Source organism: Egicoccus sp. AB-alg6-2 (assembly GCF_041821025.1).
Classification (GTDB): Bacteria; Actinomycetota; Nitriliruptoria; order Nitriliruptorales; family Nitriliruptoraceae; genus Egicoccus.
The window spans coordinates 170,749-279,889 of the sequence record NZ_JBGUAY010000007.1 but is presented as its reverse complement, the minus strand read 5'-3'; the positions used below and the strand labels follow the sequence as shown (position 1 = coordinate 279,889).

Here is a 109,141-nt window from a genome sequence, read left to right as displayed (position 1 = left end):
TTGTACGCCCGGACCCTGACCGGTGCGGCCCCGGACGCCGCCAGCGCGTACGGTCGGCACCGACCGATGGCGCACCGTGCCATGCGGGCGTACCCGACGGGCGTGACGGACGTGGACGAGACGACCACTCGACACCGGCTCGATGATCGCTACGTGCTGCTCGACCAGCTCGGCGCGGGCGGCGCGGGTGTCGTCTGGCGTGCGCACGACGAGGTCCTCGACCGCACCGTGGCGGTCAAGCTGTTGCATCGTGAGCTCGCCCGCGACGAGGAGACGGCGGCCCGGTTCCGCGCCGAGGCCGCGGCGGCCGCCAAGCTGACCCATCCCCATGCGGTCATCGTCTACGACATCGGGCACACCGACGGCTGCGACTACCTCGTCATGGAGCTCGTCGAGGGCGGCACCCTCGGGGACGTGCTCGACCAGGGGCGGCTCCCGCCCGGCGTCGCGGCGGCCGTCGGTGCCCAGATCGCGCGGGCGCTCGGCAGCGCCCACGGTCGCGGCCTGGTCCATCGCGACGTGAAGCCGGCCAACGTGCTGGTGACGCGTGACGGGGTCGCCAAGGTGGCCGACTTCGGCATCGCACGCGCCCTCGGTGACGCGACCTCGAGGTTGACCACGCCCGGCCAGGTCCTCGGGACGGCGCGCTATCTCGCCCCCGAGCAGCTGCGGGACCAGGCCATCGACGCGCGCGCGGACGTCTACGCGCTCGGGCTGATGTTGCACCAGGCCGTGACCGGCCGGCTGCCGTTCGGCGAAGGCACCGCCTCGGAGGTGGCGGCGCGCCGGCTGGTCGCGGACGGCCTGCCGCGCGCGTCCGACGTGGCCCCGGGTGTCCCGGTCGCGCTCGACGACGTGATCGCGCGGGCCACGGCCCTCGATCCCGACGACCGCCATGTCGACGGCGCCGCCCTGGCCGCCGCACTGGGACCCCTCGCCGCGCCTCAGGCCGCGACCGAGCTCGCGGCCCGGATCCGGCGGGTGCGGCGCGTGCCCAGCGACGCCACGCCGCCGCTCGGGAGTTCGGCCATGTCGTCGCCGGCCGCAGCCGCGAGGCCTTCCTCCGACCGGGCCGTCGGCGCGACCGCCGGTGGTCGGGCCGGCCCCGGCGGGGCCCGCCCGGAGGACGGCGGCGAGCCGACCGTGGCCGTCGGCAGCATGGCGACGGCCCCCGGCGCCGCCGGCGCGACCGCACACGGCACCGACGACCGCGGCGCCTCCCGGGGGCCGTGGCTGCCGTGGGCGGCCGCACTGCTGGTGCTCGTGCTCGGGCTGTGGTTCGTGTGGCCGGGCACCCCCGGTGACGAGTCGGCGGAACCGGGCGATGGACAGACCGAGGACGCCGAGCCCGAGCCCGATGAGGTGGCGCCCATCACCGTCGTGGACGCCGGTGACCACGATCCGCTCGGCGGGGGCAGCGAGAACCCCGACCTCGTCGGCAACGCCATCGACGACGACCCGGCGACGGCCTGGCAGACGGTCGGCTACGACAACAACCCGGCCCTCGGCGGGCTCAAGGAGGGCGTGGGATTGTGGCTCGACCTGGGCCAGCGGCGCGAGGTCGGCACCGTGGTGGTCACCACGGCCCACCCGGGCTACGACATGACCGTCTACGTCGGTGACGAACCTCCCTCGGGCGGCCAGCCGCCTGAGGAGTGGGGCGAGGAGGTCGGGGCCGTCGGGGACGCGGACGAGCAGGACACGATCGTGCTCGCCGAAGGAACCGAGGCACGCACCGTGTTGTTGTGGTTCACCTCGCTGGGCCCCGACGGCGGCCGGTTCCGCGGCAGCGTGGCGCACGTGGAGGTCCATGGCTGGGAGACGCGGTGAGCGACCCCTTAGGATGAGGACCGCCCACACGCCAGGACCAGCATCTCCGTGACCTCGACCATGCCGCCCGCCATGCCCGGATCCCGTCGGGCCGTGCCTGACACGCTCACGCCGGACCAGCAGGCGCGGCTGCGGTGGCTGCTCGAGGATCCCGACCACTGGGTGCGGCGCAACAAGTGGGAACACTTCCTGCTCCGCGGTGACGAGAGCGTGGTCGTCGAGACCGACGGGCTCACCGACGACCAGAAGATCGCCGCCCTGGCGTGGTTGCGCCAACAGCGTCACCGCCTGCACGCCGTGCTCGAGGGCGGCCCCAGCGCTCCCGACGGCTGGCTCGAGGCCTTTCCGCTCTACGACCGTCTCGGCGGCGATCGCCGCTGACCCGGGCGGCTCAGGCCTCGGTCACCGTCGCCTCGGGGCCGACGACGACCGGCGCGGGGTCCTCGTCGAGGTGGCCGTGACGACCGCCCAGCGGTCGCGGTCCGCCGACCCCGGTCTGCGCCCGCAGACGCAACTCGTTGGCGATCGCGGACGCGACGGCCGCGAGCGGGACGGCGAGGAAGGCGCCGACGACGCCGACCAGCACGGTCCCCGCGACCAGGACGGCCAGGACCACCATCGGGTGCAGCGGCACGGCGACGACCCGACGCATGATCAGCGGCTGCAACACGTCCGACTCGACCTGCTGGACGACCACGACGATGGCGAGCACGATCAACGCCGTCCCGGCGCCACCGTCGGCCAGCGCGACCATCACCGCCACCAGGCCCGACACGAACGCCCCGATGATGGGCACGAACGCGCCGACGAAGACCAGCAGGGCGAGCGGTAGCACCAGTGGGACCCCGACGATCGCCAGCCCGATCGCGATGCCGGCGGCGTCGATGAGCGCGACCAGCGCCGTGCCACGCACGTAGCCGGCCATGGCGTCCCAGGCGCGCGCGACCACGCCCCGCATCGTGTCGGTGTGGTCGTCCGGTGTGCGCGCAAGGATCCAGGCATAGATGCGATCGCCGTCCTTGACCAGGAAGAACAGCAGGATCAGCGACAGGATCAGGGCGACGATGAACTCGAGCGCGGTCACCAGCGCCAGCAACGCCCCCATCGCCAGTCCGCCGGACTGTTCCTGCGCGCCCGTCAGCGCCTGTTCACCGAACTCCTGCAGCTGCTGCTGGTCGAAGCCGAGCGGACCCGTCTGCAGCCACTCCAACAGGTCCTCGACCGCGAGCAGGATGGTGGGGATCAGCTCGCGGGTCTGTTCGAGGAACGCCGGTACCAGGGCCAGCAGGCCGCCGACGGCGAGCGCGACACCGCCGAACACCACGGCGAACGCGGCGAAGGCCGGCCGCCAGCCCCGGCGCATCAGCCACCTCGCGGGCGGGGCGGCCAGTGTCGCCAGGATCGTGGCGACGATGAGGGGGACCGTGACCAGCGACAGGCGGATGGCGACCTGCACCACGACGGCGGCACCGAGCGCCACCAACAGCAGCCGCCACGCCCAGGCGGCGGCCGTCACGAGCCATGACGGCACCCGATCCTGTTCACGCACCGTCACGCTCGCCTCGTTCCGCGTCCCACCTCCGGGCGGCAGCCTATGCAGCGCGACGGAAGGAAGCCGCGGTGAGCGAGATCTCGACCCCCCGACCCTCGAGTGCGTCGCGCAGGTCGCCCACGAACTGGTCCGCGCCGTGGCCGGCCAGGTAGGCGAGCGACGTCGATCCGTACTCGCGGCCGTCACGCAGCAGGAAGCGAACCGCCGGGGTGCCGGCATCGGTGCGGCCGCCGGCGTCGACCCGCTGCAGGGCGTCGAGGGGCAGCCGGTACGTGCGCCAGAAGGTGCGGACGCGGACCCGTTCCCGCCGGGTGTCGATCTGTACCCCCGTGCGCAGCGCACGGAGCGCGCCGAGCAGGATGACCGCGGCGGCAGCGCGACCGCCGGCCGCCGGGTCGGCGGTGAGCCCGGCGACCACCATGCCGACGCCGACGCCGGCCAGCAGCACCGGCACGAGCAACAACGACCTGGCGATCCATGAACCGGTCACGCAGCACCCCCCGTGCCATGCGTTCCCGAGCGTCGGCGCCGCAACGGCCGGCGTCAACGAGGCGTCACCGGCCGAGCGGTCCGCCGCGCGCCGGGCGCGCGGTTCAGGGCCAGGCAGCGACGACCAGCGGCGCGACCACCAGCGCCGGCAACAGGTTGGCGACCCGGATGGCGCGGATCTCCAACAGCCGCAGGCCGATGCCGATCACGAGGAAGCCGCCGACCGCGCCGATGGCCGCGACCATCGCCTCGCTGGTCCAGGGCTCGAGGCCGGAGGCCAGCAGCGTGAGGCCGCCCTGGTAGAGCAGCAGCGGCAGCGCGGCGAAGGCGACCCCGAGTCCCAGTGCCGACGCGAACGCGAGGGCGGCGAAACCGTCCAGGACCGACTTCACCGACAGCAACGGGAAACCGGCCGTCAGCCCGTCCTCGAGAGCGCCGAGCACCGCCAGCGGGCCGACACAGACCAGCAGCGTCGTCACCACGAATCCCTCGACGAAGCGATGACGGGCGACCTCGCCGTCGGCTCCGCGGTCGGCACGCCCCATGACCGCGTCGCGCAGACGCTCGCCGACCCGGGTCAGCCGCGCCTCGATGTCGACGACCTCACCCACGATCCCGCCGACGAGGAGCGAGCCGAGGATCACCAGCACGGCGCCGCGACCCAGGCGATCCGCCAGTTCGGGCCCGAACGTGTCGAGGGCATCGGCGACGCCGAGCACCAGCACGAACAGGCCGAGCACATCGGTGACGCTCCCCCGGACACGCTCCGGCAGCCGGCCGCCGAGGGCGGCGCCGGTGAGTGCGCCCACCACGATGGCGCTGACGTTGAGCAGGGTTCCGGTCACGGCCGGCGGACGCTAGCGCCTCACGAGGGGCGGCCCCGACACGGGGGCTGAGAGCCCCGGGCCCGGAGTTCAGCCGCCGACGGCGTCGAGCCGGGCCAGTTGCTCGGCGTCGAGGTCGACCTCGGTCGCCGCGACGTTCTCCTCGAGGTGTGCGACCGACGAGGTGCCCGGGATCGGCAACTGCACCGGCGAGCTGCGCAGCAGCCAGGCCAGCGCGAGCTGGGAGGGCGTCGCGCCCGTCGCCGACGCGAGGTCGTCGAGCGGCCCGCCGGGCCGCGCCAGCTCACCGGTGGCGAGGGGATACCACGGGATGAAGCCGATGTCGTGCTGCTCCGCGTGTTCGAGCACCTCCTGCGACGAGCGGTCGAGCAGGTTGTAGCGGTTCTGCACCGTGGCGATCGGCACGACCTGCCGCGCCCGTACGAGCTCGTCGACGCCGACCTCCGAAAGCCCGACGTGGCGGATCTTGCCCTCGTCGCGCAGGTCGGCCAGGACGCCGAACTGCTCCTCCTCGGCCACCTCGGGATCGATGCGGTGCAGCTGGAACAGGTCGATCTGCTCGACGCCGAGCCGGCGCAGGCTCATCTCGCACGCGAAGCGCAGGTACTCGGGCCGGCCGAGGGTGTGCCACTTCCCGGGTCCCGTGCGCACGAAACCCGCCTTGGTGGCGACGACCACGGCGCCGTACGGCCGGTCGCCGCCGCCGTGCAGTGCCTCGCGGATCAGGTCCTCGGACACGAACGGGCCATAGCTGTCGGCCGTGTCGATGAAATCCACCCCGAGCTCGACGGCGCGGCGCAGCACCCTGATGGCCTCGTCGCGATCGCGGGGTTCGCCCCAGACCCCCTTGCCCGTGATGCGCATGGCCCCGAAGCCGAGTCGGTGGACGGGCAGGTCGCCCCCGATCCGGAACTCGCCGGAGGCGGAGGCGGGTGCGACGGTCACGGGCAGGTCCTTGGTCGAGATCGGGCCGACCCGGCCGTTTCTACCAGCGGCCCGCCCGCACGGGCACCGGTGACGCCGGCCGGTCGGCCGCCAGGGCGTGGAAGGCGATCGCCCCCGCCGCGGCGACGTTGAGCGAATCGACCCCTGCGTGCATGGCGATGCGGGCCGCGTGCGTTGCCGCCGCGATCGTCTCGACGTCCAGACCCGGACCCTCGGCGCCGAGGACGATCGCGACCCGCTCCCGCGGTCGCGCCATGGTGGCCAGGTCGACGGCGTCGTCGCGGGGCGTCAGCGCGACGCTGGCGAAGCCCGCGGCGTGCAGCCTCGGCAGGGTGTCGTCGAGCCCGGCCACCTTGGTGAAGGGCACGTGGAGCACGTGCCCCATCGACACCCGGACCGAGCGCCGGTAGAGCGGGTCGGCGCAGCCGGGTCCGAGCAGCACGGCGTCGACGCCCAGGCCACGAGCGGAGCGGAACAGGGTGCCGAGGTTCTCGTGGTCGTTGAGCGCGTCGAGGACGGCCACGGTCCGCGCGTCGGCGAGGACGGTGTCGAGCTCGGCCGCCGGGCGCCGGGCACCGCACGCCAGCACGCCCTGGTGCAGCTTGAACCGCACCAGGGCGTACAGCAGCGAACGGGTCACGACGTAGACAGGCGCGTCGAGGTGGCGCAGATCGGCCGCCATCGACGCCAGTTGTTCCTCGACCACCAGCACCGAGCGGGTTCGGTACGCCGAGGTCAACAGTTCACGTACGACGTTGGGGCCCTCGGCGATGAAGACACCCAGCTCGTGCTCGTAGCGCTTCCGCAGGGCCGGGTCGTTGAGGGCGGCGTAGTCGGCCAGCCGCTCGTCGCCGGGATCCTCGATGCGGATCGGCGCGATCACGACCCGCGTTGCTGCTCGCGGCGGGCCTCGCGCCGGCGGATCGCGTCCGCCTTCGCCGCCGCTTCGGCCTCCTCGACCGTGGGGGCGCTGCCACCGAGGTGGGCCGGCAGCCACCAGGCGTCGTCGGGTCCGGACGGCGCCTGCGGATAGTCGCGCTGCAACTCGTCGACCATGGTGCGGATCGCGGTCATGAGCCGCTCGTGGACCTCGAGGGGGTCGCTCTCGGCGGTGTAGTCGATGGGGGGTCCGAACCGGACGTCGACCACCGTGCCGCGGGCGGGGGTCGGCTTCCGGCCCTTCGTGAAGATGCGTTGCGTCCCCCACACGGCCGCGGGAACCAGTGGGACCCCGGCATCCATCGCCATCTTGACCGCACCCGGCCGCCCCGCGAGGGGCATGAAGGAGCGGCTGACCGTGCCCTCGGGGAACATCCCGACGAGTTCACCCTGCTCGAGGGCCGTGGCGATCTCGCGCAACGCGACCCGCGTGTTGCCGGCGCGGTCGACCGAGATGTGCCCCATCGCCCGCATGAGCGGACCCGAGATCTTGTGGTCGAACACCTCGCGCTTGGCGACGAAGCGCAGCCGGCGCTTCCCCTGCTTGCGGGCGCCGTAGCCGACGAACACGAAGTCGAGGTAGCCGATGTGGTTGGCCGCGACCACGCCGCCGCCCTTGGCCGGCACGTGCTCGTGGCCGACGATCCTCACCTTCCAGGAGAAGATCCGGAAGACGAGTAGCACGGCACCGATGACGAGGGTGTAGACGGGATTCACCCGGAGTCCCTTTCAGACCGGCTGGGTCCAGCCGTGGGGGTCGGCGGCCTCACCGCGCTGGATGGCGAGCAGTGCCCGGCGCAGGCGGGCGGTGTTGGGGCCCATGGCCCCGTCGCCGACGGCGACGCGTCGGCCCTGGTGGACGAAGGCGCCGACGGGGGCGAGCACCGCGGCGGTGCCGGCGAGCGCGGCTTCGCCGTGCTCGGCCCACGCGAGCACCTCGTCGATCGGCAGGTCGCGCTCCTCGACCGCGTACCCCAGGTCGCGGGCGAGGGTGAGGATCGAGTCTCGCGTCACCCCGTGCAGGAACGAGCCGTCGAGGGCCTTGGTGACCACCCGTCGGTCGTCGATGAGCACGAAGTTGGCCGCCCCGGTCTCCTGGACGTCGCCGCCGGGCGCGAACAGCACCTGGTCGGCACCGTGCTCCGCCCTGGCGCGGCGCGTGACGCCCAGCGCCATCGCATAGTTGGCACCGCACTTGACCTGGCCGAACTGCGGCGTGGTACGCGGCAGCTCGGTCTCGATGGCGAGCGTGAGCCCACCGTCGCCCCGGAAGTAGTCGCCCACCGGGCTGGCGAGCACGTACAGCAGCGCCTCGGTCGACGGAGCCGCCGCCGCGCCGATGTTGGGGTCGGTGCCCAACAGCACCGGCCGCAGGTAGAGCGCCCCCGGGCTGGCCGGCACCACGTCGAGGTTGGCGGACACCGCCTCGCGCAGCGCCTGTGCCACGGTCTCGACCGGCGGAACCGGCAGCGAGAGCAGTGCGGCCGAGGCGCGTAGTCGTTCGGCGTGGCGGTCCGGACGGAACAGGCGCACCTTGTCATCGACGCCGGCGTGCGCCTTCAGCCCCTCGAAGCAGGTGCTGCCGTAGTGAAGGGCGTGCGAGGCCGGATGCAGATCGAGCGGTCCGGTCGCGACCACACGGACGTCCTCGTAGATGCCGTCACGGGTCGCGGCGACCACCATCCGTGGCGCCATGACGGTGCCGAAGGCCGACGTTGCCGAACCGCTCATCCGCTCTCCTCACGCGCGCCGGGACGCCGGAGCGTAACCGGGCGCGACGACGCGACGGCGACCGGCCGAGAAGGCGCACCGGGTTCGGCGGGCCGCCCTGTTCCGATGCCGGTGACCGGACCCCGTCCGTCGGAACAGGACGGCGGCCATGGACCACCCTTCGTACATACGCGCCCCCTGTTGCCGGGGCGGCCCGGGCGTTACACCTACAGCAGAACGCACGACGCACCAGCCCCAACCCCTTCGGAGGACACCGTGTACATCGGCCTCGGCACCCTGCTGCTCATCATCATCCTGATTCTGCTGTTCGCCTGATCTCGACGGACCACCCGGCCCGACGGAAGGGATCATCATGGCAGTGGACATCAAGAACGACACCAATCGGGTCCGCGAGGAGTTCGATGGGCTGTCGAACGCGACACAGGTGTTCATCTGGACCCTGGTCGGCCTCGGCGTCATCATCGGTCTCCTCCTCGGCGGCGCCGTCGCGTACGGCCTGACGATCGAAGAGGTCGACGGTCGCGACTGCATCGAGCACGACGACCAGCTCTACTGCGCCGACGAGGGCGCGCAGGAGAGCACCGACTAGCGGGCACGGCACATACGGGAACGGGCGGCGAGCATCGCCGTCCGTTCCCGTATGTGACGGCACGAACACGAGGGGGCAAGCGTGAGCGAGCGCGACTACGACGTCGTGCTGTTCGGGGCGACGGGCTTCACCGGTCGGCTCGTAGCGGCGCACCTGGCGCGGCGCGCCACCGGCACGACGATCCGGTGGGCGATCGCCGGCCGGTCGGCCGAGCGGCTGGCCGCCGTGGCCGCCGAACTGCCGGGCGAGGCGCCCGGCATCGAGGTGGTGGACCTCGACGACGAGAGCGGCCTTCGCCGGCTCACGGCGCGCACCCGCGTCGTGGCAACGACGGTGGGGCCGTTCGCCCGCCTCGGCGAACCCCTGGTGGCGGCCTGCGTCGACACGGTCACCGACTACGCCGACATCACCGGCGAGCCCGGCTTCGTCGCCCTGGTCCGCGACCGCTACGGCGAGGTCGCCAACGAGGCCGGTGTCCGCCTGGTGTCGTGCTGCGGCTTCGACTCGGTGCCCCACGACCTCGGCGCACAGTTCACGGCGTCCCTGCTCCCCCAGGACGCCGACCTCGAGGTGCGCGGGTACGTGTGGACCCGCGCACGCTTCAGCGGCGGCACGGCCCACAGCGCGCTCGAGGCCATCGCCTCGCGCCGCATCGGCGGTGCCGGACGTCCGGCTGCCGGCGCGCCACAGCTGCGCCGGGTCCGCGGCCTTCCGCCGCTGATCCACCGGGCACCGGTCGAACTGGACGGGTACGGGGTGCCGCTGCCCACCGTCGACCCGGCGATCGTTCTGCGCTCGGCGCGGGCGCTGCCCGGGTACGGCCACGCCTTCGCCTACGGCCAGTACGCGCTGCTCGAGCGGCTGCCGGTCGCCCTCGCCGGCGTGATCGGCGCGAGCGCGTTCGCCACGGCAGCCGTGCTCCCGCCGACCCGCGTCCTGCTGCGCAAGGTCCTGCCCGCAGCCGGCCGGGGCCCCTCCGAAGCGGTGCGCGCCCGCAGCCGGTTCTGCGTCACCTTCGTCGGCGAGGGTGGCGGGCAGCGCGTCGTGACCCGGGTGTCCGGCGGCGACCCGGGCTACGACGAGACCGCACGCATGCTGGGCGAGGCGGCACTGTCGCTGGCCCAGGACGCACACGGCGAGTTGTTCGGGGCACTGACCCCGGCGATGGCGCTGGGCGAGCGGTACCGCTCCAGACTCGAGGCCCAGGGGCTGCCATTCGAGGTGCTCGCCACCGACTCCGCACCGGTCTGAGTCGATGTCCGGTTCGCGTGCCATCGCCCGTCCGTTGCGCCTCGAGCGTCCGGTGTGGTCGCTGCCCGCGCTCGCACGGTTCGCGGCCTGGGGCGCCCTGTTCGCGGGCGTCCTCAGCCTCGTGGGTTTCGCCCTGCAACGCACCGGCATCCCACCGGGCGACGCCGCCGGCCTCGAGGCGGTGGCCGCGGTCCGCAGCGGCTGGGACGTCACCCTGGCCCGTGCCCTGACCTTCCTCGCCGACCTGTGGGTGGTGTCCGCGATCACGGCCGTCGTCGGCGTCGTCGTCTATCTCCGGGTCCGTCGTTGGGACCTCGTCTGGCTCGTCGCCGCAGCCGTCGGCGGCGCTTTGGCCGTCACCGGCACGGTGAAGCTGATCACCGACCGCCCCCGACCGGACGGTGCCCTCGCCGGTGCGGTGAGTTCGTCGTTCCCTTCGGGCCACAGCGTGCGGGGCATGGTGGTCTACGGCCTCATCGCGTGGTTGTTGTTCCGCCTCGGCCGAGGCGTCGCGCGGCCGCTCGGTATCACGGTGGCACTGGTGCTGGCCTTCGCGACCGGGCTCAGTCGCGTGTGGCTGGCGGTGCACTGGCCCAGTGACGTCCTGTTCGGCTACGCGCTGGGTGCGCTGTGGCTGCTCGTGACCCTCTCGGTGACCCGCCCAAGACGCGTCGGTGTCGTGCCCGAAGCCAGCCGTCCACCGGCCGGTGACGAGGCCGAGACACACGGGCCGACCTTCTAGGGTGGCTTCATGGATGCCTTCCGCCCACGCTTCGCCTGACCGGCCCGGTCGGTGGGTCATGACGCACGCTCCGTTGCCCACGACCTCGGACTGATCCTGCAGTTGCCCGCGCTGCTCGCGCTCGCGGTCCTGCCGGTGGCCCTCTTCTCGGGGGACTCCCACGCGATCGCTCCGCTCGTCGGCGTCGCCGCGGTCAGTGGCACCGCGGGGTTCGCGCTCATGCGTCGCTTCCGGGACGAGCACACCTCGCACGCCTGGCCCGCCGTCGAGGTCGTGGCGCTGGGCTGGCTGGTGCTCGCCGGGGTCGCCGCCCTGCTGCTCTGGTTGATCGCCTTCGGCGCCGCGGACGACACGCCGGACCGCCTCTTCCGCGACCCCGGCAACGCGGCGTTCGAGGCGCTCTCGGGTGCGACGGCCACGGGCCTGTCGATGGCCGACGGGGTGGAGTCCGGCCTGTCACGCACCGTCCAGTGGCTCCGCTCCCTGTTGCAGTGGCTCGGAGGCGTCGGCGTGGTGCTGTTCGCCATCGGCTTCACCCACACCGCGTCGAACGTGCGCGCGCTGTACGAGGCCGAGGGACGCAACGACGACCTCGGTGGCAGCGTGCGCGTGACCGTGCGCCGCACGCTGGGGATCTACCTCGGACTCACGATCGCCGCGGTGCTGGCCCTGCTGCCGACGGATCACACGCCGTGGCAGGCGCTCAATCACGGGGTCACGACGATGGCGACGGGTGGTTTCACCGTCACCGACGAGAGCATCGGCGCCTACGGCGTCGGCACCGCCATGGTCACCCTCCCGTTCATGGTCCTCGGCTCGCTCACCTTCGTCGCGCACCACGTGCTGTTCGTCCAGCGCGATCCCGGCCGCTTCTGGCGGCTCACGCCCGTCCGCGTGCACGTGGGGATGCTCGTCGCTGGTGGGGTCGTGGCGCTGGTCGTGGCGAGTGTCGTCGCACAGCCGGACACGTTCACGGCCGTCTACCAGTGGGTCAGCGCATCGACTACGACCGGTCTGACCGTCGAGACCTCGCAGCGGCAGTGGCCGGCACCGCTGTTGCTCCTGGTCGTGGTCGGCATGGTCGTCGGCGCGCCCAGCGGATCCACCGGCGGCGGGATCAAGCAGGACCGGGTCACCTGGCTCGTCAAACAGGCCTTCGCCCGCCGCCGTGGGCCGCGTCAGGGCGACGTCCGCTGGGACGGCGAGCTCGTCGACGCGGACGCGCGTCGTCGCGCCGTCACCCACGCCGGCGCCATCGTCGGGCTGTGGTCGGCCACCCTGGCGATCGGCGTCGTCGCGTTGTCGGCCGTGACCGACGCACCCGTGCTGGACGTGCTGTTCGACGCGGCCTCGGCGCTCAGCAACGTCGGCCTCGACGCCGACGTGGTCGACGCGCGGCTGTCGGGGCCGGCGAAGACGATCCTGATGGCGTTGATGTACCTCGGCCGCCTCGAGCTGCTGGCGGCGCTGACCCTCGCCGCCCAGCACGAGCACGCCACCTGATCGGTACGCCCACCACGGCGATCACCGGAAGCGCTGCTCGAGGAAGGGGTCGGCGACGTCGTGGTAACCCCGCTCCTCCCAGTACCCGGGCACGTCGCGGTCGAACAGGCGCACCTCGGTGACCCACTTCACGCTCTTCCAGCCGTAGCGACTCGGGACGACCAGTCGCAGTGGTCCACCGTGCTCTGGTGTCAGCGGCTGGTCGTCGTGCGCCCAGGCCAGCAGTGCGTCGTCGCGCTGGAGGACCGCGAGGTCGAGGTTCGCGCTGTAGGCGGGATGTCCGGCGACGACCGCGTGCGTGGCGGTCGGCTTCGGGCCCGCCTGCTCCAGCAGGTCCCGCACCCGCACGCCCGTCCAGTCGTTGTCCAGGCGCGACCAGCCCGTGACACAGTGGAAGTCGCTGCGTTGCGTGACCACGGGCAGCTCCCGCAACCCCTCCAGGGACCACCGCGTCCGGCGCTCGACGAGACCGGTCACCGTGACGTGCCAGTCGCCGGCACGGCGGTCGGGCAGCCGACCGACGTGCAGGACGGGGAACCCGGCCGTCAGGTGCTGGTTCGGCGGGACGCGGGCAGGATCCACGTCCCGCGTCGGCGCCCGCCGCACGCCCGGCGACGGTCCGGAGAACGAGGCGACCAGGGCGCGGTCGAGGTCGCCGATCCGGCGTGACACCTGGCTGGCCAGCGCGCGGCGACGCTCGGGGTCCTCGATGTCGGCAACCGCGTCCCGGGCCTGCTCCAGCAACTCGCCGGCCTGCCCGATCACCGCCGACTCGTCGCGACGGCTCGGAGCCGCCTTGACGATCTCGTCGGCCCGGCGCAGCAGGTCGGCGACGCGGGACGCGATCGGGTCCACGGCTCCTCCTCGCCTCGTCGCGGCAGGAAAGCATGCGCCCGCCGAGCCGCGCGAACGGGATGATCGACGGGGGTGCCGGCGTTGTGCCTGTCCCCGTCCCCCGAGGAGCCTTCGTGCAGGTCGAGATCTGGTCCGACATCGCGTGCCCGTGGTGCGCCGTCGGCAAGCGCAGGTTCGCAGCCGCGCTGTCGGACTTCACCCACGCCGACGAGGTACGGGTCCGCTGGCGCAGCTTCGAGCTGGACCCCGACGCGCCAGCGGTCCTCGAGGGGGACTACGTCGACCGGCTCGCGCACAAGTACGGAACGACCGCCACCGCGGCGCAGTCGATGATCGACCGCATGCGACAGACGGCGGCCGAGGACGGCTGGGACTTCCGGTTCGACCGCATCCGCCCCGGCAACACCTTCGACGCCCATCGCCTGCTGCACCTGGCTGCCGACCACGGCCTGCAGGACCAGCTGTCGGAGGCCCTGTTCTCGGCCTACCTCGAGGCAGGGGTCGGCATCGGCCGGGCCGCCGAACTCCGCGAGGTTGCCGTCGCGGCCGGTCTGCCCGCGGCCGAGGTCGACGACGTGCTGCGCGGCCGGCGCTACGCGGCCGAGGTCCGCGCCGACGAGCAACAGGCTCGCGCGTTCGGGATCTCCGGGGTCCCGTTCTTCGTCATCGACCGGCGCTTCGGGGTCTCGGGGGCACAACCCGCGACGCTGCTGCGCCAGGCGCTGGAGCAGGGCTGGGACGAACGCCAGCCGCTGGCCATGGTGGGTGGGCACGAGCACGGCGCCGCCGAGGCATGCGCGGACGGCAGCTGCGCCGTCTGATCGCCGGCGGAACGTCAGTCGCTGGCGAGGCGCTCGATGACCCCGTCCACGAAGCGCTCGGCAGCGGTCAGCTCGGCGCCCTCGATCCACTCGTCGGCGATGTGCGCCTGATCGATGGAGCCCGGCCCGCACACCACGGTCGAGAGCCCGGCGGCCTGGAAGTGGCCGCCGTCGGTGCCGAACGCGACCGTCCTGGCCGGCCCCGTGTAGCCGGTCAGTTCGCGGCACAGGGTCTCCGCCGGCCCCCCGTCCTCGTCCGCGAGCGCACGGGCCATGGCTTCGACGACGAACTCGATCTCGCCCGAGCCGTCCCCCCGTCGCAACCGCGGCAGCACCTCGTCCTGCGCGAACCGGCGCACCTCGTCGACGATGGCGTTCCCGTCGTCTGCGGGGACCGGCCGGTACTCCCAGGCGAGCTCGCACCGACGCGGCACGATGTTGATGGCCTGACCGCCCACCACGGTGGCGACGTTGAAGGTGGTGTAGGGCGGGTCGAACCGCGGGTCGGCGCCAGCAGCCTCGTGCCGTAGGGCCAGGTCGTCGACGAAGGTGGCGATCCGCGCCGCCGCCGCCACGGCGTTGGCGGCCCGGTGTGGCTGGCTCGAGTGGGCGTCGCGGCCGTGCACGATCGTGGTGAAGGCGCGCACGCCCTTGTGGGCGGTGACGACTTCCATGGACGTCGGCTCACCGATGATCACCGCCTCGGGACGCGGCTGGGTCGCGACCAGGCGCTCGACCAGGCTGGGCGCACCGACCGTCCCCACCTCCTCGTCGTAGGAGAAGGCGAGTAGTACGGGTCGGCGCAGCCCCGCGGCGACCATCCGGGGCACGGCCGCGAGGACCACCGCGAGGAAGCCCTTCATGTCCGTGACCCCGCGGCCGTACAGGCGGCCGTCGTCGGCCCGGTGCATGGTGAACGGGTCGCGGGTCCAGGGCTGACCGACGACGGGCACGCAGTCGGTGTGCCCGGACAGGACCACGCCGCCCTCGACCTCGGGTCCGATGCGGGCGATCAGGTTGGCGCAGCTGCCGTCGGGACTGACCACCCGTTCGTGCGGCACACCGTGCTCGTCGAGCAGCGCCTCGACGAAACCGAGCAACCGCAGGTTGGGGTGCCGCGCGGTGGTGTCCATGCCGACCAGGTGGTCCAACAACTCGAGCGTGTCCAGGATCGGCTCCTCGTGCGCGGACGCACGACGTTAACCGGCGCGCCCGCGTCCGTGGCTCGGACGCACCGCCGTCAGTCGAGCAGGCCGTCCAGGACCTCCTGCTCGCGATCGATCCACCGTTGGACCTCTTCGCGGGCGGCGAGGATCTCGTCGTCATCGAGGTGGTGCGCACCGTCGACGGTGATCCGGCACACGTCGAGCGGCCCGCCGACGCTGGGTGAGGTGATCGCGAGCGCGTCGATGACCCGGATGATGCCGAGCACCCCGTAGTGAACCGGACGCTCCACCATGCGGAAGTGGGCCAGGAGCGCGCCGGCCTGCTGCGCCATCGGCGCGCCGCTGCCGATGGCGTGGAACCCGACGTCCTCGTAGCGACCGATCAGGCCGGTCGGGTTGATCGACACGATCCACGGCGTGTCCCCGCTGTACCCGGCAGCGAGCACGTACGCCGACGGGGTCCCCTCGGTCTCCTCCCCCGGTACGTCCTCGATGAAGTTGTCGTAGTGGTGCTTGAAGATCGGCAGCGCACGGGCCTGGATCGCCTTGCCGACGTCGTCGGCCTCGATCACCTCACCGGCGGAGGCGCTCAGTTCCGCCGCCAGTTCACCCAGTACCCCGCGCGCACCGCTGCCACCCCACGCGGCGTGGTCGCCCAGGGGGTGCAGTTTCTGAGCCGGGTAACTCATGCCCCGGTCGCTCTCGGTGATCTGGGTGTCGGCGCCGATGACGAGTCCGTCCTTGCAGCGCACGGCCAGCACGACAGTCACGTGCGGATCCCTTCTGGTCGACGGCTGCGAGCCAAGCCGCCGAGCGACGGTTCGCACCACCCGCCTTCGGCCATCGGGACGTGGGCCGGTACCGTGCGCGGCCGTTCGCGAGGTCATCCGTCCATGTCCGAGGTCGTCGTCCAGCCGTCGGCGCGTCGCGCCATCGTGCGCGACGCCATCGGCATCGGGGTGGCGACGGGCGCCTTCGGGCTCTCCTACGGGGCGATCGCCGTCGCCCCGGGCCTGAGCGTGCTCCAGACCTGCGTGCTGTCGCTGCTGATGTTCACCGGCGCCTCGCAGTTCGCCCTCGCCGGCGTCGTCGGTGCCGGCGGCGGGGCGTTGGCGTCCGTGGCGACGGCGGTACTGCTCGGAAGCCGCAATGCCCTCTACGGCCTGCAGCTGAGCCGGGTGTTGCGTACCCGCGGCTTCCGGCATGGTCTCGCCTCGCAGCTCGTGATCGACGAGAGCGCCGCGATGGCCGTGGCGCAGGACGAACCGGCGCAGGCCCGTCTGGGCTTCTGGGCCACGGGCGTGGCCGTGTTCGTGTTGTGGAATCTCGGCTCCCTGGTCGGCGCGGTCGGCGCCGACCTGCTCGAGGATCCCAACGCGTTCGGGCTCGACGTCGCGGGTCCGGCCGCCTTCGTCGCCCTGCTCGCCCCGCGTCTTCGCGACGCCGCCGCCTGGGTCGTCGCGCTCGTGGCAGCCGCGGTCGCGACCGTCGTCGTGCCGCTGGTGCCCGCCGGCGTCCCGGTGCTCGTCGCGGCGGCCGTTGCCACGGTGGTCGTACTGGCGCGAACGCATGGTGGCCGCGCGCCGGCCGGCACCGACCGGACGGCGTCATGATGTCCTCGACGATGCTGTGGGTCGCGGTCCTGGCCGGTTCGCTCGGGTGCTACGCCATCAAGGTGGCCGGGCTGTCCGTTCCCGACCGGGTGCTCGAGCGTCCGGCGGTGCGCCAGATCGCGGGCATGCTGCCCGTGGCGTTGCTCGCCGCCCTCGTCGCCGTCCAGACCTTCGCCTCGGGCACCGCGCTGGTGCTCGACGCGCGCCTGGCCGGTGTGACCGTCGCCGTCGTCGCGGTGCTGGTGCGGGCGCCGTTCCTGGTGGTGGTGCTCGCGGCGATGGCGACGACGGCCCTCCTGCGCATGTGACCGCGGCGTCACCGGCGTGACGCGAACGAGCCGGGCGCTGGGCCCGGCTCGTTCGTCTGGGAGGTCGGTTGGTGGCCGCGGTGACGGCCGCCCGGCGAGGTCACCCCCGTGTCGCCTCGCTCGGCGGGCCTACCAGTAGTGCGCCCGGCCACCGACGGCACGGCCGATGGAGCCCAGGATGAACAGGATGACACCGATGACGAGCAGGATGATCCCGAGGGTCCACAGGATTCCGATGTCGAACAGGAACCCGAGGATGAGGAGCAACACTCCGAGGGTGATCAAGGTCTCTTACCTCCACTTGGTGAGTTGATGCACGTGTTGGCTTCGCGTCGCATCCTGGTACATGCGATTGCATCTGCGCACCGTCCGGACGACACGCCCCGTTGTCCGTTCGGTCCCGTTCGATCGACAGGGCGTGGTTGCACGCCCCGGGGGCGACGGCGTGCCCTCTGCCGGTTCAGAGCAGGCCGAGCTTCATGCCCTGCGACACCGCGCCGGCACGGTTGCGCACGCCGAGCTTGTCGTAGAGCTCCTGCGCATACGCCTTGACCGTCCGCTCGGTGACGCCGAGCTGTTCGCCGATCTCGGAGTTGGTCATGCCCTCGGCCATGCCCTCGAGCACCTGCTGCTGACGTGGGGACAGGTGCGGCCCGGTCTCGACCTTCGGCATCTCGAACACCATGGTGGCGTCCTCGGGCTGCATCGCCGCGGCCGGGTCCTCGAGCGTGGCCGTGAGGGGGCCGAAGCTGAGCCGGTCGCCGTGGCGCACCACGGTGGGCCCGGTGATGGCCTCGTTGTTGACCTTCGTGCCCGAGCTCGAGCCGAGGTCGGTCACGATCAGGACGTTGCCGTCCTTGCGGATCTCGGCGTGCACACGTGAGATCCGCGGGTCGGGCAGCACGTAGCCGTTGTCCTCCCGTCGCCCGAGCGTCGCCACTTCCTGGTCGATGCGCAGGCGAAGGCCCGCCAGGATCGGGTCGTCGAAGCGCAGGGTGGGAACGGGGACGATCTTCTGGGCCTTGGGGGCCTGGGCTGGCATGGGCTGCACGGTGCTACTCCTCGCGCGTTCGGGCTCGACTGGCTGGGTTCCGTCGAGCGGGAAGTCGCCGCACACGGCGGCGACCTCTGCAGTCTGACGGATTGACACCACCGAACGGCAGCCGCCGCACGGCCGGTCGGCACGGCCGTTCGATCACGTCTGAACGGACAGAGTCGGCGGATGCTGGCTCCCGAGCCGACGAGGAGGCACGCTGTCATCCGGAACACGGGGGCGAGGAGGGAAACGGACATGGGAGCCTGCCTGATCGTCGCCAACCAGACGCTCGGCGGCGCGAAGCTCGATGCCGCCGTCCGCGAGCGGGTCGCTGCGGGCACGCGCCGCTTCCACGTCGTGGTCCCCATGACCGAACTCGGATACGAGGTGGCGGTGTGGTCACCGCCCGACCCCTTCTTCGCGCTGCCCGCGGTGCCCATGGAGGACGTCGGGGACGCGCGTGCGGAGGCGCAGCGGCGCGGTGAGCTCCGCCTCACCCGGATGCTCGAACGCCTGCGCGAGGCGGGCGGGGAGGCCGACGGCGAACTCGGCGACCCTGACGGCGCCGAGGCCGTGCGGCAGGCCCTCGAGCACGTCGAGGTCGACGAGGTGATCGTGTCGACCCTGCCGGCGGGGTTGTCGCGCTGGCTCAAGCTGGACCTCCCGAGCCGCATCGCCCGTGCCGTCGACGTGCCCGTCACCACCATCGAGGCCGAGGCCTGACCGGTGCTGGCCGGGTGCTGCCCGCACGCTGGTGCGACGGCCGTCGCCGTGGGGACCTGCGGCCGTGCTCGATAGACTTCGCGGCGGCTCCTGCCCGAGCAGTGGCCCCGGACGAGACGTGCGCCGTACCCGGTCCGCAAAGACGACGCACCCCTCCGGAGGTGCGTCATGGAGCTGTCGTTCGAAGCCGGCAGTTGGTGGTCCTACGCGCTGGTGTTCCTCGCCGCCGCGACGCCGGTCCTCGAGGTGCTCGTCGTCATCCCGGCGGCCGTGCTGGCCGGGATGCCACCCGGACCCACGACTCTGCTCGCCCTCGCCGGCAACCTGAGCACCGTCGTGCTGGTCGGTGTGGCCGGTGACCGGATCATCGAGTCGTGGCGCGCGCGGCGCCCCGACCGCGATCGGCAGCCCAGCCGGCGTACGCGGCGGGCCCGGGAGCTGGCACAACGCTGGGGCGTGCCCGGCCTCGCGTTCCTCGCTCCGCTGACGACCGGAACCCATGTGGCCACCGTCGCCGCGCTCGCGACCGGTGCGGGAACGCGGCGGGTGCTGCGGTGGATGGCTGCCGGCCTGGTGTTCTGGTCCCTCGCCGTCGTCGTCGTCACCGTTGCCGGCTTCGAAGCCTTCCGCTGACCCCGCTCATCGCCCGCGCGGACGCACGCGGTGATGCCTCGGCGCGGCGGTGATGCCCAGGCGGGGCCTACCTCCGGTCCGCCACACGACCGCGCGCTGACAACACCGGGCGGCGCATCCCACCGCCAACGCACGCGGTGATGCGCGACCGACGTGCCGTGCCTCAGCCCGCCATCACGTCCGCGATCGGCCGCAGCGAGAACCAGGGCACGGCGGTGGGCGAGACGGCGCGCTCGTGCAGCATCGCGGGGACCTCCGACAGCGGGGTGAACTCGACCCGACCGGCGACGAGGCCGCCCATGGCACTCTCGTGGTCGCCCGCGGCCACCCCGATGAGGTGGTCCATGCCGCGCACCGCCAGGCGCGTGGCCTGGATGCGGTCGAACGGCGAAGGGTTCCCGCCGGTCTGGACGTGGCCGAGGATCGCCTGGCGGACGTCGAACAGCTCCCCGCCCTCCTTCTCGAACAGCGCCCACAGGAACGGGGTGGTGTAGACCTCGTCGGCCTGCTCGGCGCGGATCACCAGGCCGAGGCTCTGCCCGTTGCGGAAGCTCTCGGTCAGGTCGCGCACGTGCTCCTGCAGAGCGTCGAGGGTGATCCCCTCCTCGGGGGTGTAGATGCGTTCGGCGCCGGTGGCCATGCCGCTGGTCAGCGCGAGGTAGCCCGACGACTTCCCCATCACCTCGACGACGAAGCAGCGTCGCGACGCGACCGCGGACTGCTTGATCTTGTCCACGTCGCTGACGATCGAGTTCAGCGCGGTGTCGGCGCCGACGGAGAGTTCGGTCGCCGGCACGTCGTTGTTGATGGTCGCTGGCAGGCAGACGATCGGGATGTCGAGGGCCGGGTGGCTGTCGCGGGCGGCGAACAGTGCGTGGGCGGCCTCGTAGCCGGCCAGGCCGCCGACCATGAGCAGACCGTCCAGTCGCTGCTCCTCGATGGTCGTGGCGATGGCGTCGAGCTCGGCGGCGCCGATGACCAGCCGGCTGGTGCCGAGCTCGGCACCTCCCCGCGACACCCAGCCGCTGACACTCATCCAGTCGAATTCGAGCAGGTCGTTGTCGCGCAGACCCTTGAACCCTCGGCGCACCCCGAGCATCGTGTGCCCGCGATCGAGGCCGACGCGCACCGCCGCCCGCACCGCGGTGTTCATCCCGGGCGCCGGCCCACCCGCGTGCAGGACGGCCAGCCGCAGGGACCTTCCACCGCCGACGGGCGGGCTCGGCTGAGCCCGCACGAGCGTGCGAAGCGTCTCGAAGGACTCGGTGAAGCTGCCGCCCCGCAGCAGCATGGCCTCGTCGAACTCCTGGCGGTCGAGGTGGTCGGCCACCGCATGGGTGCGCTCCACGGCCTCCATCAGGGGCGAGGTCGCGATGCGGTTGCGACGGATGCCGATCAGCTTGGGTTCCTCGTCCGGCCCGAGGCGCAACAGTTCGTGGACGGCGTGGTAACCGCACTGCGTCGCCAGGTTGCGATCGAAGGCGGACGCGGCGCCACCGCGCTGCACGTGCCCGAGGATGGTGACCCGGGTGTCCTCACCCAGGCCCTCCTCGAGGATGTGCTTGACACGATCGGCGGTGATCGGGCGTCCCTGACGGTCGCGGGCACCTTCGGCGACGACGACGAGGTTCGAGCGGCGGCCGATGCGCCGACCGGCCTGGACCATCGCCTGCAGCGACGCCTCCCAGTCGTCGGTCTGCGGCGGGTTCTCGGGCACGAACGCCCAGTTCGCCCCGGTCGCCAGCGCGGACATCAGGGCGAGGTAGCCACAGTTGCGCCCCATCACCTCGACGACGAAGGAGCGCTGGTGGCTGGCGGCCGTCGAGTGGATGGCGTCGATCGCCTCGGTGATGCGGTGCAGCGCCGTGTCGGCGCCGATGGTCATGTCGGTGCCGAACATGTCGTTGTCGATCGAGCCGACCATGCCGGTCAGACGCAGGTGCGGGTGCGCTGCGGCGACCGCCGGGTCGATCGTGCCCGCCGCGACGAGTTCCTCGAGCAGCTCGGGCCATTCCGCGCGGAACAGGTTGGCGCCGGTGAGGCTGCCGTCGCCGCCGATGACCACCAGGGCGTCGATGCCGTGCTCGAGCAGGTTCGCGGCCGCCTGCCGGCGTCCCTCGCGGGTGCGGAAGCGGTCGGAGCGGGCGGTGCCGATCACGGTTCCGCCCCGGTGCAGGATCCCCCCGACGTCGTGCGAGGTCATGCGGCGGATGGCGTCTCCACCGTCGACCATGCCGCGAAAACCCTCGTAGACGGCGTAGACGTCGACGCCGGCCGCCAGCGCGGTGCGGACCACGGCCCGCACGGCGGCGTTCATCCCGGGCGAGTCACCGCCACTGGTGAGCACGCCGATGCTGTCGGGGCGGGAGAACTCGTCCACGTCTAGGGCTCCGTCGTCGAAGCGTGCTGATTAGCGGTCCGTTGCGCTGCCGGCAAGCGGGGCGGGGCGGACGAAGACCGCGGTGGTGCGGGCGGGGACCGCGAACCGGTGGCTGCGCGCGTCGTAGGTGGCCGTGCGCACCACCTCGTCGGTCGAGCTTCGGAGCATCGGATGCAGCTCCCATCCCCCGGCAGCCACGCCACCTTCGCCGATCAGCGACCAGGACGCCAGCGACGCGTTGAACACCACGACCAGCTCGTCGGCGGACGAGCGCCCGCCGGTGAGCGACATCGCGACGACCCCCGGTGGCGCGTCGGGGCCGGTCGCGTGGAACCGCAGCTGCGCCCGGACCGCGGCGGCGTCCGGCAGCCCGAACCGCGGCGACGACCGCCGCACCCGCAGCACCTCGCGCAGGTGGTCGCGGCAACGGGCGATGTCGCCGGCGGTCGGCGCCGGCAGGGCGCGCAGCAGCATGCGTACGACGTCGTCGCGCTCGGGCTCGCCGTGGTCGGGCGGCAGTCCGACGCCCCAGTTCGACGTGCGGCCGGTGAGGTCGAGCCGGTTGAACCAGTCCCCCGACGCGTAGCTGTCACGATCGAGGGACTTGGATCGCAGCAGGTCACTGCCCGCGTGGAAGAACGGCGTTCCCTGCGCGAACGCGACCACCGACAGGGCGAGGTTGTGGGCCCGGACGCGCTGCGCCATCGGCGTCGACAGCGGCAGCTTGGCCTGCACCGCGTCGAACAGGGTCTCGTTGTCGTGCGCGCTGACGTAGGCGACCTGTTCCATCGGCGCGGCCGTGTACCCGGCCGGGGCGTCGTCGTGGACGAGGTCGCGACCGGCACGTATGCGGCCGTCGGCCGTCTCGAAGCGGTACTCGGCCAGGCTGCCGGCGAGGCCGAGCCGGACCAGGTCGGCGAGGCGTCGTGCCCGGTCGGCCCGCACCGCCGGGCCGTCGGTGTCGGTCTCGTTGGGGTCCACCCCGGCACCGGTGGCGAATCCCTGGGTCCGGAGTTCGGTGAAGGGACTGCCGCCCCGCACCGCGTCGCGCAACCGGTCGTCGAAGCTGCCGATGCCCGTCCCACCGAGGTTGCGCTGGGTCGCCTGCACGAACCGGGCGTCGCCGGCCACCTCGCCGAACTCCCAGCCCTCGCCGTAGAGCACGATGTCCCGGCCCACGACGCCGTCGGCATCCGAGGTCAGGGCGTCCAGTGCGGCCCGGATGCGCACCATCAGGCTGCGCGGGTGGTGGCCCATCAGGTCGAACCGGAATCCGTCGACTCGGTACGCGCGGGCCCAGGTCAGGACGGAATCCACCACCAACCGGGCCGTCATGGCGTGCTCGGTGGCGGTGTTCGGACAGCAGCTCGAGGTCTCGACACGACCGTCGGCGTCGAGACGGTGGTGGTACCCCGGCACCAGGCGGTCCAGCACGCTCGCCGGGTCCTGCCCCGCCGCATGGGTGTGGTTGTAGACGACGTCGACGACGACCCGTAGTCCCGTCCTGTTGATCGCCCGGACCATCTGCCGGAACTCGAGGATGCGCGTGACGCCGTCGGGGTCGCTGGCGTAGGAGCCCTCCGGGACGGTCCAGTGCCACGGGTCGTAGCCCCAGTTGAACCCGTCGTGATCGCGGCCCGCCTGCTGAATCGTCCGCGGCCTTTCGCTGGCGGGGTCGTCGGGAGGTTCGATCGACGGGCTCACCCGGTCGGCCTCACGATCGGGAACCGTGGCGAAGTCGAAGGTCGGCAGCAGGTGCAGATGCGTGACGCCCGCATCGGCGAGCCCGCGCAGGTGCTGGACACCGGTGGTGTCGTCGCAGGAGAAGGCGCCGTAGCGGCCCCGGTGGCGTGGCGGCACCGACACGTCGCCGATCGAGAAGTCGCGCACGTGCAGCTCGTAGACCACCATGCCGCGCTGCCTGGTCGTGGTCGGCTTCGCCGGCGGGTCCCAGGCGTGCGGGAGCAGGTCGGCGTCCTCGAGCCGCACGATCTGGCTGTGGGTCGAGTCGGCCGCGAGTGACAGCGACCACGGGTCGGTGACGAGGTTGGTCTCGATCCGGTCGGTGTCCGGCGCATAGACCTCGACCTCGTAGCGGTACAGGTCGCGGTCCCAGGACGGCGCGCCCGAGACCGACCAGACCCCGCGGTCGTTGGTCATCGCCACGATCTCGCGCGGCTGGTCCCGGTCGGCCGGGTCGTACCGGAGGAGGCGGACGCGCCTGGCCGTTGGCGCCCACACGTGCACGTCCGGCACGCCGCCGCGCCACACCACGCCGAGGGGCCGCTGCGTCGCGAACCGTTCGTCGATCACGCCCGCGAACTGCAGGCCCGTCGCCGCGACCACGCGATCGTCGCCGTCGACGGCCGCCACCACGAGCTGTCCCTGCAGCCATGCGTCGAGGTGCGGCGTGTCGGGCACGGCAAGCGCGGTGAAGCCGGCGAGATGACGCCAGCCGTCGCGACGGGTGATCGTGCCGGGCATGCCGCCGGCGACGACCGACAGCTCGATCGGTGGCGACGTGGCACCGTGCACCGTGCCTCCCTCGACCCGCAGCCCGCCGCTCGCGGCATGGTGGAGCCGGTGACGAAGGCCCGTCGCGGCGGACCACGGCCACGCCACCAGCGACGCCGTCACGAAGTGCGCCCGGCGGGCGCGGACGTCGGTGCGGTCCGCCGCGGTCAGCTGAGCCGCGTCCAGGCGAGCCGCGTTCAGGTGAGCCGCGTTCAGGTGAGCCGCCCCATGCAGCCGACGGCGTCGAGGTCGTCGTGCAGCAGATGCTGCAGGTAGACGCGCTCGACGCCGGCGTCCTCGAGTTCGCGTAGACGTTCGCCGACCTGCTCGACCGTGCCCATGACGAACACGTCACGCCGGTCCGCGACCCAGGTGTCCAGGGGCACGTCACTGCCGCTGGCGGCGTGCAGCCGCGCGGCCCGCTCGCGGACGTCCGCCTCGTCGTCACCGATCACGCATCCGGTCATGATCGAGAAGCGGATCGGGTCGCGGCCGACTTCCTCGCAGGCCCGGACGACATTGCGCCGCCGCGTCCGGACCTGCGCCAGCGTGGGGTAGACGGTGTTGTACTCGTCGGCGAAGCGGGCGGCGAGGGCGACGGCGCGTGGTCCGGCACGGCCGCCGAGGATGATCGGCAGGCGCTGCTGCACGGGTTTCGGGCGGGCCTCGCAGTCCGTCAGCGTGTAGTGCGCGCCGCGGAAGTCGAACCGTTCCTCCTCGAACTGGCGTCGGATGATCTCGAGCTGCTCGGCGAACACGTCGTAGCGGGTGCCGACCTCGTGGGAGTCGAAGCCGTAGGTGCGGTGTTCGAGCTCGTGCCACCCGGCGCCCAGGCCCAGCTCCACGCGGCCGTCGGAGACGTGGTCGGCCGTGACGACGTTCTTCGCCAGGACCGACGGATGGCGGAACGACGCCGGCGACACCATGGTGCCCAGACGCAACCGCGAGGTCAGCACGGCCAGTCCGGTGATGGTGCCCCAGGCATCCAGCGCGCTGCGCTCGGTGCGGTTTTGCACCGACTGGTAGTGATCCGATCGGAACAGACCCTCGAGCCCCGCGTCCTCGGCGGCCTGGGCCAAGGTCTGCCACTGCGGCCAGCTCACGCTCTCCTGGCCCTCGATCATCAGGTTGACCCGCACGACGTCGCTCCTCCCCGGCGGCTCGACCGCGTGCCGGTTGCTGCGTCCGCCGGGCTCCCATCCAAGCCGCCGGAGCCGGCCCCCGCGACGGGCGCCACCGGGCATTAGGGTCCCACCGCCCCCGCGACGTCGCGAACCAGGAGTCACACGATGGAGTACCGCCGACTGGGAGACTCGGGCCTGGTGGTCTCGGTCGCCGGCCTGGGCTGCAACAACTTCGGCCGGCGCCTGGACCTCGAAGGCTCGCGCGCCGTCGTCGAGGCCGCACTGGACGCCGGCATCACGCTGTTCGACACCGCCGACGTCTACGGCGACTCGGAGCTGCACCTCGGCGAGATCCTGCAGGGGCACCGCGACGAGGTGGTGCTCGCCACCAAGTTCGGCATGGCCGTCGACCACAACGGTCCCGATTGGCAGGCACGCAGCTCGCGGTCCTACATCCGACGTGCGGTCGAGTCGTCACTGCGGCGCCTGCGGACCGATCACATCGACCTGTACCAGATCCACGCACCCGATCCCCGGACGCCGATCGAGGAGACGCTCGGGGCGCTGACCGAACTGGTCCACGAGGGCAAGGTCCGCTATCTCGGCTCCTCGAACTTCGCGGGGTGGCAGGTCGCCGACGCCGCCTGGACGGCCGACTCGGCCGGCCTCAAGCGTTTCATCAGCGCGCAGAACCACTACAGCCTGCTCGAGCGCGAGGTCGAGGCCGAGGTGATTCCGGCGTGCGAGCACTTCGGCGTCGGCATGCTGCCCTACTTCCCGCTCGCGAGCGGCGTGCTGACGGGCAAGTATCGCCGCGGCCAGGAAGCGCCCGAGGGCTCGCGCCTGCACGGCTCGCCGCGCGCCGACCGGTGGCTCACCGACGAGCGGTTCGAGGTGGTCGAGCGGCTCGAGTCCTATGCCGCCGACCGTGGCGTCGGCCTGCTGGACGTCGCCCTCGGCGGCCTCGCCGCACAACCGGCTGTCGGTTCGGTCATCGCCGGCGCGACCCGGCCCGAGCAGATCGCCGCCAACGTGGCCGCGACCGCGTGGCAGCCCTCGGACGACGACCTCGAGGAACTCGACCGCATCGCCCCGACCCCGCGGCAGGGCTGAGCTTCCGCGGCGAGGGGTGCTCCGCGGACCGCCCTTCACGGGCGTCGCGCTCAGGCAGTCGGTTCGGGCGTCGGTGGTGGGGCGATGGTCGCCTCGACCGGGCTGTCGGAGCCGACCGTGCTGGCGAGCGCCACGTCGGCGACCGCGGCGTCGGCCACCAGCGCGTCGGCCAGGACCCGGTGGTGACGGCGCAGCTGCGATTCGCCCACCAGCGCGCCCAGCGCGAGGCCGACCGCCCCGATGGCCAGCGCGCCCGCCCACCCGGGCTTGTTGGTCATCAGGAACACGATCGCCAGATCGGCGCCGCCGAGGACCCAGGTCGCGCGCGTGAGCGTCGTGTCGACGGTCGCCGCCCGCACATCGGCCGGAACCGGACCGTCGGTCGCGTTCTCGAGTGCGGCGTACAGGCGTCCGACGGCAGGATCCACGATCACGGTCGCCGCCCCACCCGCCATGGCGAACAGCACGAGCGAGACGACCGGCCACCCGTGGCCCCACCAGTTCCCGGCGAAGGCGAGGTAGAGGCCGGCGACGAGCACCACGCCGGCGAACGGTCCGGAAGCCTTGACCATCACCCGCAGCCAGCCGACGTGCGCCCGCAGGCCGTCGACGGTTCGCGCGCGAGGCATGAGCCCGACGGTCAGGTGCGCGAACGCGCTCCCGCCGACGAGCAGGATCGCGAACACCACGTGCACGAACAATGCGAACCCGTACAGGCTCATACGACCCTCCCCGGTCGACCCCCGACCCCTCAGACGGCAGTCTGCTCCTCTGGTGGGGAGCTCGTCCAGTGGTTCGTCACATCCGCCGCGGACGGGCGGGGGGTGCTCGGCCCGTCTTCACCGGCGACCCCCCGTGCCGACGGGACCGACCAGGACTCCCGAAGGGCATCGCGCTGGACCGCCGGGTCAAGCGATTCGTCGTCGGCTGCAGCGCAGCCGGCGGCATCGCCGTGCTCGTCGGCGCCGTGCTGGCCCGGACCGGACCGCACCGCGTCCCACACTGGCACCTGTTGGGGGTGCTCGTCGCCACGGTCGTGGTGAGTGCCTTCCCGCTGGTGCTCGGAAGCGGGCGCGCACGCGCGGCCTACGTGCTCGACGGGACCGTGTTCGTCATGGCCGTGCTGGTGCTGCCGGGCCCCGAGGCATTTCTGACCCTGACCCTCCCCGCTGCGCTCTACGAGCTGGTCACGGCACGCCGGGACGTCGACCGCCGGTGGTACTTCGCCGCCGGAACCGCGCTGTCCAACGCCGCGGTCGTCGGGCTGTTCCACGCGGTCGCCGGATTCCTCGACGCCACGCCGCTGCTGGTGGCCGTCGCCATCATCTGCGCCTACCTCGGCATCGGCCTGTATCACGCCGGTCTGCTGGTGCTGCTGGGGCTGCACGGCGCCGCGCCTCCGGTCGGGTCACAGCTGGTCCGGTTCCTCTTCCCCGCCGCCGGCGTGTACGGCGTCTCCACGCTGGTCGGTGCGCTGCTGTCGATCATCGGTCGCCGGGGAGCCGCGCCCTTCGGGTTGGCATTGGCGACGGCGATCGCCTTCCACCTGCTGTACTGGGAGTACCGCAACATGGCGGCCGCGCGGATGCGTACCGACCGATTGTTCGACCTCGCCGCCGAGCTGCCGAACCTCGTCACGGCCGACACGATCGAGCGCAATGCCCGGTCGGCGGCCGCGGACCTGTTGCTGTGCGACGACGTCGCCATCGAGGACGAACCACCCGCGTCGCTCCAGACGACGGCAGCGATGACGGTGCGTGGTCGGACCCGGTGGCTGGTGCCCACCTCGGCGCTCTCCAACCTGCGTGGCGCTGCCGACGACGAGCAGCGGGCCCTTCAGGCGGTCGCCCGCGTCGCCGCCAGTGCGCTCGAGCGACTGGAGCTGGAGGCCGAGCTCCGCGCCGAGTCCCAACGCGATCCGCTCACCGGCGTGCTCAACCGGGCGGCCTTCGATCGCGAGTTGCGGACGGCGATCGCGCGAGCCCGCCGGAACGGCCGTGGTTTCGCCATCGCCTACGGCGACCTCGACGGCTTCAAACCGATCAATGACGAGTACGGGCACCAGGTCGGCGACGAGGTCCTCCGCCACGTGGCGGACCGGTTGCGGTCGGAGTTGCGCGAGGGAGACGTGGTCGCCCGCATCGGCGGCGACGAGTTCGTCCTGCTGCTGCATCCCCCGGCCGGTGCACTCGACGTCGAGGCTGCCGTGGATCGGGCGTCCCGGGCCGTCGCCCGACCCATGCGGATCCCCGACGCGGCCGGTGGTAACCCCGACGTCGAGGTGAGCGTCGGCATCAGCCTCGGCGCGGCCGCGTGGCCGACGGACGGTGAGACGCCGCAGGAGCTGATCCGCGCCGCCGACCGCCGCATGTACGAGGTCAAGCGCGCCACCCACTGAGCCCAAAGGTGTCGCGGAAGCCGTGTGCACGGTCCGGCGCGGTCCCGGAGCACGGTCCGAAGGTCCCGGCGGGTTGGGGACCTGCGGCAGCCGAAACGGGTCTTGTGCCCGGCGACCCCACCCGCCGACACGACGACACTCTTTTCAACGGCACCACCCACCTACGGTGCCCACCCAGAAAAGAGATCCACCATGAGCGCCACCCAGACCCGCCCGGTCACCACCCCCGCCGTCGAACTCCAACTGCGCCCCAACCGGCTGTTCACCCTCGTCGCCATCGCCGCCATCATCGTCGGTGCCTTCTCCGCCATCGGCGGCATCGGCGGCGCGGTCTACACCTACCGCACCGCCGCCGTGGAGAACATCACCACCCCAGACGACGCCGTGTTCGCCGAGGTCCCCGTCCGCGGACCGCTGTCGATGTGGGCCCAGTCCGACATCATCACCCACCACCAGCTCGACCGCACCGAAGGGCTGCGCTACGCCGAGATGGAACGCATGATCCCCCAGCTCGACGAAAACGGTGACGTCGTCCTCGACGAAGCCGGCGAACCGGTCATGGTCGAAAACGCCGCCCGCATGAGCTGGATCAACGCCACCGCACTGACCACCGTGCTCGGCCTGGGGATCCTCTCCTACGCCTTCTCCGCCTTCGCCCTCGCGGTCGGCACCGTCCTGATCGGTCTGGGCCTGGTCGTCCTCAAGCTCCGCCGCGACGCCGTCGCCTTCTGACACACACGTACGACGCTCCCCGCCAGGGGGTGGGGCGAGCGCAGGGCCGGTGGGAAACCACCGGCCCTGCGGCATGTCCGGGCCACCTCGGCGAACGGGCGCCCGCAATACCTGTGCTACCGCGTGATCCCCGGTAGGCTGGTGGCACGCGCCGGGGTGATGGACCGCATCACCGCCGGTGCGACCCGGCCCGGAGTCCATCCCGCTCCTCCCGCGCCGCTCGCCGCACTGCAGCGACACGGATGAGCGCGATCCCGAGCCCGCGTCCCCACCCGGGGGCGCCGACACGGTGGCATCGCCGGTCGACCACGACTGGCGTGACGCGGCGGCCGACCCGCCGCCACGGGGACCAGCGCCCGTTTCCGACCTGCTTCGGGCCGGCACGGCGGTGAGCGAGCGACGTGCCACCCGACGCGAGTGCTCCAAGCCGGACGAGACGGCACGAAAGAGACGACCATCACGACCACCAGCGCACCACGGCCGGTCACCCTCGGCGACTTCCGGGACCTGGCCCAGGCCCACCTCGACGGCCTGGCCACCGACCCGGAACGCGACGTCCTCGTCTCCCATCGCGACGAGTGGACCGAAGCGCTCCAGGCGATGCGGCAGGACGTGCAGTCCACGATCGACCGGCTCCGGAAGGAACTGCACGGTCCCGAGCGTGCCCTGGTGCTGGCCGACTTCGAGGAGGAACGGGAGCGCATCGACGACATGCTCGTCGAGGTCACCGGGCGCGATCCACGTCAACGGAGCGCCCGCCCGGCCGAGCGTGAGCCCGAGCCCCCGGCGCGCCCACCGGTCGTCGGCATCGCCCAACTGCAGCTGACGTGGGACCGCGGGGACGTGGTCGCGTGGGGCGGCGGTTTCGAGGCGGAGTTCGACGACATCGAGTCGCTGCGGACCCGGTTGAAGGCCGTCGGCGCCGGCAGCGACGTGTGGGGTGAGCACGAGCCGATCAAGCTGCCGACCGGCGAGCGCGTGGATGCCGTCGCCGCCCCCGTCCGCAGCTCGCTCGGCTGGCTCGTCTCGCTCAACTCCACCCATGACGACGAGGCGCTCGGTGCCTCGGTGACGTGGATGGGCCTGACCGCCGCACTCGCCGTGCGTCTGGTCGCCCACGGGCGCATGGTCCCGCAGTTGCAGAAGGTCGGGGACGCGCCGGCGAACCGGTCGTTCTTCGCGGTTCGCTGGGACGCGACGCTGATCGACCACGACGAACTGACGGCGCTGGCACGTTCGATGCCCGGCGCGATCGCCGCCCTCGATCGCCGGGATCCGCGCGCGATCACCCGGTCGATCGTGGCGACGTTCGTCGACGCCATCTGCCGCGAGGCCGCGGCCCGCGTCGAGGTCCCGGCGCCACCGCCGCAACCGCGCAGCGCGTCCGAGGTCGCCGAGGCGGTCCTGGGCCGCCTCGACGGCTCCACGTTCGAGGCGCTGCACCAGCAGGGAAGCGACATCGGCAAGGGCCTCAAGACCTGGGCCGAGGGCGTCACGGGCGCGCCGAAGGTCGGCCTGACCGTCCAGCTCGACCCGCCCGACGACGGCGACGCGTGGCTGCTCCGCACGCTCACCTCGGCGGCCGGCCGCAAGGAGGAGCCGGTCGAGGCGGCGATGTCGCGTGCGAAGCACGAGCGCAAGGAGTCGATCAAGCGGGAGCTCGAGCGGCTCGAGGGCCTGTACTCCCCCCTCGCCCGCGGCAAGGACACGCGTCGCGGTCAGGTCATCCTGAGCCAGGACGAGGCCTGGGACCTAATGGCCCACACCGGTTCGGTGCTGGTCGCCGCCGGTTTCGACGTACGCGTCCCGCCGCTGGCCAAGAAGAAGGCGACGCCATCGCTGCGGGTGACCTCCACGGGCGGGCACGAGACCGCCGTCGGCGCTCAGCAGCTGTCGAGCGTGCGGTGGTCGGCGGTCTTCGACGACGTCGAGCTGACGGCCGACGACATCCAGCGCCTGGCGCAGGAATCGCGTCCGCTGGTGAAGTCGCACGGCAAGTGGGTCGAGGTCGACCACGCCGACCTCGAGGCCGCCGCGGCCGCCCTCGCGGAGCGTCAGAACCAGACCCGGCTCTCGGGCGCCGACATGCTGCGGTACGCGCTGGGCCTCGACGGCACGGCACTGGGCCACCCGGTCTCCGTCGGCGGCGAGGGCTGGGCCGCCGACCTGCTGCGCAGCGCGCGCGAGATCCCCACCGATCCGCCGACCTCGCCCGACGGGTTCGAGGGCGAACTCCGCAGCTACCAGGCCAACGCGCTGGCCTGGCTGGCGTTCCTCGACAGCGCCGGGCTCGGCGGCTGTCTGGCCCTGGACATGGGGCTCGGCAAGACGCCGACCCTGCTCGCCCACCTGCGACTGACCCGCGAGGCCGGTCCGGCCCTGGTCATCGCCCCACCCGCCGTGGTCGGCAACTGGGCCTCCGAAGCGGCCAAGTTCGTCCCGGAACTGCGCGTCAAGGTCCACCACGGCGTCGACCGGGCCGAACGCGACGCGATCGCCGAGGTCGTCGCCGACACCGACGTGCTGCTGACCACGTACGGCACGGCGTTGCGCGACGTCGAGTCCCTCGCCGGCATCGCGTGGAACAAGGTCGTGCTCGACGAAGCGCAGGTCATCAAGAACCCGACCTCGGAGACGGCGCAACAGCTGCGACGGCTCGAGGCCCGCAACCGCATCGTCCTGACCGGCACCCCGATCGAGAACGGGCTCGGAGACCTTTGGGCCCTGATGGACTTCGTCAACCCCGGATTGGTCGGCGACCGCGCCACGTTCGTGGCCCAGATGCAGAAGGCCTCCGAGTCGGGCTCGACCGCCGAGTCGGCGCTCAAGACCCTCAACGGTGTGCTCGTCTTCCGGCGCACCAAGGCCGAGCCGGTCATCGCCCAGGAGCTGCCCGACCGCATCGACGCGCTCGACCACTGCCCGATGACGCCCGAGCAGATCGGGCTGTACCAGGCGGTCCTCGACACCCTGGTCGCCGAGACCGCCGAGTCCGAACCGGGTGCTCCCAAGAAGAAGGGCGCCGTGCTCGCGGCGATCACCGCGCTCAAGCAGATCTGCAACCACCCGGTCGCCTACACCGGCGAGGACGGCGAGTTGGCCGGCCGCTCGGGCAAGCTCACCCGGCTCGAGGAGATCGTCGAAAACGTCTTCGAGGCCGGCGAGCGGATGCTGATCTTCACCCACTTCGCGACCTGGGGTGACCGCCTCGCGACGCACCTGTCGGCGCGGACCGGCCTGCCGATCGCCTGCTATCACGGCGGGTTGGCACGCGGACGACGCGACAAGCTGGTGTCGGACTTCCAGGCCGGGACCGGACCCGGCGCCATGGTGCTCTCGCTCAAGGCCGGCGGAACGGGCCTGAACCTGACCGCGGCCAGCCACGTGGTGCTCTACGACCGGTGGTGGAACCCCGCGGTCGAGGACCAGGCCCGCGACCGGGTGTGGCGCATCGGCCAGACCCGCACCGTGGTCGCCCACCGACTGGTGTGCCCCGGCACCGTCGACGAACGCGTCGAGGAAGTGGTGTCGGGCAAGCGGCAGATCGCCGACATGGTGCTGCCGAAATCGAGCTCGGTCGACGACCTCGACTCCGACCAGCTGCGGCGTGCCCTGGGCCTGGACAAGCAGGCGCTGCTGACCGACGAGACCGGCCTCGAGATCGCCGGAAGTGGAGGCCGAGCATGAACGCAGCCCGAAACGCCGGGGGCGAGGGCGGCCGCAAGCCTTCGCGCAACCGCCGTGGCCGCGGCCGCGCCGGCGCTGGCGCCGGCCAGCCGGCGGCGCAGGCCGAGCGTCGCGGGGGTGGCCAACGCGGCGGCAACGGCGGCGCGGGGGGCGGCGGTGGCGGCGGCGGCAAGTCCGGCCGCAACAACCGCGGCCGCAGCCGGGGACGCAACCGCAACCAGCCCGACCCGGTCGAGTTCTGGGGCGATCCCGCGCAGTTGCCCGAGACGGAGACGGGCGTGCAGATCACCGACGAGCCGGCGGCCGTCCCCCGTTCGCTCGGTCCGCCACCGTTGCCCGGCCACGAGCAGATCGCGGCCAACTACTTCGCGGTCGTCTACGACCGCGCCGTGACCACCGCCGGCGCGCTGGCCGCCGCCGGCGGCCTCATCGACCCCGACGGCCTCCGCGAGGAACTCGAGGACGACTGAGTCGGCGGCTTCCGACGCGGGCTCCTTGCTCGACGAGAGCCGGCATCTCACCGCATGTGGTTGCGGTTCGACGGTCAGTTGCGCCTTGGGGCGGCTGCACCGCGCTTCGCGGAGGGCGCACCCGGTCCACGGGGGGCTCTCTTCGGCGCGAAGCGGATGGTTGAGTCGGGCGGCGCTGGGGAGTCCGCATCAGCGGGCGGGCGCAAGGGGAGGACTCGACATGATGAGACAACTGTTGGCTGCTGCGCTTGCCGTAGGGATGCTGTTCGTCACCGCGTTGCCAGCCGCGGCTGCACCGAACCGTCCCGTCACGCCTCAGTCGTTCTGCGACGGCGCCTACGACACCCGTGATGACGTCTTCGGGTCGACCACGGCGTACTGGGTGCCGATCTACTACGTGTTCGACGACTTCCAGGGCGTCGATGACCTGCCGATCCTCTCTCGAGAAGGCTGTATCACGACGGTCGCCCGTGGATTGCAGTCGCTCCGACAGCACGGGTACGTGCCGGCAAACAGCTTGAGCATGCCGGCGGCTCTGTCGCAGTGCGAGATGCTGGAGAGCCTGTTCCTCGAGTACCCGTACGCGTTCTATGGCGAGTTCGTGGCCAACAACCGAGCGCAGTGCGCCAAGATCCTCCTGGACCTCCACACGAACCGCATCCGACCCCCTGCCTACGGCTGAGGCCGGGGGTTGTCGCAACGACGTCGAGCCTCCGCTGTCGCGGAGGCTCGACGTCCCGGTCGGCGGATGCTGCCGGTCGTCCGATGTGCGTCCCTGACCCGCAGCGGGCGGTCCCATGCCGGCCGTCTCGGTGAGTCGAGACGTGTGGCAGGCCCAGCGTCACGCGCGCTTGCTGCCGATCCGGTGGACGCGCACAGCCAGAGCGCAGACCCCCGCGGCGAGCCCCGTGAGCACCGCCTTCTCCAGATGTCCCGTGGCAGCTGAACCAATCGCGATGACCAGCGACATCAGAACGTAGAAGATGGCGACGAGCAGCGAGAGCTTCAAGAACCGCCACATCCACATTCGTGACTGCGCCATGCCCAACTGCTCCTACGACCGATGGCAGTGGCGAGGTACCGGTCCATCATCCGACCGCGCTGACGTGGCGTCAACGGCTGGCGACAACGCGGAAACGCCCGGACGACGCATCCCTTTTCGGCAGGTGTCATCAACGCCGGCTGCCGACGCGGAAGTCGACGGAATTCGAGCGCCCGGGGCACGTCCTTGCCCCAACTCCTACGGTGGAGCATGGGTGCGGCCGACACTCAGGGTCGGGACCGAGAGCCGGCCCGGGGTGGACATGGGGCGTCGGCCGATGGCGGGATTCACGAGTCGGCGACCGCGTGCGACGGCCGGGGTGCTCGCCGCGACGCTGTGCCTGACGTTGTTCGCGGGCCCGGCCACGGCCGCTCCCGCGCCCGGGGCACCGCAACTCGGCCTCGACCTGCCGACGCGGCCCGAACCCGCCCACCTCGACGACCTGCGGAAAAAGGCCGACGACGACCGCGCCGACGTTCGTACCGCCGCCGCGCCCGGTGCCGTCTTCACGCCCGCCCTCAGCGGCGAGGCCTACACCTTCAACGACTTCTGCGGTGACGCGGGCGGGGCCCGTCTCGACCTGCGTCGCGCCGACGTACTGGACCTGCGCCGCTCACTCTCGCCACCGACGCTGGCGTTCACCTTCGAGACCTGTCGTGCCATCACCCGCGACGACCTGCTCGGCGGCGTGTCGCTGCTGCTGCAGACCGACGCGCGCCGCAACTTCCTCGTCGACATCGCCACGCTGAACGGTCAGCTCACCGGCGTCGTCTACGACCTCGACACCAGGACCGTGGCCCACGCCGGGGCCGGACAGCTCGCCCCCGACGGGCACGGTGCCGGCTACCCGTTCCCGGCTTCGGCACTCGGTTCACCCACCGAGTTCGCGTTCTTCGTCGAGTCCTACGCCGGTGACGGCCGCCTCGTCGACGAGATGCCCGAGGAGGACGAGCCGGTCGGCATCTGGCCCGGCGGCGCCTGCCAGAGCACCGTGTTCACGCGCCAGGACGTCGTCGCCGCTCCCGGCCGCCTGGCGACCGCCCTGGCCTCCGCGAGGGCTGCGGGCCTGGTCCCGAGCTCGGTGCACCACGCGTCGGGACGTTTCGAGGTGCTGCTCGCCGACCGCGGTGCCGTCGGTGGGCTCCGGGCACTTCCCGGGGTCGCCGAGGTCCGCGACGCCGAACTGCTTCCCACGGCCACCACGGAGACGGTGGCAACGGCCGCCGGTGCCGACGCGTGGTGGCGCAACGAGGTGCGCGCCGGCGCCGCGACCGGACGTGCCACCGGGGCGGGCATCACCATCGGCGTCATCGACGACGGCGTCGACGGACGCCGCTCCGAGTTCGGTGGTCGGGTGGTCGGTGGCTACGACACGGTCCGCGGACGGGCACTCGCGAGTGGCGGGAACTCCGACCGCGGCGGCCACGGGACGCTGGTGTCCGGCGTCGCGGCCGCTGCGTCCGGTTCCGTGGCCGGGATCGCCCCAGGCGCGAAGATCCGGCCCTACCAGGTGTTCGACTTCGCCGGCTGCGGCAACGCCAACGCCATCGCCGCAGCGATCGACCGTGGCGTCGCCGACCGCGTCCAGATCCTCAACCTCTCGCTCGGCTCACGCGGCGTCACGCCGCCGGTGATCGCCGCCGCCCTGGCGCGCGCCCAGCAGGCCGGCGTGCTGATCGTCGCCGCTGCCGGCAACGAGGCGCTGGTCGACCAGCCGAGCGTCCCGGCCGAACATCCGGCCACGATCGCGGTCGGCGCGACGGGACCCAACGCCATCCTGGCTCCTTACTCGAACCGTGCGGCCTGGGTCGAACTGGTCGCCCCGGGCGGTAACGGCTCCACCGCGACGACGGGCGTGCTCAGCCTGGGCGAGCGCGGCGGGTACGGCGTGGTCAACGGGACCTCGTTCGCCGCGCCGATCGTCGCCGGCGCCGCGGCGCTGTACCTCGAGGCGGCCGGGGCAACGGCCGCCCAGACGCGGACCGCACTGGCCGCAACGGCCCGGGATCTCGGCGCGACCGGCCGCGACCGCGACCACGGCTTCGGGCTGCTCGACATCGAGGCGCTGCTCGCCACCGTGCCCCAGGCACCACCGCCGGCGCCCCCGACCACCACGGTGCGCGACATCACGAGCACGTGTGCGGCCGCTCCTCGCAACGCGTTCCGCGACGTGGCGTCCACCGACACGCACGGCGCGGGCATCGACTGCGTCGCCCACTATGCGGTCGCCGGCGGCTTCTCCGACGGCACCTACCGTCCCGGCCAGCCGGTTACCCGCGGCCAGATGGCGACCTTCATCGCCAACACGATCACGGCCGCCGGTGGGACCCTGCCGGCCGCCAGCGTGGACTTCACCGACGTGACCGGAACGCGTCACGAGGTCAACATCCGGCGGCTCGCCACCGCGGGCGTCATCGGCGGCTACGCCGACCGCACCTACCGGCCCGACGCGCCGGTCACGCGGGCCCAGATGGCGACGTTCCTGGTCCGGGCGCTGGAGTACCGCACCGCCACCGAGATGGCGAAAGGCAGCGGAGCGTTCAGCGACGTCGCCGGCAACACCCACGAGGTCAACATCGGCAAGGCGGCCGGTGGAGGGCTCACCGGCGGAGACGGCACCGGCCGATACCGGCCCGAAGGCACCGTCACCCGCGCCCAGATGGGCTCGTTCCTGGCCCGGACGTTGGCCTACCTCGTCGACGACGGAACCACGACGGCCCGCTGACGGCACGCGTCGGCTCGTCACACGCGCGCGACGACCGCGGCCCGGGCGAATTCGGCAGCGGCCGCCCCGGCTCGGCCGTGCGCGTGCTCCCACAGGCCGGACTCGACGGTACGTGCCAGCGACCAGGCCGCCAGCCGGTCGGCAGGTGCCCCGACGAGATCGCCGAACCTCCGGAAACGCCGCCGCAGTACGCCAACCGGATCGGCGGTCGTGAACGGGTGGCCGAGTTGGGTCACCAGGGGCCACGGGTCGTAGGCAGGATCGCCGAGCATCGGCTTCGGGTCGATCGCCAGCCAGCCCCGCCCGGAGTCGAGCAGCACGTTGCCGGGATTGAAGTCGCCGTGCAGCAGCACCACAGCCGTGGCCCCCGCGGGCAGCGAGCGCAGCAGGTCGACGCCGGTACGAACGACGCCCGGGTCGTGGTCCACGTCGACTCCGGCCAGCCGCCGGTCCGCGAGTTCGGCCCAGCGGGTCGTGACCGACGCCAGATCGGGGACCGGGCCCAGCGTTCGCTCCGGCACCGGCACCGCCCACAGCCGCCGCAGAACGTCCGCCGCGATCTCCAGCCGACCGTCGACCGCGGCGTCGTGCGCGCGCAGTGCGAGCCCGGGCCGGCAGCGTGCGAGCAGCAGCGCCCACCGCTGGGGATCGTGCCGCACGACCTCGACGGCCCCGTGGCCCCGCCAGTGATACAGCGCGGCCGCCTCCCCCGCCGCTTCCTCGTGGGGCCAACTCAATTTCAGGACGACGTCATGGCCGTCGCGGGTGACCGCAGGCGCCGTCCAGGCCGCCCGACCGTCGGGCCAGGGCTCCCCCACCTGCAGGTCCCAGCCCCGTGACACCGTCTCGACCAGTTCGGGCAGACCGCGCAACCATGCCCGCCCCTTCGGATGATCGCGCAGGTGTCCGACGACGGCGAGGTCCCGGCCGAAGCGGTCATCCTTCATTCCGGATCCCGACCGTCACCGTCGTCCACGCGACCAGGGACTTCCTCGCGGTGTCCTCGCCGCCGCGCCCAGCGGCTGACCAGCGCCGCTGCGTCGTCGCTGGCGGCGACCGTGATCACCAGGAGGTCGTCGGGTTGGAGCCGGGTGGTCCCGGTGGGGACGAGCGACTGATGGCCGCGCACCAGCGTCGTGACCAGCATCCCGGGCGGCAGCGGGATGTCGCGCAGCGCCCGGCCGCAGATCGGCAGTTCCTCGGCGACGGTCAACTCGACCAGGTGGACGTCGAGCGACTCGACCGGCAGCGCCTCGGCGAGGTTCTCCCACGCCGGGCGGTCGGTCTCCAGTCCGAGCCGGCGCACCAGCGGACCGACGGTCGCGCCCTGCACCGCCACCGAGATCAGCACCACGAAGAACACGACGTCGAAGATCGTCGCCCCGCGCGGATAGCCGGCGGTCAGGGGGAAGGTGGCGAGCACGATGGGCACCGCGCCCCGCAACCCGGCCCAGGACGCGACCACCTGGTCGCGCCAGCCGAAGCGGAAGGGGGTCAGGCACACCACGGTGGCGATCGGGCGGGCGACGAAGAGCAGCACGGCCGTCACCGCCAGTGCCGGGACCGCGACGGCGCCCAGCCGTGAGGGGTTGACGAGCAGGCCGAGCAGCAGGAACAGGCCGAGGTCGGCACTGTTGGCGAGCGTGGTCACGAAGTTGCGGATGATGCGGCGCTGGCGTGGGACGCCGGCGCCGATGGCCAGGCCGGCGATGTAGACCGCGAGGAACCCGGATGCGCCGATGACCGCCGCGCTTCCGTAGGCGACCGCGGCGATGGCGAGGGCCAGCAACGGGAACAGCGCCTGCGACCGCAGCCGCCACCGGCGCAACAGCAACGTTCCGAAGAGACCGACGACCACCCCGAACAGGATGCCGCCCACCAGCTGCGTCGCGCCGAGCACGACCCAGTCGCGCCAGTGTCCCGCGGTCTCCGCGGTCGCGAGGATCCCGATCGTGAGCACGACGGCGAACGGGTCGTTGGCACCGGACTCGACCTCGAGCACCGACGCGATCCGGCGCGGCAACGGCGTGCGGCGCAGCAGGTCGAAGACGGCGGCCGCATCGGTCGAGCCGACGATGGCGCCCAGCAGGAACCCCGTCCGCCACCCGACGTCGAGCAGCAGCACCAGGGCCACCGCCGTGACCGACGCCGTCACCAGCACGCCGAGGTTGGAGAGCACGAAGCCCGGCAGCCCACCCCGCCGCAGGTCCTCGGGCTTGGTCGTCAGTCCACCCTCGAACAGGATCACCACCAGGGCGATCACCCCGAGGTTGCGGGCCAGATCGGCGTCGTCGAAGGCGACCAGTCCGAGCACGTCGCTGCCGAGGAACATGCCCAGCCCCAGCGACACCAAGGCGCCGGGCATCCGCAGCCGGTCGGACAGCCCGGCCACGAGCACGGCCGCGACCAACAGCGCGCCGACGACCAGCACGGGCAGGTCGACCGGCAGGGCGAGCGACAATCCACCCTCCTCCGACCGGGTTGGGCACCCTACGGCCCGCCGGGCGGTCGTGCGATGGTCACGTTCGTAGTCCATCGGGAGGCGACCACCGTGCGTGCACCGCAGACGACCGCCGCGGCACTGATCCCGCCGGACGCCTCGCTGACCGAGCTCGCCCGGATCGCCGCCGACTGCACGGCCTGTGACCTGCACCTGACCGGCACGCAGACCGTGTTCGGCGAGGGTGCCGCCGCCGCAACGCTGGTCCTGGTGGGCGAGCAGCCCGGCGATCGCGAGGACCAGGAGGGCCGCCCGTTCGTCGGTCCGGCCGGGCAGGAGCTCGACCGGGCGCTGACGGCCGTCGGGTTGGGCGACGTGGCGCAGTACCGCACGAACGCGGTGAAGCACTTCAAGTGGTCGGAACGGCGCGGGAAGCGCCGCATCCACGAGAAGCCGAGTGCGATCGAGATACGTGCCTGCCTGCCGTGGTTGCAGGCCGAGTTGGCACAGACGCATCCGAAGGCGCTGGTGCTGCTGGGTGCCACGGCCGCGCAGGCCGTGCTGGGCCCGAAGACGAAGGTGACCCAGGCGCGGGGGCGCCTGCACCTGGGCCCCGGCGGGCTGCCGACCGTGCCGACCGTGCATCCCTCGTCGGTGCTGCGCGCCCGTTCCGATGCGGAACGCCTCGCTGCCCGCGAGGCGTTCCAGGACGACCTCGCAGCGGTCGCCACCCTCGTGGCCACGGGACCGTCCGGGCTCGCCGCGTCGGCCACGGTGGCGGAGCTTCGTGAACTGGTCCGCGAGCTCGGTCGTCAGGTCCCGTCCCGCGCCAGGAAGGCGGATCTCGTCGCCGAGGTGGCCGGCGCCTTCCGTGCCGGGGGCTGACGGGATCAGCGTTTCCGGCCACCTGCGGCACTCAGCCGTCGCGCAGCGCTTCGGCGACCGCACCGACGAATGCGCTCAGCTGCGCCTCGCCGGCGTGCGGGGTCGCGGTGGCCTCGTCGAGGTAGGTCTCACGCCGGATCTCGAGCATGACCGACACCACCCGCGGATCACCGAGGTGCGGCGTGGGGACGAACGTGCCGACGAAGGGCGTGTCGAACCCGACCGGCAGGCCCGCCGCAGCGGCGAGATCGGCGACGAGATCGCGCACCCGCGGCGGCGTGTGCACCGGGTGGGTCCCGATGCACAACGCCGGGCGGTCCGCCTCGGCGTGCCGCTCGTATGGCAGGGGCGCCGACGGATAGGAGTGCAGATCGATCAGGGCGCACCGGTCGAAGGCTGCCAGGTAGCGGTCGACGAGCAGGGTCAGCGCTGCGTGGTACGGGCGGAACCAGGCGTCGAGCAGGGCCTCGCGCTGCCGCGCCGTCGGGGTCCGCAACACGCCGAGGTCGCTCGTCGCGGTGTAGACCGCCCCCATGCCGACCGCCTCCATCTCCTCGAGGTCGGGATCGAGGAAGCGCTCGGGATCGACCACCAACCGTGACCAGCCGTTGACGAACCGGGTGGCGCCGTACCGCGCGGTCGCGGCAGCCAGCACGTCGGTGCGGTGGTCGGTCATCAGCCGCAGCTCCTCGGCCAGCTGCCCGTCGTCGAGCGCGATGCCGTCACGGACGTCGCCGGGGATGGCGGTCGCCGCGTGGGGGACGTGCACGATCAGCGGCTGCACGTCTCCATCCGGACGCACGACATGAAACCCTGAGCGTGGCACCGCGACTCCTCTCCGCGCGCCGGAATCTACGCCCCCTGGCGCCGCGGGGATCCCCCGTCCCGGGCCCTTCGGACGCGCCGGCGGGCTGGCGCCGGCCGGGCGGCGATGATCTGCTGCGCGTGGGGCGACGACCGACGCATCGGCCTCCACCGCACCGGCCTCCCGCGGCCGCTCGAGACGAAGGACGCCGTGTGGTCTGGTACGACCGGCGCACCCACTTCCACCTCGGCGCTCCCCCGGCTGCCGTGTTCGACGCCATGGTGGATCCCCGCGGCTTCCTCGCCGGCTGGCCGCGGGTGACCGATGTGCAACGCCTGGTCACCGGAGGCGACGACGGGGTCGGCGCTGTGCATCGCGGCACGATCGCCGCAGCCCTCCCCTACACGCTGACCTGGGAGATGACCACGGTTCGCGCCGAGCGGCCGGGACTGATCGAGTGGGAGGCACGCGGCGACCTCGAGGGTCACGGCCTGTGGCGCATGTTCGCCGTCGACCGCGGAACCGACGTGCGGTTCCGGTGGCAGGTGCGCACGACACCGGGTTGGATGAACGTCCTGGCGCCGCTGGCACGGCCGGCGCTGGTGTGGAGTCACGACCGCGCCATGCGCGACGCCGCCGGGGCGCTCGCGGACTACCTCGACGTCCCGGTGTCCGGGTTCTGGGCCGGCTGATCCGCGAGCAACCGCAGGACCTCGTCGTCGCTGGTCTGCGCGAAGTCGGCGTACCACTGCCCGACGGCCCGGAAGCGGTGGGGAACGATGGGACAGACGACGTCGTCCGCCTCCTCGCGCAGGTGCTCGACGCCCGCGGCGGAGCCGACCGGGACGGCGAGCACCAGCCGATCCGGCCCGCGGGTGCGCACGGCCCGGCAGGCCGCAACGGCCGTCGCTCCGGTCGCCAGCCCGTCGTCGACGACCACGACGGTGCGGCCCGTCAGGTCCGGCAGCGGCCGCCCGCCCCGGTAGCGGTGCACGCGTCGCTGCAGTTCCCGACGTTCTGCAGCCTCGACGGTGGCCACGGCGTCGTCGTCGAGGCGCAACCGCTCGAGCATGGCGGGATCGAGCACGCGTACGCCGTGTTCCGCGATCGCGCCGATGGCCAGTTCCGGCTGGCTGGGAGCGCCGAGCTTGCGGACGACCATGACGTCGAGCGTCGCACCGAGCGCCGCCGCGACCGGCGCAGCGACCGGTACCCCGCCCCGCGGGAGCGCCAGGACGACGGCCGGGGTGCGCGGGCCGAGCGACGACAGCGCCTCGGCGAGGTGCTGCCCCGCATCGGTGCGGTCGCGGAACTGCATCGGCTCCCGAATCGTGCTGGCTCAGTCGTCCTCGGTCACGTCGAGCAACTCGTACGAGGTGGTGATCGCGATGGCGTCGCGGATGGAGCGTGCGACCGGGCACTTGTCGGCGTGGAATCCGTGGACACGCTCGATCTTGCCCCGGTCGGCGTCGGCGTCCACCTGCAGCGCATAGGCGGCGTGCACCCGCTTGAGGACGAGCGTGCCGCCGTCCAGCTCGACCTCGCCGGTGATCTCGGATCGGAGACGACCGCCTCCGGCGGGGATGCCACGTGCCTCGAGGGCACCCCCGAACGTGCCCGTCAGTCAGCCACCGGCGGCGGCGACCAGATAGTCGATGGTCGTCGCGTCCGGCCTGAAGTCGTCGGGGCCGACGCCGTAGTGCTCGGCGATGGCGCCGTGGACACCGAAGGTGACGGGCTCGTCGCGTCCCGGCAGCTGCGCCGTACGCAGCGGGCCGCGGTCGCGCACGATCGTGACCTTGGACGTGTAGGCGGGCTCACCCACGGGCTTCCCTCTCGTCGACGTCGGCCCATCCTGCCGCACGGCGGCGCGCACGTCCACGCTCTCCACGCGCAAGGTGGGCGCTCAGGTGGAACGGGGGTCGAGGCGGCGGCTGCGCTGGTCGACACCCGGTCCCCCGTAGGGCCAGTCCGCCGGCGCCGGGTCGCTGGTGTCGTCCAGGCGCTGTACCTCGGCGTCGTCGAGCACCAGGCCCGCGGCCGCGAGGTTGTCGTCCAACTGCTCGGTCGTACGGGCGCCGAGGATCACCGACGTGACCCTCGGTCGCTGCGCCACCCAGGCCAGCGCGACCTGGGCCATGCTGACGCCACGGTCGTCGGCAATGGCGCGCACGGCGTCGATGACGTCCCAGGTGCGCTCGAGGGGGCTGCGCCGCGCGTACGCCTCGACGCCGCGCTCGGGGTCCTCGCCGAGCCGCGTCGCGCCGGTCGGCACCTCGTCGCGGCGGTACTTGCCGGTCAGCCAGCCGCCGCCCAGGGGCGACCACGGCAGCAGGCCGAGCCCGTTCGCCGCGCAGGAGGGCACGATCTCCCACTCGATCTCACGGACGAGCAGGCTGTACTGCGGCTGCAACGTGACGGGCACCGACCAGCCGCGGAACTCGGCGAGGTCGACCGCCTTCTGCACCTGCCAGCCGGTGAAGTTCGACAGTCCGACGTAGCGGATCTTGCCGGCGCGGACCGCGTCGTCGAGGAAGCGCAGGGTCTCGTCGAGCGGTGTGACCGGATCCCAGCTGTGAACCTGGTACAGGTCGATGGTGTCGAGGCCGAGCCGTGTCAGCGAGGCGTCGAGAGCCCGACCGAGATGGCGCGCGGACAGGCCCAGGTCATTGACGTCCCTGCCGGTCGGGAAGCGCGCCTTGCTGGCCACCACCATCGCGTCGCGCACCCGCGCGGGTCGATCGGCGAGCCAACGGCCGACGATCTCCTCGGAGCGGGTGCCGGCGTACACGTCGGCGGTGTCGATCAGGTTGCCGCCGGCATCGGCGTAGCGGTCGAGTTGTTCGTGGGCCCCGGCCTCGTCGGTCTCCTCACCGAAGGTCATGGTGCCCAGTGCGAGGTGCGAAACCACGCAACCACTGCGTCCGAGTGTGCGGTACTCCACGAGCGCCTCCTCCGGCAGGTAGGGACCGCCGACGCTATCGGCGACGCCGCGACCGCGTGGGCCGAGAGTCCCGGCCGCAGAAGGGTCCATCGCCCCTACGAGCGCACCGGCAGCGGTCGTATCGTCGCTCTCGGTGAACGACTCGCAGACCGACGCGAGCGGGGGTCGCGCGGTGGGCCTCCCAACCACCACCGACAGCGCGACCACTACCCAGGCCGCCCCGGCTCTCTCCCCGGGGCGGCCTGCTCTCGTTCGCGCCGACCGGGAACCGACGCGGCCAGCGACCCCGCGGTGATGCCCGTACGACGGCTGCCGCAAGGTGATGCGGGGACGCGGTGGTGCGGCCAGCCGGAGGTCGACCGCTCCCTCGCCGCACGGCCGGGGCGGGACGACACCACGGTGGGTGCCGCTTCGTAGCCTCGATCCTGCTCAGGGCGGCCGAGCCGCGGCTGCCCCCACCCGACGGGGACGCCGTGGCCGACCTGCACCACGCGACGGCCACCACGATGCTCGCGCGTCTCGCCGACGGTTCGCTCAGCAGCCGGGACCTGGTCGAGCTCCACCTCGACCGCATCGAGCGGCTCGACCCCGACCTGAACGCGCTGGTCACCGTCGACGCCGACGGCGCGCGACGGCAGGCCGACGCACGCGACGCTGAGCGCCGCGACGGACGGCTGCGCGGCCCCCTGCACGGCCTGCCGATGACGGTCAAGGACGCCTTTGCCACCGCGGGGCTGCGGACCACCGCCGGCCTGGAGGCGCTGGCCGACCACGTACCCGACGACGACGCCCTCGCCGTGGCACGCCTTCGCCGCGCCGGTGCGATCGTGCTGGGCAAGAGCAGTTGCCCGGCCGGCGTCAGCGGCCAGGAGACCGGCAACGCGTTGGTCGGGACCACCCGCAACCCGTGGGACCGCTCGCGCACCACCGGCGGTTCCTCGGGGGGCGCCGCGGCCGCGCTGGCCGCCGGGCTGACGCCGCTGGAGCTCGGCAGCGACCTCGGTGGGTCGATCCGGCAGCCGGCGGCGTTCTGCGGCGTCTTCGGCCACTACCCCACCCACGGCATCGTCCCGGCGCGCGGCCACCTGCCCTCCTTCCCGCCCGACGACCTCGAGGCCGCCGAGGACCTGATGGCGGTGGGGCCGATGGCACGGTCCGCCGAGGACCTCGCGCTGGCCCTGGACGTGTTGGCCGGGCCGGACACGATCAGCGGGCGGGGTTGGCGCCTCGAGTTGCCGTCGCCGACCTTCGCCTCGCCGGGGGAACTGCGTGTGGCGATCTGGAGGAACGACGACGACTTCCCCGTCGACCGCGCCGTCCGTGACGGCATCGCACTCGCGGCGGCGGCGCTGACCGACGCCGGCGCGCGCGTGGGCCATGAGGCGCGGCCCGACGGTTCGCTGCGGGAAGCGGAGCGGGCCGGCTTCGACCTGTGGGTCGCGGCGTCCAGCGCCAGCCTCTCGGACGAGGACCTCGCCGAGCAGCAGGACCGGGCCCGCGCGGCGGGCGAGCGCGACGACCGGGTCGCCCGACGCGCCCGCGCCGCCTCCATGACCCACCGCGACTGGCTGCACCTCGACACCCGTCGGCGGCGGCTGCAGCGGGCCTGGGAGCGGCTGTTCGAGCGGTTCGACGTCCTCCTGTGCCCGGTGGTCCCCGTCGTCGCCTACCCGCACGATCCCGACCCGACCAGCGTCGACGAGTTCGACCACCGGGCCGCACAGACCATCGACGTCGACGGGCACCCGCGCCCCTATCTGGACCAACTGGTGTGGACCACCGTGATCGGGTCCGCCCGCCTGCCGGCGACCGTGGTACCGGTCGGCTGCTCCGCCGACGGTCTGCCGGTCGGCATCCAGGTGGTGGGGCCGCCCTTCGGTGACCGGACCACGCTCGCCGTCGCGGGGATGCTGGCACGCCTGACCGGTGGGTTCCGGCCGCCTCCCGGCTACGAATAGCCACGCCGGGCGCCGTCGGCTCAGGTCCAGGTGTCGGGATCGGGCTCGTACCCGAGGCGCGTCGCGGTCTCACGTACGGCCGGGTCGCGCAGGACCGGGTCGAGCACCGGGGCGTTGTCGCGCCAACGTCCGGGCCGCGGCGCGGCGGTCGCCATGACCACCGGCAACGGCGACTCGCTGGTCAACGGCCCCGGGGCGATCCCGAGGAAGTCGGCCACGGCACGGAGCGCGGCTCGACGGCCGTTGCGCGGCCCGGTGAGGTCCTCGAAGTGCACGACATGGCGGGCGACGTCGAGGTGGTTCGCGCCGGCGATGGTGGCCTCGTTGGCACGGCACCACTGCTCGGCGCAGACCTCGGGCAACGAGCGCGCGGTGAGCTCGCGCCAGTCCGGCGGCAGGTCGAAGCACCAGTGGTCGGCGCGCTCCTCCGGGACGTCGAGCCCGTCGATGTGCAGGCCACCGGGCATCCGACACGTCAGGAAGTCGGGGTGCAGCCAGCCGTCGCGCAGCCCGTTGACGGAGGCGGCCGGGTTGCGGACGAGGTGGAGCACGCGGATGCGGGCGGCCGGGAACAGCGACGCCAGGAGCGGCAGGCGGAACGCGTTGCGGGGCGTGGACAGCACGACCGGCAGCGACGCGGTCTCGGCCGGCGTGGCATGCCGCCACGGGCCCGGCACCACGAAGGGCGCCATCTCCACGATGGTCGCCGGGGGACCACCGAAGGCCCGAGGTTCCGGCACGCGCAGGTCCGCCGGCAGGTCGTAGCGAGCGGGGTCGATCGTGGGGTGCTCTGCCCGCATTGCCGGCAGCAGGCACGAGACGAACCACGTGTCGAGGTCGCCGCCCGGCACGCCGCACGCCTGCACCACGGCCGCGACGTGTCGTGGGTCGACCGCCTCGCCTGGCCACTGCATCGTGAGCCGCCAGGTGACGTGGTCGGCGAACGCCTCGACGTCGAGGCGTGCGGCGTCGCCGAGATCGACCGGTTGACCGAGGTCGAGCGCGAGCTCGGTCCGGGTCACCTCGCGCCCGGCCCCGTGTGCGACCACCGGGGACGGGTCGGCGACGAGGTCGGGGGCGACGTCGGGACCGAGGTCGAGGGCAGGGATCAGGAAGTGCGGGTTGATCTCGGCGGACGTCGACAGCAGGTCCGGACTCCGACGCAGCAGCGCTCCCAGCAGCGACGAGCCGCTGCGCGAGCTGGAGCACACCACCACGAGGTCCCGAACCCGATCGCACAGCTGCGGATCGGTCCGGCCGGCGCGGCGCTCACGGAGCGCCGCCAGGCGGAGGCCGACCTCGGCCGCCGTCTGCCGGCGGTCCGCGGTCAGCACCGGCGGCCCACATCGATCGGCACGGCTGCCCTCCGATGACATCGACACCGGACGGTAACCCTCCTTCGTCACCTGACCCGGCCGCGACCGGACCAGACGGTGGTGCCCCATGCGACCGTTCAGCGCGGCAACGGGCACGTCGCGACGGGGGTCGGGAGTCCGCGCACACCCGGCTGCACCGTGAACAACCCACCGGCACCGTCACCCTCGCCGCCGACGTGCGGTCCACCGGTGGTGATCCACAGCGTCGACAGGTCCGCTCCCCCGAAGGTGCAGCTGGTGGTGTGCGACGCCGGCACCTCGACGATGCTGGCCAACGCACCGTCGGGCGTGAAGTGCCACACGGCCGCGCCCGACCACAGGGCGGCCCACACACCACCCTCGGCGTCGACGGTGAGGCCGTCGGGCTGACCGGCACCGGCGGGGATCTCCGCGAACGGCCGGACCTCGACCACCTCGCCCCCGGGACCCAGCGTCAGCGCGTCGATCCTGCCCGTGGGCGTGTCGGCGTGGTAGAGCACCCGGCCGTCGGGCGAGAATCCCACCCCGTTGCTGACCGTGAGACCGTCGCGTCGTTGGTCCGCGCCGTGGGGCCCGATGCGGAACAGCCGGGCGCGACCGGTGGCCTCGTCGAGGTGCATGGTGCCGAGCCAGACGGCGCCGTCGGGGCCGACCGTGCCGTCGTTGCACCGCAACTCCCCCTCGTCGGACTGCAGCGGCACGACGAGCCGGGGCGGAGCGTCGGGAGCCGACTCGTCCCAGACCGCGAGGCCGTCACGGAGACCGAGCAGCAGCGTTCCACCGACATGACGCAGCACCGCGCTGACGACGTCGTCGTGGTCGAGCAGCACCGTGGTGCTGCCGTCGTCGGGCCCGTGCGCGAGCACGTCGCCACCCTCGATGTCGACGTACAGCAGCCGGTTGCCCGCCTCGTCCCACAGCGGGCCTTCGGCCAGGTCGGCGCGATGGTCATTGGCGAGGTGCGCGGTCAGGGTGCGGGTCACGGCAGGTCCCCCTGGTCGGTTTCGGGCCGCTCGACGTCGGCCGTTCCGGCGGCCGAGTCGCGGTCGGGTACAGCGTCGGTGAGCGCGGTCACGATGGCCTCGACGAGTTCGTCGGTGGGGGTCACGGCGTCGAGGTGGAGGTCGGCGATCGCGGCGAAGGCGGCGCGTCGTCGCTGGAGCAGCACGTGCGCCGCATCGGCCTCCAGGGGCCGTCGGTGGTCGCCACTACCCATGCGCGACACCAGGGCGGTGACCGGCGCGTCCAGCCACACCACCAGGGCACGCTCGGCGAGCGGCGCCTGACACCGCTCGGCCTCCGCGACCGAGCCGGCCGCGGCGATGACCGTGGGCGTGGTCGCCGACAACGCGTCGAGGAGCACCTCCTCCTCGAGGTGGTGGAGCCGGTCGACCCCGTCGGTGGCGGCGATCTGGGCGCCGGTGCGGCCGGTGCGGCGCTCGAGTTCGACGTCGCCGTCCAGCAGCGGCCGCCCCAGCCGGGACGCCAGCGCGGCGCCCGTCGTGGTCTTGCCGGCTCCCATCATCCCGACCAGCACGACGTGGGTCGGTGTCCGCGGCGGGTGGCCATTCATGACCGGACGGCGTGTCCGCCGAACCGCTGCCGCAGCGCCGCGACCACCCGCATCGCCAGCGGGTCGTCCTGGCGCGAGGCGAACCGGGCATAGAGGGCGGCGGTGATGACGGGGGCCGGCGTCGCGGTCGCGATGGCTTCCTCGACGGTCCAGCGTCCCTCGCCGGAGTCCTCGGCCCACCCGCGGATCTGCGCGAAGGTGTCCTCGTCCTCCATGGCGTCCACCAGCAGGTCCAGGAGCCAGGATCGGACGACGCTGCCGTGCTGCCAGCCGCGGAGGACGGCCGCCACGTCCATGCCGTCGGGACCGCCGGCATCCAACAGCTCGACGCCCTCGGCGAACGCCTGCATCATCCCGTACTCGACGCCGTTGTGAATCATCTTGGCGAAGTGGCCGGAACCGACCGGGCCGGCATGGGAGAAGCCACCCTCGGACGGGCGCAGGGCATCGAACACGGGCTGAAGACGCGCGACCGCGTCGTGGTCGCCGCCGACCATCAGTGCGTAGCCCTCGTCGTAGCCCCAGACACCGCCGGAGACGCCGACGTCGACCAGCGCGATGTCTTCGGCAGCGAGCCTCCGCGCCCGCGCCACGGTGACACGCCAGTTGGCGTTGCCGCCGTCGACGACGGTGTCACCCCGGTCGAGCAACGGGACGAGTGTCGCGATGGTGTCGTCGGTGGGGGCGCCGGCCGGCAGCATCAGCCACACCAACCGTGGCGTCGGCAGGGCCTCGACGAGCGTGTCGAGGTCGGCCACCTCGGCCAGGTCGGCGTCGCGGTCGTAGGCGACCACCTCGATGCCGCGATCGCGCAGGCGGCGGGTCATGTTGCCGCCCATGCGGCCCAGGCCGACCATGCCGAGCGTCGTCACGTCGTGCCTTTCGCGGGCGGCGGAGGTAGAGGCCTCCGCCGCACGCTACTGCCCGACCATGACGAGGACGAGGAGTCCTCCGACCACCGCGTACAGCAGCGCCGGCGCCATGGTCCGGCGCAGCACCTCGCCCTCACCGCCGGTGAGGCCGACGGTGGCGCCGGCCGCGACGATGTTGTGCGGACACACCACGTTGCCCACCGCGGCGCCATAGCCCTGCGCCGCGACCATCGGCGGCAGGGGCAGGTCCAGCGTCTGCGCGGTGGCGACCTGCAGGTCGGTGAACAGCACGTTCGAAGCCGTCGCGGAGCCGGTGACGAAGGTGCCGAGCACGCCGACCAGCGGTGCCAGGACCGGCCACGCCGCGCCCGCCCCGGCGGCGGCGGCCTCGGCCAGCGACTGGGTCATGCCGGCATGCACCATGATCCGCGCCAGGGACAGCATCGCGACCAGGGCGACGGTGACACCGGCCAACTGCGGGAAGGTGGTGCGAAGCGCGCCGGACACGGACCCCGCCCCGGCGCGGGTCAGCAGGGCGCCGCCCAGGAACGACACGCTGAGCAACGTGCCCGGGTGGGCGAGCGGCCGGAACGAGCCCGCGAAACCGCCGGGCAGCGACCACGCCAGCTCGACGGCCCGCAGCGGATCGCGGATCGGAGGCACCAGACGCGTCAGCAGCACGAGAGCGATCAGGACGAGATAGGGCGCGGCCGCGCGCAGCAGCTCCGCTCCCGTCGGCCGGCGCTCGACCTCGCGCTTGCGGGAGGCTTCCGCCCCGGGCACCGGTTGCGGGCCGGCTGGTGCCTGCGCCAGCCCGCGACGCTCGATCGGCGGCGTGGGCGGCGGCGTGGCCGGCAGGACCGGCAGCGCCGGTCGACCCACCGCGTCGCGGTGACGGCCGGCCAGCTTCAACGCCGCGACGAAGACGCCGACGCCGATGAGGGCACCGCCGAGGGTCGGCAACTCCGGCCCGACGAAGGTGGCGATGAGCCAATAGGGCACGAGGAACGCCACCCCGGCCAGCGCGGTCCAGCCCCAGATCGCACCTCGGGCGGGGCGGCCGACGGCCCGCGAGGCGATCAGCATCATCGCCACCAGCAGCAACCAGCCGCCGGCGAGGTGGAGACGCGCGGTCGGCGCCGCGATCTGCAGACCGGTCAGCCCGGTGGCAGCCACCTGCGGAACGATCGGCGTGCCGATGGCGCCGAAGGAGACCCCGATGGCGTGGCCGAGCATCGCGACCACGACCGCGTCCAACGGCCGGTAGCCGACGCCGACCAGGAACGGTGCTGCCAGGGCCACCGACGCCCCGAACCCCGCCGCGCCTTCGACGAAGAGCGCGAAGAACCAGCCGATCAGCAGGGCGAACAGCCGAGGATCGGCCGCGAGACCGGCCAGCGCCAGGCGCAGCCGGTCGGTGGCGCCGGTCGCGACCTGCAGGTGGTGGATCGCGAGCGCCGGGATGACGATCCACAGGATGGTCGCCGAGGTGAACAGCGCCTCGCCGAAGGTGCCGAGAAAGGCGCCGGCGCCCGGCGCCTCCGCAGGCGAGCCCCGTCCGAGGTCGAACGCGACGACGGCGATGGCCAGCGCCAGCGCCGCTCCGACCAGCCCGGCCCGCGACGCCGCCCAGCGACGCCCCACCATCAGCACCAGCACCACCATGATCGGGATGCCGGCCCACACTGCCGCCACGTGCCCTCCTGGATCGGCCGGAACGCTAGACGTGCGGGATCAGAGGCGGCGAGTCAAGGTGAACCCCTGCGCGAAGTACCCGTCTCCGTCGAGGACGGAGGCGCCCTGGTCGTCGCCTCCGAGCGTCGGACCATTGGCCGAGCGGCGTGAGTGCAGGAACCGGTGGTGGCCGCCGTCGTCGAGGCCGACGTAGATGCCCACGTGGTCGATGCGTCCGTCGCGGTCGTTCGGCGAGTCGAAGAACACCAGGTCACCGGCCTGCAACGCGTCGTCCGCGACCGCACCTTCGGCATCCCCGTCGGCGATCGGCACCACGCCGGGCGCCGAGGCCGCCTGCTCGAACGAGCGTCGCGGGAGCGACGCGCCGCCGTCGGGGCGCAGCGTCATCGGCAGACCCATGCGGTGCCCGAAGACGATCCGTACGTAGCCGGAGCAGTCGAGGGCGCGGTACTCCTCCGGGTCGGCGGGATCGATGCGGCCGGCATAGTCGGCGTCGACGCCGAGGAAGTCGTGCCAGTCCGCACCGACCGGTCGCGAACCGTCGGGCTGAAGGGGGCCGTACTCGGCGGCACCCGAGACGAGCGCGCCGTCGGCGTCGTGGACGTCGGGAGCGTCGTCGAGGTACTGCGTGCCCACCTCGAGCACGTCGGGCGCGCGGTCCTCGACGGCCGCCTCGAGCCAGGCCTTGTCGACCACGCCGTCGAAGGGCTCGGCGAGCAGGCGCACCCACACGTCGGTGGTGACCGCATGCTCCGCGCCGGGCTCGTCGAACGTGCGCTCCTGCCCGGCGACCGCGGCGGTGCGGGCGCCGTCGGTGAAGGTGGCCAGCCAGGCACCGTCGGCATCGGTGACCACGCTCCGGGCCGGATTCGCCAAACGGGTCACGCCGAACGTCGGCGCCGACCGCGCCTCCCGCTCGCTCACGCTCGCCGCCACCCCCGACACGTCCGGCGGCTCGTGGTCACTGGCGGAGGCGCCGTCACCGGCCTGGACACCAAGAACCAGGACCGTGACCAGCAGCAGGGCAGCAGTCGAGAACAGGCTTGCGCGCAAACGAACACCCCGTGACGGAACGGCACACGCGGCGGCCGCGTGGCAACAAGCGGACGGGCGCCGGCTCGGAACCGGGAGCGCCCGTCGGACACCATCGAAGGTACAGAGGGTCCGCGGCCGCGCAAATGGCGGCCGCACGACGCGCCTCGGGACGGCCAGGTGAATTCGCCGCTCCGAAGGCCAGGGTGGATGGCACGGTGAGGCACGGCGGTCCGCCTACGGTTCCCACGGGACCTTGCGGACCCGCCGCAGGGCGGCCGCGGATGGAACACCGGAGCGCCGATGGCCGACCTCCCCATGCAGTCCAGCGACGACGTGGTCACGTTCGTCGTCGCACTGACGTTGGTGGCGCTGCTGATCGTCGGTGTCGTGGAACGGCGACGCAACCGTCGCCACCTCGCGGCGGTGCCGTTGCGGATCAGCGTCAACGGCAGTCGCGGCAAGTCGACGGTGACCCGGCTGCTGACCGGCGCCCTGGCCGAAGGCGGCCGTCGGCCGCTCGGAAAGACCACCGGCACCGAGCCGAAGCTGCTCCTCGGCTGGTCCGGCGAGGAGGTGGACGTCCACCGGCGCCCGGAGGGTCCCAACATCAGCGAGCAGCGGCTGGTCAACCACCGGGCCGTGCAGGAAGCGGCGGACACCCTGGTGGTCGAATGCATGGCGATCGACCCGGAGTACCAGCTGACGTTCCACCGCGACCTGCTGGACGTCAACCTGCTGCTGATCTGCAACGCACTCGACGACCACCTCGACGAGATGGGACCGACGATCGACGACGTCGCCGAGGTGTTCGCCGCCAGCATCCCGTTCGGCGGCAAGCTGGTGGTCATCGCCGATCGTCTGCTGCCCACCTACACCGAGGTGGCCCGCGAACGCGGGACCGAGGTGCTCGTCGCCGACCCGGACGCGGTGGACGAGGACTACCTGGCCGGGTTCGACCATCTCGTGCTGGCCGACCACGTCGCGCTGGTGCTCGCGGTCACCCGGGACCTCGGCATCCCCGACGAGGTGGCGATGCGCGGCATGCGCAAGGCGCCGGTGGACCGGTACGCGATGCGGGTGGTCCCCGTCGGCGATCCCGACGACCCGGCGTTCTTCGTCAACGGGTTCGCGGCCAACGACCCCACCTCCACGCTCGCCGTGTGGAAACACCTCGCCGATCGGTCGCTGCCCACCGACGCATTGACCGTCATCGTCAACTGCCGGGAGGACCGGATGAACCGCACCCAGCTGTTCGCCCGGGACGTGCTGCCCCACCTGCCCATCGACGTGCTGGTCGTCGTCGGCGGCCAGACCGGCCCGATCCTGCAGGCGGTCGCCGACGGCGACGTGCAGGCCGCCGAGGTGATCGACCTCACCGACCAGCCGCCGGAGCGCGCCGTCGAGGCACTGGACGGTCAGCTCAGTGGCCGGATCGTCTACGGCGTCGGCAACCTGCATGGCGGGGGGACCCAGCTGGTCGCCGCGCTCGAGGCGCTCGCCGTGGACACCTCGACGACCCGAGGAGCCGCCTGATGTTCGGAACCGAGCTCTACCTGTCGCTGGTCATCGGCGTGGCCGTCAGCCTCGTCTACGCCGAACGCACCGGTGTCATTCCCGCCGGCATGGTCGTTCCCGGCTACCTCGCCCTGGTGCTGGACCAGGTGCTGTTCGTCGGCGCGATCTTCCTCATCAGCTTCTCGACGTTCCTGGTGGTGCACTACGGCGTGTCGCGCGTGGTGATCCTCTACGGCCGCCGGCGCTTCGTCGCGATGCTGGGCATCGGCATCCTGCTCAAGCTGGTGTTCGACTACCTCTACCCCGCCCTGCCCTTCGAGGTCTACGAGTTCCGCGGCATCGGTGTCATCGTTCCCGGGCTGGTCGCAAACAGCATCGCCCGCCAGGGGCTGCCGCACACGCTGATCTCCACGCTGCTGCTGTCGGGCGTGACGTTCCTGCTGGTGTTCGCCGTCAACCTCGTCATGGCCTGAGCGTGACCGACACCGCGCCCCCCATCGATGCGCCGCCGACGACCCGACGCGGCCGTCTGCAGCGCCGCCTGCGCCGGCAGTCGCGCACCGCAGGACGCGACACCGCCGTCGCGATGGCCCTGACGGCACTGGTCGTCGGCGTCGTCCACGGGGGCGGGTTGCTCGAGGGCGAACCCGCAGCGGCGGCCGAGATGACCGGCGACGCGACGTTTCGGGCCGTGATGGTCGGTGACGTGATGTTCGGCCGTCATGTCGAACGCGCCGCCGAACGCCACGGGCACGATTGGCTGCTGCAGGAGATGCGCCCGGTGTTCGCCGGGGCCGACTACGTCACCGGCAACCTCGAACAGGTCATCACCCCCGACCCCGACGCGCTGCCCGACGCGGACAAACTGATCCACCTCGCCAGTGACGAGCGGGCGGCGCAGGCGCTCGCCGACGCCGGCTTCACCACCATGGCGCTGGCGAACAACCACCTCATGGACCACGGCATCCCCGGGCTGCGCGACACGATCGCCGCGCTCGACGAGGTCGGCCTGTCCCATGTGGGCGCCGGCGCGTCGCTGCAGGACGCGATCGAGATCGACTACCAGGAACACGGCGAGCTGACCGTGGCCACGCTCGCGTTCAGCGACGCCTACGTGGTCGGCTTCGTCGCCCTGGCGTTCCAGGGCGGGGTCTTGTCGGCCGAGCAGGACCGTGCCAGCCGCCTGATCCGCGAGGCGTCGGCCAACGCCGACCTGGTGATCACCCACTTCCACTGGGGTACCGAGTACGGCTTCGCCGCCAACCGTGACCAGCGCGAACTCGCCGAGATGGCCGCAGCGTCCGGTGCCGACATCGTCATCGGCCACCACCCACACGTGCTGCAGCGGGTGGAGCGCATCGGCGACACGCTGGTTTTCTACAGCCTCGGCAACTTCGTCTTCGACCAGGGCTGGTCGCGCACCCGCGAATCGGCCGTGGCGCGCTACCAGCTGCGGTCCGACGGGCGGGCCCGCGTCGAGCTGCTGCCCATCGAGATCCGCGAGGGGGCACCTCGGTTGTTGTCCGGGCCCCTGGCCGAGTATCGCCGTGCACGCATCTTTCAGCGGCTGGGCGGCGGCGAGGGGCTCGCGTGGCGGCGCGAAGCCGGCATGCTCATCACCGAGGTGGACCACGGCAGGGTGGTCGCGACCGAAGGCGACGTGGAGGCCACGTCGTGATGACGGACCGGTGGCTGAACTACGTGCTGGCGGTCGTCGTGGTCGTCGGCCTGGCCGGCGTGTCGGTCTACAACCAGCCCCGTGACCGGCAGGAACGGGCGGAGTTCCTCGACCAGGACCTCACCGAGCTCGAGGACGATCCCGAGCCCGTCGCCGAACGCGACCCGGTGCAACTGCAGCGCCGCGACGACCGCGAGCCGGCCGCCGCGGAGGACGAGGCGCCCCGGCTGGTCCAGTACGGGGTCAGTACGAGCCACCCGGCGGCGACCGAGGTAGGCATGGAGGTGCTCACCAACGGTGGCAATGCCGTGGATGCCGCGATCGCGATCGCCTATGCGTTGGGCGTCGCCGAGCCGTTCGGGTCCGGGATCGGTGGGGGCGGCGCCATGCTCGTCCAGCCGGCCGACGGCCCGGCCCGCTACTACGACTACCGAGAGATCGCCCCGACCGACGGCGGCATCCCCGCGTCCGACATCGGCGTCCCCGGCCTCGCGGCCGGCATGGAGCACATCCACGACGAGCACGGCTCGGTGTCACTGCCCGACCTGATCGAGTACGCGGCGCGGCTGGCCGAGGACGGCGTCGAGGTCGACGAGTACCTCCACGAGCGGTTGCGCGGCGCCGCCCACCGCATGCCGATCCACCTGCTGCCACGGCTGTTCCCGGCCGGACAGGCCGTTCCGGCCGGCGAGTTGCTGCGACAACCCGAGTACGCCGAGGCCCTGCGGTTGATCCAGCAGGAGGGGGCGGCGGTCATGCACACCGGCGTGCTCGCCGAGCGGATCGCCGACGCCGTCGAGGGTCTCGATCCCGAGGACCTGGCCGACTACGAGGTCATCGAGGTGGAGCCGGCGGTCGGGACGTTCGCGGGTCACACGATCGTCTCCGGCGGCGCGCCGGTCAGCGGCGCGCCGATGGTGCAGCTGCTGCAGATCGCCGAGGAGCGCGGCATCCGCGACCTCGATCTCGGCAGCGTCGACGCGGTCCATCTGCTGGCGCAGGCCTGGCGGACCGCCAACGACCAGCGCAGCCATCACGTCGGCGATCCGACCGTCGAGGAGGTCGACGTCGACGCCCTGCTCGACCGGGACCACACCGCCGAGCTGGCCGCCCGCATTCCCGACGACGGGTTCGTCACGGTCGAGGACGAGGACGACGCGCTGTCGTTCGAGTCCGACACCACCCACGTCGTGGTCGTCGACGCGACCGGCACCGTCGTGTCGATGACGAACACGCTCAGCAACTTCTTCGGCTCGGGCCTGCCCGTGTCGGGCTTCTTCCTCAACGACCAGCTCAAGAACTTCAACCCGGAGCCCGACTCGATCAACCATGTCGCGCCGGGGAAGCGGCCACGCAGCTTCATCACGCCCACGGTCGTGCTCGACGGTGACGGTCGGCCGGTGCTCGCACTGGGTTCACCCGGCGGCCGCCGCATCCCCAACATCGTGGCCCAGGTGCTGGTGCGCTGGGCCGGTCAGGGCGAGGCGCTGCAGGAGGCGGTGTCGGCGCCGCGCTTCCACCTCGAACGGGACCTGCTCGAACTCGAGGAGGCGATGGGGAGCGACGCTTCGGGGCAACTCGCCTCGCGCGGCTACCGGGTCACCACCGAGGTACCCACCAGCGAGTACTTCGGGGCGGTGCAGGTGCTCGAGATCGACTGGGAGACGGGCACCATCGACGGCGCCGACGATGCCCGCCGCCCGGGCCGCTGGGAGGTCGCCGACCGGTGACCGGTCGGTGTCACCGGCTGGTCAGTCCCACGCGGGCCCACCGTCGGGGTCGATGAGGCGCTGCTGGCGCTCGAGGCCGTGGATGCGCTGCATCTCGGCGTCGCTGAGCTCGAACCCGAAGACGTCGAAGTTGGCACGGACGCGCTCCGGCGTGCCCGACTTCGGGATGGCGACGGTGTTGGGCTTCTGCAGCATCCACCGCAGGGTGACCTGGGCGGCGGACACGCCGTGTTCCTCCCCGATCTCGCTCAGGGTCGCATCCTCGGTGACCCGCCCCCTGGCCAAGGGCGAATAGGCGGTGAGGAAGCCCCCCCGCTGCTCGAGCACCTTCTCGATCGGATCCACACCGAGGAAGGGGTGGTGCTCGACCTGGTCGGTGACCACGGGGGCCAGCTCGAACGCCTGCTCGAGCATCGCCGAAGGGAAGTTGGAGACCCCGATGGCGCGCGTGAGACCGTCCTCGAGGAGCACCGTCATCGCACCGAGCGTTTCCTGCAGCGGCGCGTACTTCTCCGCCGGCCAGTGCAGCAGGATCAGGTCGACCTGGTCGACGCCGAGGTCGCGCAGGCTCTGCTCGGTCGAGGAGCGGACGTCACCGGCCGCGGCATTGCTCGGCTTGATCTTGGTCGTCAGGAACACCTCACCGCGGTCGACGTCGCTGTCGGCGATGGCACGGCCCACCTCGGCCTCGTTGTCGTAGCCCTGTGCGGTGTCGATGTGCCGGTAGCCGACCTCGAGCGCCGTACGGGTGCCCCGATAGGCGTCGTCGCCCTGCAGCTGGAAGGTGCCGAAACCCAGCCGCGGTACCGTCAGGTCGTTGCCGAGTGAGATGGTGGGGCCCATGTGCTTCCTCCGGGATGGCGTGCTCCGACGGCTCCGACCGTAGGTCGCGAGACGGCGTTCCCGCGAAGCCGGCCCCGGCCTCCGGCCACGTCCCGCGCGGTGTACGGATGGCGCCCGCAAGGTCGCGAACTGGTCGTACGGTCGCAAACGCGGACGACCAGGCTCTCTACGCTCTGACCCTTCCCGATGCGAGGTTCGGTTCATGGCGACGCACAGCATGGAGTTGCTGAGCTGCAGCAGTTACGGCTGTCCCGGCTGTACCTACCGTCACTTCCTTCGGACCTCGGACCAGTCCCGCCTCACCGAGGTGCCGGACGAGGGCCTGTACACCGCCGAGCAGCTGGCGGTCCTCGGCCGGGCCGCGCTGGCCACGGGAGCCGTCGAGGCGAAGGCGTAGCCGAGCACGTGATCGACTCCGCACCACCACCGGCGTCAGCCGGACCGGAGCGAGTTGGTGACGTTGTGGTCACGGCCAGCGCTTCCGCGGGCGGCAAGGAGGGAGCACGATCCGGGAGGCGGTCGCCGCACTCCCGCCTCGGCCGCCCTCCCACGGAGACGACGATGAACATCGACAAGGACCAGATCCTCGGCATGCTGCGTGACCGCGGCGAGCAAGACAAGGCGCAGCAGGCCGACCAGGAGCTGCCGCAGCAGGTCGACACCGACGACCCTGAGCACCGCAACATCCTGCAGAAGTTCGGTATCGATCCCATGGCGCTCGCCAAGCAGTTCCTCGGCGGCAAGGGCATCCCCGGTCTCTGAACCGCCCCCTCGGCCGGCCGCCCCCCACATTCGGCTCCCGACACGAACGTCGGCGATGGCCGGCCCCGGGTGACCCCGGGCCGCGCCCCACATTCGGCTCCCGACACGAAACCGTGCGGCGGGTGAGGAGAGGACGAGGGATGGCGGCGAGGTAGTCCTGCGAACCGTCGCCGGGTCCGCAGACCTTCGCGGTCGCGGCCGGAGCCCCGTAGGGCACGTCGCGGCCGGGCGTTGCCGCCGGCGTCAGGACAACTCGGCCCGCGCCGCGCCGAGGAACCGGAAGGTCCACTCCTCGGCGAGTTTGCGGCTGCCGCAGAACACGTTCGGGACCGTCGGGTAGCGCACCTGCAGCTGCGCAACGAGGTCCGCCAGGAAGCCCGGCTGGACGTGCTCACGGGTGAACAAGTCGCCGTAGCGTCCCTCGACCACCACCGCGGCGCGCTCGAGGGCGGCGAGTTCGGCCATCGCGAACGACAGCGACGCATCGACGGCGCTCGTCGAGAAGTCGTCGAGGGACTTGCGCTCGACCGCAGCGACGATCCGGCCGTCGATGGCGATGCCGTAGTCGCCGCAGGGCAACGGCTGCGCATCCACGACCGCCTGCTGGTTCGCGAAGCGGTAGCCGTAGCGCTCGCGGGTGTCCCTGAGCACGGTGAGCACCTCGGCGCCCGAGGCACGCCGCGTCGGGACTCGTAGACCGGGGCGGACACCGCCCACGGTCTTCGGGGTCTGCCAGAAGATGCCTTCACGGCCGCTCTTCAGCCGCGTGAAGACGAACTGCGACCGGTTCTCGCGGTGGCGGTCGAGCACCAGGTCCACCGAGCGACCACGCCAGGCACAGGTCCGGACCGCCACTTCCTCGACGAGCTCGAGCCCGTCGACGTCGGGCCAGGCGTCGGCCCGGTGGCAGTAGACCTTCGCGGTACGGGGCCAGCGCTCACGTGCCTTGAGCAGCAGCGGACCGTCGGGCACGGGCACCCACAGCAGGTAGGCGAGTCGAGAACCCGGGTCGGGATTGCGCGCCACACGGAACAGGACCGTCATCTGTGGCAGCCTCGCGCACCGGGGGCGGTCCGGGCAAGCCAGAACCGCCTCGCCGGTCTTTCGTGGAGAACTTCGGCGGCACGTTCACGGGTAGGGTTTCCGGCTCCGACGACGGTCCTCCACAGGCCGGAGCCGACCCATCCGGCCGGCTGTCCACCTCGGCGCGACGCTTGCGGACCCACCGATCCGGAGGCAATCGATGTCCGTTCCGCCCGCCGGCCCCGGCCACCGCACCGACGCAGCGCATGATCGTCCCGCGGACCTGACCCACCGCCAGCGTCAGGTCCTGGCCGCGCTCCGACGCCTGTACGAGCGACACGGCTACGCCCCGACGCTGCGCGAACTCGCCGACGAGGTGGGCGTCTCCTCCCCCAGCACCATCCTCAGCCACGTGCGTGTCCTCGAACGCCGCGGCGCGATCGAGCGCCGTCCCGGGCGTCCCCGCACCGCCCGTCTCACCGACGCGTAGCGCCTCGAACCACCTTCTGCGGAAAGCTCGAGACGGCGGAGCGGCCCGTGCCGAGGCCGGCGACCTGAGCGCGTTCAGTCCTGTTTGCGGGCGATGGCCTCGCCGAGCTCCTGCTTGGTCATCTTCGACCGGCCCTTCACACCCAGCTTCTTCGCACGCTCGTAAAGCTCCTGCCTGGTGTGCCCCTCCACGTCCACGCCTCCCGCGGTGCGCCCCTGTTTGCCCGGGCCGCCCCGCTTGGCGCGCTCGTCGGACGGTCCCTTCTCCTTCTTCGGCTCCCAGTGGTCGCCGACCTTCTCGAAGCTGTGCTTCACGGCCGCGTAGGCGGTGCGTTCGGCACGTTCCTCGATGCCGTCGTAGGTCTCGAGCGCCGAGTTCAGCGTCTTCGTATACGTGCGTTGCGCCTTCTTCGGTGACCGCTGCAGCGTTCCGGGCAGGTCGCTCTCGTCGTTCACGGGCATTACCGGACTCCTGGCGTGAGGTCGACCTCGAGGCTGCGTCGACCGGCCGCGGTTCGCGACCGCCGAACGGACCCGGTCGTCCACAGCCGCCGAACGATCCGATCAGCGGAGCGGGCGGCCGGACGCCCATCATCGGTGCCGTCGCTGCCGCCGAGGAGGCCACGTTGACCGCGACCACCACGACCGAACCCCGACTCGACGAGGCACCGTTGACCGACGCCGTCCGGCGCCTGCGGGACGCCGAACAGGCCGCCGCCACCACCCGTAGCCGGGCCGCCGTCGCCAAGGAGGAGGTGGCGCTGACGCTGTTCGCCATCACCGAGTCCTTCCGTGATGGTTCCGCGGCCCTGCCGCTCGACACCCTCGACCGCCTGTACTGGGAGATGCGCGACCTCCGCGTGGTCGACATCGCCCGCGCCTTCGGCATCTCCCAGGGGCAGCTCACGAAGCTGGTGCGTCCACGCACGGAATCGACGCCGTGCCCGGACTGCCACCGCGACGTCGAGGTGCTGCGACGCACCCGCAGCGACATGGACCCCCGGCGATGCCTCTCGTGCGAACAGGCGGCACGCGAGCGCGCCGAGCTCGCGCGGCAGCAGCGTGAGCTCGAGCTGGCGCACGTCGACCACGACGAGCGTCCACCGCCGGGCATCTACGACGACGCATCGTCGTCGGTCGGCTACGTCGGCGCCTACCCGGCCTGGGACGTCCCCCCTCCGCAGCATCCGGATGCGATCTGCGACGTCTGCCACGAACCGGCCGGACGGGGCGGCTGGTGAGCCGCCTCAGACCCCGAGCGTCGCTGCCCCACCGTCGTAGATCAGCCGCCCGTCCTCCACGCGAACGACGTCGGTCGGCACGTGTTCGGCCAGGCGGCCATCGTGCAGCAGGTGGCGCAACGGCACCTCCGTGAGCAGCGTGACGTGGTCGGCGACGAGCCGCCGGTGGCAGCGCCACCACAGCGACTCGCTGCAGAGCACCGCCGTGGTGTGTCGGGCGGCCTCGTCGAGCACGCCGGCGACGGCGCTGTGGAACTCCTCGGAGCCGAGGTGGTCCGCATACGCCCGGAACGACGCGTTGCGAAGGCCCGTGTGGGGCGAGTCGGGGCGGCGGCTGCGGCGGCCTCCCAGGCGTTCCTCCCACCGGTACACGATCCCTGCCTCGGGTAGCCACTCCTGCATGCGGTCGCGCGCGACGTGCGGGTGGCGACGGCTGCCGGGGAAACGTCGTATGTCGACCACCGACGCGATCCCGGCGCCCAGGAACAGCGAGACGAGCTCGTCCTGCGTGGCGGTCCCGTGGCCCACGGTCAGCAGCACGCCCCGCTCCTTCCGCCTGTCCAGCCGTCCTGCGCAACGTCCCGCGGAGAACGCCGCAGCCGGTCCAGGGCGCATCTCGGCCGGTGGTGTCGCACCCCAGCCGTAGCGTGCCACGACCTCGCCGCCAGGAGGCCGCCACCATGTCCCTCTCACCGTTGGTCCTGCCCGCCCAGCCCGTGACGCACGTCTCACGGCTGTCTACGGTGCCGCGACGCCGCACGAGGATGGCCGCCATGGACCTGGACGAAGCCCGCGACTTCCTACGCCAGCACCACCGCGCGGTGCTGCACACCCACCGCGAGGACGGCAGCCCGCAGCTGTCGCCCATCACCGTCGGCGTCGACGACGACGGTCTCGCGGTCGTGTCCACCCGCGAGACCGCGGTGAAGGTCCGCAACCTCGAGCGCGATCCCCGGGCGTCGCTGTGCGTGTTCACCGAGGCGTTCTTCGGCCCGTGGATCCGCATCGACGGGAACACCACGATCGTGCGCGGCGAGGATGCCATCGAGCCGCTGGTCGACTACTACCGACGGGTCTCGGGCGAGCACCCCGACTGGGACGAGTACCGCGACGCCATGCGCCGCGATCGGCGGGTGCTGCTGCGCATCGCGCTCGCCTCGGCCGGGCCGGACGTCGCCGGCTGACCGACGACTCCGTCCGTCAGCCGTGGAGCCGGAGCTCCATCAGCTCGGGACGTTTGCACGCCACCGCATCGCCGCTGGAGACCCCGCGCAGCCGCCGACCCACCCAGGGCAACAGGTGCCGGCGGACCCACCGGACGTCCCCGGCGATGACGTGGCGCCGGGGCGCCGCGCCGGCTGCGCCGAGCGGCTCGCGCCACCAGCCGGCCTCGCCGCCGAGCAGTGCCTCGTCCTCAACGCCCAACGCTTCGAGGACGGCGGCTGCCACGCGCCGGTGTCCCTCCGGTTGCAGGTGCAGCCGGTCTTCGTGCCACATCCGGCGATCCTGCAGGGCCGGTTCGCCGCCGACGTCGGCCACCACGGCTCCATGACGCGCGGCGGTCCGCCGGACGCCGGCGTTGAAGATGGCGAACCGGCGTGCGAGGTTGTCGGCCAGCCGCCCGCTGCCGCCGGCCCGCTCCAGCGCCGTGAACAACACCACCTCGGCCCCGCTGGCGCGCAGCCGGCCGACGGCATGCTCGTAGCGGCGCACGAGGTCCTCGATCGCGACCTTCGGGCGCAGCACGTCGTTGCCGCCGGCGTGGAACGAGACCAGGTCCGGCTCCAGCGCCAGGGCCGCCGGCACCTGCTCCTCCACCACTCCGTCCAGCAGTCGGCCACGGACCGCGAGGTTGGCGTACTGCAGCGCGCCGTCGTCGTCCCGGGCGGCGAGGAGCGCCAGTGCCTCGGCGAGTCGATCGGCCCAGCCGAGGTGTCGGCCGTCGAGACCGAGCTCGTCGAACAGTCCCTCGGTGAAGGAATCGCCCAGGGCCACGAACCGACGGTAGGACGACACGGTCAACTCCTCGGACGAACGCGGGCCGGAACGCTAGCGGCTGGACCGACCCGGGAAGCCCTTGACAACGCTGTGGTTACCGGTGTTAAGTGATCATCGTTAAGTGAACGTCGTTCACAAGGATCCCCCGCCACCGCAGCGGCACCACCGGAGAACCACGATGCGCCCTTCCGATTCCACCCTCGCCGAGCAGGGCCCGCTCCGTTCCGACGCGCCCGGCGGCGTGCGGCCCGACCTGTTCGTGGTCCGACACCGCTGGCAGGTGCTCGCGGTCACCCTGGCGCTGCTCGCGGTCGCCGGCATGGTGGGCGGCGACGTCGCGAGTCGCTTGTCCGCCGGCGGCTTCGACGACCCGCAGGCCGAGTCCTCGCGGGCCGCCGACCTGCTCGCGGACCGCTTCAAAGGCGGCGTGCCCAACCTCGTCGTCGTCGTCGACGCCACCGACCTCGCCGCGTCGCCCGCCGTGGCCGCGAACGCGGAGCCGACCGCCGCGACCGGCGACGACCGGAGCGGACCCGGCACGATGCCGGGCTCGGCGCTGGTGGACCACCCCGAGGTGGCCGCCGCCGCGCAGCGCCTGGTCACCGCGCTGGCCGCCGAGGAGGGGGTCGCAGAGGTGGTGTCGTACTGGACCCTCGGCAACGTCCCCCCGTTGCGCAGCACCGACGGCACCCAGGCGCTCGTGCTCGCCCGCATCGAGGGTGACGGCAACGCCAGCCAACACACCGGTGCGCGCCTGCACGCCAGCTACGACGGCACCTTCGACGGGCTCGGCGTCGATGTGGGCGGCCAGGCCGTCACCTTCACCACGATCACCGAGACCGTCGAGGAGGACCTGTTCACGGCCGAGATGATCGCGCTGCCGATCACCCTCGTGCTGCTGGTGCTGGTCTTCGGCAGCGTCGTCGCCGGGCTGCTGCCGCTGGCCATCGGCGGGTTCGCGATCCTCGGCACCTTCCTCGTGCTACGGGTGGTCACCGGCTTCGCCGAGGTGTCGATCTTCGCCCTCAACTTCACCACCGCGATCGGGCTCGGGCTCGCGATCGACTACGCGCTGCTGGTCGTGTCGCGCTACCGCGAGGAACTCGCGCTCGGGTTCGAGGTCCCCGAAGCGATCCGCCGGACCGTCGCGACCGCCGGGCGAACCGTGATCGTCAGCGCGGCCACCGTCGCCTCGTCGCTCGCCGCGCTGCTGGTGTTTCGGATCGCGTTCCTGCGCTCGTTCGCCTACGCCGGCATCGCGGTGGTCGCACTGGCCGCCATCGGCGCCGTCGTGCTGCTGCCGGCCCTGCTCGCCGTGGTGGGCCGCAACGTCGACCGGCTGCGTGTCCGCAGGGTCCGCACGCTCACCGAGGGAGAAGGCGTCTGGCACCGCATCGCCACCACCGTGATGCGGCGCCCGATCCCGGTCGCCACGACCGTCATCGCACTGCTGGTGTTCGTCGGCGCACCCTTCCTGGGCATTCAGCTCGGCTTCCCCGACGACCGCGTGCTCCAGCCCGGCTCGGAGGCGCGCACGGTCGGCGACACGCTCCGCGAGGCGTTCGACACCTCGGAGTCCGGCGCGCTGACCGTGGTCGCCGACCGGGTCGACGTCACCGACCCGGTCGTGGCCGACGGCCTCGACGGTTACGCGCGCACCGTGTCGGCGCTGGCGGGCGTGGCGCGTGTCGACGCCGCGACCGGCACCTATCTGGCGGGGACCCGGGTCGCGCCACCCACCCCGCTGGCGCAGCGTCTGGTCGCCGCGGACGCGACCTACCTGTCGGTGATCCCCTCGGTGGAGCCGGTCTCGCCCGACGGCGAGGTGCTGGTGGCCGAGGTCCGGGCGCTCGACGCCCCGTTCGAGGTCCTCGTCGGTGGGGCGTCCGCGGAGCTCGTCGACGGCAAGGCGGGCCTGGTCGACCGGCTGCCGCTCGCCCTGGCGCTGATCGCCGCGATCACGTTCGTGGTGCTGTTCCTGCAGTTCGGCTCGATCCTCGTTCCCGTCAAGGCGATCGTGCTCAACCTGCTGAGCCTGTCGGCCACCTTCGGCGCCATGGTCTGGGTGTTCCAGGACGGCCACCTCGCCGGGCTGCTCGGCTTCACGCCGACCGGGACGATCGTGACCACGATGCCGGTGCTGATGTTCTGCATCGCGTTCGGCCTGTCGATGGACTACGAGGTGTTCCTGCTCTCACGCATCAAGGAGGAGCACGACCGCGGCCGCGACAACGCCGGCGCGGTCGCGATGGGGCTGGAGAAGACCGGACGGATCGTCACCGCCGCCGCCCTGCTGATCGGCGTGGTGTTCATCGCGTTCGCGGTCAGTCGGGTGTCGTTCATGCAGCTGTTCGGGATCGGCATGGCCTTGGCGGTCCTCGTCGACGCCTTCCTGGTCCGCGCCACCCTGGTACCCGCGTTCATGCGTCTCGCCGGTGGCGCCAACTGGTGGGCCCCGGCGCCGCTGCGTCGGCTGCACGAGCGCTTCGGGATCAGTGAGCACGTCCGGCTGGATCCGCCGTCCGCGGCCACGACGCCCGATGTGGTACCAACCCCGGTGTGACCGACTCCCCCGCCGCCGCTCGCCCCCACCGCGCCCGACGTGGAGAGGGCGAGCGTCTGCGTGTCGAGGTCATGGACGCCGCCGAGTCGCTGCTGCTGCAGCACGGCCGCCCCGACGCGGTCTCCATGCGCGCGATTGCGAAGAAGGTCGGGGTCACCCCACCGGCCATCTATCTCCACTTCGACACCAAGGAGGAGCTGTTCTTCGCCGTCTGCGACCGGCGTTTCAACGCCTTCACGGAGGCCGTGGTCGCTGCGCTGACCGAGGCCGGACCGGACGCGACCGCGATCGAACAGCTGTACCTGCTCGGCCACGCCTACATCGACTGGGGACTGGCGAACCCGGAGCACTACGCCATCCTGTTCGGCGGCGCGATCTCCATCCCCGAGGGCGTCGACCCGATGCAGTTGCAGGGCCGTCAGTCGTTGGACGCGCTGCTCGGCGTGATCAGCCGGGGCATCGAGGACGGTGTCTTCGCCGTCGACGACCCCCAGACCGCCGCACTGATGCTGTGGTCGACCGTGCACGGGTTCGTCGAGTTGGCGACGTTCAAGCAGGAGTACGTGCCAGACATCGACGTCCGCAGCCGCAAGACGGCCGTCCTCGACCAGGTGCTGCACGCCCTGCTGCGCTGACGTCGCCCGGTACCGTCTGCGCCCATGTCCACCTCCCCCGCCCCCACCTCCCCCGCCTCCACCTCCCGCCCCGACGCGCCGGCCGTCGCACCGCTCGAGCTCGGTGGGCTGTCGGTGTGGCCGCCGGTCGTCCTGGCACCCATGGCGGGAGTCACCAACGCCCCGTTCCGGACCCTGTGCCGTCGCTACGGCGACGGGCTCTACGTCTCCGAGATGATCGGCGCCCGCGGCCTGGTCGAGGGCAGTGCCACCTCGCAGTGGAAGGCGACGTTCGCGCCCGGCGAGACACCCCGGTCGATCCAGCTCTACACCATCGACCCCGATGACGCCGCCGCGGCCACGTCTCTGCTGGTCGAGCGTGGGGAGATCGACCACCTCGACCTCAACTTCGGCTGTCCCGCGCCGAAGGTGACCCGCCACGGTGGCGGCTCGGCCCTGCCATGGCGCACGGACCTGTACGCCGCCATCATCGCGGCCACCATCCGCAGCGCCGGCGACGTCCCGGTCACCGTCAAACTGCGCAAGGGCATCGACGAGGACCATCTCACCTACCTCGAGGCCGGCCGCATCGCCGCCGATCTCGGCGTGGCTGCCATCACCCTGCACGGGCGGACCACCGAGGAACGCTACGGACCACCCGCGGACTGGAGCGCGATCGGCCGCCTGGTCGAGCACGTCCCCGAGGTGCCGGTCCTCGGCAACGGCGACATCTGGGAGGCGGCCGACGCCCTGCGCATGGTCGCACGGACCGGGTGCGCCGGCGTGGTGGTCGGCCGCGGCTGCCTCGGGCGCCCGTGGCTGTTCCGCGACCTGCAGGCCGCCTTCGCCGGTCGGCCGATCCCCGCCCCGCCGGATCTCGGGCAGGTGTGCGACCTGCTCGTCGAGCATGCGGAACTGCTGGTGCAGATGCTGGGCCCCGACGTCGGCATCCGTGAGTTCCGCAAGCACCCGGGCTGGTACCTGCAGGGCTTCCCCGTGGGCGGTGAGCTGCGTCGCGCGCTCAACCAGGTCGCTTCGCTCGACGAGTTGGGCGACCGGCTGGCGGGACTCGACCGTCGGGTGCCCTTCGACGAGGCCGTCCGCCGTCAGCCCCGCGGCCACACCGACAAGCCCAAACGCCCCAACCTGCCGCAGGGCTGGCTCGACTCCCGCGTCCACGGCGGACGCCTCGACGCCGGCGCCGCCGCCCTGGTCTCCGGTGGTTGACCGGGCGGCCGATTCGCCGGCACCCGCCGCCGCTCCGGCGACGGGAGGGCTGGTGCTGGCCTCCGGCAGCCCACGTCGCGCCGCGCTCCTGGAGCGTCTCGGCCTGAGACCCGAGATCCGGCCCTCCGATGTCGACGAGACGCCCCACGACGCGGAGACCCCCGCCGACCTGGTGCGCCGCCTGGCGGCGCTGAAGGCCATGGCCGCCGAGGCGGGCGACGGCGAGGTCGTCGTCGCGGCCGACACCGAGGTGGTGCTCGACGGCGCCGTGCTCGGCAAGCCGAGCGACCGTGCCGACGCGCAGGCCATGCTGCGCGCGCTGTCCGGCCGCGCCCACGAGGTCCTGACGGGGGTGGCGACCCGCAAGGGCGCACTCGTGCACGTCGACGTCGTGCGCACCACGGTGGTGTTCCGCGACCTCACCGACCGCGAGATCGCGTGGTACCTCGACACCGGCGAGCCCTTCGACAAGGCCGGCGCTTACGGCCTGCAGGGTGCAGGCGCGGCCCTGGTGGCACACCTCGAGGGTTCGGACACCAACGTCGTCGGGTTGCCGCTGGCCGAGACCGTCGCACTGCTGCGCCTGGTCGGCATGGACGTGCTCGCGCCCGGGTCCTGACACGCGACGTTCGGACGGGTCAGGTCCGCAGGTAGCTCGCGCCGTTGGCATCGACGATCGCGCCGGTCGCGTACTCGGTCCCGGGCGTGGCGAGGAACACGACCAGCCGTGCGATCTCGTCGGGGTCGGCGGCCCTCCCCAGCGGCGACTGTGCGCGCACGGCGTCCCCGTCGGGTCCCTGCAGGTGGGCGGCGGCCATGTCGGTCTCGACGAATCCCGGCGCGACCGTGGTGACGTAGATGCCGTGGGGTGCCAGCGCCTGCGCCAACGACTGGCCGAGGCTGTTGAGCCCCGCCTTGGACGCGCCGTAGGCCGGATGGTCGGGCTCGCCGCGGAACGCCCCACGAGAGGAGACGTTCACGATGCGACCTCCACCGGCGGCCACCAGGTGCGGCACCGCCTGGTGGATCAGGTTGGCCGGGCCCAGCAGATTGGTCGCGATGGTCCGTCGCCACGCGGCCTGCCAGCCGTCGTAGTCGACCGCGGTGATGCGGTGCTCCTCGAAGATGCCGGCGTTGTTGACCACCACGTCGAGGCGGCCGGCGTGATCGACCGCGCCGGCCACCAACGCGGCGACGGCGGCCGGGTCGGCGAGGTCGGCGGCCAGTGCGACGTGGCCCTCGCCGGCGAGGGAGCCGACGGTCTCGTCGGCTGCCTGCGCATCGGCGCGGTAGTGGACGACGACTCGCGCACCAGCCGCTGCGAACCGACGACACACCGCACGGCCGATGCCGCGCGAGCCGCCGGTGACGAGCACCACCCGACCTTCGAACGCCTGGCCGTCCATCACGTCTCCTGTCGTCGACGGGCGACGCTAGCGGGACGTGTCGCCGCTCAGCCCGGGGTCGCCGTAGCGCTCCAGCAGGCGGCCGACCGGATCCCACAGCGCCGTGCGCGGCTCGTGGCGGTGGTAGGCGTCGGCGAGCGTGCACAGCGCGGCGCGCAGCTCACGTTCGTCGGGGCCGAGGTCGAGCTCGGCGGCCTCGCCGTCCATCGCCAGCAGCGGGACGGTCGCCCGGCTGGCGGCGTCGGCCAGCAGGTCGAGCAGGATCTCCTTCTGCCGCACACGTGCCGCCTCGTCGGGAAAGTCCCGCCCGTCGGGCCACAGCACGTCGACCGTCCCGTCCCACAGCGCAGCCAGGGCCGGGCTCGCATGGACCTGCAACGACGTCGCCATGACCGGCGCGTCGGCGGTCCGTTCCCGCTCCAGCGCCCGTTGCACGGCGTGGACCACACCGTGCAACGAGGGGTCCGACATGCTGTAGCCCACGAACACGAGGTGGTTGGTCAGCAGCAACATCTGCAGCACGCCGGCCAGCGCACCGCGCTCAGCCCCGAAGTCCAGCAGCTGCGTGCGGGTCAGCAGGGGGTCGCCTCCTTCGTCGCCGAGGCTGCCGTGCAGCTTCACCAGCCGACGCCCACCGCCCGGACGCGGCACGATCGAGACCGACGCACCGGTTGCCTCGCACGCACGCTCGTAGCCGCGGTCGTAGTTGGTCGTGATCGCGTCCCGCGCACCGATGTTGGCCAGCTCGACGTGGAGCAGGGACAGCCGTTCGACCGCGAGCCGCTCGTCGAGCCGCTGGCGCAACGCCGCCCCGCCACCGGGATCGAGGTTGGCGATCACCTGCGCGCGGGCGAAGGGATCGGCCATGTGCAGCTGGTCCTGGGCCGACAACTGCCGGAACAGCTGCGCCGCACCGGGCGGCGCGAGCTCGTCGAGCAGCGCGGCCCAGTCGGGTTGACCTGCCGCACGGCTGACCCCCGATCCGAAGAAGGGCACGAGCCGGCCGCGGGCGGCGCGTCCGTGCAGCTGCTGGAGCGACCCGGCCGCGGGCACCTCGCGGACGTGGCCGTCCACGACCCGTCCCTGGCGCCAGCGACCGAAGACCTCCTCGGCGTAGCCGGTTCCGGCGCGGCGCTGCCACAGGCGCCGGCGCCAGTGCCGACACAACGCCTCGGTGGTCGCCGACCAGGCCACGACCACGACGTCGATGCCGAGCTCGTCGACGACGCCGTCGAGACGCTCGAGCAGTGCGCTGACCACGGCGCCGGGACGGGTACCGAGCCCGTGCTCGCCGGTGCCGACGACGGGCAGGCCGACCAGGGGCCGCGATCGGCCCGAAGCAGCGCCGGCCACGGCGGCGGCCTGCACGAGGAAGGCGTCGACCCGCTCGAGCAGTACCTCGAGCGTGCGAGCGACGGCGTCGTCTCCCGCTCCTTTCCGGTGCAGGCCGGCGGTCGCCGCCAGCCAGACCCGGGGACGTCCGGGCTGCGCGTCGGCCTCGACGTCGAGCAACAGCGGCTCGTCGGGCCAGGAGGCGGGAGCGGCCGGCGGGGTCCCCACCAGGGTTCGCCAGGCACCGGTCACCGACAGGTCGATGGTGGTCGGCACGAGGACCGCGTCGCACGCCAACTGCGTCAGATCACCGCGAGCGATGAACACGTGACCAGGTTCGCGCATCGGTCCCCCTCCGAATCATCGAAGCTACTGCGGCCGAGGGCTTCAGGACCCCGGCATCACGGCCGACAGGGACACCGGTTCTGCCGACCGGCCGGCGATCCCGTGCCGGGGCAGACGACCGTCCCCCCGTGTCAACCTCCTGTGGAGTGACATGTACCGCCACTCGTTGGAAGGGCTCGCTCCGGGCGAGGTCCTGGCCAAGACCATCTACGACGACGGCGGTCGTCCCCTGCTGACCGCGGGGACCCGACTGAACGCGGCCTACATCCGCGCGCTCCGCAAGCGCGGACTGATGTCGGTCTACATCCGCGACGGCCTCGCCGACGACGTGGTGCCCAACGACCTCGTCAGCGAACAGGTCCGCGCCACCATCACCGGCCACGTGGCGACGACCTTCACCAGCATCGCGATGGTGGCGGAGGAACGGGGCAGCGGTCCCGGCGGCGTGCCCGGCATGGTCGACCGGCTCGGGGAGCAGCCGCTCGAACTCGACACCAGGGGGCAGAAGGCGATCGCCGAGCTGTACTCCGACATCGAGTACCTCATCAGCGAGGTGCTCGAGAGCGACAGCGCCGCCGGGCTGGAGTCCCTCAAGACGCACAGCTCGTACACCTTCGAACACTCCGTGGACGTGGCGGTCGTCGGGGTCCTGCTCGGCCGGCGGCTGCAGATGCCCTACGACCGTCTGCGCGAGCTCGCCCTGGGCTGCCTGATGCACGACATCGGCAAGACCTACATCGACCACACCATCCTGGACAAGGCCGGCAAGCTCACCCCCGACGAGTTCGCCGTCATCCAGCAGCACCCCTACCTCGGCTTCGAGCTGCTGCGTCGGATGCCGTTCAAGAGCCTCTTGCCGGCGCACGTCGCCTACCAGCACCACGAGAAGCAGAGCGGTGGCGGCTATCCCCGCGGCCTCGTCGGCGACAACCAGATCGGCTCGCGCACGATGCACGAGCGGGTCGGGGCCGGCAGGATGCTGCTGATCGCGGAGATCGGCGCCGTCGCCGATGTCTACAGCGCCCTCGCCTCCGACCGGCCCTACCGGCGGGCGATGCCCTCGGACCAGATCGCCGCCACGTTGTCGCAGATGGCCGGCAAGCATCTCAACAAGGAGATCGTCGGCTGGCTGCGACGGCTCGTGCCGAGCTATCCGGTCGGCACCTGGGTCGAGATCCAGTTCGGGAGCCGGTGGGCCGGCTACCGCGGGGTGGTGACGTCGGTGCCGTTCACCAGCGTCGACGAGCCCTGCATCCGCCTCGTCCTCGACGCCAGGGGCGAGCAGATGACGGATCCCGTGGAGCTCGACACCCGCGACGTGCCCGACCTGACGTTGATGTCGCTCACCGACGAGGACCTCCCCCCGCATCTGCGAGGGCGGGATGCGCGGGCGGGTCGTGCCAGTCGGGCCCGGTGACGTCGCCGTCGCCGAACGCGGTCAGGTCGGCAGTCCGGCGGGATGCACCACCTGGCGGACCGTGTGGCCCTCAGCGAGGTCGTCGAGCGCCTGGTTGAGGTCCTCGAGTGCCAGCGACGCGCTGTGGATGCGGTCCACCGGAAGGCGTCCTGCCCGCCACAACGCGATCAGGGCCGGGATGTCGCGCTGCGGCACCGCCCCGCCGAGGTAGCTGCCCGTCAGCGTGCGGGCCTCACCGACCAGCTGGGCGGCGGAGACGGTCAGCTGCTGGCTCGGGTGCGGCAGTCCGATGGCGACCGTCGTGCCGCCGCGGCGGGTGACGGCCCACGCGTCGGCGAGCACCTTCGCCGAGCCGACGGCCTCGAAGGCGTGGCGGACGCCGCCGGGCACCGCCTCACGGACCAGCTCGACGACGTCGCCGCCGGTGTCGGGGCCGGGCGGACCGAACGTGTGGGTGGCGCCGAGTTCGCGCGCGAGCCGTTGCTTGGCCGGCACCGGATCGATCGCGACGACCGGGTGGGCGCCGGCCACGACCGCGCCGAGCACCGCCGAGAGCCCGACGCCGCCCAGGCCGAACACCGCCACCGACTCCCCCGGCCGGACCTGCGCGGTCGAGAGCACCGCGCCGGCGCCGGTCAGCAGCGCGCAGCCGAACAGTGCCGCGGTCGCGAACGGCACGTCGTCGGGCACGACCACGACCGAGCCGCGGTCGACGACGACGTGTTCGGCGAAGGCGGAGACCCCGAGGTGGTGATGCACCTCGACGCCGTCGAGGTGGCCCCATCGGCGCCCACCGCGCAGCAACGCCCCGGCGGTGTTGGCCGCGGCTGCCCGCTCGCACAGTGCCGGTCGGCCGGCGGCACACTCGGCGCAGCTGCCGCAGCGGGGCACGAACACCAACACGACGTGGTCGCCGGCGTGCACGTCGGTCACGCCCGCGCCCACCTCGAGCACCTCGCCGGCCGCCTCGTGCCCGAGCACCATCGGCGTCGGACGTGGGCGGTTGCCGTCCACCACCGACAGGTCCGAGTGACACAGGCCAGCGGCCTGGACGCGCACGAGCAGTTCGCCCGCCCGGGGCGGCGCCAGGTCGAGGTCGTGGATCTCCAACGGTCGGCTGTCGACGTACGGCCGCGACCGATCCGTCGCAACCAGCACGGCAGCACGCGTTCGCATCCCGGGTCTCCCTCGCCGGCGACGCGCGCACCCTAGGGCCGCGACCACCGCAGGGACCACCGGTTCGGAGCGCCGGACTGGTCCGAAGTGGTCAAGTCGGACCACGGACGTGCCGATAGGCCAGCCAGGAGCGCGGGGGAACGGGCAGTAGCCGAGGAAGAGCGGTGGAGCAAACCGACCAGTGGTCGATCCGGGTGGAGCAGCTACGGCCGCCACCGGGAACAGCCGTGCGGTCGTCCCGGGGCCGTGGCCCGCGCCGTCGCCGCCGTGGCCGGCCCTCGATGCCCGCGGGCGCACGGCGCTACCTGCCCCTCATGGTGGTCGTCTTGGGCCTGTGGTTCGCCGGAGACGCGCTCCCCGCCCCTTCCGATCCGCCGGATCCCATCACGCTGGCTCGCCAGTCCGAGCAGCTGGGCTGGAGCCAGCCCGCCGACAACGCCGCGATGGCGATGGACGTGTTCAACCGCGTCAACGACGAGCGGGCGGCACGCGACCTTCCGCCGCTGGTGTGGCACCACGGTTTGGCGACGCTGGCCGGGAACTGGTCGGTGACGATGATCGAGGAGGTGTACGAGCACTCCCCCGAGCGCTATCTGGCCCACCCGGACTTCATCGCCGCCGGCGAGAACATCGCGATGGGGCAGCGGGACACCGCCGAGCTGCACGTCGGTTGGATGGAGTCCGACGGCCACCGCGCCAACATCCTGCTGCCGGAGTTCACGGCGATGGGCGTGGGGATCGTGTGCCGTGCCGACGGGCGGATGTGGGCGACGCAGGTGTTCGGGGTGGGGCGCGGCGCGGCCGTGTCGGCGGAGCCGGCCATGCCACCCGCCGAGCCGATCGTGCGTCGCGACGGCGGCATCGCCTGTCCGCGCACGGAGCGGCTGTTCCCCTTCGGCTGAGGCCGTCCGGGCCGCGCGTCAGGCCGCACCGAAGACGTAGTGGGTGCGGTGACGGTACGCCTGGCCCGGCTCGAGGATGATCGAGGGGAAGTCGGGCTGGTTGACCGCGTCCGGATAGCCCTGCGGCTCGAGACAGAACGCGGTGTGGACGGGGTAGGGCACGCCAGCGCGCCCGACGACCGAGCCGTCGAGCATGTTGCCGCTGTAGAACTGCACCGCTGCCTGGTCGGTGTGCACCTCCAGGGTGCGCCCGGTGGTCGGTTCGGTCACGCGTGCCGCCAGACGGACCTCACCCGTGCCGTCGCCGAGCACGAAGTTGTGGTCGAAGCCGCCCGCAGGCGGTTGGGTCAGCTGCGGTAGCCGGTCGCCGAGGCGGGTCGGCTCGCGCAGGTCGAGGGGCGTGCCGGCCACCTCGGCGATCTCGCCCGTCGGGATCAGTTCGTCGTCGGTCGGGGTGTAGCGCTCGGCGAGGACCTGCACCCGGTGGTCCCCGATCTCGGTGACCGGGTCGCCGGCGAGGTTGAAGTAGGCGTGGTTGGTCATGTTGACGGGCGTGCGTGCGTCGCTGGTGGCGTGGTAGGTCACCTCGAGCCGATTGCCGACCACCTCGAAGACCGCGCGGACCTCCAGTTGCCCGGGGTAGCCCTCGTCGCCGTCGGGCGAGGTGTGGGTGAGCTCGAGCCGGTCGTCGCCGACGTCGGCGACCTCCCAGACGACCCGGTCGAAGGCGCGCTCCTCACCGCCGTGCAGGTGGTGGGGCCCGTGGTTGGCGGCCAGCCGGTAGGTCGTGCCGTCGAGGACGAACGTGGCGCCGCCGATGCGGTTGGCGACCCGACCGACCGTGACTCCCAGGTGCGGGTTGGCCGGGTCGGCGTAGCCGTCGACGCGGTCGTGCCCCAGCGCGATGTCAGCTGACCGCCCGTCACGGTCCGGTGCGCGCACGGCGACGATGGTGGCCCCGAAATCCGTGACGTCCACCTCGAGGCCAGCGCCGACGAGGCGGAACCGGCGGGTGGAACGGCCGTCAGGGGTGGTTCCGAAGTCCGTGGCGGTCACGAGATGGCTCCTGGGGGGTGGCGGAAGTGGGAGGCGGACGCCCCGTCCACGCCTCACCGGGTCCGCGACTCTACGAACTTTCCGGGAGGCGGGCAGGAGCCTGGGCCGGCGGCGACGAACCCCTCCATGGAGCGCCCCGCACACCGATGCGGCAGCGGCGCTCGCGAGGGCCCCCGGTGCACGGGCACGTCCCGGTCACGTGCGCCCGAAGTCGGGTCCGATCCCGGGGGGTCGGTGGCTGCCCCGCCACCGGCCCCCGCTCGGGGCCTTCGCTCCCCGCGCTCGTCACCGGTGCACGCCGACGTGCGCGGATGGCACCGGTCGGGCGGCCGGGCACGGCGCCGAGGCGTCGGGGCTGCGGGTCTAGCGTGGGGCGCCAGGCACTGCGTCCTGTCCACCGATCGAGGTCCTCCGTGTCGTCGCCAACCACGCCGTCGTTCGGCAAGCTCGCCCTCGCCGCCACCGGCGGCGTCCTGGTGGCCCGCGGGCTACGTCGGCTGCCGACTGCCCGGTTCGCCGGCATGAGCGGCACCTCGATCGCCGGACCGAGCGCGGCCGGATGGGTCACCGACTTCCTCAACGCCGCCTACTACCGCCGTGACCCGGCGGAGCGCACGACCGCGGACCTGCGACTGGCGTTCGGCATCCTCACCACCCGCTGGCACCGCACGGGGGCCGGCCGTCTGCACGCCGCCGACGTCACCGCCTTCCACCGCGCCTTCGGTCGGGAACGGTTCGTCGACGACGCCGACAGCCCGCGGGGGACGCTCAACACCCAACAGCTGCACGAGGGAGCGGCGCGTCTGTTCGGCGACTGGTTCCTCGACGCGTGGCACGACCCGGTCCGGCGGGCCTACGGCATTGCGTTTCCCGAGCCCGCCGACCGCGACGCGTACCTGCCCGAACTCCGCCTCGACCACGCCAAGCTCGGCGGCATCACCCCGCCACAGGCCGCCGCGGCCGAGCAGACCTGGCACACCTATCCCCCGGTGCGGCTCGGGGACGCGTCGGCGGCCGAGATCGCCGTCGAGCTGCTGCTGCGCCCGGAGACGTGGCCCGACTACGGCTCTGAGCTGGGCCGGTTCACCCCGGTGCGCTCCGGCGGGCTCGAGGGTCAGACCTTCGAGATCGAGGTCGTCGGCGAACCGGTCGGGCCGGTGCCGCTGCTGCTGCGCGCCTACGTGACCGTCACCGAGGTGCTGACCGCCGGCGACGCCCTCACGCTCCACCTCGAGCGTCTCAACGACACGTTCGCCCGTTACACGCCCTTCGATCCCCGACCCCTGCCCGAAGGCGCGCAGGGGGTCGCGCTGATCGAGTTGACCACGCACGCCGGCCACTTCCTCGGCCGCGCCCGCAACCGGCTGCTGGTGTTCACCTCCGAGGGCCAGGCCTGGGTCCGCGCCATCGGGAACTGGGACCCGCTCGACTGGCATCTCGACCGGCTCTACGCCGGCATGGGCCGCCACAGCCAGCACGCCTTCTGGGGCATGGGACAATCCGAGGAGTCGGTCCTCCACCAGCTCGCCGGGGCCGTCGCGGACCAGGACGCGCACGCATGAACCGCTACGACGCCATCGTCGTCGGTGCCGGCCCGAACGGGCTCGCCGCCGCGATCACGCTCGCCGAGGCCGGCCGGGACGTCGTGCTCTGCGAGGCCGCCGACGCCCCCGGCGGCGCCGTACGGACCCAGGAACTGACCCTGCCGGGCTTCCAGCACGACACGTTCTCCAGCGTCTACCCCGCGGGCATCGCCTCGCCGGTGTTCGCGCGCTGGCCGCTGGCCGACTTCGGCCTCGAGTGGGTCCAGCCGGCGGTGTCGATGGCGCACCCGTTCCCCGACGGCGACGCGGTCGCCCTGCACCAGTCGCTCGAGCGCACGGCCGCGTCCCTGGACGCCTCGCGGCCCGGCGACGGCGCCGCGTGGGAGCAGTTCGCGGCCCCGTTGCTGGAGGTGTTCCCACAACTGCGGCGCACCCTCATCGGCGGCTGGTTCCCCATCGTCGGGCCGGCCGGGCTCCTGGCCCGTCACGGGTTGCAGGGCTCGCTCGAGTTCGCCAGGGTCGTGTTGGCCTCCGCACGCACCTTCGCGACCGAACTCTTCGCCGGACCACGGGCCCAGGCCTGGCTCGCCGGGTCGTGCCTGCACGGCGACGTCGCCGCCGACGACGCCGGCAGCGCGATCACGGGCACCTACCTGCAGCTGCTGGGCCACGCCGTCGGGTGGCCCTCCCCCCGTGGTGGTGCGCAACGGCTGGCCGACGCGTTGGCCGGCTACTTCGAGCACCTCGGCGGTGAACTGCGTGTCAGCAGTCGCGTCCAGCGCGTCGTCACCGCGGGAGGCCGGACCGCGGGCGTCGAACTCGCCGACGGCGAACGGCTGCGCGCCAACGTCGTGGTCGCCGACGTCCTTCCGGCCGGCCTGATGGCCCTGGCGGGCGACGCGCTCGGGAGCAGCTACCGCGCCCGTCTCGGGCGCTACCGCTACGGGCCGGCCACCGTGAAGGTCGACTGGGCCCTCGACGGCCCGACCCCGTGGACCGCCGAGGAGGCACGTGCCGCCGGCACCGTCCATGTCGGCGGCCACCTCGACGACCTCGTCGACGCGCAACGCGAGGTCGGCGCCGGCCGACTGCCGGACCGTCCCTTCCTGCTGTTCGGGCAGCAGACCGTCGCCGACCCCACCCGCGCGCCCGACGGGAAGCACACGGCCTGGGCCTACACCCGGGTCCCGCAGACCTACCGCTTCGACCCAGGTGGGGTCGACGCGTTCGCCGACCGGGTCACCGAGCAGATCGAGCGCTTCGCTCCCGGCTTCGCCGACCGCGTCCTGGCCCGCCACGTCATGGGCCCCGACGACCTCGAAGCCCGCAACGACAACCTCCCGGGCGGGGACGTCGGCGGCGGGTCCTACGCCATCGACCAGCTCATCTTCCGGCCCGTGCCAGGCCTGTCGCCGTACCGCACCCCGGTCGAGGGCCTCTACCTCGGCTCGGCCGCGACGTTCCCCGGCGGCGCCGTCCACGGCGCGTGCGGCCACGCCGCCGCACGGCTCGCGCTGGCCGAGGGCCGCGTCCGCCGCTGGCTGTGACGGTCGGGCGGCGCCGGTCGGGCGGGCGTCCGACCGGCGCGGTCAACCACCGAAGAGGCCGCGTATGCCTTCGAGGATGCGCTCGACGAAGTTGTCGACCTGCTCGCTGTCGGGCAGGTCCGGCAGGTCGGGCAGGTTCACGCCGCCGTCCCCTTCGCCCTCGGGCCCCGGGTCGGTGCCGGGGTCGGTGCCCTGGTCGGGTTCGGCGGGCGCCTGGTCCGCCTCCTGCTCGCGCTGTTGCAGTTCGCGTTCGCGCTGGTCGAGCTGCTGGGCGCGGTCGTTGAGGCTGCGTTCACGCTCGTCGAGTTGCTCGCCGCGTCGGTTGAGCTGTTCGGAGCGCTCGTCCAGCGCGGCCTGCTGGGCGGCGACGTCCTCGTCACGGTCCCCCGCGGCGGCCTCGGCCTCGGCGAGCTGTGCCTCGAGTTCGGCGATCCGCGCCTCGCGCTCGTCGAGGTCGGCCTCGAGCGCGCTCACCTGTTCGTCGGCGGCCTCGACGGGCTGGTCCTCGTCGCCGCTGGTCGCGAGCGCGACGATGACGAAGGCGAGGGCGAAGCCGACGAGCGCGCCGACCAGGCCGAGCAGGAGGTCGCGGCGGCGGCGCTCCTTGCGCTCCTCCTCGGCGAGGCGCTGCGCCTCCTCGGCGGCGGCCGCTTCCTCCTCGGCGTCCACCTCGTCGTAGGGCCTGGCCGTGTCCCCGGTGTCGCCGTACCAGGGCTGCTCGTAGGACAGCGGCTCGCGCGCACCGGTGGCCCGGGTGCGCTCGTTGTCGAGCGCCGCGGGGTCGATCCGCTGCGTCGCGTCGGGCGGGAGCTCGTCGGCGCGCTCGACCCGACGCGTGGCGTCGGGCGGGGGCGGCGCATCGGGACGCGGGACGCGACGGGTCGCGAACTCGTCGGGACCTTCGTTGCTGCTCACGATCGCCTCCACCGGTGCGGTCGGCGCGGGGCACCGACGTCGCCACGTCCGACCGTAGCGCCACCCGCGCGCGCAACCGGGGTGGCCGCCCCCGCTGATGGAAGTCCCGCGGGCCGCAGAACGGACCCGCGGCGGGCCGGCTCGTGGGTCCACAGCGACGTCCACAGGACGTCCACAGCGCGCTGACGCGGCTCCACCGTGCGCCTGATCGCACAGGTTCCGGGGACAAGCTGGGGACAAGCCGTGGACAGGCTGTGATTTCGCTGTGGGTTCTGCTGCACCTCTGGACACCGTCCAGCCCGGACCTCTACGGTCCCTTCTGCCGGTCGGGAACGAACTGCGGAATCCCCGGTCGGACGCCACGGGAGCCGGTGCAGGACCTCGTGGTGGGTGACGGACCCGCAAGGGTGCGCCACCACAGGTGACGAGGCAGCAGCGGGCGTTGCCGCCCGAGGCGTACGGGCCGCAGGGCTCGGGCGCCGAGGCAGCGAACGAAGCGGTCGGGTCACCGGCTCGAAGGCCACTGCGCCTGGCCGAGAGTCGTACCGACGCCGCAGCGGACGGTGCCAGGTGGAAGGCCGCGCGCATCCCCTCGGGGATGTGGATGCCGACCACCGACCGGTGGAAGCACCCCGCCCGAGAGGGCGGCGACCGCGGAACCCGGTGCCGGACGGTGGCTGTTCCTCGGAGCGGTGACCGGTCGGGTGTCAGGTACTCCAGAAGCGCCTGATGCGAAGCGAACAGCCCCGGTGGCCTGCAGGCACCGGGGCTGTTCGCATGCACGCGCCCCACACCCCGCCCGGTGCCAGCCGGTCGCCGGCGGGCTCGTGGCCGTCCAGCGGGGGTCAGGCCGACAACCGTGGCGGTGCTCGTCCGTTCGACAGCGTTGCGTCCGGGCAGGCCGCGCCGATTCGGCGGACGCTGCGGAGGCACCATCCGCGCCCGCACGTCGCCACCGAGCCTGCCGGACCGATGACGAAACGACCAGCCAGCCCGCCGGGCCCCCAGGGGCATGCCGGCTCGCGTCTCGGACTGGCGTTGCTCGGCGCCGTGCTGGTGGCGGTGGTGGGCATGACCGCGATCCTGGGCGGCGGACGCGCACGCGCGGTCGCATTCGAGACCCACACCGTCGACGTCTCGGAGCCCTCCGCCACCACCGACGAGACCGTCCCCGCCTACGACCCCGACCTCGAGCGTCGCATCGCCGAGGACGTCGCGGCGTACGTCAACAGCGAGCGCCGCGCCCGGAGCCTGCCGCTGTTGGACCTGGTCGCCGACGACCATGCCCGCACCGCGAACGAGGCGCGTCTGCGCGACCTCGCTCCCGACGACGGCCTGCTCGACGCCTACGCGGCGACCGCTGCCCGCGAGCTGTTCGTCCGGCTGGGCACGGGGACCCGCAGCGGCGAAGCCGTCGCCGGCTGGCTCGCCAACGAGCACGGCGCCGCCCTGCTCGACCGCGATGCCACCAGCATCGCGGTCGCCGCCGCCTGTCAGCCCGGGGACCGCGGCGGGGACCTCGTGCTGACCGTGCACGTGCTCACCACCGACGCCGGCCCCGCGGTCGACCCACCGACGGCCGACGACCGCCCGGGCGCGGGGCGGGGCGAGGCGTGCCAGTTCGCCGACCTCGCGCTCGGCCCGACCGCGACCGAAGGCATGGTCGTGCCGGCCGCGCTGGCCGCCGCCAGCGCGCTCACGCTCGCGCTCGCACTGCTCGAACTGCAACGACGGCGGCACAACGTCGGGTTCACCGAGTTGCGCGCCCCGGTCGAACCCGACGAGCCCGACCCTCCCCCGGCTGCCTGAGTCCGTCAGACGGTCCCCGACCCGTCCTCGTGCGGGTAGACGACCCCGACCTGGCGACGCAGTTCGTCCAGCCACCGCATGGTCGTGAGCGTGAGCGCCAACGGCATCCGCTCGCTCTGCGAACGCCCACCCTCGATGCAGTGCACCACCTCGTCGACCTCGTGTTCGAACCCGTTCTCCGGGCCCTCGAGTGCGTGCTCCTCGACCACCGTGCTGCCGCGGCGCAGGCTCAGGCGCCCGCCGGCATGGAAGGGTCCGTGCAGGCGGAGGCTGCCTTCCCTGCCTGCGACGGTGGCCTCCACCCCCGTGTCGGCGACGAACGAGCACGACCACGACGACAGCCGCTCCTGCCCGTGGCGCATCGCGACGCTGACGGTCGCGTCCACGCCCGTGTCCGCGAGGGTGCCGAGCGCCGCCGCCCGGGTCGGGGTGCCGAGCACCGAGGTCACGAACGTGAGCGGATAGATCCCGACGTCGAGAAGGGCGCCGCCGCCGAGTTCGCGCGAGAACCAGCGCCGGTCGGTGTCGGGCAGCGCCGCGATGCCGAAGTCGGCCTGGACCAGCAACGGCTCGCCGACCTGCCCCGCGGCGACACGGCGTTCGGCCTCGACGAAGCCGGGCTGGAAGCGCATCCACATCGCCTCCATCACGAACGTTCCCGCGGTGCGCGCCGCGGCCACCACGGCCTCGGCCCGCTCGAGGTCCAACGCGAACGGCTTCTCGACCAGCACCGGGACCCCGGCCTCCACACACGCCATGGCATCGAGGTGGTGACGGTCGTTGGTCGTGGCGACGTAGACGACGTCGACGTCCTCGGGGCGCGCGAGCAGGTCGTGGTGACGCCCGTAGGCGGACGCGACGTTCTGCTCGTCGGCGAACGCGCGGGCCCGCGCGGCATCACCCGAGGCGACCGCGACCACCTCGCCACCCCGCGCCCGAACCGCCGCGACCATCTTGCGGGCGATCCCGCCGGTTCCCAGGATGCCCCAGCGCACGGTCATGTGGCGGCTCTCGTCTGTCGGTTGCGGTCGACGTCGCCCGAAACGCTACTGGGCGCCGCGGCCGTGGTGGGGCCGGCGTGTCGCAGGTGCCCAGTACGTTGCCGGCCATGGGGATCTCACTGCACACCACTGCCTACGGCCCGCCCGCCGAGTCACGCCTGCGGGACCTGGTGCGTCACGCCAAGGCACACGACCCGCTGGCACCCGTCACCGTCGTCGTACCGACCAACTCGGTCGGGGTCGCCATCCGCCGCCGCCTGGCCGCAGGTGACCTCGGGGCGGTCAGCGACCGGGGGGTCGGCGTCGCCGGCATCACGCTGCTGACGGTCTACCGGCTGGCCGAACTGCTCGGCGCCCCGTCGCTGGCCGCGGACGGGCGCCGGCCGGTGTCCAACCCGGTCGTGGCGGCCGCCGTTCGTGCGGTCCTGGCGAAGGAACCCGGCCTGTTCGAGGCGGTTGCGGACCATCCGGCGACCGAGGCGTCGCTGGTGCGTGCTCACCGGGAACTCGCCGATTGTTCCCCTGCCGCCCTGGACCGGCTCGCCTCGTCGTCGAAGCGGGCCCGCGACGTCGTGCGTGTGCACCGCGCCGTCCGGGAGCGGCTGATGGACGACTGGTACGACGAGCCGGCGCTGCTCGCAGCGGCGACGACGGCGGTTGCCACGGGCATGCCGTTGGTCGACGAACTCGGCTGCGTCGTGCTGTACCTGCCCCAGCGCCTGGCCCCGCCTGCCGTCGGCCTGCTGGCCGCCGTCGCCGACGTCTCCGAGCTGCACGTCCTGGCGGGACGGACCGGGGTGGTCGCCGCCGACCGCGACGTCGACCGGACCCTGCACGCCCTCGGGGTCGCCCCACCCGACGACGGCGACACGGTCACGGTCCCCGTCGGCACCGAGGTGATCAGCGTGTCCGACGCCGACGAGGAGGCGCGGACGGCGGTGGCCGCGGTCGTCGATGCCGCCAGATCCGGCGTCCCGCTCGAGCGCATCGCCATCCTCTACCCCGCGGACCGCCCCTATGCCCGGCTCGTCGCCGAACACCTCGAGGCGGCCCACATCCCGTCGTTCGGGCGCGCCATCCGGCCGTTGAGCGACCGGCTGCTCGGACGCTGGCTGCTCGACGTGCTCGACCTCGATGCCCGCGGATGGCGCCGCGAGGACGTCTTCGCCGTGCTCGCCGGCGCGCCGGTCCGGCGCGGGGACGGACGCCGGGTCCGCGTGGGTTGGTGGGAGCGGATCAGCCGCGAGGCTGGCGTCGTACGCGGTCGGAGGCAGTGGCACGACCACCTCACCCACCTCGCCGCGGTCCGTCGGGCCGATGCCGACACGATCGAGGCCGATCCCGACGCCGACCAGGACCGGCTGGTCGAGCGGCTGCGCCGCGAGGCGGACGACGCCGACGCGCTCCGCGACTTCGTCGCCGGTCTCGGCGACGCGCTGGACACCGGCGCAGCACTCGAGCGCTGGGCCGCCCTGCGCGACTGGGCGAACGGCCTGATCGAGACCTACCTCGGCGGCGAGCGGGCCTGGCAGCAGTGGCCCGACGCCGAACGCGACGCGGCCGACGCCACCGCCGCCGCCATCGACCGGCTCGGCGGGCTGGACGCCGTCGACGCCGACGCCGATCTGGCCGTCTTCCGGCGCACCCTCGAACTGGAACTCGACGCCGACCTCGGCAAGTCCGGCCGCTTCGGCCAGGGGGTGCTGGTCGGCCCGCTCACCTCGGCACTGGGCGTCGACCTCGACGTCGTGGTCGTGCTCGGCATGGCCGAGGGTGTGACCCCGAGTCGACCGCGCGAGGACTCGCTGCTGCCCGATCGCGAACGCGAACGGACCGACGAACAGTTGCCCCGGCGCGTGGAGCACGTCGACGTCGAACACCGCCACCTGCTGGTCGCCCTGGCCCACGCCGGGGCACGCCGGCTGCTGGTCGCCCCGCGCGGGGACCTGCGTCGGAGCGCGGAGCTGGTGCCGTCGCGCTGGCTGCTCGACACCGTCGGCGTCCTGCGCGGCGATGGCGTGCGCGTGCTGCCGGAGCCCGGCGACCCTGGGGCGCCGTGGTTCACCCACGTGCCGTCCTTCGCGGCCCGCATGTCACGCAGCGCGTTCCCGGCCACCGAGACCGAGCACCGGCTGCGCCAGCTCGCCGACGGCCGACGCGCCGGGACCCCGCCCCACCGTCACGTCCTGGTGAGCACCGACGCAGCCCTGCGTGCGGGGACCGAGCTGGTGACCGCACGTGCCGGCGACGACTTCACCCGCTTCGACGGCGACCTCGGCATGGTCCGCGACCTGCTGCCCCAGCCGACGTCGCGGGTGATCTCACCGACGGCGCTCGAGACCTACGTGGAGTGCCCGCACGCGTACCTGCTGCGCTACGTCCTCCGGATCACGCCGCTCGAGGAGCCCGAGGAACAGCTCACGATCACGCCCCTGCAGCGCGGCAACCTCGTCCACCAGGTGCTCGAGGAGTGGCTGCTCGGTGAGCTCGACCGTGAGGTGCCCGCCCACGACGCGCCGTGGTCGTCGGCGGCACGCGAGCGACTCGAGCAGATCGCCCGGCGATGGTGCCGCGAGTACGAGCAGCGCGGGCTGACCGGCCACCCGCGCCTGTGGGCGCGGGAACGCGACCGGCTCCTCGCCGAGTTGCGCGAGTTCCCCAGCCGCGACGACGAGCGGCGGGCTGCGCTCGGCGCCACCGCCGCCGGCGCCGAACTCGCGTTCGGCATCGGGACGGCGCCCCCGCTCGAGGTGGATCTCGGCGACGACCGGGTCGTGCGCCTGCGGGGTCGGATCGACCGGCTCGACCGCGACGTCCGCGGCGGCATGGTCGTCACCGACTACAAGACGGGCAAGGCCGACGACTACGCCCAGTTGTGCGAGGAGGCGCCAGACGCCGACGGGCGCAAGCTGCAGCTACCGGTCTACGGCCTCGCCGTCCGTGCGGCCCAGGGGGGCGACATCGCGGTGCGCAGCGAGTACTGGTTCACCTCCACGCGCGGCAAGTGGAAGCGGGCGGGGTATGCGCTGACCGACGAGGTGCTCGACCGCTTCCGGCACGTGCTGCGGACCACGCTGGACGGCATCGAAGCGGGCCAGTTCCCGGCGCGAGTCGAGCGGCCGACGACCAGCCCGTGGCCGAGCTGCGCCTGGTGCGACCACGACGGGCTCGGGCTGGCCGACGCCTACCGCGACTGGGAACGGCTGCGCCACCACCGACGTCTGCGCAACTACGTGCTCCTGGCCGAACCGGGCGCCCTCGACACGGAGGAGCCGGCATGACCGCTGCCGCTGTCCGACTGGCGGACGACGATGCCCGGCGCCTGATCCGCGGGGAGATCGGCGACGGCCTCGCACGGACCCTGTTCGTCGAGGCCGGCGCCGGGTCCGGCAAGACGACGGCGCTGGTCGACCGGGTCGTGGCGCTGGTCGACGCCGGCGTCGCGCTGACCGACATCGCCGCCATCACCTTCACCGAGAAGGCCGCGACCGAACTGCGTGACCGCATCCGCACCGCCTGCGAGACCCACGCCCTGGACCCCGGCGACCCGGATCGGGCCGAGCGCTTCCGGGTCGCGACCGGACACGTGGACGCGGCCGCGATCGGCACGCTCCATGCGTTCGCACAGCGACTGCTGACCGAACATCCGATCGAGGCACAGCTCCCACCCGACGTCGAGGTGCTCGACGAGGTCGCGTCCGGCATCGAGTTCGAGGAACGGTGGCGCCGCTTCCGCGACGACCTGCTCGACGCCGACGACCTCGCCCGAACGCTGCTGCTCTCCGACGCCTGCGGCGTGCGCCTGCAGGACCTGCGGTCCATGGCGCTGGCGTTCGGTCGCGACTGGGACCTGGTCGCCGACCCCGACCGCTTCCCGTGGACCGCGACCGAGCCCCCGGCGCTCGACCTCGACCCGGTGGTCGAGGCGCTCCAGGCCGTGTTGGACGAGCGCGGCGGCTGCAGCGCCCCCTTCGAGGACAAGTTCCACGCCTGGCTCTGCGACGTCCTCGAGCCACAGGTCGAGCGCCTGCGCCATGCCACCGACGAGGGAGCGGCGCTGGACCTGCTGCGTCAGCTGAAGTCCGTCCGGCTCGGGCGCAAGCCCAACTGGCCCGACATCGACGACCTCCGCGACCGCCTCAAGGCCGCCGTAGCGGCGGCCGTCGCGCTCGCCGACGAGGTCTCGCTGACGGTGCTGCGCCGGCTGGCACTGCTGGTGCGGGAACAGACGCTGCAGGCCGCCGCGGAGCGCCGGCGAAGCGGCCGGCTCGAGTTCCACGACCTGCTGGTGCTGGCACGCGAGCTGCTGCGCTCGGACACCGACGGCGAGGTCCGTGCCGCGCTTCGCGACCGTTACCGGGTGCTGCTGCTCGACGAGTTCCAGGACACCGACCCGATCCAGATCGAGCTGGCGGTCCTGCTCGCCGGCAACCAGGTGGCTGCGGACCGGCCCTGGCAGGAGGTGGACGTCGACCCCGGCCGGCTGTTCTTCGTCGGCGATCCGAAGCAGTCGATCTACCGCTTCCGGCGCGCCGACATCGGGCTGTTCCTGGCCGCGCGCGAACGGTTCGCCGGCGACGAGCCGGTCCGGCTCACGACCAACTTCCGGTCGGCGCCGGGGCTGCTCGCGTGGGTCAACCACGTGTTCGGCCGGCTGATCGTCCACACGCCCGGCGCCCAACCCGAGTACCAGCCACTCGACCCGGCACCCCAGCGGGCAGATCCGCCGAAGGGCCCGGTCGTGGGGCTGCTCGGGATCGACGCCCACGCCGACGACCCACCCGCGGAGGATTTGCGCGAACGCGAGGCCGACGACGTGGGGGACGCGATCCTGCGGGCGCTCGACCCCGCCGATCCCTGGCAGGTCCGCGCCGGCGACGGCTGGCGGGCCGCGCGCCCCGGCGACATCACGATCCTGCTGCCTTCCCGCACCTCGCTGTCGGCGCTCGAGCGGGCACTCGAACGACGCGACATCCCCTACCGCGCCGAGGCGAGTTCGCTCGTCTACGCCACCCGCGAGATCCGCGACCTGCTGACGGCCCTGCGTGCCCTCGCCGACCCGACCGACCAGCTGTCGCTGGTCGCCGCCCTGCGCTCACCACTGTTCGGCTGCGGCGACGACGACCTCGTCACCTACACCCGCCAACACGGCGGTCGCCTCGACCTCGACTGGCGCGTGCCCGACGAGGTCCCGGCCGACCATCCGGTGGCGACCGCCCTCGCACTGCTGCGCGCGCTGGCGGCGGAGACGGCCTGGCGCACCCCGAGCGAGCTCCTGGACCGCCTGGCACGGGAACGGCGACTGTTCGAGCTCGGCCACGTGCTCGGCCACCCGCAGGACCTGTGGCGCCGGGTGCGGTTCGTCGTCGACCAGGCCCGTGCCTGGTCGGAGGCGGAAGGCGGCACGCTGCGTCAGTACCTGGCCTGGGCCCGGCTGCAGGCGTCGGAGTCGGCGCGCGTGTCCGAGACGGTGCTGCCCGAGACCGACGAGGACGCGGTCCGGCTGATGACGGTGCACGCCTCCAAGGGCCTGCAGTTCCCGATCACCGTCCTCAGCGGCACGACGACGCAACCGATGACCCGGCGTGACCGCGTCGGCGTGGCCTGGCCTGCCGAGGGTCCGGTCGCCCTCAAGGTCGGCAACGACGTCTCGACGGAGGAGTACGAGGCCTTCAAGCCGATCGACGAACAGCTCGGCTACCACGAGCGGCTGCGCCTGCTCTACGTCGCCTGCACCCGCGCCGAGGATCATCTCGTCGTCTCGCTGCACCGGCCGGCCAAGCCCGCGACCGGCCGCTCGCGCATGACCAACGCGCAACTGCTCGCCGAGGCCGCCGAGGCGGCACCCGTCGCGAGGGCCGTCGACCTCGCCGCCGTGCCCGACCGGCTCGCCGCCCCCGGACGCGACGACCGTGCGGTCGCCCCGATCCCCGACCTGCCGACCTGGCGCGCGGAGCGCGACCGGCACCTCGCCGCCAGCAGCCGTCCGCGCAGCGTCGGCGCGTCGGGCGTCGAGGCACTGGCCGCCGCGGCCGCCGACGTCGACCCCGGCCTGCAGAAGGGGCCACGCGACCTCGACCTGCCGGCCTGGAACAAGGGGCGCTACGGCACCGCGATCGGCCGTGCCGTCCACGCCGTCCTGCAGACGGTCGACCTCGCCACCGGCGGCGGGCTCGAGTCCGCCGCGACGGCCCAGGCCGCCGCCGAAGGCGTCCAGGACCGGGTCGACGACGTGCTCGCCCTCGCCCGTGCGGCGCTGGGCAGCCCGACCATCCAGGCGGCCGCCCGCGGCCAGCGCTGGCGCGAGACCTACGTCGCCACCACGATCGGCGACACGACGCTGGAGGGCTACCTCGACCTGCTCTATCGCGACGCGGACGGGTGCCTGGTCGTGGTCGATCACAAGACGGCCTCCAGTGCCCGCGACCTCGACGAACGGTTGGGGCGCTACCGCTGGCAGGGCGGCGCGTACGCGCTGGCGGTCGAGCGCGCGGTCGGCGAGCCCGTCGCCCGGGTCGTGTTCCTGTTCCTCACCCCCGACGGCGCCGTCGAGCGCGACCTCCCGGACGTGGCGGCCGCAGCCGCCGACGTGGAGCGCGTCCTGCTGGCCGCGGAACCGCAACAGGTCCGGGCGCTACCGTGACCCGGTCGTCGCAGCGCCGGACCTCGGAGGCGGGGTGGAGATCCCAGACCTGACCGCGCCGCAGCCCGGCGATCCCCGCAGTCGGGGTCCCCGACCGCCGGCCGGCTGGCGCGACGGGATGTGGCTGGCCATGGCGGTGGTGCTCGCCGCTCACACCGCGTCCCAGTTCGTGCGCCTGGCCTGGGTGGCGCTCACCGGCGAGCTGACCGTCAGCACCGCCGGGCTCTTGCTCGCCTTCCTGATCACCGTCGTGTGGTTGCTGACGATCTGGTGGCTGGTGGTCGGCGCCTGGCGCCGCAGCATCTGGGGTTGCCCCTTCGACCACCACGCCGACGCCCCGGGCCCGCGCCGCTGCCCCCGCCACGGCAGCGCCTGACCCGCAACGCCCGATCCGGCAGCCACAGCGGTTGCCGGATCGGGAAGCGCACTGGTACCTTGCCCGCTCGGCCCCGCACCGGTCGTAGTCCTGCTGCGCGGGTTCGCGACGACGCCACTTCGCCACCCTTCGGCGAGCAGCGAACCATCCGAGCGCGCGGCTACGCCGCCCCGCACGAGAACGAGACGAGCCCTCAGCCATGGCCAACATCAAGTCCCAGATCAAGCGCAACCGCCAGAACGAGGCGCGCCACGAGCGCAACAAGGCGGTTCGTTCGCGTCTGAAGACCTTCACCAAGAAGTTCCAGACCGCCGTCGACGAGGGCGACAAGGCCGCCGCCGAGGCGGCGTTCGCCGACGCGGCGAAGGCGCTCGACAAGGCCGCCTCGAAGGGCGTCATCCACAAGAACAACGCCGCCAACCGCAAGTCGGGCATGGCCAAGCGGCTGCAGAAGATCTGAGTCGTCCTCGGCTCGACGTGACAAGGCGCCCCGCGGGGCGCCTTTCGCGTGCCCGCTCGACTCCCTGCGGGCGGGCCGGCTTCAGCGGTCCGGCCACTCCCCCTCCCGGCTGAACCGCACCTGGCGCATCACCTGACGCGCCTCGTCACGCGCCTGCTCGGTGGTGGTCTCGGCGTGGATCAGTTCCTCGATGCGCTGGTACAGCGGCGTCCCGAGCACCCATGGGATACGCGGCTCGACCGCCGCGCGCTGCGCCGGCGGCAGGTCCGCCTCGGCGAAGCGCTCGGCGAGTTCGTCGCTGTGACGCTCGAGCCAGCCCAGCAGGTTCCGTCGGTGCGTCGGCGTCAGCTCCTCCAGCGGGCGGCTCACCCCCGAGGCCGAAGTCCAGATCCGTCGTTGCAGCAGCAGCGTCGGCTCCAGCGTCGTCGGTGAACGTCCCCCGCTGGAGCGACGCGTGCGCATCAGGTCCCGCAGTCGCAGGTGCAGCGGCGCCACGTCGTCGAGGGCGATCTCACCCGCGCGCAGCCGGGCCAACACCTCCTCGTCGTCGGGCGCGAAGGCGGCCTCGTAGCTGGAGCGGTGGGTGTACAACTGACGGGCGATCGCCCGCAACGTGCCACCGTCGGCCGCCGACAACTCGACGACGCGGCCGTCGGTCAGCGTGACCTCGCGGTCCTGGTTGACGTCGTCGGGATCCAGCGTGATGCGGGCCACGGGCTGCCTTCCCGGCCGTGCGACAGAGCAGACCCGCCAACCCTACGTCCAGCGCGGGGCCACGCCGCGCACGGTACGTCCGCTCGGTCCACCGTTGGACGCCTCGAGGGTCCTAGCATCCCCTCGAAGCCGTCGACCTCGAGGAACCCCGTGTCGGACGCCACCGACCAGCACGATGCCGCTGCACCTCCAGCGCAGCGCGCCGACAGCCACGACCGCGTCCTGACCGCGCTGGCCGACCTGCCGCACGACCGCCCCCAGGTGCTGCGCGACTTCGCGATCGCCGCGCTTCGCCGGGTGCCACCGAGCCAGCTGCGGGGGGCCGACGCCCCGGCCGCGGCACGTCGCATCCTCGAGGCGTTCGAAGCCATCGACCGTCGACGTCCCGACGAGGTGAACATCTCGCTGCGGGTGCCACCAACGGGACTCGACGGCCGCCCAGCGCTCGCCACCGTCGTCGAGGTGGCGTCCGAGGACCGTCCGTTCCTGCTGTCGACCGTCACCGACGAACTCGAGCGTCGCGGCCACCGGGTCGTGCGGTCCCTGCATCCGATCGTGGGCGTCGAGCGCGGACCCGACGGCGGCGTCGCCAGGATCGTGCCGGCCCGCACCGCCAGCGAGCGCGAGTCGCTGCTGCACCTCGAGCTCGACGAGCGGGTCGCCGCGGACGAAGCCGAGGAGCTGTGCCAGGTCCTGCACCGCCTCGTCGACGACGTCATGACCGCCACCGGCGACTTCGACGCCATGTGCACCCGGATCCGCCAGGTGGCACAGGAGCTGGCGGCCGGCACGTGGTCGCACAGCGACGCCGACGAACAGGCCGAGGTGGCCTCGCTGCTCGACTGGCTGCTCGACGAGAACCTGGTGCTGCTCGGCATCCGCGAGTACGAGATCAGCGACGGCGACGGCACCCGGGTAGCGGCGGTCGTGCCCGGCTCCGGGCTCGGGCTGCTGCGCGACGAGTCGCGGTCGCGGTTCGCCGAACCGGTCCCGCTCGAACAGCTCTCCCCGAGCGAGCGCGAGCAGCTCGAAGGCCCGGAACTGCTGACGGTCACCCGCACCAACCGCCTGTCGACGGTCCAGCGGCGCGTCCGCATGGAGTACCTCGGGCTCACCCGCCGCGACGAGCGTGGCCGGGTCTGCGGCGAGTTCCGCATCCTGGGACTGTTCACCCGCAAGGGGTACAGCGAGCCGGCCCGCAGCACCCCCGTGCTGCGCGACAAGCTGCGCCGCATCCTCGAGGCCGAGGACGTGGTCGCCGGCTCCCACGACGAGGTCACGCTGGTCTCGCTGTTCCAGGCGCTGCCCAAGGACGAGCTGTTCCAGTCCTCGACCGAGACCCTGCACCGCACGCTGGTCGGTCTGCTCCACGCCGAGGAACACCGCGAGATCCGCACCCTGACCCGGATCGACCACCACACCCGGACGGTCTCGGTCCTGATCGCCGTGCCCCGCGACGTGTACTCACCGCAGTTGCGGGAGCGGTTGCAGGAGTTGCTGCTGCAGACCTACGGCGCCCAGCGCGTCGACGTCGAGGTGTCGCTCGGCGACCGCAACGAGGCGTTGGCCCGCTTCCTCCTGCAGCTCGACGGCCAGATCCCCGAGGTGTCGCTGGCCGAACTGCAGGCCCGTGTCCGCAAGCTCGCACGGTCGTGGATCGACGACCTGCGCGGCAAGCTGCGGCGGGTGCTCGACGAGCGGGAGGCCCAGCGCCTGACCGACGAGATCGGCGCGCGCCTGCCACGGGCCTACCGCGACACCGTGCCCACCGACGTCGCCGTGCAGGACGTGATGCTGCTCGACGAGCTGGTTCACGGGCCGCACGAGCTGCTGGTCCGGCTCCAGGCGGGCGCGGACGGCCTGGTGCGGTTGAAGGCCGCAAAGCTCGGCGCGCCGTTGGAGCTGTCCGGGTTCCTGCCCATCCTCGAGAGCCTCGGGCTGGTGGTCACCGAGGAGATCCCCCACCCGCTGCTGCGTGACGGCGACGAGGGCGCCAAGATCCAACTGCACGACTTCGGCGTCCGCACCGAGGAGCTCGACGTCGTCGCCGACGGCCCCCGGCTGGCCGACGCCGTCCTCGCGGCCTGGCGGGGCCACTTCGAGGTCGACTCGCTCAACCGCCTGGTGCTGCGGGCGGACATGTCCTGGCGCGACGTCGCGTTGCTGCGGACCTACCGTCGCTACCGCCGACAGGTCGGGACCGCGTACACGCCCGAGTACGTCAACGCCGCCTTCGTGGCCCACCCCGAGGTCGCGCGCGCCCTCGTGGCCCACTTCCACACCCGCTTCGACCCGCACGAGATCGCCGACGCGTCGCGACTGGAGGCGTCGCGCCAACGGGTGACCGAGGCCTGCGACCGGCTCGACCGGCTCGACCACGACCGCATCCTGCGCGGCTACCTCGACCTGATCGAGGCCACGCTGCGCACCAACGCCTTCCGCGAGGACGCCGTCGCCTACGGCTCCGCCGAGCCCTACATCGCGCTCAAGATGGACCCGTCGCAGGTTCCCGGCATGCCCGACCCGGTGCCGTTTCGCGAGATCTTCGTCCACTCGCCCCGCGTCGAGGGCGTGCACCTGCGTGGTGGACGGGTCGCCCGTGGCGGTCTGCGCTGGTCGGACCGCAAGGACGACGTGCGCACCGAGGTCCTCGACCTGGTCAAGGCCCAGATCCTCAAGAACGCTTTGATCGTGCCGACCGGCGCCAAGGGCGGGTTCGTGCTCGCACGCGAGCCCGAGGACCCCGAGGCGCGTCGCGACGAGGTACGCCGCCAGTACGTCACGTTCGTCCGCGGTCTGCTCGACGTCACCGACGACCTCGAGGGCGATCAGATCGTGCCCCCGCCCGGCGTGGTCCGCCGCGACGACGACGACCACTACCTCGTCGTCGCCGCCGACCGCGGCACCGCCACGTTCTCCGACACCGCCAACGAGCTCGCCCAGCGGTACGGATTCTGGCTCGACGACGCGTTCGCCTCCGGCGGCTCGAACGGCTACGACCACAAGGACCTCGGCGTCACCGCACGTGGCGCCTGGGTGGCCGTCCAACGCCACTTCCGCGAACTCGGCGTCGACGTGCAGATCGAGCCGATCACGGTGGTGGGCATCGGCGACATGTCCGGCGACGTCTTCGGCAACGGGCTGCGCCGCTCACGTGCCGTCAAGCTCGTGGCCGCGTTCGACCACCGCCACATCTTCCTCGACCCCGACCCCGACCCCGAGGTCGCCTTCGAGGAGCGCGAACGGCTGTACGGCCTGCCGCGCTCGACCTGGGACGACTACGACCGCGACAAGCTCTCCGCCGGCGGCGGCATCCACCCCCGCACGGTGCGCTCGATCCCGTTGTCGGAGCAGATCCGCGAGGTGCTGCGCATCGACGCCGAGGCGCTGAGCCCACCCGAACTGATCCGCGCCATCCTCGGCGCTCCGGTCGACCTGCTGTTCGCCGGCGGCATCGGCACCTACGTCAAGGCGTCGAGCGAACGGCACGACCAGGTCGGCGACCGGGCCAACGACGAGGTCCGCATCGACGCCAGCGACCTGCGGGCACGGGTGTTCGGTGAGGGCGCCAACCTCGCCATCACGCAGCGCGGCCGGATCGAGTACGCCCGCCACGGCGGCAGGATCAACCAGGACGCGATCGACAACGCGGCCGGCGTGTCCACCTCCGACCATGAGGTCAACCTCAAGATCCTGCTGACGCTCGCCGTCGAGGACGGCCGGTTGACGCAGGACGAACGCGACCGACTGCTGGCCGGGCTCGCCGACGACGTGGTCGACGACGTCCTGCGCGACATCGACGGCCAGACCGCCGCCCTGTCCCAGGAGGTCGCGCGCAGCCCGAGTCAACTGGACGCCTACGAGCAGTTCATGCACCGGCTCGAGGTGCGTGGTGAACTCGACCGTGTCGGGCAGGTTCTTCCCAGCAGCGAGGAACTGGCCGCACGCGGCGAGGCCGGTGCCGGTCTGCTCCGGCCCGAGCTGGCCACCCTGCTCGCCTGGGCCAAGCGTGAGCTGAAGGAGAACCTGCTCGCCTCCGACGTGCTCGACGACCCGCTCCTCCAGCCGCTGCTGGCGGCCTACTTCCCGGGCCAGGTCAGCGAACGATTTGCGGACCTGCTGCCCCGCCACCGCCTGCGCCGCGAACTGATCGCCACCATGGCGGCCAACGACGTCGTCGACCGCATGGGCGTGACCTTCGCGACGTCCCTGGCCGACCAGTCCGGCGTCCCGCTCGTCGACGTGGTGCGGGCCTACTTCGTCGCGCGCGGCGCGGTGCGGGCGGAACACTGGTGGGACCTGCTCGAGGCGGGCCAGTCCACCCACGACCCGCAACGTGCGCTCGAACTGGAACAGGTCATCGATCGGCTGGTCGCCCGCGTCACCTCGACGCTGCTGCTCGACCCGCTGTTGCGCGACCCGTCTGCACTGCTCGAGCGCGACCGGGACGTGGCGTCCGAACTCATCGACAACATGCTTACGCTAGGCACGCCGACGCAGCGCCGCGCCCGCGTCGCCCACGCCCGCTGGCTCGTCGACGACCTCGTCGACCCCGAACTGGCGCGCTTCCTCGCCTGCGCCGGTGATCTCGCCATGATCCCCGACGTCGCACACGTCCTGACCAAGGCGCCGGGCAAGCGCGGCGCCTCCGACGTCGCCGACGCCTTCCTCCGCCTCGGCGAGACCCTCGAGGTGGACCGGGTCGAGCGGGCGCTCGAGCGCGCCCGGGTGCACGCCGCCTGGGCACGCCGGCAGCGGGCGGGACTGGCCAACGACCTGCGTCGCCTCCGCCGCGAGGCAGCCCTGACCGCACTGCAACGCTTCCCGGACGCCTCCGAGGCGGACGCCGTGCAGCAGTTCCTCGACGAGCGGCCCGCGGCACTGCAACGGATCCTGGCCGTGACCCGCGACGTCGAGAGCCAGGACCAGCAGACGTTGGACGCCGTCGCCGTCGGGGTGCGCACCATCCGGGACGCCATCGAGCGTGGCGCCTGATCCGCTCCCGTCGGCCGCCCCAGCTCCGGACCGCTACGGACGGACGGCCTGCCCTCCGCTCGCGTGGCTCTCCAGCTACTGGGATCGAAGCGTCCCCTGCTCGTGTCAGGTGGGGGTCAGGGGGTTCCAGGGGTGGCCTACGGGCTTTGGGGTGGCGACTTCGAGGATGGCGAGTTCGAGCAGGAGGTGGTCGGGGAGGTCGGCGCCCTTGAGGTCGACGTCGAGTTGGGCGAGGCGGTCGTGGCACCAGGCGAGTTCGCCCGGGTTGAAGGCGGCGGCCAGGCCCTGCAGGCGCCGGTGCTGGCCCGGCGAGACGCCGGCGTCCTTGGGGCCCGCACCGCTGCGGACCAGCAGCAGCTGGCGCATACGGAACGTCATGGCACCCAGGACGGCCAGCGGCGCCTCACCGGCCTCGAGGGAGCCGCGCACCGCGACCAGGGCGGCGGCGGGATCGCGTTCGGCCACGGCGTCGGCGATGGCGAAGCCCGACCGGCGTCCGTGGCCCTCGACCGCGGACTCGACGTGTTCGGCGGTCAGCGTCGCGGCGGCCGGGTGCGTCGCGCACACCGACCCGACCTTGGAGGCGATCGTGCCGGGGTCGTTGCCGGCGTGGGCGATCAGCGCGGCGATCGCGGTGGCGTCGGCCTTCCGCCGCAGCCGGCGGAATTCCTCGCCGACCAGCCGCTGCCAGCCGCGGTCGTCCCAGTCCGGCGGCGTCTTGACGTCGAGGCGCTCGCCGTGCTCCTTGACGAGCTTGCCGATCTTCTGGATCTTGCCCGCGCCGCGGGCCACGAGGACCAGCACGGCCTCGTCGGTCGGGGAGGCGACGTAGGCCTCGACCTCGGCCTTCAGGTCGCCCGAGAGCCCCTCAGCGCCGCGAACGACGACACAGGTCCGTCCGCCGAACAACGACGCGGTACGGAGCTCGGGCAGATGGTCGGTCTCCTGCACGTCACAGGTCTCGACCGCCAGCTCCGGGTCCTGCTCGCGCAGGTCGGCCAGGAGGCGCTCGAGTTCGCGGTGCAGGAGCAGGTCGTCGTCGCCGACGAGCAGGTACACGGGGCGCATGCCGGCAGCCTATCGAGGGCACCGTCTGGACCGCCCGGGGGTGCCGTCGACCAGATCGGCGGGGACCAGGCGCGTGCCCCCGTGGGGGCGGCACGGCGACCTCGACCGTCCCGTCCCGGTCGGTGCGGTGGACGCGGGCTCCCACCTCCTCGAGTACCCGGAGCACCGCGGGCGATGGGTGGCCGTAGTCGTTGTCGGCGCCGACGCCGATGACGGCAACCTGCGGCGCGACCGCGCGCAGGAACGCCGGATCGGTGGTGGCCGCCCCGTGATGGGGCACCGCCAGGAGTTCGGCAGCGAGGAGGTCGCGCGTTGGATCGGCCGCGTTCCGCGCCAGGAGGTCCCCCTGTGCCGTGCGTTCGGCATCACCGGCGAACAGCGCCCGTCGGTCCTGCCACGTGATGCGGACGACGATGGAGGTCTCGTTCGGTTCACTGGGCGCGAAGCGGTAGGGACGCCCCGGGTCGGGTCCGAGCACCTCGACGGCGAGGTCGCCGACGCGGACACGGTCACCCGTCACCGGCGCCCGCACCGGCACGCCTGCGACCTCCGTCGCCTGCAGCAGGTCGTCGACCGCACGCGAGCCGGATTCCAGCGGGCGCATCCACACCGCACCGATGCGTGCCGTCCGCACCACCTCGGCCGCGCCGCCGATGTGGTCGGCGTGCGGGTGGGTCAGGACCACGAGGTCGAGACGTCGTCGGCCGTTGGCCCGCAACCAGCGCGCGGTCCGGTCGTCCTCCCCGGTGTCGACCAGGATGCGCGCTGCCGGTGACTCGACCAGGAACGCGTCGCCCTGGCCGACGTCGATCGCGGTCACGACCAGCCCGGTCGGAGGTCGCGATCCGAGGACCGCCGGCGCGATCGCGGCCGCCAGTACCGCCGCGGTCGCCAGCCCGGCGACGCGGGCCGCAGGAGTACGCGGACGGGCCAACACGGCGACGCACCCCGCCGCGAGCGCCGCCACCGTCAACGGTCGCCCCGTGTCGGCGCCGCCACCCCTGCCGGCGTAGGCGTGTGCGGCGAACAGGACCACCCGGGCCGGCCAACCCGCCAGCGCGAACAACAAGCTGCCCGCCCCGAGATGCACCGACGACACGGCAGCCGCGACGAACCCGATCGAAGCCGCCAGCGCGGCTGCGGGTACGGCGACCACGTTGGCGGGGACCGACGCCAGCGGAACGGTCCCGAACGTGGTCAACAGCAAGGGCACGACGGCGATCTGGGCGCCGAGCGTGACCGCCAGCACGTCGGCGAGCCGGTCCGGCAGTCGGTGCAACCGGGGACGGACCATCGGGGCGAGCACCAGGACGCCACCGGCGGCGGTCGCCGACAGCAGCAGACCCAGGGCGCCTGCCAGAAGCGGGTCGAGGAGCACGAGGAGCAGCACGGCGCCCGCCAGCGCATGACGGGCGTCCCGGGCGTGGCCGCGCGCACCGGCCAGCAGCACGACGGCCGCCATGGTGCCGGCGCGCAGGACGGACGGTTCGAAGCGGGTGACGAACGCGAACCAGAGCAGGGTGACGGCCAGCGTCGCGCGCCGCGCACGGGCGGGCAGGCGCAGCGCCAGGCACAGCGCATGGACACCGGCGGTGACGAGGGCGACGTGGGTGCCGGACACGGCGGTCAGGTGCGTGAGCGAGGTCGCTTCCATCGCCAGACGGTCGGCGTCGGGCAGGGTCCGGGTGTCCCCCGTCGCCAGCCCGGCGAGGAGGCCGGCGACCGCTGGCGGTGTGTGCGCCTGGCTGCCACGCCTGACCCGGTCGCGCACGTGCTCGCTGGCACGGGCCAACCGCCCAGGCGGCTCGGCTGCGTGCCAGGAGACCACGTCGAGCACCACCGTCGCGTGCTGCTGCGCCAGCCAGCGTCCGTAGCCGCCCTCGGGGAACGGCCGGGCGGTGGAGGTGGCGACGAACCGCTGGCCCAGCGGTGGCGGGTGGTCGTGGTCGAGCGTGGTGGCGGCGCGCTCCCGGGTCGGGACACCGCCGACCGCGTCGACCTGCACCAACACGTGCCAGCCGGTCACGATTCGCCGCGGCTCGTGCACGACCCGGCCGGTGACGGTCGTGCTCCCACCCTCGGCGGCCAGCGACGGCAGCAGGCCCCACGGGGTGGTGGCGGTGCGTGCCGTCGTCAGCGCCACACCGACCGCCAGGGAGGCGGCCACCAGCCACACCCCGCCGCGCACCGGCCCCGGGGTCAGCCGACGGGCCGATGGCGCATGCCGTCCGGTGCGGACCGCCGCGACCACGGCGAGCAGGGCCAGCGCCGCGGCCGCACCGGCGAACCGGACGTCCTGGCTCGTCGTCACCCCCAGGTGGCCGCCCGCCCAGGCGCCGACCACCAGGCCGGCGGTGCAGACCGGTAGTGGTCCGAGGAGGGCGCCGCTCGGTGGATGACGCCAGGCGTCCTCGTCGTCGTTCACGACACGGTGACCAGGTCCGCCAACCCCTGGAACGTCTTCTCGCCGATGCCCGGGACCTGTCGCAGGTCGCCGGGTGCGCGGAAGGGCCCGTGTTCCTCGCGGTGGCGGATCACCGCCTGCGCCTTCGCCGGGCCGATACCCGGCAGGCTCGTCAACTGTTCCGCCGTGGCGCGGTTGAGGTCGATCGGCTCCGACGCCGCGCCGCCGGCGCCCGCGTCGGCCGCGCCCGGCGGCGCGGCGGCCACGGGCGGCGGGTCCTCGCCCTCGCGAGGCAGATGGACGTGCTCGCCGTCCTGCAGGAGGCGTGCCAGGTTGAGGTGTTCGACCAGGGCCCCGTCGGTCGCGCCGCCGGCAGCCGCGACCGCGTCGGCCACGCGTGCACCGGCGTCGAGGGTGACGACCCCGGGCCGCGCGACCGCGCCGGTGACGTGCACCACCAGCGGGATCGGCGCGATGTCCCCGGTGCCATGGCCGTCAAGGCCGTCAAGGCCGTCATGGCCGTGATGGCCGTCATGGCCGTCGACGTGGGCGTCCACGTCGTCCGCGTCGGCGGACGTGACCGGTGCGCCGATGCCGGCGGCCGCGTCGGGGTCGGCACCCGTCCGATCTTCGCCGGCGGCCGGGCGCTGCCCCGCCTGCAGCAGCAGGACCCCGCTCGCGACCAGGGATCCGAGCAGCAGGATGACCAGGCCCGCCACCTCGGCCGGTGTCGCCTGGAGCCACGCGTGCGCCCGCGCCAGCGGTCCGGGGGTCTCGTCCATGGCCGCGAGACTGCCGCGGTGGAACGGGGATGCCGGATCGGCGTCCAGGCAGGCTGTGGACGAGCCCTGGGACTACGCCTGCGGCACCACGGCGATTCCGACCGCGCCGGGACCGACATGGGTGCCGACGATGGGGCCCATGAGCGTCTCGAGCCGTTCGGCGACCTCGAGGCGGCCGTCCAGCCGCTCCCACAGCTCGGCGGCCCGCTGCGGCGCGACCGCATGGGCCACGACGGCGTCGACGACGCGACCGCCGGCGTGGTCGACCACGAGGTCGGCGACCCGGTCCAGCGCCCGCTGCCACGTGCGCGTGCGTTCGCGCACCTCGACGCGGCCCTCGTTGACCTCGAGGACGGGTTTCACGCGCAGGACGTTGCCCACCGCGGCCTGGGCACCGGTCAGGCGGCCCCCGCGCTTCAGGTGGGCGAGGTCGTCGACGACGAGCAGGCTCAGGGCACCGTCGCGGACGGTCTCGGCGGCGGCGACGACCTCGGTGACACCGCCCCCCGCGGTGGCGACGCGGTGCGCCCGCAACGCGGCGAGGCCGAGTGCCCCACCCACGAGTCGGCTGTCGAGCACCTCGACCGGCAGACCGGCGCTCGCGCCTCGGTGGCGGGCCAGGGCGACCGTCCCCGACAGGGCCGCGGAGACGTGGACGGACACGACCGCGTCGTGGTCGTCGTCGAGGCAGTCGCCGTAGGCCTCCTCGAACCACGCCGGCGCCGGCTGGGAGGTCGTCGGCAGCCGCGCCTCGGCGGCGAGCCGCTCGTAGAACTCCTCGTGCGAGATCGTGACCCCCGAGATCAGGGTCTCGTCCCCGAAGGTCACCGACAGCGGCACGACGCGGATGCCCAGCCGCTCCACGAGTTCGAGCGGCAGGTCGCACGTCGAGTCGGTCACCACCGCGACACCTCGACCCACCGCACACCTTCCCGTCCTGCGGCAGCCTACGAGACCGTGCCGGGCACGCGGCGGAGCGACGTCAGGCCCGCACCGCCGGGACGGTCCTGCCACGGGCGCCGAGGTGCTCCCGGACCAGCCGACCGACCTCCTCCGGCCGTTCGAGGTGCAGGAAGTGACCAGCGTCGTCGAGGATCATCACCTTCGACGCCGGGTGGGGCAGGCGGCCTTCAGCACGCTCGGCCCATTCGACGCCGACGCAGCCGTCCTGCCGGCCGTGCAGCACCAGGTGCGGTTGCGGCGGCAGCGAAACGCGGTGCGACAGCGCCCGCCGGGAGACCACCGCCGGCGCGAAGCCGCGGTAGTAGGCCAGCATCGCCCGCGGTGCCCCCGGCGTGCGCAGCATCTGCTGGAGCGGTTCGAGGTCGTCCGGTCCCGGCACGTACCCCGGCGACCAGCGGCGCCACAGTCGCAGGAATCCCTCGGCGTCGCCGGCCATCAACCGGTGCTCCGCTCCCGGGACCAGCGCCGCCATGGCGTGGCGCGAACGCAGGACCTGACGGCGGTCGCCGACGGCACCGAGCAGGATGCGTTCGGGCGGGACCGCCAGGGTGACCAGGCGGCGCCACCGCTCGGGCGCCGCTGCGGCGGCGCGCATGGCGGCGACGGCACCCCAGTCGTGGCCGACCAGGACCGCGTCGCGGTCACCGCCCAGGGCGCGGTGCAGCGCGTTGACGTCGGCGGCCAGGGTGTCCGGGGCGATGCGCCGCTCACGGGGCAGCTCGGTCGGTGGGTAGCCGCGCAGCCACGGCGCGACGGCACGGAAGCCAACCTCGGCCAGCGTTGGCATGAGGTGACGCCATGTCGCGGGGGTGTCGGGGAAGCCGTGCAGGCACAGCGCGAGCGGCCCGTCGCTCGGCCCCTGCTCGACGTAGGCGAAGGCGAGGCCGTTCGCCCGCACGAAACGCGGCTCCACCTGCTCTCCCCGGTCCGACCGTGCGTGTGAAATCACGCTACCGGCCGGATCGTGACCCGCCGGCCGCGGCCAGTGGCCCGTGGCCCCGGCCGACGCCGGCCGCGCGACACCGGCCGGGGAGGTTCAGACGACGAGGTTGACGAGCTTGCCGGGCACGACGATCACCTTACGGACCTCGCCGCCGAGCTGGTCGGCGACGGTCGCGCGGGCGGCCGCCTCCGTGACCTGCTGGTCGGCGCCGGTGGGCACGGTGACGCGGCCACGCACCTTGCCGTTGACCTGCACCACGATGGTGACCTCGTCCTCGACCAGCAGCGAGGTGTCGGCCTGCGGCCACGACTGCCGATGGATGGAGTCGGTGTGCCCGAGGCGCGACCACAGTTCCTCGGTGATGAACGGGCAGATCGGCGCGAGCAGCGTCAGGAGCGTCTCGAGGGCGTCCCGGACGGCCGGACCGTGCGCTCCCCCACGGGTGGCGTCGAGCACGGCGTTGGTCAGCGACATCAGCTTGGCGATGACCGTGTTGTACTTGCGGGCCTCGTAGTCCTCGCTCACACCCACGATGGCCGCCGCGGTCGCCTTGCGCAGGGCCGCCACCGCGTCGTCGGTTCCCGGTCGGCCGAGCCCGGCCTCCTCGCGGGCGATGTGCTCGACGCTGAGGCGCCACACACGCGAGAGCCACTTGTGCATCCCGCCGGGGGACACGTCGGCCCAGTCGATGTCGTCCTCGGGCGGCGAGGCGAACAGCATGGTGCCGCGCAGCACGTCGGCGCCGTAGGTCTCGTAGACCTCGCCGGGCACGACGAGGTTGCCCTTCGACTTCGACATCGAGGCGCCGCCCAGGATGACCTGCCCCTGGCTCAACAGGGCCTGGAACGGCTCGTCGGCCTGCACCAGGCCCCGGTCGCGCATGGCCTTGACCACGAACCGGGCGTAGAGCAGGTGCAGCACGGCGTGCTCGACGCCACCGGTGTACTGGTCGGCGGGCAGCCATCGGCCGGCCTCGTCGACCGGCCAGGCGGCGGTGTCGCTGTGGGGGTCGAGATAACGCAGGAAGTACCACGACGAGTCGACGAAGGTGTCCATGGTGTCGGTGTCGCGCACGGCGTCCTGCGACCCGCACGACGGGCAGCTGACGTCGTGCTTCCACGTCGGATGCATCGCCAGCGGCGAGCCCGTCACCTGAAAGTCGAGGTCGTCCGGCAGCCGCACCGGCAGCTGGTCCTCGGGGACGGCCACCTCGCCGCACGCCGGGCAGTGGATGATCGGGATCGGCGCGCCCCAGGAGCGCTGCCGCGAGATCAGCCAGTCGCGCAGACGGTAGTTGACGGTCGCCTTGGCGAGGCCCCGAGCCTCGAGGTCGGCGGTGATCCGCTGCTTCGTCTCGCGCCAGTCGAGGCCGTCGTAGTCCCCGGAGTTGACGGTGCGGCCGTCGCCTGCATACGCCTCGGTCATGGTGGCGCCGTCGCGCCCGTGGCCACCCGATCCGAGGTCGCTGCCGTCGTCGGGGGCGACGACGACCCGCACCTCGAGGCCCTCCTGGCGGGCGAAGTCGAAGTCGCGCTGGTCGTGGGCGGGCACGGCCATGATGGCGCCGGTGCCGTAGTCCATGAGCACGTAGTCGGCCGCGTAGGCGGGGATGACCTCGCCCGTGGCCGGGTTGATCATGTCGAAGTTGAGCCGCAGGCCCCGCTTGGCCCGGTTGGCGCCCTTCTCGAGGCTGGAGTCGAAGCCTGCCTGCCGTTCGATCTCGGACTTGCGGGACACGGCGTCCATGAAGACGCGGTAGTCGGGGTCGTCGCCCATCCGCGCCGCGACGAGTGGGTGTTCGGGCGAGAACACGAAGTAGGTCGCGCCGTAGAGCGTGTCGGGACGGGTGGTGTAGACCACGACCTCCTCGCCGGCGGCGCCGCCGTCGGGCTCGGCGGTGCGGAACGTGACCTCGGCGCCCTCGGAGCGGCCGATCCAGTTGCGCTGCAGCGTCTTGACGCGCTCCGGCCAGTCCAGCGAGGGCAGGGCGTCGAGCAGCTCGTCGGCGTAGTCGGTGATCCGGAAGAACCACTGCGTCAGGGGCTTGCGCACGACGACGGTCCCGCAACGTTCGCAGGCACCGTCGACCACCTGCTCGTTGGCGAGCACCGTCTGGCAGCCCTCGCACCAGTTGACCGCGGCCCCCCGGCGGTAGGCGAGCCCGGCGTCGAACAGCTGCAGGAACAGCCACTGGGTCCAGCGGTAGTACTCCGGGTCGCACGTGTGCAGCACCCGGTCCCAGTCGAACGAGTAGCCGAGCCGCACGATCGTGGCGCGCTGCTCGGCGATGTTGGCGTAGGTCCACTTCGCCGGGTCGGCGCCACGGTTGCGGGCGGCGTTCTCCGCCGGCAGGCCGAACGCGTCCCAGCCGATGGGGTTGAGCACCGTGCGGCCGGTCATGCGCAGGTGCCGGACCAGCGTGTCGTGGATCGAGAAGATCTCGGCGTGCCCCATGTGCAGGTCACCGCTGGGGTACGGGAACATCGTCAGCGCGTAGAAACCGTCGGTCTGCGTGTTCGCGTCCAACGGCAGCGAGTACACGCGCTCGTCGTGCCACCGTGCCGCCAGCTCGGGCTCGAAGGAGAGCGGGTCGTAGCGCTCGACCTCGTCGCCGGTCGGGGTCGCCTGCCCGTCGCTCACGGACCACTCCTCAGTCGGACTTCGATGGGAACACCGGACGTGAAAACCCCCGTGGCGGGGGCCGCACGAGCGTAGCCGTCACCGGTTGCCGCTCTCACCCGGCCTGCCGCGGTGCTGCCCGGGCGACGCCGGCACCGGTTCGACCGGCCTGCCGACACCGTGTACATTGCGCCGCCGCACGGCACGCTTCGGCGTGACGCGCGCCTCGGGCCGGTAGCGCAGTCCGGCAGCGCACCTCCATGGCATGGAGGGGGTCGTGGGTTCAAATCCCATCCGGTCCACCTGAGCGCGAACTCGCCCCCGTCAGCATCGCTGGCGGGGGCGAGTTCGTGTCCGGGCGGAGCGCGGTCGTCCCGTGGTTCGGTTCATGGTCGGTCCGGCAGGCCCAGACGGCCCCAGCGCCTCAGCACGAGCCAGCCGAGGGCGGCGAGGAGCAGGCCGATGGCGAAGTAGCTCCAGTTGTAGATGCCGGGATTGGCGGCGCCCTGTCGGATGTCGTGCAGGCCGAGCAGTTCGTGGAAGACGAGCTGGTCGACGACATGGAACGCGCCCCAGCCGATCAGTGTCAGCCCGGCCAGGCCGGCCAGGTCGGCGGTGGCCCGGTCCCGGCGTTCCCAGCCGCGCCAGAGCACGACGACGCCGATCACCAGGACCACCGTGGTCGACAGGTGGAAGACGCCGTCCCAGAACAGGTTCGCCTCGAGGGCGGCCCGGTCGTCGGGCGGGACCCGCGCGCTGACGAGGTGGTGCCACTGCAGCAGCTGGTGCAACACGATGCCGTCGGTCAGTCCCCCGAGCCCGAACCCGAAGGTCGACGCGCCCAGCACGACCGAACGCACTTCCGGCCGTGCGCCCATGCGTCCCTCGTCGTCGGTGGGTGCGCCGCGCCCGCCAGCGACGGGCCGGCGGGCGCGGGCGGGTCGGTCTCAGGCCTGGCGACCCTCGTGGTCCTCGGGCCGCGTGTCGGCGGCGTACGCGCCACGCTCACCGATCGGCTTCGGTTGCCCGACCGTGGTGTCGTTGGTGGTCTGGCGTTCCTGCTCGGCGTTGATCTCCGCACCGAGCAGCACGATGAAGGCGGTCAGGTACAGCCACAACATCAGCACGATGATGCCGGCGAAGGCGCCGTAGGTCTCACCGAAGCTGCCGAAGTTCTCCACGTACAGGGTGAAGATCGCCGATCCGATCAGCCACAGGACCGTGGCGACGACCGCACCGACGGTGACCCACTTCAACTGCGGGTCGTCGCGGTCGGGTGCGACCTTGTAGATGAATGCGAGCCCACCGATGACCAGCAGGGCCAGCAGCGGCCACTGCCCGATGCGGACCGCCAGCTCCCCGGCGCGTCCGAGGCCGAGCTGGTCGGCGACGGCGGGCAGGACGGCGATCAGACCGAGCGTGACCAGCAGGAAGATGATGCCGCCGAAGGTCAGACCGAGCGCCAAACCGCGCTTCTTGGGGAACTTGCGCCGGTCGACCTCGTTGTAGGCCGCGTTGACGCCCTCCATGAGGCCGGCCATGCCGGCCGAGGCGCTCCACAGGGCCAGCAGGATCGAGATGGCCAACGCGAACGACAGTGCCCCCGTGCCGCCCTCGGCGACCTGGGTCATCTGCCCTTCGATGAGGCTGGCCGCGTCGGCGGGCAGGTAGCCCGTCAGGCCCTCCATCTGCTGCTCGATCTGCTGGGGGTCGGCGACCAGACCCCAGATGCTGATGGCGGCGATGATCGTCGGGAACAGCGCCAGCAGGCCCTTGAAGGCCACCCCGGCCGCGAGCAACGACACGTGGTCGTTCTTCAGCTCGGTCACGACCCGCTTGCCAACTGCCTTCCACCCGCTGGAGGAGATGTCGGTGGGCTGCGCGGCGTCCTGGCCGTCGCGATCCGCGCTCCGCCGCTGGCCACCCTGCGACGCACGGGCCTCCACGGCGCGCTCGTCGGGGTTGCGGACGTCGACGACACGGTCGCTCTTCCTGACGTCGGTCGCGCCGTCGCGCTCGTTGTTGTCGGCGAGTCCCAAGGCGGTTCTCCTGGTTCGGGGCGTGGTCCGGCCCCGCGCGTCGCGGGGCCGGACGGGTGTGGCGACGGTCAGCGCTGCTCGCGGACCGTCTCGGCGGAGTCCTTCGCGTGCGCCTGGACCTGTCCGGCCGCGTCCTGGGCCTGCGACTTGGTCTCCTCGACCGCCTGCTGGGCGGTCTGCTTGGTCTCCTCGACCGCCTGCTGGGCGTGCTCCTGCAGCTCGCTCTTGACCTGCTGACCAGCGTCCTGCAGCTGGTGCTTGACGGGCTCCTCGAAGTTGTCGCGGAGCTCGCCGGCCAACTGCTCCTCGGCACGGGTCGCCGGCATCAGCGAACCGAGCAGCGCACCGGCGCCGAACGCGATCAGGCCCGCCGCGAGCGGGTTGCCGCGTGCGGCGGACTCGAGGCGCTGGGGTGCCTGCTGGATCGCGTCACCGGCCTCGCTGAGCGTGCTGCTGGCACTGTCGGCCATGCCCGAGGCGCGGCCCCGGACCTGGTCGGTGTCGGGCGTCGCGCCCATCACGGCGCTCTTGGCGCGGGCGAAGCCGCCGCGCACCTTCTCGGTCTGGCGCTCGCGGATCCGGGTCGGGCTGACGCGGTCCTCGAGCTCGGCCAGGGTGCGGTCCATGTCGGCGCGCGTCCGGGCGATCTCGCGGCGCAGCTGCTCGGGATCCTGGGAGGTCGGGGCGGTGGCGTACTGACTCATGAACTCATCCGATCCGTGATGACCTGCTTGTCCTCTTGCAAGGTCTCGATGGTGGCGTGGGGGGTGAAGTCGACCTGTTCGAACCGCTTCTTCCCGGCCATGGCGAGGCCGGCGGCGATCAGGCCGAACACGATCCCGACGATCAGGAACGCGACGCCGGTCGGGACGACCTCGGCGAGCCCCCAGGCGGCGGCCCACGCGAGCAGCAGCAGCGTCACGAGGCCGGCGACGCCGGCGGCCGCGAACATGCCACTGGCCTTGGCGGCGGTGGTCGCCTCGCGCTTCAACTCGACCTTGGCGAGTTCCACCTCCTGGCGGAACAGCAGGGTCACGTCGTCACCGAGGCGGCTGATCAGGTCGCTCAGCGAGGCGTCGGGCCCGGGTGGGGCCGCCGAGGCGGTCTCGACCCGCAGGTCGTCGACGGCCTCGGAGCCGTGTGGGGTGGTGCTCATCGCTCGTCCCTCCCCGAGGTGAAGAGGTCGTCGTCGGTGGACGGCGACGTGGTGAGGCCGGTCGCGGGGCTCCCCGTGCGGGGCATCGGCGGCACCGGCGGCGTGCCGACGTCCGCACCCGTTCCCAGACCGGCGCCCATACCCGGGGTCGTGGGCCCGGATCCCGGCGTGAGCCCGGCGCCTGCCGTCGTGCCGGTGGGCGAACCGCCCATGCCGGTCGGCGCGGTCGTACCGGTGCTCGGCATCGTGTTCGACATGCCTGCCGAACCGGACTGGTCGTGGCTCTGGGCCGCCTGGGCGCCGCGGGCGAGACGCGACACGGCGAAACCGGCGACGGCGGCACCGAGCAGGAACGCACCCGGCTTGCGGCGGGCGTAGCGCTGCACCTCGTCGATCATGCCGTCGAACCCGAGTTCGTCGACACGGTTGGCGAACTGGTCGACCTGACCGGCGAGACGCTGGGCGTAGTCACCGACCGGACCTGCTTCGTCCACGTCGCCGTTGGCCAGCGCCTTGACCCGGCCACCG

General features: G+C 72.7%; 97 protein-coding genes, 1 tRNA gene and 1 riboswitch (1 of these 99 cut by a window edge). Of the genes, 45 read left to right on the top strand and 53 right to left on the bottom strand.

Features of this window, described 5'->3' with window-relative positions:
- Together ACERMF_RS14935 and ACERMF_RS14930 are read left to right on the top strand one after the other, a co-directional pair.
- Window positions 1–1,830: serine/threonine-protein kinase (locus ACERMF_RS14935; RefSeq protein ID WP_373669909.1), on the top strand; the 1,830-nt coding region annotated here is incomplete at its 5' end.
- 48 nt (window positions 1,831–1,878) lie between these two features.
- Window positions 1,879–2,211 carry a hypothetical protein gene (locus ACERMF_RS14930; protein ID WP_373669907.1) on the top strand — a complete coding sequence of 111 codons (333 nt, stop codon included), beginning with the start codon at window positions 1,879–1,881 and terminating at the stop codon, window positions 2,209–2,211.
- Between the two features lie 10 nt (window positions 2,212–2,221).
- On the opposite strand, the gene ACERMF_RS14925 is transcribed toward ACERMF_RS14930, so the two are convergent.
- The 7 genes from ACERMF_RS14925 to ACERMF_RS14895 form a co-directional block, all read right to left on the bottom strand.
- Window positions 2,222–3,385, bottom strand: coding sequence for an AI-2E family transporter (locus tag ACERMF_RS14925; RefSeq protein WP_373669906.1), 1,164 nt, complete (start codon window positions 3,383–3,385; stop codon window positions 2,222–2,224).
- A 37-nt stretch (window positions 3,386–3,422) separates the two neighbouring features.
- Window positions 3,423–3,872, bottom strand: a complete 450-nt coding sequence (locus ACERMF_RS14920) for a hypothetical protein (protein ID WP_373669905.1) — start codon at window positions 3,870–3,872, stop codon at window positions 3,423–3,425.
- A 103-nt stretch (window positions 3,873–3,975) separates the two neighbouring features.
- Window positions 3,976–4,716: a DUF554 domain-containing protein gene (locus ACERMF_RS14915; protein ID WP_373669904.1), complete on the bottom strand. Its 741-nt coding sequence runs from the start codon at window positions 4,714–4,716 to the stop codon at window positions 3,976–3,978.
- A gap of 69 nt (window positions 4,717–4,785) precedes the next feature.
- On the bottom strand, window positions 4,786–5,667 hold the full coding sequence (locus tag ACERMF_RS14910; protein WP_373669919.1) for an aldo/keto reductase: 882 nt from the start codon (window positions 5,665–5,667) through the stop codon (window positions 4,786–4,788).
- A 34-nt stretch (window positions 5,668–5,701) separates the two neighbouring features.
- The gene (locus tag ACERMF_RS14905; protein WP_373669903.1) at window positions 5,702–6,544 is read right to left on the bottom strand and encodes a TrmH family RNA methyltransferase; all 843 of its coding nucleotides are present in this window, start codon (window positions 6,542–6,544) and stop codon (window positions 5,702–5,704) included.
- A complete protein-coding gene (locus tag ACERMF_RS14900; RefSeq protein ID WP_373669902.1) occupies window positions 6,541–7,317 on the bottom strand; it encodes a lysophospholipid acyltransferase family protein in 777 nt (258 codons plus the stop codon). The genes ACERMF_RS14905 and ACERMF_RS14900 overlap by 4 nt, the downstream gene beginning before the upstream one ends.
- Before the next feature lie 12 nt (window positions 7,318–7,329).
- Complete coding sequence (locus ACERMF_RS14895; RefSeq protein WP_373669901.1) at window positions 7,330–8,331, bottom strand: branched-chain amino acid aminotransferase; 1,002 nt, start codon at window positions 8,329–8,331, stop codon at window positions 7,330–7,332.
- A 352-nt stretch (window positions 8,332–8,683) separates the two neighbouring features.
- Between ACERMF_RS14895 and ACERMF_RS14890 the strand changes: the two genes are divergently transcribed.
- From ACERMF_RS14890 to ACERMF_RS14875, 4 genes are all read left to right on the top strand, one after another.
- Window positions 8,684–8,920, top strand: coding sequence for a hypothetical protein (locus tag ACERMF_RS14890; protein WP_373669900.1), 237 nt, complete (start codon window positions 8,684–8,686; stop codon window positions 8,918–8,920).
- A gap of 81 nt (window positions 8,921–9,001) precedes the next feature.
- Window positions 9,002–10,171 (top strand): trans-acting enoyl reductase family protein, encoded by a 1,170-nt coding sequence (locus ACERMF_RS14885; RefSeq protein ID WP_373669899.1) that lies wholly within the window; start codon window positions 9,002–9,004, stop codon window positions 10,169–10,171.
- A gap of 4 nt (window positions 10,172–10,175) precedes the next feature.
- The gene (locus tag ACERMF_RS14880) at window positions 10,176–10,913 is read left to right on the top strand and encodes a phosphatase PAP2 family protein (protein WP_373669898.1); all 738 of its coding nucleotides are present in this window, start codon (window positions 10,176–10,178) and stop codon (window positions 10,911–10,913) included.
- Window positions 10,914–10,964: 51 nt separating this feature from the next.
- The gene (locus tag ACERMF_RS14875; RefSeq protein WP_373669897.1) at window positions 10,965–12,416 is read left to right on the top strand and encodes a TrkH family potassium uptake protein; all 1,452 of its coding nucleotides are present in this window, start codon (window positions 10,965–10,967) and stop codon (window positions 12,414–12,416) included.
- 21 nt (window positions 12,417–12,437) lie between these two features.
- Here ACERMF_RS14875 and ACERMF_RS14870 read toward each other — a convergent pair whose 3' ends face one another.
- Window positions 12,438–13,271: a sulfite oxidase-like oxidoreductase gene (locus tag ACERMF_RS14870; RefSeq protein WP_373669896.1), complete on the bottom strand. Its 834-nt coding sequence runs from the start codon at window positions 13,269–13,271 to the stop codon at window positions 12,438–12,440.
- Between the two features lie 113 nt (window positions 13,272–13,384).
- Between ACERMF_RS14870 and ACERMF_RS14865 the strand changes: the two genes are divergently transcribed.
- Window positions 13,385–14,092, top strand: a complete 708-nt coding sequence (locus ACERMF_RS14865) for a DsbA family oxidoreductase (RefSeq protein WP_373669895.1) — start codon at window positions 13,385–13,387, stop codon at window positions 14,090–14,092.
- Between the two features lie 14 nt (window positions 14,093–14,106).
- Here ACERMF_RS14865 and argE read toward each other — a convergent pair whose 3' ends face one another.
- On the bottom strand, window positions 14,107–15,261 hold the full coding sequence (gene argE, locus ACERMF_RS14860; protein WP_373669918.1) for an acetylornithine deacetylase: 1,155 nt from the start codon (window positions 15,259–15,261) through the stop codon (window positions 14,107–14,109).
- A 71-nt stretch (window positions 15,262–15,332) separates the two neighbouring features.
- Window positions 15,333–16,028, bottom strand: coding sequence for a proteasome protein (locus tag ACERMF_RS14855; RefSeq protein WP_373669894.1), 696 nt, complete (start codon window positions 16,026–16,028; stop codon window positions 15,333–15,335).
- 123 nt (window positions 16,029–16,151) lie between these two features.
- Between ACERMF_RS14855 and ACERMF_RS14850 the strand changes: the two genes are divergently transcribed.
- Both ACERMF_RS14850 and ACERMF_RS14845 read left to right on the top strand, forming a co-directional pair.
- Complete coding sequence (locus ACERMF_RS14850) at window positions 16,152–16,871, top strand: AzlC family ABC transporter permease (RefSeq protein ID WP_373669893.1); 720 nt, start codon at window positions 16,152–16,154, stop codon at window positions 16,869–16,871.
- Window positions 16,868–17,179 carry an AzlD domain-containing protein gene (locus ACERMF_RS14845; protein WP_373669892.1) on the top strand — a complete coding sequence of 104 codons (312 nt, stop codon included), beginning with the start codon at window positions 16,868–16,870 and terminating at the stop codon, window positions 17,177–17,179. The genes ACERMF_RS14850 and ACERMF_RS14845 overlap by 4 nt, the downstream gene beginning before the upstream one ends.
- 129 nt (window positions 17,180–17,308) lie before the next feature.
- On the opposite strand, the gene ACERMF_RS14840 is transcribed toward ACERMF_RS14845, so the two are convergent.
- Together ACERMF_RS14840 and ACERMF_RS14835 are read right to left on the bottom strand one after the other, a co-directional pair.
- Window positions 17,309–17,464 (bottom strand): DUF6131 family protein, encoded by a 156-nt coding sequence (locus ACERMF_RS14840; RefSeq protein ID WP_373669891.1) that lies wholly within the window; start codon window positions 17,462–17,464, stop codon window positions 17,309–17,311.
- Between the two features lie 175 nt (window positions 17,465–17,639).
- Window positions 17,640–18,221 (bottom strand): FHA domain-containing protein, encoded by a 582-nt coding sequence (locus ACERMF_RS14835; protein ID WP_373669917.1) that lies wholly within the window; start codon window positions 18,219–18,221, stop codon window positions 17,640–17,642.
- A gap of 249 nt (window positions 18,222–18,470) precedes the next feature.
- On the opposite strand from ACERMF_RS14835, the gene ACERMF_RS14830 reads away from it, so the two are divergent.
- Together ACERMF_RS14830 and ACERMF_RS14825 are read left to right on the top strand one after the other, a co-directional pair.
- Complete coding sequence (locus ACERMF_RS14830; protein ID WP_373669890.1) at window positions 18,471–18,938, top strand: hypothetical protein; 468 nt, start codon at window positions 18,471–18,473, stop codon at window positions 18,936–18,938.
- A gap of 85 nt (window positions 18,939–19,023) precedes the next feature.
- Window positions 19,024–19,090: riboswitch (guanidine-III (ykkC-III) riboswitch) on the top strand.
- Window positions 19,091–19,106: 16 nt separating this feature from the next.
- A complete protein-coding gene (locus tag ACERMF_RS14825) occupies window positions 19,107–19,571 on the top strand; it encodes a small multi-drug export protein (RefSeq protein ID WP_373669889.1) in 465 nt (154 codons plus the stop codon).
- 163 nt (window positions 19,572–19,734) lie between these two features.
- Here the strand turns inward: ACERMF_RS14825 and ACERMF_RS14820 are convergent, their stop codons facing one another.
- The 3 genes from ACERMF_RS14820 to ACERMF_RS14810 are packed head-to-tail and all read right to left on the bottom strand — an operon-like array spanning window position 19,735 to window position 25,604.
- Complete coding sequence (locus ACERMF_RS14820) at window positions 19,735–21,951, bottom strand: 6-phosphofructokinase (RefSeq protein ID WP_373669888.1); 2,217 nt, start codon at window positions 21,949–21,951, stop codon at window positions 19,735–19,737.
- Window positions 21,952–21,981: 30 nt separating this feature from the next.
- Entirely contained in the window at window positions 21,982–24,636 is a 2,655-nt protein-coding gene (gene pulA, locus ACERMF_RS14815; protein WP_373669916.1) for a pullulanase-type alpha-1,6-glucosidase, read from the bottom strand.
- Window positions 24,637–24,677: 41 nt separating this feature from the next.
- A complete protein-coding gene (locus tag ACERMF_RS14810) occupies window positions 24,678–25,604 on the bottom strand; it encodes an LLM class flavin-dependent oxidoreductase (protein WP_373669887.1) in 927 nt (308 codons plus the stop codon).
- Window positions 25,605–25,754: 150 nt separating this feature from the next.
- Between ACERMF_RS14810 and ACERMF_RS14805 the strand changes: the two genes are divergently transcribed.
- Window positions 25,755–26,702, top strand: a complete 948-nt coding sequence (locus ACERMF_RS14805) for an aldo/keto reductase (RefSeq protein WP_373669886.1) — start codon at window positions 25,755–25,757, stop codon at window positions 26,700–26,702.
- A 50-nt stretch (window positions 26,703–26,752) separates the two neighbouring features.
- Here ACERMF_RS14805 and ACERMF_RS14800 read toward each other — a convergent pair whose 3' ends face one another.
- Window positions 26,753–27,424, bottom strand: a complete 672-nt coding sequence (locus ACERMF_RS14800) for a DUF2269 family protein (RefSeq protein ID WP_373669885.1) — start codon at window positions 27,422–27,424, stop codon at window positions 26,753–26,755.
- 230 nt (window positions 27,425–27,654) lie between these two features.
- Between ACERMF_RS14800 and ACERMF_RS14795 the strand changes: the two genes are divergently transcribed.
- The 5 genes from ACERMF_RS14795 (at window position 27,655) to ACERMF_RS14775 (ending at window position 34,671) form a co-directional block, all read left to right on the top strand.
- Window positions 27,655–29,100, top strand: coding sequence for a diguanylate cyclase domain-containing protein (locus ACERMF_RS14795; protein ID WP_373669884.1), 1,446 nt, complete (start codon window positions 27,655–27,657; stop codon window positions 29,098–29,100).
- Window positions 29,101–29,292: 192 nt separating this feature from the next.
- Window positions 29,293–29,832 carry a hypothetical protein gene (locus tag ACERMF_RS14790; RefSeq protein ID WP_373669883.1) on the top strand — a complete coding sequence of 180 codons (540 nt, stop codon included), beginning with the start codon at window positions 29,293–29,295 and terminating at the stop codon, window positions 29,830–29,832.
- Window positions 29,833–30,249: 417 nt separating this feature from the next.
- Window positions 30,250–33,519 (top strand): DEAD/DEAH box helicase, encoded by a 3,270-nt coding sequence (locus tag ACERMF_RS14785; protein ID WP_373669882.1) that lies wholly within the window; start codon window positions 30,250–30,252, stop codon window positions 33,517–33,519.
- Window positions 33,516–33,989: a hypothetical protein gene (locus ACERMF_RS14780; protein ID WP_373669881.1), complete on the top strand. Its 474-nt coding sequence runs from the start codon at window positions 33,516–33,518 to the stop codon at window positions 33,987–33,989. The genes ACERMF_RS14785 and ACERMF_RS14780 overlap by 4 nt, the downstream gene beginning before the upstream one ends.
- Before the next feature lie 220 nt (window positions 33,990–34,209).
- Window positions 34,210–34,671, top strand: coding sequence for a hypothetical protein (locus ACERMF_RS14775; protein ID WP_373669880.1), 462 nt, complete (start codon window positions 34,210–34,212; stop codon window positions 34,669–34,671).
- Window positions 34,672–34,830: 159 nt separating this feature from the next.
- On the opposite strand, the gene ACERMF_RS14770 is transcribed toward ACERMF_RS14775, so the two are convergent.
- A complete protein-coding gene (locus tag ACERMF_RS14770) occupies window positions 34,831–35,031 on the bottom strand; it encodes a hypothetical protein (protein WP_373669879.1) in 201 nt (66 codons plus the stop codon).
- 277 nt (window positions 35,032–35,308) lie between these two features.
- Here ACERMF_RS14770 and ACERMF_RS14765 point away from each other — a divergent pair, with 277 nt between their 5' ends.
- A complete protein-coding gene (locus tag ACERMF_RS14765; protein WP_373669878.1) occupies window positions 35,309–37,756 on the top strand; it encodes a S8 family serine peptidase in 2,448 nt (815 codons plus the stop codon).
- 17 nt (window positions 37,757–37,773) lie between these two features.
- Here ACERMF_RS14765 and ACERMF_RS14760 read toward each other — a convergent pair whose 3' ends face one another.
- Both ACERMF_RS14760 and ACERMF_RS14755 read right to left on the bottom strand, forming a co-directional pair.
- Window positions 37,774–38,703, bottom strand: a complete 930-nt coding sequence (locus tag ACERMF_RS14760; RefSeq protein WP_373669877.1) for an aminoglycoside phosphotransferase family protein — start codon at window positions 38,701–38,703, stop codon at window positions 37,774–37,776.
- Window positions 38,700–40,217, bottom strand: coding sequence for a potassium/proton antiporter (locus ACERMF_RS14755; protein WP_373669876.1), 1,518 nt, complete (start codon window positions 40,215–40,217; stop codon window positions 38,700–38,702). The genes ACERMF_RS14760 and ACERMF_RS14755 overlap by 4 nt, the downstream gene beginning before the upstream one ends.
- 90 nt (window positions 40,218–40,307) lie before the next feature.
- Between ACERMF_RS14755 and ACERMF_RS14750 the strand changes: the two genes are divergently transcribed.
- Window positions 40,308–41,081: a UdgX family uracil-DNA binding protein gene (locus tag ACERMF_RS14750; protein WP_373669875.1), complete on the top strand. Its 774-nt coding sequence runs from the start codon at window positions 40,308–40,310 to the stop codon at window positions 41,079–41,081.
- 31 nt (window positions 41,082–41,112) lie between these two features.
- On the opposite strand, the gene ACERMF_RS14745 is transcribed toward ACERMF_RS14750, so the two are convergent.
- Complete coding sequence (locus tag ACERMF_RS14745) at window positions 41,113–41,883, bottom strand: N-formylglutamate amidohydrolase (protein WP_373669874.1); 771 nt, start codon at window positions 41,881–41,883, stop codon at window positions 41,113–41,115.
- A 215-nt stretch (window positions 41,884–42,098) separates the two neighbouring features.
- Here ACERMF_RS14745 and ACERMF_RS14740 point away from each other — a divergent pair, with 215 nt between their 5' ends.
- Window positions 42,099–42,578, top strand: a complete 480-nt coding sequence (locus ACERMF_RS14740; RefSeq protein ID WP_373669873.1) for an SRPBCC family protein — start codon at window positions 42,099–42,101, stop codon at window positions 42,576–42,578.
- On the opposite strand, the gene ACERMF_RS14735 is transcribed toward ACERMF_RS14740, so the two are convergent.
- The 4 genes from ACERMF_RS14735 to ACERMF_RS14720 form a co-directional block, all read right to left on the bottom strand.
- On the bottom strand, window positions 42,539–43,204 hold the full coding sequence (locus ACERMF_RS14735; RefSeq protein WP_373669872.1) for a phosphoribosyltransferase: 666 nt from the start codon (window positions 43,202–43,204) through the stop codon (window positions 42,539–42,541). The two genes, ACERMF_RS14740 and ACERMF_RS14735, sit on opposite strands and share 40 nt — an antisense overlap.
- A gap of 21 nt (window positions 43,205–43,225) precedes the next feature.
- Window positions 43,226–43,390 carry a hypothetical protein gene (locus ACERMF_RS14730; protein WP_373669871.1) on the bottom strand — a complete coding sequence of 55 codons (165 nt, stop codon included), beginning with the start codon at window positions 43,388–43,390 and terminating at the stop codon, window positions 43,226–43,228.
- A 120-nt stretch (window positions 43,391–43,510) separates the two neighbouring features.
- Entirely contained in the window at window positions 43,511–43,711 is a 201-nt protein-coding gene (locus ACERMF_RS14725) for a hypothetical protein (RefSeq protein WP_373669870.1), read from the bottom strand.
- A gap of 81 nt (window positions 43,712–43,792) precedes the next feature.
- Window positions 43,793–44,830 carry an aldo/keto reductase gene (locus ACERMF_RS14720; protein ID WP_373669869.1) on the bottom strand — a complete coding sequence of 346 codons (1,038 nt, stop codon included), beginning with the start codon at window positions 44,828–44,830 and terminating at the stop codon, window positions 43,793–43,795.
- Window positions 44,831–45,303: 473 nt separating this feature from the next.
- Here ACERMF_RS14720 and ACERMF_RS14715 point away from each other — a divergent pair, with 473 nt between their 5' ends.
- A complete protein-coding gene (locus ACERMF_RS14715) occupies window positions 45,304–46,788 on the top strand; it encodes an amidase (protein WP_373669867.1) in 1,485 nt (494 codons plus the stop codon).
- Window positions 46,789–46,808: 20 nt separating this feature from the next.
- Here the strand turns inward: ACERMF_RS14715 and ACERMF_RS14710 are convergent, their stop codons facing one another.
- The 6 genes from ACERMF_RS14710 to ACERMF_RS14685 all read right to left on the bottom strand — a co-directional run bounded on the left by ACERMF_RS14710 (window position 46,809) and on the right by ACERMF_RS14685 (window position 53,336).
- Window positions 46,809–48,170, bottom strand: coding sequence for a sulfotransferase (locus ACERMF_RS14710; RefSeq protein WP_373669866.1), 1,362 nt, complete (start codon window positions 48,168–48,170; stop codon window positions 46,809–46,811).
- Between the two features lie 71 nt (window positions 48,171–48,241).
- Window positions 48,242–49,126, bottom strand: coding sequence for an SMP-30/gluconolactonase/LRE family protein (locus ACERMF_RS14705; RefSeq protein ID WP_373669865.1), 885 nt, complete (start codon window positions 49,124–49,126; stop codon window positions 48,242–48,244).
- Window positions 49,123–49,716 carry a shikimate kinase gene (locus ACERMF_RS14700; protein ID WP_373669864.1) on the bottom strand — a complete coding sequence of 198 codons (594 nt, stop codon included), beginning with the start codon at window positions 49,714–49,716 and terminating at the stop codon, window positions 49,123–49,125. The genes ACERMF_RS14705 and ACERMF_RS14700 overlap by 4 nt, the downstream gene beginning before the upstream one ends.
- A complete protein-coding gene (gnd, locus tag ACERMF_RS14695) occupies window positions 49,713–50,588 on the bottom strand; it encodes a phosphogluconate dehydrogenase (NAD(+)-dependent, decarboxylating) (protein WP_373669863.1) in 876 nt (291 codons plus the stop codon). Before gnd ends, ACERMF_RS14700 begins: the two co-directional genes overlap by 4 nt.
- A gap of 45 nt (window positions 50,589–50,633) precedes the next feature.
- On the bottom strand, window positions 50,634–52,283 hold the full coding sequence (locus tag ACERMF_RS14690) for an L-lactate permease (RefSeq protein WP_373669862.1): 1,650 nt from the start codon (window positions 52,281–52,283) through the stop codon (window positions 50,634–50,636).
- Between the two features lie 39 nt (window positions 52,284–52,322).
- Window positions 52,323–53,336 carry a C40 family peptidase gene (locus tag ACERMF_RS14685; RefSeq protein ID WP_373669861.1) on the bottom strand — a complete coding sequence of 338 codons (1,014 nt, stop codon included), beginning with the start codon at window positions 53,334–53,336 and terminating at the stop codon, window positions 52,323–52,325.
- Between the two features lie 282 nt (window positions 53,337–53,618).
- Here ACERMF_RS14685 and pgsB point away from each other — a divergent pair, with 282 nt between their 5' ends.
- Genes pgsB through ACERMF_RS14665 form a run of 4 tightly spaced genes read left to right on the top strand, consistent with a single transcriptional unit; the run spans window position 53,619 to window position 58,241 of the window.
- Window positions 53,619–54,851 carry a poly-gamma-glutamate synthase PgsB gene (gene pgsB, locus ACERMF_RS14680; protein ID WP_373669860.1) on the top strand — a complete coding sequence of 411 codons (1,233 nt, stop codon included), beginning with the start codon at window positions 53,619–53,621 and terminating at the stop codon, window positions 54,849–54,851.
- The gene (pgsC, locus tag ACERMF_RS14675) at window positions 54,851–55,306 is read left to right on the top strand and encodes a poly-gamma-glutamate biosynthesis protein PgsC (protein WP_373669858.1); all 456 of its coding nucleotides are present in this window, start codon (window positions 54,851–54,853) and stop codon (window positions 55,304–55,306) included. Before pgsB ends, pgsC begins: the two co-directional genes overlap by 1 nt.
- A 2-nt stretch (window positions 55,307–55,308) precedes the next feature.
- Entirely contained in the window at window positions 55,309–56,511 is a 1,203-nt protein-coding gene (locus tag ACERMF_RS14670; RefSeq protein WP_373669857.1) for a CapA family protein, read from the top strand.
- Window positions 56,511–58,241 (top strand): gamma-glutamyltransferase family protein, encoded by a 1,731-nt coding sequence (locus tag ACERMF_RS14665; protein ID WP_373669915.1) that lies wholly within the window; start codon window positions 56,511–56,513, stop codon window positions 58,239–58,241. The genes ACERMF_RS14670 and ACERMF_RS14665 overlap by 1 nt, the downstream gene beginning before the upstream one ends.
- Window positions 58,242–58,262: 21 nt before the next feature.
- On the opposite strand, the gene ACERMF_RS14660 is transcribed toward ACERMF_RS14665, so the two are convergent.
- Window positions 58,263–59,084, bottom strand: a complete 822-nt coding sequence (locus ACERMF_RS14660; RefSeq protein ID WP_373669856.1) for an aldo/keto reductase — start codon at window positions 59,082–59,084, stop codon at window positions 58,263–58,265.
- 202 nt (window positions 59,085–59,286) lie between these two features.
- On the opposite strand from ACERMF_RS14660, the gene ACERMF_RS14655 reads away from it, so the two are divergent.
- A complete protein-coding gene (locus ACERMF_RS14655; RefSeq protein WP_373669855.1) occupies window positions 59,287–59,481 on the top strand; it encodes a hypothetical protein in 195 nt (64 codons plus the stop codon).
- Window positions 59,482–59,645: 164 nt separating this feature from the next.
- A complete protein-coding gene (locus ACERMF_RS14650) occupies window positions 59,646–59,846 on the top strand; it encodes a hypothetical protein (protein WP_373669854.1) in 201 nt (66 codons plus the stop codon).
- 243 nt (window positions 59,847–60,089) lie between these two features.
- On the opposite strand, the gene ACERMF_RS14645 is transcribed toward ACERMF_RS14650, so the two are convergent.
- Window positions 60,090–60,890: an ERCC4 domain-containing protein gene (locus ACERMF_RS14645; protein WP_373669853.1), complete on the bottom strand. Its 801-nt coding sequence runs from the start codon at window positions 60,888–60,890 to the stop codon at window positions 60,090–60,092.
- Window positions 60,891–61,089: 199 nt separating this feature from the next.
- On the opposite strand from ACERMF_RS14645, the gene ACERMF_RS14640 reads away from it, so the two are divergent.
- Window positions 61,090–61,359: a hypothetical protein gene (locus ACERMF_RS14640; protein ID WP_373669852.1), complete on the top strand. Its 270-nt coding sequence runs from the start codon at window positions 61,090–61,092 to the stop codon at window positions 61,357–61,359.
- A gap of 74 nt (window positions 61,360–61,433) precedes the next feature.
- Here ACERMF_RS14640 and ACERMF_RS14635 read toward each other — a convergent pair whose 3' ends face one another.
- Window positions 61,434–61,820, bottom strand: coding sequence for a ChaB family protein (locus ACERMF_RS14635; protein ID WP_373669851.1), 387 nt, complete (start codon window positions 61,818–61,820; stop codon window positions 61,434–61,436).
- A 164-nt stretch (window positions 61,821–61,984) separates the two neighbouring features.
- Here ACERMF_RS14635 and ACERMF_RS14630 point away from each other — a divergent pair, with 164 nt between their 5' ends.
- Window positions 61,985–62,599, top strand: a complete 615-nt coding sequence (locus tag ACERMF_RS14630; protein ID WP_373669849.1) for a hypothetical protein — start codon at window positions 61,985–61,987, stop codon at window positions 62,597–62,599.
- Window positions 62,600–62,605: 6 nt separating this feature from the next.
- Here the strand turns inward: ACERMF_RS14630 and ACERMF_RS14625 are convergent, their stop codons facing one another.
- Entirely contained in the window at window positions 62,606–63,139 is a 534-nt protein-coding gene (locus tag ACERMF_RS14625; RefSeq protein ID WP_373669848.1) for a DUF488 family protein, read from the bottom strand.
- 233 nt (window positions 63,140–63,372) lie between these two features.
- Here ACERMF_RS14625 and ACERMF_RS14620 point away from each other — a divergent pair, with 233 nt between their 5' ends.
- Window positions 63,373–63,783, top strand: coding sequence for a PPOX class F420-dependent oxidoreductase (locus tag ACERMF_RS14620; protein WP_373669847.1), 411 nt, complete (start codon window positions 63,373–63,375; stop codon window positions 63,781–63,783).
- A 16-nt stretch (window positions 63,784–63,799) separates the two neighbouring features.
- On the opposite strand, the gene ACERMF_RS14615 is transcribed toward ACERMF_RS14620, so the two are convergent.
- Entirely contained in the window at window positions 63,800–64,615 is an 816-nt protein-coding gene (locus ACERMF_RS14615; protein ID WP_373669846.1) for an SGNH/GDSL hydrolase family protein, read from the bottom strand.
- 160 nt (window positions 64,616–64,775) lie between these two features.
- Between ACERMF_RS14615 and ACERMF_RS14610 the strand changes: the two genes are divergently transcribed.
- Genes ACERMF_RS14610 through ACERMF_RS14595 form a run of 4 tightly spaced genes read left to right on the top strand, consistent with a single transcriptional unit; the run spans window position 64,776 to window position 69,620 of the window.
- Entirely contained in the window at window positions 64,776–67,160 is a 2,385-nt protein-coding gene (locus ACERMF_RS14610) for an MMPL family transporter (protein WP_373669845.1), read from the top strand.
- A complete protein-coding gene (locus ACERMF_RS14605) occupies window positions 67,157–67,795 on the top strand; it encodes a TetR/AcrR family transcriptional regulator (RefSeq protein WP_373669844.1) in 639 nt (212 codons plus the stop codon). The genes ACERMF_RS14610 and ACERMF_RS14605 overlap by 4 nt, the downstream gene beginning before the upstream one ends.
- A gap of 24 nt (window positions 67,796–67,819) precedes the next feature.
- Entirely contained in the window at window positions 67,820–69,001 is a 1,182-nt protein-coding gene (gene dusB, locus ACERMF_RS14600; RefSeq protein WP_373669843.1) for a tRNA dihydrouridine synthase DusB, read from the top strand.
- A gap of 49 nt (window positions 69,002–69,050) precedes the next feature.
- Complete coding sequence (locus tag ACERMF_RS14595) at window positions 69,051–69,620, top strand: nucleoside triphosphate pyrophosphatase (protein ID WP_373669914.1); 570 nt, start codon at window positions 69,051–69,053, stop codon at window positions 69,618–69,620.
- Between the two features lie 19 nt (window positions 69,621–69,639).
- On the opposite strand, the gene ACERMF_RS14590 is transcribed toward ACERMF_RS14595, so the two are convergent.
- Both ACERMF_RS14590 and ACERMF_RS14585 read right to left on the bottom strand, forming a co-directional pair.
- A complete protein-coding gene (locus tag ACERMF_RS14590; RefSeq protein ID WP_373669842.1) occupies window positions 69,640–70,407 on the bottom strand; it encodes an SDR family NAD(P)-dependent oxidoreductase in 768 nt (255 codons plus the stop codon).
- A gap of 27 nt (window positions 70,408–70,434) precedes the next feature.
- A complete protein-coding gene (locus tag ACERMF_RS14585; RefSeq protein ID WP_373669841.1) occupies window positions 70,435–72,084 on the bottom strand; it encodes an SIR2 family protein in 1,650 nt (549 codons plus the stop codon).
- A gap of 151 nt (window positions 72,085–72,235) precedes the next feature.
- On the opposite strand from ACERMF_RS14585, the gene ACERMF_RS14580 reads away from it, so the two are divergent.
- Window positions 72,236–73,501: an HD-GYP domain-containing protein gene (locus ACERMF_RS14580; RefSeq protein ID WP_373669840.1), complete on the top strand. Its 1,266-nt coding sequence runs from the start codon at window positions 72,236–72,238 to the stop codon at window positions 73,499–73,501.
- A 21-nt stretch (window positions 73,502–73,522) separates the two neighbouring features.
- Here ACERMF_RS14580 and ACERMF_RS14575 read toward each other — a convergent pair whose 3' ends face one another.
- On the bottom strand, window positions 73,523–74,677 hold the full coding sequence (locus ACERMF_RS14575; RefSeq protein WP_373669839.1) for an alcohol dehydrogenase catalytic domain-containing protein: 1,155 nt from the start codon (window positions 74,675–74,677) through the stop codon (window positions 73,523–73,525).
- A 281-nt stretch (window positions 74,678–74,958) separates the two neighbouring features.
- On the opposite strand from ACERMF_RS14575, the gene ACERMF_RS14570 reads away from it, so the two are divergent.
- Window positions 74,959–75,579: a CAP domain-containing protein gene (locus ACERMF_RS14570; RefSeq protein WP_373669838.1), complete on the top strand. Its 621-nt coding sequence runs from the start codon at window positions 74,959–74,961 to the stop codon at window positions 75,577–75,579.
- Between the two features lie 18 nt (window positions 75,580–75,597).
- Here the strand turns inward: ACERMF_RS14570 and ACERMF_RS14565 are convergent, their stop codons facing one another.
- The gene (locus ACERMF_RS14565) at window positions 75,598–76,635 is read right to left on the bottom strand and encodes an aldose epimerase family protein (RefSeq protein WP_373669837.1); all 1,038 of its coding nucleotides are present in this window, start codon (window positions 76,633–76,635) and stop codon (window positions 75,598–75,600) included.
- 413 nt (window positions 76,636–77,048) lie between these two features.
- On the opposite strand from ACERMF_RS14565, the gene ACERMF_RS14560 reads away from it, so the two are divergent.
- A complete protein-coding gene (locus ACERMF_RS14560) occupies window positions 77,049–78,197 on the top strand; it encodes a hypothetical protein (RefSeq protein WP_373669836.1) in 1,149 nt (382 codons plus the stop codon).
- The gene (locus tag ACERMF_RS14555) at window positions 78,194–79,726 is read left to right on the top strand and encodes a phytoene desaturase family protein (RefSeq protein ID WP_373669835.1); all 1,533 of its coding nucleotides are present in this window, start codon (window positions 78,194–78,196) and stop codon (window positions 79,724–79,726) included. The genes ACERMF_RS14560 and ACERMF_RS14555 overlap by 4 nt, the downstream gene beginning before the upstream one ends.
- Before the next feature lie 42 nt (window positions 79,727–79,768).
- Here the strand turns inward: ACERMF_RS14555 and ACERMF_RS14550 are convergent, their stop codons facing one another.
- On the bottom strand, window positions 79,769–80,641 hold the full coding sequence (locus ACERMF_RS14550; protein ID WP_373669834.1) for a hypothetical protein: 873 nt from the start codon (window positions 80,639–80,641) through the stop codon (window positions 79,769–79,771).
- Window positions 80,642–81,613: 972 nt separating this feature from the next.
- Here ACERMF_RS14550 and ACERMF_RS14545 point away from each other — a divergent pair.
- A complete protein-coding gene (locus ACERMF_RS14545) occupies window positions 81,614–82,450 on the top strand; it encodes a hypothetical protein (protein ID WP_373669833.1) in 837 nt (278 codons plus the stop codon).
- A 5-nt stretch (window positions 82,451–82,455) separates the two neighbouring features.
- Here the strand turns inward: ACERMF_RS14545 and ACERMF_RS14540 are convergent, their stop codons facing one another.
- Window positions 82,456–83,451 (bottom strand): Gfo/Idh/MocA family protein, encoded by a 996-nt coding sequence (locus ACERMF_RS14540; RefSeq protein ID WP_373669832.1) that lies wholly within the window; start codon window positions 83,449–83,451, stop codon window positions 82,456–82,458.
- Between the two features lie 107 nt (window positions 83,452–83,558).
- Here ACERMF_RS14540 and ACERMF_RS14535 point away from each other — a divergent pair, with 107 nt between their 5' ends.
- The 4 genes from ACERMF_RS14535 (at window position 83,559) to rpsT (ending at window position 90,930) form a co-directional block, all read left to right on the top strand.
- Window positions 83,559–86,732 (top strand): PD-(D/E)XK nuclease family protein, encoded by a 3,174-nt coding sequence (locus ACERMF_RS14535; protein ID WP_373669831.1) that lies wholly within the window; start codon window positions 83,559–83,561, stop codon window positions 86,730–86,732.
- Window positions 86,729–90,094: a UvrD-helicase domain-containing protein gene (locus ACERMF_RS14530; RefSeq protein ID WP_373669830.1), complete on the top strand. Its 3,366-nt coding sequence runs from the start codon at window positions 86,729–86,731 to the stop codon at window positions 90,092–90,094. Before ACERMF_RS14535 ends, ACERMF_RS14530 begins: the two co-directional genes overlap by 4 nt.
- Window positions 90,095–90,128: 34 nt before the next feature.
- Complete coding sequence (locus ACERMF_RS14525; protein ID WP_373669829.1) at window positions 90,129–90,470, top strand: hypothetical protein; 342 nt, start codon at window positions 90,129–90,131, stop codon at window positions 90,468–90,470.
- 199 nt (window positions 90,471–90,669) lie between these two features.
- Entirely contained in the window at window positions 90,670–90,930 is a 261-nt protein-coding gene (gene rpsT, locus ACERMF_RS14520; RefSeq protein ID WP_373669828.1) for a 30S ribosomal protein S20, read from the top strand.
- An 81-nt stretch (window positions 90,931–91,011) separates the two neighbouring features.
- On the opposite strand, the gene ACERMF_RS14515 is transcribed toward rpsT, so the two are convergent.
- On the bottom strand, window positions 91,012–91,644 hold the full coding sequence (locus tag ACERMF_RS14515) for a hypothetical protein (RefSeq protein ID WP_373669827.1): 633 nt from the start codon (window positions 91,642–91,644) through the stop codon (window positions 91,012–91,014).
- Between the two features lie 150 nt (window positions 91,645–91,794).
- On the opposite strand from ACERMF_RS14515, the gene ACERMF_RS14510 reads away from it, so the two are divergent.
- Entirely contained in the window at window positions 91,795–96,639 is a 4,845-nt protein-coding gene (locus ACERMF_RS14510) for an NAD-glutamate dehydrogenase (protein ID WP_373669826.1), read from the top strand.
- Between the two features lie 105 nt (window positions 96,640–96,744).
- Here the strand turns inward: ACERMF_RS14510 and holA are convergent, their stop codons facing one another.
- The 6 genes from holA to leuS all read right to left on the bottom strand — a co-directional run bounded on the left by holA (window position 96,745) and on the right by leuS (window position 105,439).
- Window positions 96,745–97,707, bottom strand: a complete 963-nt coding sequence (holA, locus tag ACERMF_RS14505) for a DNA polymerase III subunit delta (protein WP_373669825.1) — start codon at window positions 97,705–97,707, stop codon at window positions 96,745–96,747.
- A complete protein-coding gene (locus tag ACERMF_RS14500; RefSeq protein WP_373669824.1) occupies window positions 97,592–100,132 on the bottom strand; it encodes a ComEC/Rec2 family competence protein in 2,541 nt (846 codons plus the stop codon). The genes holA and ACERMF_RS14500 overlap by 116 nt, the downstream gene beginning before the upstream one ends.
- Window positions 100,129–100,893 carry a ComEA family DNA-binding protein gene (locus ACERMF_RS14495; RefSeq protein ID WP_373669823.1) on the bottom strand — a complete coding sequence of 255 codons (765 nt, stop codon included), beginning with the start codon at window positions 100,891–100,893 and terminating at the stop codon, window positions 100,129–100,131. Before ACERMF_RS14495 ends, ACERMF_RS14500 begins: the two co-directional genes overlap by 4 nt.
- A gap of 72 nt (window positions 100,894–100,965) precedes the next feature.
- Window positions 100,966–101,793 (bottom strand): DegV family protein, encoded by an 828-nt coding sequence (locus tag ACERMF_RS14490; RefSeq protein ID WP_373669822.1) that lies wholly within the window; start codon window positions 101,791–101,793, stop codon window positions 100,966–100,968.
- An 82-nt stretch (window positions 101,794–101,875) separates the two neighbouring features.
- A complete protein-coding gene (locus ACERMF_RS14485; protein ID WP_373669821.1) occupies window positions 101,876–102,769 on the bottom strand; it encodes an alpha/beta fold hydrolase in 894 nt (297 codons plus the stop codon).
- 123 nt (window positions 102,770–102,892) lie between these two features.
- A complete protein-coding gene (gene leuS / locus ACERMF_RS14480; protein ID WP_373669820.1) occupies window positions 102,893–105,439 on the bottom strand; it encodes a leucine--tRNA ligase in 2,547 nt (848 codons plus the stop codon).
- 207 nt (window positions 105,440–105,646) lie between these two features.
- Between leuS and ACERMF_RS14475 the strand changes: the two genes are divergently transcribed.
- Window positions 105,647–105,720 (top strand) — tRNA-Ala (locus ACERMF_RS14475).
- An 84-nt stretch (window positions 105,721–105,804) separates the two neighbouring features.
- On the opposite strand, the gene ACERMF_RS14470 is transcribed toward ACERMF_RS14475, so the two are convergent.
- From ACERMF_RS14470 to ACERMF_RS14450, 5 genes are all read right to left on the bottom strand, one after another.
- Window positions 105,805–106,296 (bottom strand): DUF2243 domain-containing protein, encoded by a 492-nt coding sequence (locus ACERMF_RS14470; RefSeq protein ID WP_373669819.1) that lies wholly within the window; start codon window positions 106,294–106,296, stop codon window positions 105,805–105,807.
- A gap of 69 nt (window positions 106,297–106,365) precedes the next feature.
- Window positions 106,366–107,457, bottom strand: coding sequence for a YihY/virulence factor BrkB family protein (locus ACERMF_RS14465; protein ID WP_373669818.1), 1,092 nt, complete (start codon window positions 107,455–107,457; stop codon window positions 106,366–106,368).
- Between the two features lie 68 nt (window positions 107,458–107,525).
- A complete protein-coding gene (locus ACERMF_RS14460) occupies window positions 107,526–108,161 on the bottom strand; it encodes a DUF3618 domain-containing protein (RefSeq protein ID WP_373669817.1) in 636 nt (211 codons plus the stop codon).
- Complete coding sequence (locus ACERMF_RS14455; RefSeq protein WP_373669816.1) at window positions 108,158–108,613, bottom strand: phage holin family protein; 456 nt, start codon at window positions 108,611–108,613, stop codon at window positions 108,158–108,160. The genes ACERMF_RS14460 and ACERMF_RS14455 overlap by 4 nt, the downstream gene beginning before the upstream one ends.
- Window positions 108,610–109,141, bottom strand: partial view of a hypothetical protein gene (locus ACERMF_RS14450; RefSeq protein WP_373669815.1) — the 3' portion only. The gene runs 263 nt beyond the window's last position; 532 of the gene's 795 nt are visible here — the last part of the coding sequence; the start codon falls outside the window, past its right edge; the stop codon is at window positions 108,610–108,612. Before ACERMF_RS14450 ends, ACERMF_RS14455 begins: the two co-directional genes overlap by 4 nt.

Coding starts and splice junctions, on each gene's coding strand:
- ACERMF_RS14895 (WP_373669901.1), bottom strand. CDS start 8,331: ATGAGCGGTTCGGCAACGTCGGCCTTCGGCACCGTCATGGCGCCACGG.
- ACERMF_RS14890 (WP_373669900.1), top strand. CDS start 8,684: ATGGCAGTGGACATCAAGAACGACACCAATCGGGTCCGCGAGGAGTTC.
- ACERMF_RS14880 (WP_373669898.1), top strand. CDS start 10,176: ATGTCCGGTTCGCGTGCCATCGCCCGTCCGTTGCGCCTCGAGCGTCCG.
- ACERMF_RS14850 (WP_373669893.1), top strand. CDS start 16,152: ATGTCCGAGGTCGTCGTCCAGCCGTCGGCGCGTCGCGCCATCGTGCGC.
- ACERMF_RS14845 (WP_373669892.1), top strand. CDS start 16,868: ATGATGTCCTCGACGATGCTGTGGGTCGCGGTCCTGGCCGGTTCGCTC.
- ACERMF_RS14835 (WP_373669917.1), bottom strand. CDS start 18,221: ATGCCAGCCCAGGCCCCCAAGGCCCAGAAGATCGTCCCCGTTCCCACC.
- ACERMF_RS14830 (WP_373669890.1), top strand. CDS start 18,471: ATGGGAGCCTGCCTGATCGTCGCCAACCAGACGCTCGGCGGCGCGAAG.
- ACERMF_RS14825 (WP_373669889.1), top strand. CDS start 19,107: ATGGAGCTGTCGTTCGAAGCCGGCAGTTGGTGGTCCTACGCGCTGGTG.
- ACERMF_RS14805 (WP_373669886.1), top strand. CDS start 25,755: ATGGAGTACCGCCGACTGGGAGACTCGGGCCTGGTGGTCTCGGTCGCC.
- ACERMF_RS14800 (WP_373669885.1), bottom strand. CDS start 27,424: ATGAGCCTGTACGGGTTCGCATTGTTCGTGCACGTGGTGTTCGCGATC.
- ACERMF_RS14790 (WP_373669883.1), top strand. CDS start 29,293: ATGAGCGCCACCCAGACCCGCCCGGTCACCACCCCCGCCGTCGAACTC.
- ACERMF_RS14780 (WP_373669881.1), top strand. CDS start 33,516: ATGAACGCAGCCCGAAACGCCGGGGGCGAGGGCGGCCGCAAGCCTTCG.
- ACERMF_RS14775 (WP_373669880.1), top strand. CDS start 34,210: ATGATGAGACAACTGTTGGCTGCTGCGCTTGCCGTAGGGATGCTGTTC.
- ACERMF_RS14770 (WP_373669879.1), bottom strand. CDS start 35,031: ATGGCGCAGTCACGAATGTGGATGTGGCGGTTCTTGAAGCTCTCGCTG.
- ACERMF_RS14765 (WP_373669878.1), top strand. CDS start 35,309: ATGGCGGGATTCACGAGTCGGCGACCGCGTGCGACGGCCGGGGTGCTC.
- ACERMF_RS14760 (WP_373669877.1), bottom strand. CDS start 38,703: ATGAAGGATGACCGCTTCGGCCGGGACCTCGCCGTCGTCGGACACCTG.
- ACERMF_RS14735 (WP_373669872.1), bottom strand. CDS start 43,204: ATGCAGTTCCGCGACCGCACCGATGCGGGGCAGCACCTCGCCGAGGCG.
- ACERMF_RS14700 (WP_373669864.1), bottom strand. CDS start 49,716: ATGAATGGCCACCCGCCGCGGACACCGACCCACGTCGTGCTGGTCGGG.
- pgsB (WP_373669860.1), top strand. CDS start 53,619: ATGGCCGACCTCCCCATGCAGTCCAGCGACGACGTGGTCACGTTCGTC.
- pgsC (WP_373669858.1), top strand. CDS start 54,851: ATGTTCGGAACCGAGCTCTACCTGTCGCTGGTCATCGGCGTGGCCGTC.
- ACERMF_RS14665 (WP_373669915.1), top strand. CDS start 56,511: ATGACGGACCGGTGGCTGAACTACGTGCTGGCGGTCGTCGTGGTCGTC.
- ACERMF_RS14660 (WP_373669856.1), bottom strand. CDS start 59,084: ATGGGCCCCACCATCTCACTCGGCAACGACCTGACGGTACCGCGGCTG.
- ACERMF_RS14655 (WP_373669855.1), top strand. CDS start 59,287: ATGGCGACGCACAGCATGGAGTTGCTGAGCTGCAGCAGTTACGGCTGT.
- ACERMF_RS14650 (WP_373669854.1), top strand. CDS start 59,646: ATGAACATCGACAAGGACCAGATCCTCGGCATGCTGCGTGACCGCGGC.
- ACERMF_RS14645 (WP_373669853.1), bottom strand. CDS start 60,890: ATGACGGTCCTGTTCCGTGTGGCGCGCAATCCCGACCCGGGTTCTCGA.
- ACERMF_RS14640 (WP_373669852.1), top strand. CDS start 61,090: ATGTCCGTTCCGCCCGCCGGCCCCGGCCACCGCACCGACGCAGCGCAT.
- ACERMF_RS14635 (WP_373669851.1), bottom strand. CDS start 61,820: ATGCCCGTGAACGACGAGAGCGACCTGCCCGGAACGCTGCAGCGGTCA.
- ACERMF_RS14620 (WP_373669847.1), top strand. CDS start 63,373: ATGGACCTGGACGAAGCCCGCGACTTCCTACGCCAGCACCACCGCGCG.
- ACERMF_RS14610 (WP_373669845.1), top strand. CDS start 64,776: ATGCGCCCTTCCGATTCCACCCTCGCCGAGCAGGGCCCGCTCCGTTCC.
- dusB (WP_373669843.1), top strand. CDS start 67,820: ATGTCCACCTCCCCCGCCCCCACCTCCCCCGCCTCCACCTCCCGCCCC.
- ACERMF_RS14590 (WP_373669842.1), bottom strand. CDS start 70,407: ATGGACGGCCAGGCGTTCGAAGGTCGGGTGGTGCTCGTCACCGGCGGC.
- ACERMF_RS14585 (WP_373669841.1), bottom strand. CDS start 72,084: ATGCGCGAACCTGGTCACGTGTTCATCGCTCGCGGTGATCTGACGCAG.
- ACERMF_RS14580 (WP_373669840.1), top strand. CDS start 72,236: ATGTACCGCCACTCGTTGGAAGGGCTCGCTCCGGGCGAGGTCCTGGCC.
- ACERMF_RS14575 (WP_373669839.1), bottom strand. CDS start 74,677: ATGCGAACGCGTGCTGCCGTGCTGGTTGCGACGGATCGGTCGCGGCCG.
- ACERMF_RS14570 (WP_373669838.1), top strand. CDS start 74,959: ATGCCCGCGGGCGCACGGCGCTACCTGCCCCTCATGGTGGTCGTCTTG.
- ACERMF_RS14555 (WP_373669835.1), top strand. CDS start 78,194: ATGAACCGCTACGACGCCATCGTCGTCGGTGCCGGCCCGAACGGGCTC.
- ACERMF_RS14545 (WP_373669833.1), top strand. CDS start 81,614: ATGACGAAACGACCAGCCAGCCCGCCGGGCCCCCAGGGGCATGCCGGC.
- ACERMF_RS14540 (WP_373669832.1), bottom strand. CDS start 83,451: ATGACCGTGCGCTGGGGCATCCTGGGAACCGGCGGGATCGCCCGCAAG.
- ACERMF_RS14535 (WP_373669831.1), top strand. CDS start 83,559: ATGGGGATCTCACTGCACACCACTGCCTACGGCCCGCCCGCCGAGTCA.
- ACERMF_RS14530 (WP_373669830.1), top strand. CDS start 86,729: ATGACCGCTGCCGCTGTCCGACTGGCGGACGACGATGCCCGGCGCCTG.
- rpsT (WP_373669828.1), top strand. CDS start 90,670: ATGGCCAACATCAAGTCCCAGATCAAGCGCAACCGCCAGAACGAGGCG.
- holA (WP_373669825.1), bottom strand. CDS start 97,707: ATGCGCCCCGTGTACCTGCTCGTCGGCGACGACGACCTGCTCCTGCAC.
- ACERMF_RS14495 (WP_373669823.1), bottom strand. CDS start 100,893: ATGGACGAGACCCCCGGACCGCTGGCGCGGGCGCACGCGTGGCTCCAG.
- ACERMF_RS14470 (WP_373669819.1), bottom strand. CDS start 106,296: ATGGGCGCACGGCCGGAAGTGCGTTCGGTCGTGCTGGGCGCGTCGACC.
- ACERMF_RS14460 (WP_373669817.1), bottom strand. CDS start 108,161: ATGAGTCAGTACGCCACCGCCCCGACCTCCCAGGATCCCGAGCAGCTG.
- ACERMF_RS14455 (WP_373669816.1), bottom strand. CDS start 108,613: ATGAGCACCACCCCACACGGCTCCGAGGCCGTCGACGACCTGCGGGTC.